This window comes from Xanthobacter sp. (genome assembly GCF_041911315.1).
GTDB classification, from domain to species: Bacteria; Pseudomonadota; Alphaproteobacteria; order Rhizobiales; family Xanthobacteraceae; genus Xanthobacter; species Xanthobacter aminoxidans.
In genome coordinates this window covers 1-111,537 of sequence record NZ_JAYRPE010000072.1, presented here as the reverse complement: position 1 = coordinate 111,537, position 111,537 = coordinate 1, and the positions used below count along the sequence as shown (strand labels likewise).

Here is a 111,537-nt window from a genome sequence, read left to right as displayed (position 1 = left end):
GTGCTGCTCGCGGCCGCGCTTCCGTTCGCCATCGCGATCGGCGCGGCGGTGACGAGCCGCACCGAATACACCGCCTCAAGCCTGCTCATGGTCATCGTGAGCCGCGAGGTCTCCAACGCCCAGAACGTGACCGATTCGGGTCCCTCGGTGCTGAGTATCGAGGGCCTCAAGCAGGTCGAATCCGAAGTGCAGATCATCGAGAGCGCGGACGTGGTCCGCGCCACGGTGGAGCAGGTGGGCATGGATCGCCTGTTCCCGCCCGGCCGCTTCTCCGCCATCACCCGCATGTTCAGCTCTGACAAGGACGCCGTGGACAAGGCGGTGGAGCGGTTCCAGGCGAGCCTGCGGGCCTCCGTTCTGGCGGATTCCAACGTCATCCGCGTCAGCTTCACCAATCCCGACCGTGACGTGGCGGTGGAGGCCGCCGACGCCCTGGTGAAGAACTATCTGTCGGTCCGGCGCCGGCTGTTCGAGAATCCCACCGCCAAGATCCTCAAGCTGGAGGTGGAGCGCTTCCGCCAGGACCTCAGCTCCGTGGACGCCCAGATCGAGAAGCTCAAGGCCAAGGTCGGCATCATCGAGTTCAGTCAGGATGCGATCCTCGCGTCCAACCAGGTGGACGGCATCCTCCAGCGCCGCCGCCAGGTCGCCGAGCGTGAAGTCGCCGTCACCGCGCAGCTCACCGAGGCGGAGAAGCAGCTCGCCGCCTTGCCGGACTCGGTGTTCGACTTCTCCGAGAAGACCGATGCGCTGCCCGGCGACGAGGACAACAACACCCTCACCAAGCTCCTGCTCGAGCGCGACCGGGTGTCCTCCCAATATGCCCCCGGCAGCCAGCTCCTGCGTGATCTCGACCGGCAGATCGTGACCATCCGCGCGCGCATCAAGAGCCGCTCGGAGCGGCGCTACAACACCGATCGCGCGATACGCAATCCGCAGGTCAACTACATCCAGAACATGATCCTGAGCCTGCGGGTGGAACAGGACTCGCTCGCCCGTCAGAAGGGCGAGCTGGTGCAGCAGCAGCGGGTGGCCGAGGAGCGCCTCGCCGCCCTGCGCGCCGCCGAGACTCCCCTCATCGAGCTGAACCGCCGGCGCGATTCTCTGAGCGAGGGCTTCCGCGAGTATCAGCGTCGCGCGGTGGCCGCGTCCATCGAGGAGGCAGCGGCCCAGTCGCGCCAGTCGTCGGTGCGGGTGGTGCAGGATGCTGGCTCGGCCGTCACCAAGCGGTCGCTCGCGCTGCCACTGGTTGCGGCCGGCCTGTTCGCCGGCCTCTTGTTCGGCGGAGCTGCGGGTGCCATCGCCTCCACCCTGCGCACCTCGTTCATCATGCCGGGCGAGGCCGAGCGCGCGCTCGGGATGCCGGCCATCGCGGTGCTGGACGACACCGGGGAGCAGCCGGACTCCCTTGCCACCGAGCGTGCCATCAGCAGTTGCGCCACCCTTCTCCTCGACACCCGCATCGACGACCAGCCGCTGCGCGCCATCCATTTCCTCTCGCCCGAGGACGATGATGCCCTGCCGTGGTTCGCGCGCTCCCTCGCCGAGGAATTCGCGCGCCAGCGCCAGAAGCGCACCCTCTTCGTGGATCTGTGCTCGGCGACGCCCTATCCGCTGGTCGGGGGGGACAGCGCGGTGCGCGGGGGCGTCGCGGTGGTGGCGACGCCGGTGCCTCTCCTGTGGGTGGCGGCGGAGGCCGACCGCTCACCGCTCCTCGACCTGCGCCTGCCCATCGCCGAGGCCGAGATGATGATGGCAGAGCTGAAGCAGGCGTTCGACTGCATCGTCGTTTGCTCGAACCTGCCGCGCGCCTCCCTCGTCACCCAGCGCTTCTCCCAGCTGGTGGACGGCAACGTGATGGCCGTGCAGGCCGAGCGCACCCGCAAGCCGGCCGCACTCCACCTGCGTGATTCGGTGATCGAGAGCGGCGGTCTCTTGTTCGGCTTCATCTTCCTCGGGCGCCGCTATTATCTTCCCAACTGGCTGTATAGACGCGCCTAAACTGCATCCTGAAGCTGCAAGACCTAATGGCAAAGGGGCGCGTCAGCGCCCCTTATGCGTTTGGACAGCCACGGGATTTCTGCATCGCAGCAATCGCCGCCCCGCCAATAAGCGAACGTTAACCATGGCCCTTTAGGGTGCCTTTACCACGTTCGACGGTTCTCGCTGCAGGCTCTTCTGTTGACGGTTTGCCGATGGCGGCCGACACACGGTTTGTTTGCGCGTTAACCATTCGCTTATGATTCGTTCCGGGGGTTGTCGATGGTCTTGCCACAGTGCGACGGGAGACACACCGCGCGCGGAACGGCACCGGAGATGATCGGCGCCGCATCCCGCCGCCGTGCCGCCGCCCTCTCCCGCATCGGGCTCGCCCTCGTCAGCCTCTGCATTCTCAACGGTTGCGCCGCCATCGCGACATCGCAGAACACGGGCACTGAGCCCTTCACCACGGGGCACGAACTGCGCTTCACCGAAGTGAATTCCGACCGCTTCAAGCCGTGGACGGACCAGGTGCCGAGCTATCGGCTTGGGCCGGGCGACAAGATCAAGGTCAAGTATTTCATCACCCGCGAAATGGACGAGGATCTCACCGTCGGTCCCGACGGCTCCATCGCGCCGCGGGCCATCGGCCAAATCCGGGTGGAAGGCAGCAACCTGTCCAGCGTGCAGGACTACATCCGCCGCGAGTCCCGCAAGGAGCTTGTCGACCAGAAGGTGGTGGTCTCGCTGGAGGAAGCGGTCTCGGCACGCGTCTATGTGGGCGGCATGGTGGCCCATCCCGGCGCCTTCAAGCTCGCGGACATGGGCACCAGCGTTCTGCAGGGCATCCTCCAGGCCGGCGGCTTCACCGAAGAGGCGCGCACCGGACAGGTCGCGCTCATCCGCCGCGGGCCCAACAACGAGCCCATGCTGCGCCTCATCAACGTGCGTGACGTGATCCAGACCGGGTTCGACGCCAACGATGTGCCGCTCGTGACCGGCGACATCATCTATGTGCCGCGCTCCTCGATCGCCGAAGTCAATCTCTGGATCGACCAGTTCATCACCAAGGTGGTGCCGTTCCAGCGTCAGTTCAGCTATACGATCGGTTCCTACACCCAGACCGGCGGCGCAAGCTCGCTCCTGCAGTAGACCTGCGCGGACGGACCGCGGTCGCGCATCATCCGTGCCGCAAGCGGAGCGGCACCGCAAAAGGCTGGACCATCATGTTCGCGGAGAGTGAGGCCGTCGGTTCCGTCCGGACGCAGACCTTCCTGAAGGTGCCATTCGATTGCCTGGACGTGGCCGGCGCGGCGCGGGCCATCGCCGCCCGCCCGCCGGGATCGCCGTTCGCCTATGTGGTGACGTCCAACGCCTCCCATCTGGTGCGGCTCAACGAGCGTGGCGATGCGCGTTTCGCCGCCGCGCTCGAGGCCGCCGGTCTGCACACCCTCGATGGCTCGGCGCCCCATTGGCTCGCCCGCAACCTCTTCGGCCTCGACATCCCGCTGTGCCCCGGCAGCGATCTCTCCACCTACCTGTTCGAGCATGTCATCACGCCCGACGACGCGGTGACGGTGATCGGCGGCAATGACGAGATGAAGCGCCGCCTGATTGCGCGCTACGGTCTGCGCACCCTCCACATGCACGTGCCGCCCATGGGCTTCATCGACGACCCGCAGGCGGTGGAGGCGACCATCCGCTTCGTGGAGGAGCACCCGGCGCGCTATGTCTTCCTCGTGGTGGGCGCGCCGCGGTCGGAATATCTCGCCCACATGATCCGCGCGCGCGGCAACGCGGTGGGCACCGGCCTGTGCGTCGGCAGCGCGCTGAACTTCCTCACCGGTCTGGTGCAGCGGGCGAGCCCAGCCTTCCGCAAGCTCGGCCTGGAGTGGCTCTACCGGCTGATCCAGAGCCCCAGTACCCATATCGAACGGGTGTTCGTGGATTCGCTGCCCATCTTTCGGGTGGCGGCGAAGGCGAAGGTCAATCCCGCCGCCTATGGCATGAAGCCGGCCGCGGCGGACCGCCCCTGATGGCGGGCGGGGCGGCGGACATTCCCGGCCCAGGTGGCACCGGCGCACCCGGCAAAAGCCCCGCCGCTCGCCCGCGCGTGGTGATGCCCCTGCGGCGGGACGTGGCCGCCTTTTCCCCCGGCGATGCCCGGCTCGACCATGACGCAGCGCTCCTCGCCAAATTCGTGCTCGCCGGCACCCTGCCGCTGTTTGCGCAGGTCTTCTACTATCTCAACGAGTATCCGCCGCCCTACCTTCTCTCGAAGGCCTGGCCCTTCCTCACGTTGCCGCTCGCCTTCTATGCCGTGGCCCGGCTCAAGCTGCCGGTGAGCGGGGCCTTCCTCACCGTGCTCGCCTATGCGCTCGGCTTCACGCCGATGGTGTCGATGATCCAGCTCGGCAACGGCTTCCTCGATGCGCTGACCACCACCATCAAGGCCTGGCCCTTTACCTACTATTTCAGCCTTTCCGCCCTGCTCGCCCTGCTTGCCGTCAACCCCTCCAGCATCCGCAAAATCGTGCTGGCGTTCGGCGCGGGCACCTTCATCCTCATGGTGCTGATCTATCTCGCGGCGCCGACCTCCTGGTATTCCAACAATCCGGCGGACAGCAAGCTGCTGCTCTTCGATCTCGAGCGCGGCTATCGCGTCTACATGCCCATGTTCTTCGGCATGATCCTGGTGTTCTTCTTGGCCCGCTCCTTCATCCTGCGGCGTAACGTGCTGTTCGCGCTGGGCGTTGCGGTGTCCTTCCTGCCCATGCTGTTCATCTTCAAGCAGCGCGCCGCCATCGGTGCGGCGGTGGTGGTGGTGGCCTTCGGCATGACCATGTCCCTGCCGCCGATGCTCCGCCGCCTCGTCATCGGCGCTGCGCTGGTCGGCGCGGCCGCGGGCACGGGCCTTCTGGCCTATAAACTCGGCCTGTTCTCGGGCTCCCTCGACGGGGCAACCAACGCGCTCGGCGCCTCGCTCTCAGTGCGGCAGAATTCGTCGGCGCTGGCGTTCGGCTTCCTCGGCGACGACCCCATGCGCTGGACCTTCGGCGTCGGCGCCACCACCCGCTTCAGCACCACCACGCTCAACGACATCTTCGGCAACGGGCAGTTCTTCATCGCCGACCTTGGCTGGATCGGCGTGATCTTCGAGTATGGGGTGATCGGCGCGGCGCTGCTCGCGGTGCTCTACGGCTGGTGCTTCGTCTATGTGTTCCGCCTGACGCGGGACCTAACCGACGCCTTCACCCTCGCCCTCGCCGACTACGTGCTTTACCTGATCGTCAGCTCGGCCGTGTATTCGGTGGTCTTCACCCCCGGTGAGCTGGGCGTAGTCATGGCGCTCATCGTGTATCTCGACCGTCAGCGACGCGCCGCGCCGGCCGCGCCGGTGACGGTCCTATCCCGCTTCAGCCGGAGCGCGGAGACCCATCTTGTCTCGCGTGAGGGTCCGCGTGTCGGCGGGCGCGGTGCGCGTCATGTCACGCTTGGGCGCAGCCCGGGTGCACGTTGAGCGGTCGGGAGGCCGGAATGCTTGAGTCGCTGCAGGTCCTGCGCGCCATAGCCGCCCTCATGGTGGTGGTGTTCCATCTCGGCGCACCGCTTCAGCGGCTGGGTCTCGAAGCACCTTGGCCGCAATCGGGCGCGGCGGGCGTGGACATCTTCTTCGTGCTGTCGGGCTTCCTGATGCTGGTCACCACCTACGAGCGGGACGGCTATACCGGCAGCTTCTACCACAAGCGCCTCGTGCGCATTGTGCCGCTCTACTGGATCGTGACCACCGCGAGCCTCGCGCTGCTCCTCCTCGCGCCGCAGCTCGTGAAGAGCGGCAAGGCCGAAGCCTGGCACATCATCGCCTCCTACCTGTTTCTGCCGGCCCGACACCCGGTGCTGGGTACGCTCGAGCCCCTCGTGGTGCCCGGCTGGACGCTGAACTACGAGATGTTCTTCTACCTGCTGTGGGGCATCGCCCTCCTGCTCCCGCAGGAGCGACGGGTGGTCGGGGTCGGCGTGGTCATCGCGGCCCTCGCCGTCCTCGGATTCGCCGCGCCGAGCAACAATCCCTTCTTCGCCTTCTACACGTCGTCCATCATGCTGGAGTTCGTATTCGGCCTGGGCCTCGGGCTCTGGTATCTGAACGGCGCGCCGATCCCGCGCGGCTGGGGCTTTGTCCTGATCGGCTGCGGCTTCATCTCGCTCCTGTCGCAGGGGGATGTGCCGCCGGAGACGCGGATGCTGCGCTGGGGCGTGCCGGCGGCGATGGTGGTGGCGGGCGCGCTGGTTCTGGAACGGGCCCGCCCGGTGCCCCGGGTGGCCGTCCTGGCGCTTTTGGGCGACGCCTCCTATTCGCTATATCTCGTTCACGGCATGGTGCTTTCCGCCGTGGGGCAGGTGTTCGTGCGCCTGGCGCCGTCTCTGCCGCTTTCCGGTCCCGCCCTTTACATCGCCTGCGGGGTCGCCGCCGTGGGCGCGGCCATGGTGATCTCAGTGCTGGTCCATCTGGCGGTCGAGCGGCCGCTGTTGCGGGTCATGAGCGGCCGGCGCGCAACGCCCGGCAAGGTCACGGCCGAACGGCCGGGATGAAAGGAGCACGCGGCAGCCGGCTTTTTCGCCGGAAGTCGCCTTTACCGCCTTGCCGAACCCCGGCAAGGTCTGTCTATTCCTACATTCGTGATCGATGCTGCACCGCCCAACGGGGGGCCGGGCGGCCCGGTGTCCGGCAGACGTTCCAGTCCGCGACCGGCGAAAAGCGTGAGGGGGTTTGAAGATGTTGAGACGAGTGAAGAAGCTCGTGAACGAACCGGCATTCCGCGAGGCCCCTCTGACGGTGACGGGACGCGCGATTTCCCTCGCCCTGCATGTGGCCCTCGGCCGCAGCCCGATCGCCGAGATCACCCCCGGCGCCCGGCTGAAGCTGCCGGCCGACCTGCGCTTCACCACCACCTCCATCTATCTGCTCCGCGACAATGTGGAGCCCGAGGTGCGCTATCTCGACAAGTTCCTGCGGCGCGGCGACGTGTTCGTGGACGTGGGCGCCAATATCGGCCTGTTCACCCTGAAGGCGGCGACCATCGCGAGCCGCGTGGTGGCGGCCGAGCCCGGCGCCGATGCCGGCCAGCAGCTGAAGCAGAACCTGGCGCTCAACGCCTTCACCAACGTCACCATCGTGCCAAAGGCGATTTCGGACGCAGTGGGCAAGGCGGTGCTGTTCCACAACCCGCTCGGCGACGACCCGCAGGCCTTCTCGCTCATCAATGACGGGACCAGCACCGAGAGCGAGGAAGTGGAGATCACCACCCTCGACAATCTGGTGGCGGATGCCGGCGTGGCCCGCGTCGACTGCATCAAGATCGACGTGGAAGGCGCCGAAGACCGGGTGATCGGCGGCGCGGCGAAGACGCTGGATGCCTTCCATCCGACGGTCATCTTCGAGATGAACTGCCCCACCCTCGTTGCGGACGGCGGCGATACCAAAGCGGCCTGGAATGCGCTGGCCGCGCACGGCTACCGCTTCTTCCACATGCAGGATGACGGCGTCCTGAAGCCGCTCGCGACCTGCCCCAGCGCTTTCGGCAACTACGTGGCGCTGCATCCGCAGGGCCGCGTGCTCTCCGAAGGCGGCGTTCCGGCCGCCTGAGGCGATGCCCGGCGGCGTTCGGCGAATGTTGCGCGCCCCGGCGATGCCGGGGCGTCAGGCCGACCAGTCTTTCAGCCGCGCGATGATCTCCGGCCGCGCGGCGAAAATGAAATTGTTCACATAAACGGCGTCGCGCCGCGTGCGGGACCCGTCGGGAACCAGCGCCTCGCGGGCCTGGTGGACGGCCGGGTCGAAAGTGGCCAGCGGCCTCATGGCCCCGCCGAAGCGGAAGAACCCCTCATAGCCGAACTGCGCCAGCATCCGCGCGACGTCGGCGACCGCGCCGGCCCTATGCCGCTCCTCGGCCTCGACCAGCAAGGTCGGCCGGCTCTCCGCCAGAACGCGGGTCGCGCCCTGAAGGACGGCACTCTCATAGCCTTCGACGTCGAGCTTGATGAAGCTCACCGGCGCATCCACACACGCATCAAGCCGGTTCAGGGCCACCCGCACGTCGTCCACCGTCCCCGGCAGGCCGCTGGCGAGATTGCCGTCGATGGTGGCGAGCGGCGACATCCCCTCCGGGATGTGCAGCACCGCCTCGCCGCTGGCGCTGCCGAGCGCGGTCTCGAACAGGCGCAGGCGACCGTCGGCCAGTTCGTCGGGAAAGCGCAGGCGCAGTATCCGCGCAAGGCGCGGGTTCGGCTCGAAGGCAAGCACGTGGGCGCCGCCCTTCAGCAGCCAGTAGGTGAACAGGCCGCGATTGGCCCCGATGTCGCACACCGTTTCCCCCGGCGACACCAGGATTTTCAGCAGCCCGACCTCGCTTGCGGGATCGCGCGCAACCCGCTCGTCGATCCACGGGCAGGCGAACGCGAAAAGCCGCGGCATGCGGCTTTCAAGAATGGACTTGAACGTCGTCAGAACTCACTCCCTTCCCGGTGCTCCCCACGGCTCCGGAAACGAGGTGGAAACCCGCCAGACATCGCTCCCACCGGAGCGCGTGCCAAGGTTGAGAATGACATGGCGCGCGTGAATTTACATTGAAGATACTTCGGATATTTTCAGATTCGCATGAACAGCCCGCAGGTTGCAGGCCGCGTGCTGCAAAACCGCACGGACACTTTCCTTGGTCGGACAGAAGGCGACACGACTTGACCAGCCAGCCCCATCGCCGTCCCGCGGTATTCTTCGATCGCGACGGCGTGCTCAACCTCGACACCGGCTATGCTCACCGGGCTGCGGATCTGGAGTGGACGCCGGGCGCGCGCGAGACGGTGCGCCGGTTCAATGATCTCGGCTACCTGGTGTTCGTGGTGACCAACCAGTCGGGTGTCGCGCGCGGCTTCTACGGCGAGGCCGACGTTGAGGCTCTGCATCGCTTCATGGCCGAGGACCTCGCCCGGGACGGGGCACGGATCGATGACTGGCGCTATTGCCCCTTCCATCCCGAGGCGACCGTGGCGGCCTATCGCGCCGTCCATCCCTGGCGCAAGCCGGCGCCGGGCATGATCCTCGACCTCATGGCCCACTGGCCGGTAGCGGCGGCCGAGAGCCTGCTGATCGGCGATCAGCCCTCCGACATGGCAGCGGCGGCAGCGGCGGGCATCGCCGGGCACCTGTTCCCGGGCGGTAACCTGCTCGATTTCGTCGCGACGCTCGATCCGCAGCCGGCCGGATGATCAGGGCACCGGCTGGTCGCAGCCCGGACGCTCCAGCGTGACGCAGATGGCGAGAGAGAGGCTGCGATAGTCGGGATTGTCCGGGCTGGTCGGTCCGGGCGGCACGAGGCCGAGGCCATAGAGCATCGCGCCCGCCTTGGGATCCGCCATCACCTGGGTTAGCAGCCGGGCCGTGCGATCGATGGTGAAACGCGGCCCACCCGCGTCGGACGGCATGACGGCGATGCCGAGGGCGAGCGGCCCCCGCCACAGGCTGCGATAGGCGCGGAACGCCTCCTCAGGGCTGTAGGTCGGCCCGGCGTCGTAGGACATGATGGAGACGAGGTCGATGCCCTGCGCCTCCGGTGCCTTGAGCATCGCCCGCATCATGCCCACGAACGGCCCGAACCGCGGCTCGGCGGAGGCGAAGCGGCCTTCGCCGTAGGCCCCCACACTCCAGGCGGCGACGCTGACCACGAAGGGCCGCGGCAGCGCAGCCCGCAGGTCGGCGAGCACGGCGATGGAGCGGGGGTCGTCGGCACAGGCGATGCCGCCCTCGGGCTTGCGCACGCAGCCGGCATCGGCGGTCTCGTAGTCGAGATCCACGCCATCAGCGCCGAGGTCACGGACGAGCTGGGCCAGCGCCCGGAAATCGCGCGCGTCCCAGCCGAAATAGCCCCAGCCGCCCACGGCGAGCAGCACGCGCACCGAGGGATGGCGCGCCTTGAGTTCGGCGATGGCGCCCTTCAGCACAGCGCCTGAATAGGGGAAGGCCAGCCCGGTGCCGGCGAGGTCGAGATTGCCGGAATAGGCGAGATCGGGCTTCACGAAGCCCAGCGCCACATGGGTGAAATAGCCGGGCAGGCGCGCGAGCAGCGTCTCGGCGGGCGCTTGCGTGGTCACCTCCGACCACGAGGCGAGATAGGCGAGGAATGGCCGGTCGCTCTCCTTCGCCCGCGCCGCCGACGCGGCGGTCAGAACCAAGGCGAGAAGCGCAGCGCTCAGAACACCGAGGGGCCAGCCATGCCCTTGGTGACGGTGAGCAGCATGATTCTGATGTCGAACCATATGGACCAGTGCTCGATGTAGAAGAGGTCGAGCTCGACGCCGCGCTCGGCCTTCTCCAGGGTGTTGATGCCCCCGCGCATGCCGTTGATCTGCGCCCAGCCGGTGATGCCCGGCTTCATGCGATAGCGCGCCACATACTGGCTGATGGCCTCGTAGCGGACGTTGGTGGCCACCTTCATGTTCGGCACATGGGGGCGCGGGCCGACGACGCTCATCTCGCCGCGCAGCACGTTGATGAGCTGCGGCAGCTCGTCGATGGAGGTGGAGCGCAGGAAATTGCCGACCTTGGTGATGCGCGGGTCGTTCTTGCTGGTGCCCTTGGAGCCGTCATCGGTGGGGTCGACCCGCATGGTGCGCAGCTTGTAGCACTGGAACACGCGGTTGTTCAGACCGACGCGGGGCTGGCGGAACAGGATGGGCCCCGGGGAATCCAGCTTGATGGCGATGGCCGCGCCGATGAGGATCGGTGCCGTGAGCATGAGGCCGATGGAGGCCACCACATAGTCCTCCACCCCCTTCAGGAGCCCGAGCGAGCCTTTCAGCGGCTGCTGCTGCACCTGGAGGGCCGGCTCGCCGGCAATGCGGGTGAGGTTGGCGTAATTGAGCGTGAAGCGGTCCGGATCGAGCTCGACGATGACGTCGGCGGCGATCTGGTACATCTGGTTGGCGATGGCGCTGATGGCGGCCGGGTCGTTCCAGCTCTTGGCGACGACCACGATGTCCACCGGATTGTGCTTCACATATTCCAGAAGGTCCTTCATGCCGCCGAGCACCGGCAGGCCATCGGGACCGGGCGGCGGGAGGGGCGCGCCCTCCACGTGGCTGTCATCGAACAGGGCGACGAAGCTGAGGAGGCCGGTGTTGCCCTCTTCCTCCCCATAGCGCCGCACCAGATCGCGGGCGCGGCCGAGATCGCCGATGAGCACGACGTTGCGACGGAGCACCTCGTGGGTCTGCACCAGCGCCATGCCGATGCGCACGAGAACCAGGCGGCCGAAGATGAGCATGAGCGTGGTGACGACGCCCCAGCCGAGCAGCGCCCACAGGTTCGTCTGGCCGATGGGGATCAGCGCGTAATAGCAGACGGCGATGACCGCGCCCGCGGGCACCACGCCGACGCCGATATGGCCGATCTGCCGCAGCGGGCGCACATAGTGCTCGACCCGGTAGCCGCGGCCGATCTGAAGCACCTGCACATAGACGAAGATGCCGAACGCCCAGAGGATGGCGAGCTGGCTCCAGGACAGGAATTCCCAGCGCAGGTGCGCAATGATCGCCCCGAGCGCCGCCATGACGACGTCGCACGACAGGACGAGCCGATTGACCAGTCCATGGGTCCAGCGTGTCATCGTCCCCCGATCCCCGCAGCCGCCGTCCGAATCCCAGACTCCACGGTATGTGCTTCTGGTTAAGAAGTGGTGGGCAGTCAAGGAAATGGCGCAAATTGTGGCGGCATGAACCTGTTAGGCGCCTTCCGATCGGGCGGCCGCCCGGCTCTGTAACGAAGAAGCCGCCGGACCTTGCGATCCGGCGGCTTCGATCTCGTTCAGAATGGACGTGTCTTCAGTGGCCGAAGGCCTTCACCACATCCTCGGTGACCTTCTTGGCGTCGCCGAAGAGCATCATGGTGTTGTCCTTGAAGAACAGCTCGTTCTCCACGCCCGCGTAGCCTGCCGACATGCCGCGCTTGATGAAGAGAACGGTCTTGGCCTTCTCCACGTCGAGGATGGGCATGCCGTAGATCGGCGACTGCGGATCGGTCTTGGCCGCCGGGTTGGTCACGTCGTTGGCGCCGATCACGAAGGCCACGTCCGCCTGGGCGAACTCGGAGTTGATGTCCTCGAGCTCGAACACCTCGTCGTAGGGCACCTGGGCCTCGGCGAGCAGCACGTTCATGTGGCCCGGCATGCGGCCCGCCACCGGGTGGATGGCGTACTTGACCTCGACGCCCTCCTCCTTGAGCAGGTCCGCCATCTCGCGGAGCGCGTGCTGGGCCTGCGCCACCGCCATGCCGTAGCCGGGCACGATGATGACCTTCTCGGCGTTCTTCATGATGTAGGCGGCGTCATCGGCCGAACCTTGCTTCACCGGGCGGGCTTCGGCCTGGCCGGCAGCACCGGCCGCAGCGGCGTCACCGCCGAAGCCGCCGAGGATGACCGAGATGAAGGACCGGTTCATGCCCTTGCACATGATGTAGGACAGGATGGCGCCCGAGGAGCCCACCAGCGCGCCGGTGATGATGAGCGCGGTGTTGCCCAGGGTGAAGCCGATACCGGCCGCCGCCCAGCCCGAGTAGGAGTTCAGCATCGACACCACGACGGGCATGTCCGCGCCGCCGATGGGGATGATGAGCAGGCCGCCGAGGATCAGCGACAGCAGCGTGATGATCCAGAACAGCGTGATCGAGCCGGTCAGCACGAACGCGACGATGAGGATCAGCAGCAGCAGGGCCAGGCCGCCATTGATGAGGTGGCGCGCCGGCAACATGATCGGCTTGCCGCTCATGTTGCCGTTGAGCTTGGCGAAGGCGATGATCGAGCCGGTGAAGGTGATCGCGCCGATGGCCACGCCCAGCGACATCTCCACGAGGCTCGCCCCGTGCAGGTGGCCGGGATCGCCGATGCCGAAGGCGCGCGGCGCATAGAGCGCGGCCGCGGCCACCAGCACGGCGGCGAGGCCGACGAGCGAGTGGAAGGCGGCGACCAGCTGCGGCATCGCCGTCATGGCGATGCGCTTGGCCACCACGGCACCGACGCCACCGCCGATGCCGATGCCGGCGAGCACCAGCACCCAGCCGATCCCGTCGGACGGCGGGGAGAGCGCGAGCGTGGTGAGGATGGCGATGCCCATGCCCACCATGCCGAACAGGTTGCCCTGCCGCGAGGTGGTCGGATGGGAGAGGCCGCGCAGGGCCAGCACGAAGAGAATGCCTGCGACGAGGTAGAGCAGGGCGGCGAGGTTCGCGGTCATGTGCCTCGCCTCACTTCTTCTTGGAGTACATGGCGAGCATTCGGCTGGTCACCATGAACCCGCCGAATATGTTCACCGAGGCAAAGACGAGCGCCACGAAGCCGAAGATGCGCGCGCCCCAGGCGTGGCTGGAATCGCCCACCGTGGTCACGCCGACAGCGAGCAGCGCGCCCACGACGATCACCGACGAGATGGCGTTGGTGACGCTCATGAGCGGGGTGTGCAGCGCCGGGGTCACCGACCACACCACGTAGTAGCCCACGAACACCGCGAGCACGAAGATGGAGAGGCGGAACACGAAGGGGTCGATGGCCCCTCCGGTCGCCGCATGGGCCGCCGCGCCGAGGGCAGAGGCCGCCTGGTCGGCATAGAGCTGCGCGGCTTCCGCCGCCTGCCGCGCGATCTCGGCGGCGGTGCGGGCCTGCATTGCGGCATCCGCCGCGGTCTGGGCTGTGGCGGGATTCATCAGGCCGCTCCCTCGCTGGTCGCTGCGGGATTCTTGGGTGCGAAGTTCGGATGCACGACGGCGCCGTCACGGGTGAGGAGCGTGGCCTTCACCAGCTCGTCGTCCCACTTGACGGCCAGCGCCTTCGACGCCTTGTCCACCATCGTCTCGAAGAAGTTGAACAGGTTCTTGGCGTAGAGCGGCGAGGCCGAGGCGGCGATGCGGCCCGGCACGTTGAGATGACCGACGATCTTCACGCCGTTCACCTCGACCACCTGCCCCGCCACCGCACCGGCGACGTTGCCGCCGCGCTCGACCGCGAGGTCGACCAGCACGGAACCCGGCTTCATGGAGGCCACCATCTCCGCCGTCACGAGGCGCGGCGCAGGCCGGCCCGGGATCAGGGCGGTGGTGATGACGATGTCCTGCTTCTTGATGTGCTCGGCGACGAGGGCAGCCTGCTTGGCCTGATACTCCGCCGACATGGGCTTGGCGTATCCGGCCGCGGTCTCGGCCTGCTTGAACTCCTCGTCCTCCACCGCGACGAACTTGGCGCCCAGCGAGGCGACCTGTTCCTTGGCGGCGGGCCGCACGTCGGTGGCGGTCACGATGGCGCCGAGGCGGCGGGCCGTCGCGATGGCCTGGAGGCCCGCGACGCCGGCGCCCATGACGAAGACGCGCGCGGCCGGAACGGTGCCGGCGGCGGTCATCATCTGCGGCAGGGCGCGGGTGAACTCGGCGGCCGCATCGATCACCGCGCGATAGCCGGCGAGGTTCGCCTGCGAGGAGAGCACGTCCATCACCTGCGCACGGGTGATGCGCGGCATCAGCTCCATGGCGAAGGAGGCGATCCCGGCATTGGCCATGGCGGCGAGCGCCGCGTCATTGCCATAGGGATCCATGATGGCGAGGACCAGGGCGCCGGGCTTGTACGACGAAAGTTCGGCTTCCGTCGGCCGGCGAACCTTCAGTACGACTTCGGCGCCGTTCAGCGCATCCGCCGCCGACGGGGCGATGGCGGCCCCTGCCGCCACGAAGTCGGAATCGAGAATGCCGGACTTCACGCCCGCGCCGCTCTCCACGGTCACGGATGCGCCCAGTGCGACGAGACGCTTCACCGTATCCGGGGTCGCGCCAACCCTCGGCTCGCCGAGATCGATCTCGGCGGGAACAGCGATTTTCATTTCTTGATGTCTCCGGTGCTCCGGCCGCTCAGCGGGTCAGAGGAGGAAAATCCACATCAGGACGAGGATGGCAGCAACGCCGATGGTGCCCCACTTGGCGAGGGCGGTGAACATGGCGTAGGTGCGCTCGTGCTCGGGATAATCGTTACCGTCTGCCGTGGCGTATTCGATCGTGGCGTGTTCAGCCATCTTATCCCCCTGCTCCTAAGCGTCTTCTGACGCCTTTACCGGAGATGGGAATGTCTGGCAACTGCCTTCTGGTGTACAGTATGCCAGATTGAACGGCGTGGCCCGCGAGCCCCTCGCGCCGCCGCACATGTTCTTGTTATGTTCCGTTTTCGGTGCTAGCTTTTTAAGCATGAGCCCCGCATCCGATTCCCACGGCCCGCGCGCAGCCGCCCCGCCCGTTCCGGGGGGACCAATTGCCGCGCCGATCGCTCCCGCCCTGAAGGCCACCAGGACGGCATCGCCCAAGGCCGTTCCTGCCAAGGCTGTTCCCGCCAAGGCAGCTCCCGCCAAGGCGGCACAGCCCAAGGCAGCACAGCCCAAGGCTGCGTCCAGCGACGCCCGCATCGCCTCGCCGCCGGTGAAGACCCGGAGCGATCGGATCATGGGCCGGCTCGCCGAGGAACGCCGAGCGCCGCCCCCTGCCCTGCCGCCGGCGCTGGACGGCGAGGTCGGGACCGGCGTGGAGGCGGAACGGCGGCGCGGCCGGGGCGCGGTCTCCAACGCCGCCGGGCGCTTCGAGCCCGCCGCCCGCGTGCTGTTCGACGACGGCTGGCAGACGCTGGAAGACCTGCCGCCCTTCCGCACGGAGGTCACGGAGGAGCGGGCCCGCACCATCATCACGCGCAACCAGTCGCCCGATATCGCCTTCGACCGCTCCATCAACGCCTACCGGGGCTGCGAGCACGGCTGCATCTATTGCTTCGCGCGGCCGACCCACGCCTATCAGGGCCTCTCCGCAGGGCTCGATTTCGAGACCAAGCTGTTCGTGAAGCCGGACGCGCCGGAACTGCTCGCGCGGGAGCTGTCGCACCCGTCCTATAAGCCGCGCGTCATCGCCATGGGGACCAATACCGACCCCTACCAGCCCATCGAGCGGCGCTATGAGCTGACGCGGCGCATCCTGGAGGTGCTGGCGGACTTCGGCCATCCGGTGGGCATCGTCACCAAATCGGCGCTGGTGGTGCGCGACATCGACATCCTCGGACCGATGGCGGAAAAGGGCCTCGCCAAGGTCGCCATCTCCATGACCACGCTCGACCCGCACCTGTCCCGCACCATGGAGCCGCGCGCCGCCAGTCCCCATGTGCGCCTCGGCACCATCCGCCGGCTCGCCGACGCCGGCATTCCCACCGCGGTCCTGACCGCGCCGCTGATCCCGGCGCTGAACGACATGGAGATCGAGCGCATCCTCGACGCTGCAAAGGCCGCCGGGGCATCCGAGGCCGGCTATGTGATGCTGCGCCTGCCGCTGGAGATCGCCGACCTGTTCCGGGAATGGCTGGTGGCCAATTTCCCGGACAAGGCCCGCCACGTGCTGAACCTCATCCGCCAGATGCACGGCGGCAAGGATTACGACTCCACCTTCGGCAAGCGAGGGCGGGGGGAAGGCCCCTATGCCTGGACGGTGGGCCGCAGGTTCGAGATCGCCGCCCGCCGCCTCGGCCTCGCGGGGCGGGGACTGAAGCTGACCACCGCACACTTCCGCCACCCCAAGCAGGCGGGCGAGCAGCTCGACCTGTTCGCTTGAAGAGCCCAGCATGACCGCACCCGATCTCAGACTCCACCTCGTCACGCTCGGCGTTTCCGACCTGTCGCGCGCCGCCGCATTCTATCGCGCCCTCGGCCTCGTGGAGAGCAAGGCCGGAGAAGGAGAAGCCGGCAATGTCGCCTTCTTCCATGCGGGCAATGTGGTACTGAGCCTTTTTCCGCGCGGGCGCCTCGCCGAGGATGCGACGCTGGCGGATACCCCGCCGCAGCCCTTCGCCGGCCTCACGCTCGCCTGCAATGTGGGATCGCCGGAGGAGGCCGAGGCCCTGATCGCGCGGGCGGAGGCGGCGGGCGGGCGCGTGGTGAAGCCGGCGGAGAAGGTGTTCTGGGGCGGAACGAGCGGCTATTTCGCCGACCCCGACGGGCATCTGTGGGAGGTCGCCCACAATCCCTTCTTTCCGTTCGATGCCGAGGGCCGGCTGATGCTGCCCGGCGCTTGACCGTCAGGGCGCCGTGCGGCGGTCGCTGCCGTAAGCACGCAGGAATACACGGACGGCGCCGCGCACAGACTTCTCTACCACCGCCGGATCGGGCGCATCCGGTGCGCCGACGAGGACGGGAATGGTCACGCCATCCTTGCAGAGGGTGAGAAACTGGCTCGCCGCCTGGTTCACATCCTCGATATCCAGCAGCCCCTGCTCCACCTTGGCCTTCAGGAACACCGAGAGACGGGTAATCCCCTCGCACGGCCCCGCTTCGAAGAAGCGCCGACCGACGTCCGGAAACTTTCCGGAGATGGAGATGACGGTCCGCAGAAGGGCGATGCTGCTGGGCCGCAGGATGGCGGTGACAAAGGAGCGGCCGATCTCGGTGAGCGCCGCCTCGATGTCCGCTTCGTCGGGATTCACCACGAACATGCGCTCGGCGGTCTCGCCGCATTCGCTGGAGACGAGCTCGGCGAACAGGTCTTCCTTGTTCTCGAAATAGACGTAGAGCGTGCCCTTGGAGACGCCGGCCGCGCGGGCGATGTCGCCCATGCTGGCGGCATCGAAACCGCGATCGAAGAACACCTGCCGCGCGCCGGAGAGGATCTGGCTGCGCTTCTCGGGGTCCTGGCCCGCGCCGGAGCCGGCTTCATGCGCATCACACGGGCCGCAATCCTCCCGGCCGGCCGCCTGTTGCGGCTTGAGTGCGATATCGCCTTCGCTGTCCGTCATTCCGCCGATCTCTTCCTCTTGTCTTCGTTCTCCGCGATCGCGCGGGCTCTGCGCAAGCACGTTGACGCCTTCCCGGCACCTTCAGCCGCGGCCATGGCAACGATGACACACGCTGCCCTCCGCGAATGCCCCGCCTTCCCCAGGGGAGGGGCGGGACACAACTTTTCTGACCGAACCGTTCAGTTCGTTCTTGCATGACTGAAAGCGGTGCGCTATGTCAATATTCATCGAACCAAACCGTTCGGTCATCGCTTGGAACCGCAACCCACGCGCTGAACGAACCGAGGGAGGAGAGCAACGCCCCCGCTCTCCTCCCTTCCTTTCCCGCCGATCGGTTCGGTCATGACCCGGTGCCGCAACCCTGGTCCTGACTGATGCGAGAGGGAGGAGAGCAACGCCCCCGCTCTCCTCCCTCTGTTTCCATCGGCCCGTCCTCCCGAATGTCCCGCCGGCCGCCATTCCGCCCGAGCCGAAGCCGCCGCACCGCGACATTCCGCCACATCCCCTTTGGTGAACGGGCTAAAGCCCCTATTTCCTCGCTCACCGGTCCGGGCCCCTCTGGCGCAGGTCTCCTGCGTGATGTCGGATCAGGCGTGATATCCGCGCTCCGTCCAGAGGCCCCATGGTTCCCTCCGCATCGCCGAGACCCGTTTGAGCATGACCGCACAAGGCCCGAAGAGCCGACGGCGTGCGCTGTTCATGGTCAATCCGCACGCCCGCAACGGCGCTCTGCCGCTTGATGCCGTGCGCGCCGTCCTTGAGACCGGCATCGATCTTCTCGAAGCCCCGCTGCCGCCGTCAGGCGAAGTCTCGGATGTGCTGCGCGCCCGCGCGCCCGAGGTTGATCTCGTCATCCTCGGCGGTGGCGATGGCACGCTCAATGCGGCAGCGTCCGGCCTCTACGACACCCAGCTTCCCCTGGGAGTGCTGCCGCTCGGCACGGCGAACGACTTCGCCCTCACCCTCTCCATTCCCACTGATCCGCTGGCGGCGGCGCGGGTCATCCTCGACCACGCGCCCCGCTTCATCGACCTGGGCGACGTGAACGGCCATCCCTTCCTGAACGTGGCAAGCATCGGCTTTTCCGCCGATCTTGCCCGCGCACTCACGCGAGAGGCCAAGCGCTATTTCGGCGTGGTGGGCTACGGCATCGTCGCCGCCCGCCTCCTCATGCAATCGCGCCTGTTCACCGCCTACATCGAGCACGACGGGACGGCCGAAGCCGTGCGCACCCTTCAGGTATCGGTGGGAAACGGCCGCCACTACGGCGGCGGCCTGACGGTGGAGGCGAGCGCCACGGCCGATGACGGCCAGCTCGATTTCTACAGCCTGGAGGTGGACCACTGGTGGCGCCTTCTGGCCCTCCTGCCCTCGCTCCGCGACGGCACGCAGGGCCAGTGGGACGATGTGCGCGCCTTCCGGACCAAAAAGGTGGTGGTGCGCACCAGCCGTCCGCGCCCTGTGAATACCGACGGCGAACTTGTCACCTTCACCCCGGCGCATTTCAGCATCCGCCCGGCCGCCATCCGTGTCCACGCGCCGCCGCAGACCCCGCCCCAGACCTGGCCCCAGACCGGCGGCCTCCAGAATTCCTCGCAACCCCTCGCTGAAGGCACCCCCTAGATGGACTACCTCCTCCAACTCGCAGCCGATCCCGCCGCGTGGGTCGCCCTGGTGACGCTGGTGGCCATGGAAGTCGTGCTCGGCATCGACAACCTGATCTTCATCTCCATCCTCACCAACAAGCTGCCGGAGCAATACCGCAGCAAGGCGCGGCGCATCGGCATCAGCCTCGCGCTCATCATGCGCCTCGCTCTGCTCGGCACCATCGCCATCATCGTGCGGCTGACGGCACCCATCTTCGAGGTGTTCGGCCATGGCTTCTCGTGGCGCGACCTCATCCTCATCGCCGGCGGCCTGTTCCTGGTGTGGAAGGCCACCACCGAGATCCATCACAACGTGGACCCGCAGACCCATGCGGAGGACGTCAAGGACAGCAAGATCACCATCGGCTTCACCGCCGCCATCGTGCAGATCCTGATGCTCGACATCGTGTTCTCCATCGACAGCATCGTCACCGCCGTGGGCATGACCGAGCACATCCCGATCATGGTCATCGCCGTGATCGCCGCCGTGACCTGCATGCTGCTCGCCGCGGACCCGCTGGCCCGCTTCATCGAGGCGAACCCCACCGTGGTGATGCTGGCGCTGGGCTTCCTCATCATGATCGGCATGACGCTGATCGCGGAAGGCTTCGGCGCCCACGTCCCCAAGGGCTACGTCTACGCCGCCATGGGCTTCTCCACGGCCATCGAAGGCCTGAACATGCTGGTCCGCCGCCGCCGCACGGCCGGCGCAGGGCACTGAGCCGGGAAGGCCCCATGCAAGACGGGGCGCGCGCCGCGCCATCCGGTCGCGCCACCGCATTCCAACGCGCCGCGGGCATGGTTATGCTCGCGGCGCGGGCGGATCGGCCCGCGACTCAAAGGGGCGTCGCCGGCAGTCCGCCGCCCCGCATCCTGTGGCCGAGGTCGAGAATGGCTCATTTTTCCGCATCCCGTTTCGCCGTCGCGCTGGTGCCGGCGCTGGTGCTGATCGCGTCTGCCGCCCCGGCGCGCGCGCAGGCCTGCCTGGAGCAGATTGTTACGGTTCAGGCAGCGCTCAAGGAGCGCCTGCCCCACCCCAAGAAGCCGCCGGAGCAGGACCAGTCCATCGCGGCGCAGACCGACCGCCAGGCCACGCCGGGCTCGCTCGCCGCGGCGGGCCTGACCCAGCCGGACTCCGGCGCCCTCGGCGCGCTCAACCAGGCCATCAACCTGCAGGCGGCTGGCGACGAGGCCGGCTGCCTCAAGGCGCTCGCCGAGGCCAAGCGGCTGGGTGGCCTGAACTGAGGTCGGGCGGGCTCAGAGCCGGTCGCGCAGGGCGTAGTAACTGAGACCCGCCATCATCAGCGGGGTGCGCAGCAGGGTGCCGCCGGGAAAGGGCGGCACCGGCAGGCGGCCGAGCAGATCGAAACGCGAGAGCTGGCCCTGCACCGCCTCGGCGAGAATCTTGCCGAACAGCGGCGCCAGTGCCACGCCCTGGCCGCTGTAGCCGGCCGAGACGAGGACGTTCGGGGAAACCCGCCGCACGAAGGGCAGGCGCGTCATGGTGATGGCCAGCACGCCGCCCCAGGCATAGTCGATGCGCGCTTCGCCGAGCTGCGGGAAGATGCGCAGCATGAAGGGCCGCACGAAGTCCGCCACGTCCGGCCGCAGCCCGCGGCGATAGCTCTCGCCGCCGCCGAACAGCAGCCGGCCGTCCGCCGACAGACGGAAATAGTTGATGACGAACCGGCTGTCCGCCACGGCCGCGTCGTTGGCGATGATCTCCTGCGCCAACTCTCCGAGGGGCTCTGTGGCGGCGATATAGTTGCAGATGGGCATGACATGGGCATCCACCCGCCGGTCGAGTCCGTCCATCAGTCCGTTGCCGCATTCCAGCAGGAAGTCGGCGACCACGCTGCCGCCGCCGTCGGTGGAGACGGTCACGCCGGCCTCGTCCCTCACCTTGACCACCCGCGTCCCCTCGTGAATCTCGACCCCGGCCGCGATGGCGGCGGAGCCGAGGCCGAGGGCGAAGTTGAGCGGGTGCAGGTGGCCCGCGCCCTTGTCCAGCAGGCCGCCATAATAGGCCGAGGTGCCGACCAGCGCCCGGATTTCGTCGCGCGAGAGCGGCACGAGGGCGTCGTAGCCGTAGTCCGCCGCGAGCGAGCGGGCATAGTCGTAGCTGTCCGGGACGTAGCGTGCCTTGTGGTCGGCGAGGATCAGGCCGTCGCGCAAGTCGCAGGGGATGTCGTGCCGGGCGATGAGGCTGCGCACCAGCGCCTTGCCCTCCTCAGCGAGGTCCCACAGCTTGCGGGCGTCCTCAAGCCCCACGGCCTTTTCCAGGAAGTCCTGCCCGCGGCGCTGGCCGCTGTGGAGCTGCCCGCCGTTGCGCCCCGAGGCGCCGGAGCCCACCCGCGCGGCCTCCAGCACCACCACCTTGAACCCCGCCTCAGCCAGATGCAGCGCGGCGGACAGGCCCGTATAGCCCGCACCGATGATGCACACGTCGGCCCGCACCGCGCCCTTCAGGGGCGAGAAGGCTGGGAATGCGGTGGCCGTCGCGGTATACCAGGACCGGGCGTGGCCGGCCGGATTGAGTGGTGCGGCGACCCGGTGCATGGCGCTTTCCTTCTTCTTGTTCTCTTGGTGCACCGGGACGGCCTCACACGTTGAGCAGAAGGTACTCCCGCTCCCAGGGCGAGATCACCCTCATGAAGGTTTCGAACTCGGCCTGCTTCACCGCCGCGAAAGCCGAGACGAACCGCGCCCCCAGCACCTCGGCCAGGGCCTCGTTGTCCTGGAACGCCGCAACCGCCTCGAGCAGTCCGCGGGGCAGGTCGAAATCGAGATTCTTCGCGTCGCCCTCGATCGGGTCCGTGGCGCGCAGGTTCTCGGTCAGGCCGAGATAGCCGCAGGCGAGGGAGGCGGCGATGGCGAGGTAGGGATTGGCATCCGACGACGGCACACGGTTCTCCAGCCGCCGTGCCTCGGGGGTGGACGGCGGCACGCGCAGCCCGGCGGTGCGGTTGTCGTAGCCCCATTGCAGGTTGATGGGCGCCATGGAGTCGCGTGTCAGCCGGCGATAGGAGTTCACATAGGGCGCCATGATGCACATGACCGCCGGCAGGTACTTCTGGTGGCCGGCGATGAAGGAGAAGAATTCCGGCGTCGGGTCGCCGTCCTCGTCCGAGAACAAATTGCCCCCGGTGGCGGTGTTGAGGATCGACTGGTGGATGTGCATGGCGCTGCCCGGCTCGTTGGCGATGGGCTTGGCCATGAAGGTCGCATAGATCTTGTGCGCGAGCGCCGCCTCGCGGATGGTGCGCTTGAACAGGAACACCTGATCCGCCAGCACCAGCGGATCGCCATGGCGCAGGTTGATTTCCATCTGCGCCGCGCCGTCCTCGTGGATCAGCGTGTCGATCTCCAGCCCTTGGGCCTCGGAATAATCATAGATGTCCTCGAACAGGGCATCGAACTCGTTGACCGCCTGGATGGAATAGGACTGGCGGCCGATCTCCGGCCGGCCCGAGCGGCCCACCGGCGGCTTCAGGGGGTAATCGGGATCGGTGTTGGGCTCGACGAGATAGAACTCGATCTCCGGCGCCACCACCGGCTTCCAGCCCTTCTTCTCGTAGAGCGAGATGACGTGCCGCAGCACCTGCCGGGGGGCGAGTTCCACCGGGCGCCCGTCGCGGTGGTAGGCATCATGGATCACCTGGGCGGTGGGGTCCTGCGCCCACGGCACCGAGCACAAGGTGGCGAGGTCCGGCTCCAGCACGAGGTCGCTGTCGGCGATCACCGAATCGACCAGCCCTTCGTAATCGGGATACTCGCCGGAAATGGTCTGGAAGAAGACCGATAGCGGCAGGTTCATCACGGGCGAGGAGAAGAACTTGGAGGCAGGCATGATCTTGCCGCGGGCGACGCCGGCCAGATCGGGAACGGTGCATTCGATCTCGGTGATGCCCCGGCTGGCCATCCAGGCCTTGGCTTCCGTCAGCGATGTCACACCCCGCGGGGCCGTTGCCTGAGCCTTCTGCGCACCCTTGCTGCGTTTCGACATGATGTCCTCGGGCGTGAACCGCTCACGCCCGATCAGGGAACACCTGTGCCGCCGTCAGTGTCAACGCGACGCGGTAGCGGCAAGGCTCACGTTCGGGAAAGATGCAGTGCGGCGGCGATGTTCCGGTCCGGGACAGGCGCGTGGGCCGCCTCGGAACAGCCATCGAACGAATCACGATCGAATCGCAGCGCCGGCCGTGTTCCCGCTTCTCCCCCTACGAGATGTTGGGCCTCGGCCTCAGCGGTAGCGGATTCGGGCAACCGCTCAGCGCGGCGCGTTCACCGGCACCGTGCCGGCCTTCGCCTCGGTCTCCAGCGAGGTGGCTTCCAGCAGGGCGGTGCCGATCATGGTCGCGACGGACACCCTGAACGGCGCCATCAGGCGCGTGCCGGCGATGGGCACCAGCCAGACGTAGATATCCTTGTTTTCTGCCATGTACTTGACCGTGTAGCGGGTGGGCCGGTGGCCGGCGACCGGCTGGTAGCGCACGGAACACACCACGGCAGAGCCGGCGTATCCCGCCACCTTCACCGTCTCGGTGCGCTGATAGGTCAAGACGAGATCGTAGCGCTGGCGACCATCGAACACGGGGACCGAGCGGGCGCAGGCCGCGGCGGACACCATGTCGCCGGTGCCGGGCACATAGACGAAGGCGCCGCTCATGGGGTCGAGAATGTTCTGCAGCACCGCCTGTTCGATGGGGACGCGGTCGGCGGCCGGCTTGAACGGCGGCTCCACCTCCATCTCCTTCACCGCCCCCGAGGCCATTGCGAGACGCGCGGTCTCCGCCTTGCCGTCGGCCTCGGCGTTGAGCGCGTAGACCTTCGGCACCAGCTTGCCGCCGGAGATGGTGCCGCGCGAGGCGGCAACGCCCTTGCCCGACGACACGGCACGCAGCACGCCCGTGACGCGGGCGGAGCCGGAAATCTCGTAGGTCTGGTCCCCGGCCTCGACCTTGATGGACCCGCGGCCAAGCTCGACCCCGCCCACGGAGAGCACATATTTGGCATTGAACTGTCCGTCCGCACGGGCGGGACCGGCAAGGCCAGCGGCAAGGAGCAGGCCGGCCATGGCGGCACCGGCGCGGTGCCGGAAACGGAGCAAAGGAGCGGTCATCGGGGGCGTCGTCATTGCAGAATCCGGAAGGAGACGTCCGGGGGGCCGGCGGACCCGTGTCCCAGAGGCATGCACAGGGAAGGCGGCTGAACTGTGGCCCATCGCCGGACCGGCTGGCAGCCCCGCCGGACCGCCCGCGGGCGGAACCCGCCGGCAGCCGCCTCGGCAATGCCGCGCGAATCCGCATGGGTCATTGACTTTACGGCGGTTTGTCACGATCTTTCCAGCCTACCCTGAGAGGCGGGTTGCGCAGACGACGGCAAGGACCGGCGCCGCGGCCTGTCTACCTCGGGGGATCGTGTTGATTGCCAAGGAGCTGAAGCCATTCGCCGCCCTATGAGACCCGTCGCGCCGGAGAAGGATGGACCGCGCGTCAATGAGGAAATCCGCATCCGCGAAGTCCAGCTGATCGACCAGGACGGTCAGAACCGCGGCGTGGTAGCAATCCGCGATGCGCTGACATTGGCGCAGGAAGCCGGGCTTGATCTCGTGGAGATCTCCCCCAATTCCGCGCCCCCCGTCTGCAAGATCCTCGATTACGGCCGCTTCAAGTACCAGAACCAGAAGAAGGCCAGCGAGGCGCGCAAGAAGCAGAAGGTGGTCGAGGTCAAGGAGATCAAGCTCCGTCCCGGCATCGACGATCACGACTACGACGTGAAGATGCGGGCGATGCAGCGCTTCTTCGAGGAAGGCGACAAGGTGAAGGTCACCCTGCGCTTCCGCGGTCGCGAGATGGCGCACCAGGACATCGGCTACAAGCTGCTGCAGAAGCTCAAGGAAGAAGTTTCGACCGTCGCCAAGGTCGAGGCCGAGCCCATGCTGGAAGGCCGGCAGATGATTATGATTCTCGCCCCGCGTTGATGCGGGATCGGGGGCATTAAAGAAAAAGCCCGGCGCAGTGCGCCGGGCTTTTCTCGTTTAGGCACCGGGTTTGCGACCCTTGGGCCGTCGGGATCGCGGCCGACAGTGCGGCCGCGCGTCCCTCACGGACAGGGGTGCTGGTACCCGTCGTAGCCGGTGTAGGTACCGGTCGCCGGGTTGTACGAGCGGAACCGCGACATGCAGTAGGCCACCGCATCGTTGGTGTAGACCGGCTCCGCATTGGCCGCCGCCACCGCGCCCAGCGCCAGGCCGCTGGCGACGCCGAGTGCGATCCACGCGCCGGTATTGTTGTAGTAGCCCCAGCCCCAGCCGGGACGATACCAGCCCCAGCCCGGACGCCACGGCCCCGGACCCCACGCGCCCGGCGGCGGGCGCCAGCCCGGATGACCCCAGCCCGGACCACCGGGACCCCAACCGGGACGGCCGGGACCCCAGCCGGGCCGGCCCGGTCCCCAACCGCCGGCGTAAGCGGGACGACCGACATAGCCGGGACGGCCCACATAACCCGGGCGCCCCACGTAGCCGGGACGGCCGACATAGCCGGGACGACCGACGTAACCCGGGCGGCCCACGAAGCCGGGGCGGCCGACATAACCCCGACCACCATAGCCGACGCGGGGCCCGCCCATGCGCACGGCGCCCACGCGCGGGCCACCGCCGCCGCGCCAAGCCACCTGCTCCACGGTGCCCACATTGGCCATCGCGGGATTGGCAAGGCCAAGGCGCAGCGCTTGTGCATTCGCGACGGGAACCGAAAGCGAAAGCATGCCTCCCGCGACAGCCGCCGCGGCAAACAATGCCACCCTTCTTGTGCCGAACATGATCTTCACTCCCTCAACACTTTCTATCTTCAGCGGCCTTTGTGTCGAATGTTTCGCGGACGTAGCGGAACTTGCGGCTGGAAAGCGGCGAACTGGTGCATTTCCACGCACATCTGCCGCCGACGATCACGCATGCGTGACGGAAGGCATCCCTCCGTCCTCTGGGGCGTTGACCTGACATCACAAGGAGTTCGGTATGCCCCATCTGTTACGCAAGACCTTCCGGCGGATCACCGTCGGCCTCACCTCCGCGGCCCTCGTCGCTTCCAGCGTCGGTGTGGCCGCCGTGGCGACGGCACCGGCCGCTTCCGCCCAGGCGTTGCGGGCCGGTGCCGCATCGATGAACGTTCAGGCCGCCGCACCGGACGAAGTGCAGGCGCGACGCGGCGGACCCCACCGGGGCTCGGTTGTGCGTGGCCCCGGGCGCGGTCCGGGACACGCCGTGCGCGGCCCGGTTCGGGGGCCTGGCTATGGTCGGCCCGGTTACGGTCGGCCCGGCTGGCATGGCCCCCGGCCCGGCTATCACGCCCGCTGGGGACGGCCCTATTGGCGCAACGGCGGCTGGTACTATCGCAACAACAACGGCGCGTGGATCGCGGCCGGCATCGCTGGCCTCGCCATCGGTGCGGCGGCCGGAGCGGCAGCGGCGAATTCCGGCGGAAATGACGCGGTGTCCTACTGCGCCCAGCGATTCCGCTCCTACAATCCGGCGACCGGCACCTACACCGGCTATGACGGGCTTCAGCACCCCTGCCCCTGAGGCGGTCGGCATGTGATAGAGAAGGTCGCCGCCCAGCGCGGCGGCCTTTTTCATGCGCGGCCGGCCTTTCAGGGCTCCCCTCCCCCCGCTTCGGCGGCCCGGCCCTTGCCTTTATGCTCCCGCTCCTGTAACGACTGCCGCCTTCGAACTCGCCGGCGATTAAGGGCTGCCGCGCGGGTTCATACCGCTCAACAGCAACAAGAGGCTGAGCGTCCACCGCCCTCGCGGGCGAGGACCCATGCCACGGAGAGCCAAATGCCCAAGATGAAGACCAAGTCGGGAGCGAAGAAACGCTTCCGTCTGACGGGTACGGGAAAAGTGATCGCGGGTCAGGCCGGCAAGCGCCATGGCATGATCAAGCGGACCAACAACCAGATCCGCAACCAGCGCGGCACGACCATCCTCGCCGAGTGCGACGGCAAGGTCATCCGCAAGTCGTTCCTGCCGAACGGCTGACGCCACTGCGATCTGAAGGAGCTTTTCCATGGCCCGCGTGAAACGTGGCGTTACCTCACACGCCAAGCACAAGAAGGTCTACAAAGCCGCAAAGGGCTTTTACGGCCGCCGCAAGAATACCATCCGCGCTGCGAAGTCGGCCGTCGAACGGTCGATGCAGTATGCCTACCGCGATCGCAAGGTGAAGAAGCGCAACTTCCGCGCGCTCTGGATCCAGCGCATCAACGCCGGTGTGCGCGCGCTCGATCTCGACCTGACCTATTCGCGATTTATCGATGGTCTCGGCAAGGCCGGGATCGAGGTCGATCGCAAGGTGCTCTCGGATATCGCCATCCACGAGCCCGACGCGTTCAAGGCCCTGGTGGAGAAGGCCAAGGCCGCTCTCGTCTGAGAGGCGGTACTCGCCTGAAACGCTGCCCTCGCCGGATCGGCGACAGCGCAGCGCTTTCTCCTCCCGTCTTTTCCGAGACCTTCAAGAGCCCCGTGCGGATCATCCGTCCGGGGCTTTTGCCATTGGGCGCGGCCCGTCTATAAGCGGCGCGACCCGACGCCGGCCCCTCCGCCGGCCTTTTCGTTTTCCGGGATAGACCCATGTCCGCGACACCATCCGCCACCGATCCGAGCGCCCTCGAAGACCTTCAGGAGAGCCTCTCCGCCGCCATCCTGCGCGCCCAGGACGAGGCCGGCCTTGAGGAGGTGCGCATCGCCGCCCTCGGCAAGAAGGGATCGGTTTCCGAACTGCTGAAGTCGCTGGGCGGCATGAGCCCGGACGAGCGCAAGGTGATGGGTCCCGCCATCAACGGCCTGCGCGACGCGGTGCAGGGCCTCCTCTCCCATCGCCGCGCGGCACTGAAGAGCGCCGCCCTGGAGGCGCGCCTCGCCACCGAGCGGGTGGACGTGACCCTGCCCGTGCGCGAGGCGGCCGCCGAGACCGGCCGCGTCCACCCCATTGCGCAGGTGACCGAGGAACTGGTCGCCATCTTCGCCGACATGGGCTTCTCGGTGGCGGAAGGCCCGGACATCGAGGACGATTTCCACAACTTCACCGCGCTGAACTTCCCCGCCGGCCATCCGGCCCGCGAGATGCACGACACCTTCTTCCTGCCCCCCGGCGTGGACGGCGAGCGCAAGGTGCTGCGCACCCACACCTCGCCCGTGCAGGTGCGCACCATGCAGGCATCGAGGCCGCCCATCCGCGTCATCTGCCCCGGCCGCACCTATCGCTGCGATTCGGACCAGACCCACACGCCCATGTTCCATCAGGTGGAGGGGCTGGTGATCGACAAGGGCGCGCACCTCGGCCACCTCAAGTGGGTGCTGGAGGAGTTCTGCAAGTCCTTCTTCGAGGTGGAGGGCGTGAAGATGCGCTTCCGCCCCTCCTTCTTCCCCTTCACCGAGCCCAGCATGGAAGTGGACATCCAGTGCGACCGCTCCCGCCCCGGCGAGATCCGCTTCGGCGAGGGCTCGGACTGGCTGGAAATCCTCGGCTGCGGGATGGTGCATCCCAACGTGCTGCGCAACTGCGGCATCGACCCGGACGAGTACCAGGGCTTCGCCTGGGGCATGGGCATCGATCGCATCGCCATGCTCAAGTACGGCATGAGCGACCTGCGCGCCTTCTTCGAGGCCGACGTGCGCTGGCTCTCCCACTACGGCTTCCGCCCGCTGGACTTCCCGACGCTGGCCGGCGGCCTGAGCGCGTAAGGAGCAGGACCCATGAAATTCACCTACTCCTGGCTCAAGGATCACCTCGAGCCCACCGCCAGCTTCGACCAGATCGTGGAGCGCCTCTCCCTCATCGGCCTTGAGGTCGAGGGCGTGGAGGACAAGGCCAAGCAGCTCGCGCCCTTCGTGGTGGGCGAGGTGCTCACCGCCGAGAAGCACCCGAACGCCGACAAGCTGCGCGTCTGCACCGTGTCCATTGGCAAGGGTGACCCCATCCAGGTGGTGTGCGGCGCGCCGAACGCGCGGGCGGGGCTGAAGACCGTCTTCGCCGCGCCGGGCACGGTCATCCCCACGTCGGGGCTGGAACTGAAGATCGGCAAGATCCGCGACGTGGAAAGCCGCGGCATGCTCTGCTCGGCCCGCGAGATGGGGCTTTCGGAGGAGCATGACGGCATCCTGGAGCTGCCGGAAGATGCCCCCGTGGGCGCGCCCTTCGCGGAGGTGCTGGGGCTGAACGACCCGGTGATCGAGATCGCCGTGACGCCCAACCGCGCCGACTGCCTCGGCGTCTCCGGCGTTGCCCGCGACCTCGCCGCCGCCGATCTCGGCGAGCTGATGGCGCCGCGGGTGAAGCCCGTCGAAGGCACGTTCCCCGCCCCGCTGAAGGTGACGCTGGAGTTCGGCGAGACCTCGCCGCTCTGCCCGGCCTTTGCCCTTCGGGTGGTGAAGGGCGTGAAGAACGGCCCCTCCCCCCAGTGGCTGCAGGATCGCCTGCGCGCCATCGGCCTGCGCCCCATCAACGCGCTGGTGGACGTCACCAATTTCATGACGTTCGACCGCAACCGCCCGCTCCACGTGTTCGACCTGAAGAAGGTGACGGGCAACCTCGTGGTGCGCCGGGCCAAGGGCGGCGAGACGCTGCTGGCGCTCGACGGCAAGACCTACACGCTCGACGAGAGCATGTGCGTCATCGCCGACGACAGGGGCGTGGAGAGCCTCGCCGGCATCATGGGCGGCGAAGACTCGGGCTGCGATGAGAACACCACGGACGTGGTGGTCGAATCGGCGCTGTGGGATGCGATCAACATCGCCCAGACCGGCCGCAAGCTCGGCATCAATTCCGATGCCCGCTTCCGCTTCGAGCGTGGTATCGACCCCGCATTCACCCTGCCGGGCCTCGACCTCGCCACCCACCTCATCCTTGAACTGTGCGGCGGCGAGCCGTCCGAGATGGTGCTGGCCGGCGCCATCCCCGACACCGCCCGCACCATCGCCTTCCCCCTCACCGAGGTGAAGCGGTTGACCGGGCTGGAAGCCTCCGAGGACGAGATTCGCGGCGTGCTGGAGAAGCTCGGCTTCGCCGTCTCCGGCGCGGCGCCGGTGCTCGATGTGGTTCCGCCCTCCTGGCGCGGCGACATCGAGGGCAAGGCTGACCTCGTGGAAGAGGTGGTGCGCATTCTCGGCCTCGAGCGCGTGCCCTCCACCGAGCTGCCCCGCGGGACGGATGCCCGCAAGGCGGTGCTGACCACCCTCCAGCTGCGCAGCCGCAAGGCCCGCCGCTCCTTGGCGGCGCGGGGTATGGTGGAAGCGGTCACCTGGTCCTTCGTGTCCAAGGAGGCCGCGAGGCTGTTCGGCGGCGGCGCGGATGCCCTCGCCTTGTCGAATCCCATCGCCTCCGACCTCTCGGACATGCGCCCGAGCCTCCTGCCCGGCCTCATCCGGTCAGCCGGCGCCAATGCGGCGCGTGGGGCGGGCGACGTGGCCCTGTTCGAGGTGGGACAGGTCTTCCTCGGCGACGGCCCCGGCGACCAGCGCCAGGCCGCCTCCGGCGTGCGCCGAGGCACGGCCAGGCCCTCGGGCGGCGGACGCCACTGGGCGGGCAATGCGGCGGCGGTGGATGCCTTCGACGCCAAGGCGGATGCGCTCGCCGCGCTTGCCGCCTGCGGGGCGCCGGTGGCGAATCTGCAGGTCACCACCGATGCCCCCGGCTGGTACCACCCCGGCCGCTCCGGCACGCTGCGCCTCGGCTCCAACGCCATGGCCCATTTCGGCGAGATCCATCCCGCCGTGCTGGAGGCCCTGGACGTGACCGGGCCGCTGGTCGCCTTCGAGATCGTGCTCGACAAGATCCCGGAGCCCAAGGCCAAGGCGACGCGGGTGAAGCCGAATCTCGACCTCTCGCCGTTCCAGGCGGTGAAGCGCGACTTCGCCTTCCTCGTGGACCGGGACGTTGCCGCCGCTGATATCCTCAAGGCCGCACAGGGGGCGGACAAGAAGCTCGTCACCGGCGTCGGCGTGTTCGACCTCTACGAGGGCAAGGGCATAGATCCCGACAAGAAGTCGGTGGCCGTGGAAGTCACGCTCCAGCCGCGGGAGCGCACGCTCACCGACAAGGAGATCGAGGAGGTCGCCGGCCGCATCGTCGCGGAAGTGGCGAAGAAGACGGGCGCCACGCTGCGCGCCTGACGAGAAGCGCCGGCGGCGCGTGTTGTCCCCATGCTTTGGATTGACGCGCGCCGCCGCTGCCCCTATAAGCCGAGCCCGAACTCAGGCGGCTGCGGCGGCCGGAGCCCAGCCTTCATTGCCGCATGATCCTTAGGGATCGGGCCGCAAGCCGGGCAGCAGCGAACCATCGCCGTCGCAGCGCCGCTGCTGGGGTCCGATCCGCAAGACGGCCTCAAGACATCTGGAGATTTGACCGTGAAGCGCACCTATCAACCCAGCAAGCTCGTGCGCAAGCGCCGCCACGGCTTCCGTGCGCGCATGGAGACCCGCAACGGCCGCAAGATCATTGCCGCCCGCCGCGCCCACGGCCGCAAGCGCCTGTCCGCCTGAGGGTGGACCCTCGCGGAGCTGCCCGACTTCGGGAGCCGTCCAACGTGGAACGCCCCTCGGACTTCAATCCGGATCGTCTCCGCCGGCTGGACCGTCTCAAGAAACGCCGTGATTTCCTCGCTGCGGCCAAGGCCGAGCGTGCCGGCGTCGCCTCCTTCCTCATGCAGAGCCGCGATCGCGGCGATGGGGCAGGTGTGCGCGTCGGCTTCACCGTGACCAAGAAGACCGGCAATTCCGTCGTGCGAAATCGCATCCGCCGCCGCCTCCGCGAGGCCGTGCGGCAGGTGCTGCCGGAAGCCGGGCGACCCGGCTTCGATTATGTGCTGGTGGCCCGCGAGGCCTCGCTGCGCACCCCCTTCGACAGCCTCGTGTCCGAGATGGAGCGCGCCGTGCGCAAGCTGCACGCGCCCAAGGCCCCCAAAGAGAGGGCTCCCAAGGACAGGGCTTCCAAGGATACCCTCCCGAAAGACAAGGCGCGGTCCCGACAGGGCGCGCCGCGGGTCTTAAAAGAGTCGCTGCCGGCGTCTAAGGACGCGGCACGCTCCGCTGGCGATGCCGGCTTCAACACTCCCGATTTGACGATGCCGCCGACGGAGACCCTCCGGCATGAGTGAAAACCGCAACATGTTCATCGCCATCGGCCTGTCGATGGCGATCCTCATCGGCTGGCAGTTCTTCTTCGGCATTCCGCAGGCGGAAAAGCAGCGGCAGGCCGCCGAGCAGCAGCGAATCGTCCAGCAGGCGCAGCAGCAGGCCCAGTCCGACACCACGCCGGCACCGGGTGCCGCTCCGGGAACGACCCCCGCGGGCCTGCCCCAGACGGGCGCGCCGGGCGCCGGCCGGGCGCTGACCCGCGCCGAGGCCATCGCTGCCTCTCCCCGCGCGCCCATCGCAACTCAGCGCCTCAGCGGCTCGATCTCGCTGCGCGGCGCCCGCGCGGACGACCTGCTCCTGACCGAGTATCACGAGACGGTGGACCCCAAGAGCCCGAACATCGTGCTCCTGTCGCCGTCCGGCGGTCCTAATCCCTTCTATGCGGAATTCGGCTGGACCTCGGCCGCCGGCGCCGGCGTCGCCGTGCCCGGCCCGGACACGCTCTGGACCGCCCAGCCCGGCGCCACCCTGACCGAGAAGACCCCCCTCGTCCTCACCTGGGACAACGGGCAGGGCCTGACCTTCCGCCGCACCTTCACCATCGACGACCACTACATGTTCGCGGTGAAGGACGAGGTCGAGAACAAGGGTTCCGCATCGGCCACCCTCTATCCCTACGCCCTCGTCTCGCGGCACGGCGTGCCGCACGTGGCCGGCTTCTACATCCTGCATGAGGGCCTGATCGGCGTCCTCGGCGACAACGGCCTGCAGGAAGTCACCTACGCCAAGATGGACAAGGAGAAGCCGCTCGCCTTCTCCGCCACCGGCGGCTGGCTCGGCATCACCGACAAGTACTGGGCGGCCACCGTCATCCCCGACCAGAGCGTGAAGGTGGACGCCAAGTTCTCCTCCGCCATGATCAACGGCGTTCAGACCTTCCAGACCGACTATCTCGCCCAGCCCCTCACGGTGGAGCCGGGCAGCAAGATCGCCTCCTCCGGCCAGCTCTTCGCCGGCGCCAAGGTGGTTCAAGTGGTGGACGGCTACGCCGAGTCCTACAAGATCGACCGCTTCGACCGGCTGATCGACTGGGGCTGGTTCTATTTCATCACCAAGCCGCTGTTCCTCGTCATCGACTGGATCTATCGCGTCGTCGGCAATTTCGGCGTCGCCATCCTGGTGGTGACGGTGCTGCTCAAGGGCATCTTCTTCCCGCTGGCCAACAAGTCCTACGCCTCCATGGCGAAGATGAAGGCGGTGCAGCCGGAACTCACCTCCATCCGCGAGCGCTACGCCGACGACAAGGTGAAGCAGCAGCAGGCGATGATGGAGCTGTACAAGAAGGAGAAGATCAATCCGGTGGCGGGGTGCCTGCCCATCCTGATCCAGATCCCGGTGTTCTTCGCCCTCTACAAGGTGCTGTTCGTCACCATCGAGATGCGGCATGCGCCGTTCTTCGGCTGGATCCGCGACCTCTCGGCGCCCGACCCGACCACGGTGTTCAACCTGTTCGGCCTCATTCCCTGGGATCCGGGCTCCGTGCCGGTCATCGGCAGCTATCTCCTGCTCGGCGCCTGGCCGCTCATCATGGGCGTGACCATGTGGGTGCAGATGAAGCTGAACCCGGCCCCGCCGGACCCGACCCAGCAGATGATCTTCAACTGGATGCCCATCATCTTCACCTTCATGCTGGCGCACTTCGCCGCCGGCCTGGTGATCTACTGGGCCTGGAACAACACGCTCTCCGTCACCCAGCAGGCCGTCATCATGCGGCGCAACGGGGTGAAGATCGAGCTGTGGGACAACATCAAGGGCGCCCTCGGCTTCGGCAAGAAATCGGCGGCCAAGGGATAGCCTCCCGTCACCACCCGGACGTCAGGACGCCGCGCCCCGCAAGGAGCGCGGCGTCTTTCGTTTCGGGGCGCTCTCAAACCGGATCGCGGGCTACAGCCTTCGCAGGGGTGCTGCCGGAGACATGGTCCGGCAGATAGCAGCGCCCGCCCTCCCCGCCCGGCATCTGCGGCAGGAAGCTCGCGCCTTCGCGCTCGAGGAAATCCATCAGCGCCTGACCGGCCGGCAGCAGGCGCTTGTCGCGGGCGCGCACCGCCAGCCATTGGCGCACCACCGGCAGCCCCTCCACCTCCAGCACCCGCAGCCGGCCGTCCGCCACCTCCGCCGCCACCGTGTGGGCGGAGATGAATGCGAGGCCGAGGCCGGCCATCACCGACTGCTTGATGGTCTCGTTGGAGCCGATCTCCATGGCGATGGGCGGGTTGGGCGCCCCCGCCTCCTCGAACACCCGCTCCATGAGAATGCGCGTGCCCGATCCTGGCTCGCGCACCAGAAGCGATTCGCGGGTGAGATCGGCCGGAGTGATTCGCTTGCGCCGCTTGAACAGGGGATGGTCCACGGGCGCCACGACGATGTGCGGATGGTCGCCGATCAGCCGCGTCTCCGCCTCCAGCGACGGCGGCGGACGGCCCATGATGGCCACGTCGAAATCAAGGCTCACAATGCCCCGGATGATGTCTTCGCGGTTGCCGATGATAAGCCGCAGCTCGATTTCCGGCCGGCGCCGGCGGAAGGCGGCGAGGGCCATGGGGGCGAAGTATTTGGCCGTGGAGACCACCCCCACCACCACCGAACCGCGCTCGGGGCTCTTCAACGCCGCAATGGCCCGCTCCGCCTCCGACAAGGCCCGCGCGATGCGCTCCTGGGCGGAAAGAAGCTCCTGTCCAGCGGCGGTCGGTCGCAGACGGCCGTCCACCCGCTCGAACACCGGGACGCCGATGTCCTCCTCCAGCGCCTTCATCTGAGCGGTGACGGCGGGCGGGCTCAAACCCATGTCCTGCGCGGCTTTGGCATAGGAGCCGGAGGCCGCGGCAAGGGCCACGAGGCGGAGCTGTCGAAGGGTCCAGTGGGGCGCCACTTCAGATTTCCTGAATGCCTACTTCATATCATTTAAATTTACCTGAAATCGGCGCGGGGGCAAGGTCACCTCAACAAACAGGAGGGCCGCCATCATGGGTGCCGACGCCGCCATCGGGCAGATCAAGGACGCCAAGAAGAGGTACGCCGCAGGCGTGCTGAAATATGCCCAGATGGGCTATTGGGATGGCGACTACCAGCCCAAGGACACCGACATCCTCGCGCTGTTCCGCGTCACCCCCCAGGACGGCGTGGACCCGGTCGAGGCCGCCGCCGCCGTCGCCGGTGAAAGCTCCACCGCCACCTGGACCGTGGTGTGGACCGACCGCCTCACCGCCGCCGACATGTACCGCGCCAAGGCCTACAAGGTGGAGCCGGTGCCGGGCCAGCCGGGGCAGTATTTCTGCTGGGTCGCCTATGAGCTCGACCTGTTCGAGGAAGGCTCCATCGCCAACCTCACCGCCTCGATCATCGGCAACGTCTTCTCCTTCAAGCCGCTGAAGGCCTGCCGCCTGGAGGACATGCGCCTCCCCGTCGCCTATGTGAAGACCTTCCGCGGCCCGCCCACCGGTATCGTCGTGGAGCGCGAGCGCCTCGACAAGTTCGGCCGCCCCCTTCTGGGCGCCACCACCAAGCCGAAGCTGGGCCTGTCCGGCAAGAACTACGGCCGCGTGGTTTACGAAGGCCTCAAGGGCGGCCTCGATTTCGTGAAGGACGACGAGAACATCAATTCTCAGCCCTTCATGCACTGGCGTGACCGCTTCCTCTACTGCATGGAAGCCGTCAACAAGGCGCAGGCCGAGACCGGCGAGGTGAAGGGGCACTACCTCAACATCACCGCCGGCACCATGGAAGAGATGTACCGCCGCGCCGACTTCGCCAAGGAGCTGGGCTCCGTGGTGGTGATGGTGGACCTCATCGTCGGCTGGACCGCCATCCAGTCCATCTCCAACTGGTGCCGCGAAAACGACATGCTGCTGCACATGCACCGTGCGGGCCATGGCACCTATACGCGCCAGAAGGGCCACGGCATCTCGTTCCGCGTCATCGCCAAGTGGCTGCGCCTCGCCGGCGTCGACCATCTCCACACCGGCACCGCGGTGGGCAAGCTGGAAGGCGACCCCATGACCGTGCAGGGCTACTACAACGTCTGCCGCGAGGACGTGACCAAGACCGACTACACCCGCGGCATCTTCTTCGATCAGGACTGGGCGGGCCTGCGCAAGGTCATGCCAGTCGCCTCGGGCGGCATCCATGCCGGCCAGATGCACCAGCTCATCGACCTGTTCGGCGAAGACGTGGTGCTCCAGTTCGGCGGCGGCACCATCGGCCATCCCGACGGCATCCAGGCCGGCGCCATCGCCAACCGCGTCGCGCTGGAAACCATGATCCTTGCCCGCAACGAGGGCCGGGACATCAAGAACGAAGGCCCGGAAATCCTGGTCGAGGCCGCCAAGTGGTGCCAGCCGCTGCGCGCCGCCCTCGATACCTGGGGCGAGGTGACCTTCAATTACGCCTCCACCGACACGTCCGACTTCGTGCCCACCGCGTCCGTCGCCTGAGGAGAAGAGACATGCGCATCACCCAAGGCACCTTCTCCTTCCTGCCCGACCTCACGGCGGCCCAGGTCAAGGCCCAGATCCAGTATGCGCTGGACCAGAACTGGGCGGTCTCGGTCGAGTACACGGACGATCCCCATCCCCGGAACACCTATTGGGAGATGTGGGGCCTGCCCATGTTCGACCTGCGCGATGCCGCCGGCGTCTATGGCGAGGTCGAGGCCTGCCGCACCGCCCATCCCGGCAAGTATGTGCGGGTGAACGCCTTCGACTCCAATCGCGGGTGGGAGACGGTGCGCCTCTCCTTCATCGTCCAGCGTCCGGAGAAGGAAGACGGCTTCCGCCTCGACCGCACCGAAGGGCCGGGCCGCACCCAGCGCTACGCACTCCAGCACCGGTCCTACGCGGCCGGCTGATCTGACCACCCATTTCGAGCTTCACCAGCGCGGCCGTTCCCACCGCGCCACTTAACGCCGAGGTTCGAGTCATGCTCGATGTTGCCACATCCGCACCGTCCGCCGCGTTGCCGGCTGAGGCTGCCGAGGGCAGGCTCGACCTCGGCGCTCTCTTCACCGAGAGCGAAGTCCCCGAATTTCTCGCCGAGCTGGACGAGGGCCTGATCGGGCTCAAGCCCGTCAAGCGGCGCATCCGCGAGATCGCCGCCCACCTCGTCATCGGCCGGGCCCGCGAAAAGCTGGGCCTCACCTCCGGCGCGCCGACGCTGCACATGGCGTTCACCGGCAATCCCGGCACCGGCAAGACCACGGTCGCGCTGAAAATGGCGCAGATCCTCCACCGCCTTGGATATGTGCGGCGGGGTCATCTTGTCTCGGTGACGCGGGACGATCTCGTGGGCCAATATATCGGCCACACGGCACCGAAGACCAAAGAGATTCTTAAGAAGGCCATGGGCGGCGTCCTGTTCATAGACGAGGCTTATTATCTGTACCGGCCCGAGAACGAGCGGGATTACGGTCAGGAAGCCATCGAGATTCTGCTCCAGGTGATGGAAAACCAGCGGGACGATCTCGTGGTGATCCTCGCGGGCTACAAGGACCGCATGGACCGCTTCTTCGAGAGCAATCCCGGCTTCCGCTCCCGCATCGCCCACCACATCGACTTCCCGGACTATGAGGACGCCGAGCTGGTGGAGATCGCCAAGACCATGGCGGCCGATGCCGACTACACCTTCAGCCCGGAGGCCGAGGTCGCGATCGAGGAATATGTGGCCAAGCGCCGGCTCCAGCCGAACTTCGCCAACGCGCGCTCGATCCGCAACGCCTTGGACCGCATGCGGCTACGCCAGTCGCTGCGGCTGTTCGAGAGCGGCGGGCTCGCCGACCGCGCTGCCCTGTCGACCATTTCCGAGGGGGATGTCCGCGCCAGCCGGGTGTTTGCCGGCGGCATCGACGCCCCGGACTACAAGCCCCAGACGGAATAATCCGCTTCGGGACCGGAAGACGACCAAAAATAAAACCTGTGACGGCCCGCCGAACGGGCCGCGCGGAGGAGCCCTCAGGGAGATCTGCCATGTTGGAGCCGAACGCAGACCATCGGGCCGCAGTTGCCCAGGCTGCAGGTGTCGCAGCCTCGCGTATCACGCTCACCGTCATGCTCGACGAGTGGGCGGGTGCGGATGCCCGCCGCCGTGCCGTCGCGGATACCGTCTGCGCCCTCGCCACCGGTTGCGCGTCGCTGGCCGCAGCCATCGCCGAGGGGCCGCTCGCCGGCGATCTCGCCCGCACCCTCTCCTCCGGCGAGGCCGGCGAAGGCCAGAAGGCGCTGGACGTCATCTCCAACGACATCGTCATCGGCGCGCTGAAGGCGGCGCCGGTCGCGGCGGTGGCATCCGAGGAGAACGACGCCCCGGTCCTGCTCGATGCCACCGCGCCGCTGCTCGTCGCCATCGACCCGCTGGACGGCTCGTCCAACATCGACACCGACATCTCGGTCGGCACCATCTTTGCCGTCTTCCCGCGTCCCGAAGGCGCCGACGCGTCCGAACCCTCTGCCTTCCTGCAGAACGGGCGGGACATGCTGGCCGCCGGCTATGTGATCTACGGCCCCCACACCGCGATGATGCTGACGCTCGGCGCCGGCACCTGGCACTTCGCCCTCGACCGCGCCGGCCTCTTCCGCTTGGTCAATGCAGAGGTGAAGGTGAAGGAGGGCGCGGCCGAGTTCGCCATCAACATGTCCAATTACCACCACTGGGACGTGCCGGTGCGTGACTATGTGGATGACTGCCTCGCCGGCAAGAAGGGGCCGCGGGAGCGCGACTTCAACATGCGCTGGGTGGCCTCCATGGTGGCGGACGCGCATCGCATATTCCAGCGCGGCGGTATCTATCTTTATCCGGGCGATGGCCGGAAGGGCTACACCCACGGCCGCCTGCGCCTTCTCTATGAGGCCTTCCCGGTCGCCTTCCTGATGGAGCAGGCGAGCGGTTCGGCCACCGACGGCCGGGGCGCGATCCTGGATCTTTCCGCCACCGGCCTGCACCAGCGCGTGCCGTTCATCTTCGGCTCCCGCGACGAGGTGGCCCGGGTCTCCCGCTATCACCTGGAGCCGAACGGCCATGGCGAGCGCTCGCCGCTGTTCGCGCGGCGCGGGCTGTTCATCTGAACCGCGCCCCCTGATCTCCGAGATTCGAGCACACCATGTCCATCAAGCACCCCATCATTGTCGTCACCGGTTCGTCGGGCGCGGGAACGACCTCCGTGAAGCGGACCTTCGAGCAGATCTTCTATCGCGAGAAGGTCAAGGCGGCCTTCGTGGAAGGCGACAGCTTCCACCGCTACGACCGCTATGAGATGCGCGAGCTGATGGCCGCCGAGGCGGCCAAGGGCAACAAGCACTTCAGCCACTTCTCGCCCGAGACCAACCGGCTCGACGATCTGGCCCAGCTGTTCAAGGACTATGGGGCGACCGGCTCCGGCCGCTTCCGGCACTACGTCCACGATGCCGGCGAAGCCAAGCTGTACAATACCGAGCCCGGCCGCTTCACCGACTGGGAAGATCTGGAGCAGGGCACCGACATCCTCTTCTACGAGGGTCTGCACGGGGCGGTCGTCACCGACGAACTGAACCTCGCCCAGCATGCCGACCTGAAGATCGGCGTGGTGCCCGTGATCAACCTGGAGTGGATCCAGAAGATCCACCGCGACAAGGCCACCCGCGGCTACACCACCGAGGACGTGACCGACACCATCATGCGGCGCATGCCCGATTACGTGCGCTACATCTGCCCGCAGTTCACCGAGACCGACATCAACTTCCAGCGCGTGCCGACGGTGGACACTTCCAACCCGTTCGTCGCCCGCTGGATCCCGACGCCGGACGAATCCATGGTCGTGATCCGCTTCCGCGACCCGCACGGCATCGATTTCCCCTATCTGCTGTCGATGATCCACAACAGCTTCATGTCGCGGGCGAATTCCATCGTCATCCCGGGCAACAAGCAGGATCTCGCCATGCAGCTCCTGCTGACCCCGCTCATCATGAAGCTGATGGACAGGAAGCGCCGCGCCGGCTGAGCCGGGCGCGAAGCTCCCCTCCCCCGCGCCGGGGGGAGGGTGAGGGGGGAGGGCGGCACGTTCTTGAGCCCCGAAGCCCGGGCGACCTTGGACGCGTGGCTGCTGCCCTCCCCCCACCCTTTCCGGACCGGAGCCGAGCGCTTCTTCCGGCACGTGATGGCGCGCGTTTTGCGTAACTGACAATTGGCAGGCCCTTCCGACCACCCGGCGACGCCCGGGGTGTTGCGCGGGGTCACGAGCCGGAGGGAGAAAACAATGACCGCCCACGCCGCTGCACTCGCCGCTGCCGACGCTCCGGCGCCTGTCGACCGTTCTCCCGGCGCGCTCGGCTGGCCGGTAACGGCGGCCCTGCGCGCCCTCGCCATGGACGGCGTGGAGCAGGCGAAATCGGGCCATCCCGGCGCGCCCATGGGCATGGCCGAGATCGCCGCCGTGCTCTGGCGCGAGCATCTGCGGCATAATCCGGCAGACCCCTCCTGGCCCGACCGCGACCGCTTCGTGCTCTCCAATGGGCACGGCTCAATGCTGATCTATGCCCTGCTTCACCTCACCGGCTACGATCTGCCCATCGCCGAGCTGAAGCGCTTCCGCCAGCTGCATTCGCGCACCCCCGGCCATCCCGAACTCGGCATGACGCCGGGCGTGGAGACCACCACCGGCCCGCTCGGCCAGGGCCTTGCCAATGCGGTGGGCATGGCCATCGCCGAAAAGACGCTGGCCGCCCAGTTCAACCGGCCGGGCCTCTCCATCGTCGATCACCGCACCTTCGTCTTCCTCGGCGACGGCTGCCTGATGGAGGGCGTGAGCCACGAGGCCTGCTCCCTCGCCGGGCGCCTCGGCCTCGGCAAGCTCGTCGCCTTCTATGATGACAACGGCATCTCCATCGACGGCAAGGTGGAAGAGTGGTTCCCGGACGACACCCCGGCCCGCTTCGCCGCCTATGGCTGGCAGGTGATCCGCAACGTGGACGGCCACGACCCCGCCATGCTGCGCGATGCGGTTGAGGCGGCTCTGTCCGAGACCGGCAAGCCGACGCTGATCTGCTGCAAGACCACCATCGGCCGCGGCGCGCCCACCAAGGAAGGCCACCAGGACACCCACGGCGCCCCGCTCGGCGCCGAGGAGATCGCCCGCACCCGCGCCGCCATGGGCTGGGACCACGCGCCCTTCGAGGTGCCCGAGGACATCTATGCCCTGTGGGATGCCCGCCGCTCCGGCGCGGCCCGCCAGTCGGCCTGGGACGCGCGCATGGAAGCCTATGAGCGCGCCTATCCGGCGGAAGCGGCCGAATTCCGCCGCCGGCTCAAAGGCGACCTCTCCCCCGCGTTCGCTGCGACCTACGCGGCGGCCCTGAAGGCCACTGTGGAGAAGGCCGAGACGGTGGCGACCCGCAAGGCGAGCCAGCTGGCCCTTGCCGCCCTCGCTCCGGCGGTGCCGGAATTCCTCGGCGGTTCGGCGGACCTCGCCCATTCCAACCTGACCACCTTCCCCGGCGCCGTGCCGATCACCCGCGATCCCGCCGGCAACCAGATCTTCTACGGCGTGCGCGAGTTCGGCATGTCGGCGATCGCCAACGGCATCGCGCTGCACGGCGGGTTCATCCCCTTCGTCGCCACCTTCCTCGTGTTCTCGGATTACGCCCGCAACGCCATGCGCATGAGCGCGCTCATGGGCCAGCGGGTCATCTACATCCTCACCCACGATTCCATCGGCCTCGGCGAGGACGGTCCCACCCACCAGCCGGTGGAGCATGTGGAGAGCCTGCGCCTCATCCCCAACCTCGACGTGTGGCGGCCCGCCGACACCGTGGAGACGCTGGCCGCCTGGCATGCCGCCCTGACCCGCACGAATGGCCCGAGCGCCTTCATCCTGTCGCGGCAGAACCTGCCGTGCTGGCCGCGCGACGCGGCGCAGATCGAGGGTATCGAGGCCGGTGCCTACGTGCTGCGCGAGAGCGAGGGCCTCGCCCGTGCCGTGCTCGTCGCCACCGGCTCGGAAGTGAAGCTGGCAGCGGCGGCGGCGGACCTGCTCGACACCGCGGGCATTCCCACCCGCATCGTCTCCATGCCCTGCCGCGAGCGCTTCGAGGCGCTGACCGAGACCGAGCGCGCGGCCCTCTTCCCCAAGGGCGTGCCGGTGGTGGCGGTGGAAGCGGGCGTCACCCGCGGCTGGCGCGGCCTCTCCGGCACCCGCGCCGACGGCATCATCGCCATCGGCATCGACCGCTTCGGCGAATCGGCGCCGGAAAAGGACCTGTGGCCGCTGTTCGGCTTTACACCGGAAGCTGTGGCCGACGCGGTGCGCCGCGCGGTAGGGTGAGCGCCAATGAAGGCCTCTCCCCTGCGGGGGACGGCTGGGCGGGGGCGCCACCGGACGAAACGATCGACCCGGCCCGCGCCGGGTCCGCCGGACCGGTGAAGGCGACGGACAGCAGCCAAGCAGCACCGTGAACCCGGTACAGGCCGGGGATGACGGTGCGGACGGAACCATGGCGCGCGCATCGCGGCGCCGACCTGAACTTTGAAGAGGAGAGGACTATGGCCCTCGTTTCCATGCGCCAGCTGCTCGACCATGCGGCGGAGCATTCCTACGGACTGCCGGCCTTCAACGTGAACAACATGGAGCAGGTGAAGGCGATCATGGACGCCGCCCGCGCCACCTCGTCGCCGGTCATCCTCCAGGGCTCGGCCGGCGCCCGCAAATATGCCGGCGAAGCCTTCCTGCGCCACCTCATCGCGGCCGCCGTGGAGGCCTATCCCGAGATCCCGGTGGTGATGCACCAGGACCATGGCGCCTCCCCGGCCGTCTGCATGGGCGCCATCAAGTCCGGCTTCTCCTCGGTGATGATGGACGGCTCCCTGAAGGAAGACGGCAAGACCCCGGCGGACTACGACTACAACGTCTCCGTCACCGCCAAGGTGGTGGAGCTGGCCCATGCGGTGGGCGTGTCGGTGGAAGGCGAACTCGGCTGCCTCGGCTCGCTGGAGACCGGCAAGGGCGAGGCCGAGGACGGCCATGGCGCCGAGGAAGCCCTCGACCATTCCAAGCTGCTGACCGATCCGGACGAGGCGGCCCAGTTCGTGAAGGCGACCCAGTGCGATGCGCTGGCCATCGCCATCGGCACCTCCCACGGCGCCTACAAGTTCACCCGCAAGCCCACCGGCGACATCCTCGCCATCGACCGCATCAAGGCGATCCACCAGCGCATCCCCACCACCCATTTGGTGATGCACGGCTCGTCCTCGGTGCCGCAGGAGCTGCTTGAGGAAATCCGCACCTATGGCGGCGACATCAAGGAGACCTACGGCGTGCCGGTGGAGGAGATCCAGGAAGGCATCCGCTACGGCGTGCGCAAGGTGAACATCGACACCGACATCCGCCTCGCCATGACCGCCGCCATCCGCCGCGTCGGCGCCAAGAACAAGAGCGAGTTCGACCCGCGCAAGTTCATGGCCGCCGCCATGGAAGAGGCGAAGAAGGTCTGCATCGCCCGCTTCGAGGCCTTCGGCTCCGCCGGCAAGGCCGAGAAGATCCGGGCCATCGAACTGGACGAGATGGCCAAGCGCTATGCGTCCGGAGAGCTGGCGCAGGTGGTGCACTGAGGGGACGGCTGGCGCCCACCCGGCGCCGTGCCTATAGAAGTGCCTGAGGCAGCCACGGCTGCCTCATTCCCCGGACAAGCGACAGCGCAGCTGGAGCGCTGATCCGGGGTCCAGGGAAAGGTCCTGCGCAGCAGGCTCATGTCTGCGAAGGTCATGAAGGGAGCCGCCTTCGGCGCAATATTGCGCTGGGTCCCGGCTCTCCTTCCACTGACGCTCCAGTCGGCCGGGGCACGAGACCGCGCCCCGCCTATCCAGTCGTTAAGGAGAGATCCCCATGGCCCGCGCCTATCCCATCATCGCCCCCTCCATCCTCTCGGCGGACTTCACCCGCCTCGGCGCCGAGGTGGATGCGGTGCTCGAGGGCGGCGCCGAGTGGATCCATTTCGACGTGATGGACAACCATTACGTCCCCAACCTCACCATCGGCCCGCTGATCCTCCAGTCCCTGCGCAAGGCGACCAAGGCGTTCGTGGACGTGCATCTGATGGTGAAGCCGGTGGACGGCATGATCGAGGCGTTCGCAGGCGCCGGCGCCGACCTCATCTCCTTCCACCCGGAAGCGTCCGAGCATGTGGACCGCTCGCTCCAGCTCATCCGCTCCAAGGGCGTGAAGGCCGGCCTGGTGCTGAACCCGGCCACTCCCCTCTCGGTGCTGGACTACACGCTGGACGCGCTCGATCTGGTTCTCGTCATGTCGGTGAACCCCGGCTTCGGCGGGCAAGCCTTCATTCCCTCGGCGCTGGACAAGCTGAAGGCCATCCGCGAGCACATCGACGCCTCGGGTAAGGACATCCGGCTGGAAATCGACGGCGGGGTGAAGGTGGACAATATCGGCGCCATCGCCGCGGCCGGGGCGGACACCTTCGTCGCCGGCAGCGCCATCTACGGCGCCAAGGACTATGCCGCGACCATCGCCGCCATGAAGCGCGAAATCGCCGCCGCCACGGGCACCGCCGCTGCGGCCTGAGGCTGGTTCAAGCCCGCGCGGCGCCTGAGCGAAGCAATCGGCGCCGGTCGAAGACCGGAGCCGAACCGATCAGTGCCCCGGCCGGCGCGGCGCGACGATCTCGCCCCGCGCCCGCTCTGCCCGCTCGATCAGATACTTCGCCACCAGCGTGAAGAGGGCGACGCCCGCCAGCACCGTCGCCGCGGCGAAGGCGGCGACCGCGTGGCTGTCCTGGTAGAGCAGCTCGATCTGCAACGGCAAAGTCGAGGTCTGGCCGCGGATGTTGCCGGAGACGATGGAGACGGCGCCGAACTCGCCCATCACCCGCGCATTGCACAAAGCGGCACCGTAGAGCAGCGCGAATTTCACGTTGGGCAGGGTAACGAGCCGCAGCACGTCGAAGCCCGAGGCGCCGAGACTGACCGCCGCCTCCTCCTCGTCCCGCCCCTGCGCCATCATCAGCGGCACCAGCTCGCGCAGCACGAAGGGCGCGGTGACGAACAGGCTGGCAAGGATGATGGCCGGCACGGCGAACATGATCTTGATGTCGTGTGCCTGCAGGAACGGCCCGAACAGCCCCTGCGCCCCATAGACGAAGAGATAGGCGACGCCCGCAACGATGGGCGAGATGGAGAAGGGCAGCTCCGCCACCGCCAGCAGCAGGTTGCGCCCGCGGAAGGAGAATTTCGTCACCGCCCAGGCGGCGGCGATGCCGAAGGCGGTGTTGAGCGGCACGCAGATGAGGGCCGTCAGCAGCGTCAGCCCCACCGCGTGCAGCGTATCCGGCCGGGCGAGCGCTTCGAGATAGGTGGGCACGCCGCGCGCGAACGCCTCGGCGAAGATGACGGCCAGCGGCGCGATGAGCGCCAGCCCGGTGGTCGCCAGCACCAGCGTGAGAATCACCGAGCGCGTCACCCCGCCGTCGCCGACGCGCAGGCGGTGGCGGTTCACGGGACGGGCCATCAGGCATCCCCCATCGCAAACTTCTGATGCCACGCCTGCACGGCGTTCACGATCAGAAGCATGATGAAAGCGAGGCCCAGCATCGTGACGGCGATCGCCGCGGCGGCCGCGTAGTCATATTCCTCCAGCCGGATGAAGGTGAGCAGCGCCACGATCTCGGTGCGGAACGGCTGGTTGCCGGCGATGAACACCACCGCGCCGAACTCCCCGAGCGAGCGGGCGAAGGCCAGCGACGTACCGGCGAGGAAGGCCGGGAAGATGGTGGGAAAGATGATGCGGCGGAAGATGGTGAGGTCGCTCGCGCCCAGCGTCGCGCCCGCCTCCTCCAGTTCCGGCTCCATGTCCTCCAGCACCGGCTGCACCGTGCGCACCACGAAGGGGATGGAGGTGAAGGCCATGGCGCAGACGATGCCGGCCGGGGCGTAGGCCACCTGTATCCCCCACTGTGCCAGCGGCGCGCCGAACCAGCCGTTCTTGGCGAACAGCGCCGTCAGCGCGAGGCCCGCCACCGCCGTGGGCAGGGCGAACGGCACGTCCACCATGGCATCCAGCAGGCGCTTGCCGGGGAATTCGTAGCGCACCAGCACCCAGGCGAGAGCGAGGCCATAGATGGCATTGAACAGCGCCGCCAGCGCCGCCGTGGTGAGCGTCACCTGGAAGGAGGCGAGTGTGCGCGGCGAGGTGATGATGGCGATGTAGCGCTCGAAGCCCACGTCCGCCGCCTTCAGCAGCAGCGCGCCGATGGGCAGGAGCACGATGAGGCCGAGATAGAGCAGCGCGAGGCCGAGCGAGAGCCGAAAGCCCGGAATGACGCTGCGGCGGGGCTGGCGGCTCAGCATCGGCAGCGCGAAGCGGGGGCGGGGCATGGGCTCTTAAGGGGCATCTTGCGCTGGAAGGTCGGGCCGACGGCGCGGCATAGGGCCGTTATGGCGCGCACAAGCGGAAATGTCATGCTTGGCCGGGATAAAAATTAAACACCGCGAAATCGCTGTGATTTCACCGCACAAAAAAGGGCCGCGAGGCGGCCCCTTCCGTGTTCTTCGGCAACCTTGGCTCAGAAGCCCGGCAGGTCGAAGGCGCCCGGCAGCGGCCAGCGCAGGCCGGTGATGGGGCCGGGGCCGGCGGCGGTGGGCCCATAGGTGGGGTAGAAGTAGCCGGGCGGCAGCGCGTAATCGAGGTACGACTTGGAGCCGGGCTTCACCACCGTGCCGGCATCGAGATAGGAGCGACGCTCCACCACGATACGGTTGCGCTTCTTCACCGTCTGCGCCTCGGCGCTGTCGGCGGACGCGATGGAAAAGGCACCGGTGGTCGCCGCAATGGCTGCCGCCGCCAGCGACACCGAGAGCGCCGTCTTCAGGCCCGAACGGGCGAAAGCAGCGAAGGTGGTGAACGACGCGAAACCCATGGCATCCTCCCAGATCGGCGCAGGGCCGACCTTGACTGGATTAATAGACGTTTGTCCCCTGCGCAAGGAAACCCGCCTCCTTGGTGCCATGTTCCCGCCTTCTCGACGCCGGCGCGTTGCGTTGACGCAACAGTTGAATGCGCGGATGCCGTGCCCGATCGCGAATCTTCGATTTGCAAGGCCAGGGGGTTCGGCCTAAAAGCACGGTCTTCGGCCGCATGGGCCGAGACATCCGAGGAACATCATGGGTTACAAGGTCGCCGTCGTCGGCGCCACGGGCAACGTGGGCCGGGAGATTCTCTCGATCCTCGACGAGCGGGGTTTCCCCGCGGACGAGGTCGTCGCGCTCGCCTCGCGAAAGTCGCAGGGCGTGGAAGTCTCCTACGGCGATAAAACCCTGAAGGTGAAGGCACTCGAGACCTACGACTTCTCCGACACCGACATCTGCCTGATGTCGGCCGGCGGAGCCGTGTCCAAGGAGTGGTCGCCGAAGATCGGCGCGCAGGGCTGCGTCGTCATCGACAATTCCTCCCAGTGGCGCATGGACCCGGACGTGCCGCTGATCGTTCCCGAGGTGAATGCGGACGCCATCGTCGGCTTCACCAAGAAGAACATCATCGCCAATCCGAACTGCTCCACGGCGCAGCTCGTGGTCGCGCTGAAGCCGCTGCATGACGCTGCGACCATCAAGCGCGTGGTGGTCTCCACCTACCAGTCCGTCTCCGGCGCCGGCAAGGACGCCATGGACGAGCTGTTCTCGCAGACCCGCGCCGTCTTCGTCTCCGATCCGGTGGAGCCGAAGAAGTTCCCGAAGCGCATCGCCTTCAATCTCATCCCGCAGATCGACGTCTTCATGGACGACGGTTTCACCAAGGAAGAGTGGAAGATGGTGGCCGAGACCAAGAAGATTCTCGACCCCAAGATCAAGCTCACGGCCACCTGCGTCCGCGTGCCGGTCTTCATCTCCCACTCCGAGGCGGTGAACGTGGAGTTCGAGAAGGAGCTGTCCGCCGACGACGCGCGCAAGATCCTGCGCGAGGCGCCCGGCATCCTCGTCATCGACACCCGTGAGCCGGGCGGCTACGCCACCCCCCACGAGGCGGCCGGCGAGGACGCGACCTACATCTCGCGCCTGCGCGACGACCCGACCGTGGACAACGGCATCGCCTTCTGGTGCGTGTCGGACAATCTGCGCAAGGGCGCCGCGCTGAACGCGGTGCAGATCGCCGAGGTGCTGGTGAACCGCAAGCTCATCACCGCCCGTTCCAAGGCGGCCTGAGCCTTCCGGTAATCCGAGACGTAAAGAACGGCCCGCTTCGGCGGGCCGTTTTCGTTTGCAGGATCAGCGCGGCCGGGAGCGGGTCCGCTGCGCCACCGCGACCACCAGCGCCACGCCCGCGGCGAAGGCCACGGTCTCCGCGTCCGGCACCTCGCCATTGATGGGCCAGGCGAGTCCCACCGTCACGAAGGTCTGAAGAAGCTGCATCTGGCCGACGCGGGCGATGCCGCCCATGGCGAGCCCGGCATTCCAGAAGAAGAAGCCGATGAGCTGGCTGAAGAGGCCGAGATAGACCAGTGCCGCCCAGGAGGCGCCTGCCACAGTGCCCGCCCCACCCCACGGAAAGGTGAGGAGCGCGAGCGGCAGCGTCACCGGCAGGCAGAGGATCAGCATGAACGCGATCACCTCCCAGCCCGACATGGTGCGCGCGAGGCCGCCGGAGACGGCGTAGCCGATGGCGCAGGCGATGACGCCGAGGAACAAGAGGCTGTCGCCCATTCCCAGCGCGCCGCCCGCGCCGTTGCGCAAGGCGAAGGCCACCACAAGCCCGGCCCCCACCGCGCTCGCGGCGAACAGGCCGAGGCCCGGCCGCTCCCCGGCCAGCAGCATGGCCGCGATGGCCGTGCACAGGGGCAGAAGGCCGAGCACGATGCCGCCATGGGCCGCCGGCACCGTCTGGGTGGCGACGCCGATGGCCAGCGGGAACACGAAGATCAGGCAGGCAGAGGACACGGCGAGGCGCCACAGCACCTTGGGCTGGCCGAACGGCCACGGCCGGCGCAGCGCCAGCACCAGCCCGAGCGCCGCAAAGCCCGCCAAGGCGGCGCGGCCGAAGCTGATGAACCAGGGGCTGAAATCGTGCAGCGCGAAGCGGGTGAGCGGCAGCGTCGCGCCGAACATCACGACCGCGACGAAGCCGAGAAGAAGCCCGAGGGCCAAGCGTCGATCCATTGGGCTCCCGAGGGCGCGATTCCAAGGCCGCTTCATTAGGGGCTGCGGGGGCGGAAAGACAGCGAAACCGCGTGATATGCCCATCAGCGGCCGTGATGTCGCGAAAATCACTGGTGAAAGGCCACCCCGGCGCCGCTATGGTGGCGCGCCGCGGACCCCTTGCCCTCGAAACGCGCGGCACCAAAGAGCGAGAACATGATCCAGTCCCAGCGTCCCGGCCACGACGTCGACCCCAAGCTGCTCGAAATCCTGGTCTGCCCCCTCACCAAGGGGCCGCTGGAATATGATCGCGAGCGCCAGGAGTTGATCTCCCGCGCCGCCCGCCTCGCCTATCCCATCCGCGACGGCATCCCGATCATGCTCGCCGACGAGGCGCGCCAGCTGGACGAAAGCGAGCTCAACCGCTGAGGTCCGCCTCGTCCCGGGCGCCCCGCCTCTTGCAGTTCTGCGGCCGGCATGAGTAAATAACAGACACGGCCTGGGGTGCCGCGCATCATGCGCGGCTGAGATCACACCCATCGAACCTGTCTGGATCATGCCAGCGTAGGGAGATGCCGATGAGCGAGAGCTTGTCGCAGTTTACATTCGCACCTTCATCGCAAGCCGGCTCTGCACCGGCGGGAAAGGCGAAACCGCGTGTGGCCCGTCCCCATGTGGCCATCGTGGGCGGCGGCGTCATCGGCCTCGCCCTCGCGTGGCGCCTCGCCGAGGCGGGTTGCCCGGTGGACCTGTTCGACGCCGGTGAGACCGGGCAAGGCGCGAGCCGCGCCGCCGCCGGCATGCTGGCCGCCTGCGCCGAGGCCGAGCCCGGCGAGGAAGGCCTGCTAACGCTCAACCGCGCCAGCCAGACCCTGTGGCCCGCCTTCGCGGCGGAGCTGGAGCATGCCTCCGGACAAGAGGTGGACCTGCGCACCGAGGGCACCATCACCATCGCCCTCACGGCGGACGATCTCGCCAAGCTGCGCCACCTGTTCGCCTTCCAGCAGGGCCTCGGCCTGCCCGTCCAGTGGCTCACCGCCGCCGAGGTGCGTCGGCGCGAGCCCTATCTCGCCCCCCGCCTCGCCGGCGGCGTGCTGAGCCCGGAGGATCATCAGGTCGACAACCGCAAGGTTGCCGCCGCGCTGAAGATCGCCGCGCTGAAGGCCGGCGCGACGCTTCACGAACACACCCCGGTCAGCCGGGTTGAGACCGCCGGCGGCCGGGCCACCGGCGTCGTCACCGGCGAGACCCACCATGCCGCCGACGTGGTGGTGCTGGCCGCCGGCGCCTGGAGCCGGGGTGTGGACATTACCCCGGCGACGCCGTTGCCGGTGCGCCCCATCAAGGGGCAGATGCTTTCGCTGCGCATGGACCCGGCGGCACCCATCCTCTCCCACGTGCTGTGGGCGCCGGGCTCCTATCTCGTGCCGCGGCGCGATGGGCGGCTGATCCTCGGCGCCACCACCGAGGAGAAGGGGTTCGACACCGACCTCACGGCCGGCGGCCAGCTCGCGCTCCTCACCCATGCGTGGCGGGCGCTGCCGACGCTGGAAGAGCTGAGCATCGTCGAGCAATGGGTCGGCTTCCGCCCCGGCAGCCGGGACGATGCGCCCATCCTCGGCCCGAGCCCGGAGGTGGACGGCCTCGTCTACGCCACCGGCCACCACCGCAACGGCATCCTCCTTCTGCCGGTGACGACGCAGGTGATCGCCGACCACATTCTCAGCGGCACCATTGCGGACGTGGCCCGGCCCTTCGGCGCGGAGCGCTTCGGCCCGCCGCGCGCGGCGGCGGAGTGAGCGCCATGCTGGCCCTGAAGGTGAACGGCGCCGAGGAAGCGCATCCCGTCGCCACCGTTGCCGACCTGCTCGTCGCCAAGGGGCTTGAGCCGGAGCGCAAGGGCATCGCGGTGGCGGTGAACGGCGCGGTGGTGCCTCGCCGCACTTGGACCGACGCGCGCCTTTCCGCAGGCGACGCCGTGGAAATCATCGAGGCCAAGCAGGGCGGCTGAGCCCCGGCCGAACAGAACAGAGCGCTCGTGCGCGGGCGCCGGGAAGAAGCACCATGAGCGCGTTCGAAAATCCCAACGCCGATCCCCTCGTCATCGCCGGCCGCACCTTCTCGTCGCGGCTGTTCCTGGGCACGGCGGGCTATCCCAACCAGAAGGTCTTCCTCGATGCGCTGGCCGCCTCGGGCAGCGAGATGGCCACGGCCTCCATCCGCCGCATCAGCCTCGCCGGCTACGAGGAGAGCCTGACGGACCTCCTCACCGGCCGCGTGCACATCCTGCCCAACACCGCCGGCTGCCAGACCGCCAAGGATGCGGTGCTCACCGCCGAACTCGCCCGCGAGGCGCTGGAGACGGACTGGGTGAAGCTGGAGGTCATCGGCGACCGCGAGCTGCTCTATCCCAATGTGGAGGAGCTGCTGAAGGCCACCGAGGAGCTGGTCTCGCGCGGCTTCGTCGTCCTGCCCTATTGCAACGACGATCCCGTCACCTGCCAGAAGCTCGCGGACCTCGGCGCCGCAACCGTCATGCCGCTCGGCTCCATGATCGGCACCGGCCTCGGCATCGCCAATCCGCACATGATCGAGCTGATCTGCTCCCGCTCGCCCGTGCCGGTGGTGCTGGACGCGGGCATCGGCACGGCGTCCGACGCGGCACTTGCCATGGAGCTGGGCTGCTCGGCAGTGCTGCTCAACACCGCGGTCTCCAAGGCGCTCGATCCGGTGCGCATGGCGACCGCCTTCCGCCACGCGGTGGACGCCGGCCGCCTCGCCCGCCTCGCCGGCCGCATCCCGCGCAAGCTGCACGCGGAGGCCTCCAGCCCCGAGTTCGGTCTGGTCGGGAGCTGACCCCTGCCCCATCTGCCGACGCCGCCGCTGCTCCTCATCACCGACCGCACGCTGGCGCGGGGCGATCTGGCGGACGTGGTGGCCGCAGCCTGCGCCGGCGGGTGCAGATGGGTGAGCCTGCGGGAGAAGGACCTGCCGGCCGCAGCGCAGATCGCCCTCTTCGCCCGCCTGCGCGCCGTGACAGCCCCCTTCGATGCCCGCCTGACGCTGCATGGCCCGCCCGCGCTGGCGCAGGCCGCCGCTGCGGACGGCGTGCACCTCTCCGGCGGCGGGGATGCGAAGGCCGCACGGGCGCTCCTTGGGCCGGGGGCCTTGATCGGCCTGTCCACCCACACCCTGGCGGAGGCCACCGCCGCCGATCCGGCCGCGCTCGACTACATCACGGCGAGCCCCGTCTTCCTCACAAGATCCAAGCCGGGATACGGACCGGCGCTGGGGCTTGAAGGGCTCTCGGCCTTCGCCCGCACGAGCGCCGTGCCGGTGGTCGCGCTCGCCGGCATCGACGCAGAGACGGCGCCGGCCTGCCTCACCGCGGGGGCCAAGGGCGTCGCGGTCATGGGGGGAATCATGCGCGCGGACGATCCGCGAGCCGCCTTCGCCGCCCTGGCAGCAGCCGCGTCAGCCGCAATCTGATCCATCCCGGAACAGTATCGGCTTTTGCGAGTATCCCCAGCGCTGGTAAGCTTGGCCGCAGCGGAGGAACCGCCATACAAGGGGCAATTCAATGACCATCAATCGTCGCACGCTGCTTGCGGGCCTTGTCGCCTGCCCGGTCTGCGCCAACGCCGCCCGCGCTTCCGAGGGAGCGCACTGGACCTATGAAGGCCACGGCGGACCGCAGGAATGGGGTTCGCTCGAAAAGGGATTTTCGGCCTGCTCGGTGGGCAGCCAGCAATCGCCGATCAATCTCGAAGGCGCCGTCAAGGCGGAGAGCGCCGGCCCGGTGCTTGCCTGGAAGCCGTTCGCCTACAAGGTCGTGAACAACGGCCATACCATCCAGGCCGACGTGACCGGCGACGGGGGCACCGCCACCATGGGCGGTAAGACCTACGCGCTCAAGCAGTTCCACTTCCACGCGCCGAGCGAGCACGCCATCGACGGCAAGCGCACCGCCATGGAGGCCCATTTCGTCCATGCGGCGCCCGAAGGCGGACTGCTGGTGGCCGGTGTGTTCATGGTGCCCGGCGCGGCCAATGCCGGCTTCTCCTCGATCATGGCTGCCGCGCCGCGCAAGACCGGGGACAAGACGCTGGCTGCGCCGCTCGATCCGGCCGGCTTCCTGCCGTCGGCGCGCGGTACCTATCGCTACGAGGGGTCGCTGACCACGCCGCCCTGCTCGGAAATCGTGGACTGGAACGTGTTTGGGGCGCCCATCGAGGTGGCGCAGGCGGACATCGACGCCTTCCGCGCCATCTTCCCCATGAACGCCCGCCCGCTGCAGGCGGTGAACCGGCGCTTCCTGCTGCGTCTCAACTGAAGCAGGGGCTGGGACAAGGGGCGCCGCCACAGCGGCGCGCCTACGCGCTTTTCACTGGGGGAGGACGCCACGCCCTCCCCAGCCGCATCAGGCGCGGCGTGCCGTCAGCTTCACTTGGCGATGAGCAGCAGAAGCTGCTGGCCGGCGGGGGAATCCAGCTCGGCCTCGGTCAGCTTGCCGTCCTTGTTGGCATCGGCATCGTTGAAGCGCTTGCGCACGATGATGAGCCACTCGTCCAGCTCCAGGGTCTTGTCGCCGTCCTTGTTCACGGCGGCCCAATCCTCGTCGGTCAGCCGGCCCTTGGTCTCGGCGGCCTCGAGGGTCTTGTCCTTGTCCGGATTGATGGCCTTGAACACCTTGGTCCCGAGGTCGATGGCCTCGACGATCTCGACGGTGCTGTCCTTGTCCTTGTTGTACTTGCGAAGGAACTCCTTGCCGGTGAGGGCGAAGGCCGAACCCGTGGCGGCGAGCGAGACCGCGGCGACGACGCCGAGGGAAATTATCCTGCGCTTCATGGCAAACCTCCCATTGACAACCAAGACTTGGATACTTCCGTGCTGATCCCAGCACAAGGATGCCAGTCGGCGTCTGAATGGCGCATGGGTTGAAAAAAAGGCCGGTGCAATGCACCGGCCCTTCGTTTTTTCAGAGAAGTCCGATCGCGTGGAGCGATCAGTCTTCCTTGTCCGCCTCCTCGGCGGTGTCGGCCGTGTCGGCGGCGCGCTGCTTCAGCGCGGCACCCAGGATATCGCCGAGCGAAGCGCCCGAATCCTGCGAGCCGAACTGGGCCACGGCCTCACGCTCTTCCGCGATCTCCATCGCCTTGATGGAGACCTGCACCTTGCGCGCCGTGCGGTCGAACAGGGTGACGCGGGCGTCGAGCTTGTCGCCGACCGAGAAGCGCTCGGGGCGCTGGTCGTTGCGGTCGCGAGCGAGCTCGGAGCGCTTGATGAAGGCGGAGAGGTCGGTGCCGGTGAGCTTCACCTCGATGCCGCCGTCCTTCACGTCGGTGACTTCGCAGGTCACGACAGCACCCTTCTTCACCTCGCCCGCGTCGGCGAAGGGATCGCCGGCCAGCTGCTTGATGCCGAGCGAGATGCGCTCCTTCTCGACGTCCACGTCGAGCACCACGGCCTTCACCATGTCGCCCTTGCGGTATTCGTCGATCACCTGCTCGCCCGGACGGTTCCAGTCGAGGTCGGAGAGGTGGACCATGCCGTCCACATCGCCGTCGAGGCCGAGGAACAGGCCGAACTCGGTCTTGTTCTTGACCTCGCCTTCCACCACGGCGCCGGGCGCATACTTCTCGGCGAAGGCCTCCCAGGGGTTCTGGAGGGTCTGCTTGAGGCCGAGGGAGATGCGGCGCTTGGCCGAATCCACTTCCAGCACCTGAACCTCGACCTCCTGGGAGGTGGAGACGATCTTGCCGGGGTGGACGTTCTTCTTGGTCCACGACATCTCGGAGACGTGGATGAGGCCCTCGATGCCGGGCTCCAGCTCCACGAACGCGCCGTAGTCGGTGATGTTGGTGACGCGACCCTTGAAGCGGGCCTCCACCGGATACTTGGCCTCGATGCCCTCCCAGGGATCTCCCAGAAGCTGCTTCATGCCGAGCGAGATGCGGTGGGTCTCGTGGTTGATCTTGATGATCTTGACCTTCACCGTCTGGCCGATGTTGAGCACCTCGGTCGGGTGGTTCACGCGGCGCCAGGCGATGTCGGTGACGTGCAGCAGGCCGTCGATGCCGCCGAGGTCAACGAACGCACCGTAATCGGTGATGTTCTTGACCACGCCGTCGATGGCCTGACCCTCTTCGAGGTTCTGCACCAGCTCGTGGCGCTGCTCGGCGCGGGTCTCTTCCAGCACGGTACGGCGGGAGACGACGATGTTGCCGCGACGGCGATCCATCTTGAGGATCTGGAAGGGCTGCTGGTTGTGCATCAGCGGGCCGACGTCGCGGATCGGGCGGATGTCCACCTGGGAGCGCGGCAGGAAGGCCACGGCGCCGTCGAGGTCGACGGTGAAGCCGCCCTTCACCTGGTTGAAGATCACGCCGAAGACCTTCTCGTTGGCCGTGAAGGCCTTCTCGAGCTTGACCCAGCTCTCCTCGCGGCGCGCCTTGTCGCGCGAGAGGACGGCTTCGCCCATGGCGTTCTCGACGCGCTCGAGATAGACCTCGACCTCGTCACCCACCTTGATGGCGTTCTCGCGGCCGGGGCCGGCGAACTCGCGCAGGGCGACACGCCCTTCCGTCTTCAGGCCGATATCGATGATCGCCAGATCCTTCTCGATGGCGACCACGATGCCCTTGACCACCGAACCTTCATTGGTGTCGGCGCGGCCGAAGCTCTCGTCGAGCAGGGCGGCAAAATCCTCACGGGTGGTTTCTACGGCGGACATTCACGCTCCAGACTTGCTGCGCCGGCATCTCGTGTTGCGAGGCCCGAACCGCTCGGGTGTCCGCCATTCCAGGGGAATGACGAACGGCCGCCGCAAAAGCGGCGGGCCGGCGCGAAGGCCGGGCGGCACAGGCGATGAATTGAGTGTCGATGCGCGCTCACAGAAAGCCAGGGCGGGCTGCCTCCGACGATCAGGACCGCGTATACCGCCGGTCCCTGCCCGCCCGGGCGGCTCCCCGCTTGAGGGAGCGCGGCCACGAACCGGGCTCACATAGGGCAAAAACCCCGCTGGCGCAAGGGCTCGCGCAATCCTGCTCCCACAAGGCTGGCCGTCCGGAAGACGCGCTCAGCGTCCAGGGGCGAGGAAGGCCGGGCTGGGCTCGGGCCACTCCACACTGCCCGCGGGCTTGGCCTGGACGGCGGGGGCGACCTCCTCCCGCACCACCAGCACGGGGAGGCCCGAGTGGGTGAGCACCTTGGTGGTCTCGCTGCCCAGCACAACGGCAGAAAGGCCCCGGCGGCCGTGGGAAGCCATCACGATCAGGTCGCAGCCCTCGGCCTCGGCGGTGGTGATGATGCCGTTGAAGGGCTGGTCGTCCTCCACATGCACCTGCTTCGCCTCGACGCCCGCTGCGGCGGCGGTGGCGGCGGCCCGGGAGAGCACCGCCTCGGCCTTGCGCCCGGTCTGGCGCCGATATTCGGCTTCCGTGTCGGCGATCTGGTCGGCTTCGGTGCTGAAAAGATGAAAGCGCTCGCTGGCGGTAACGATCACAAGCGCCGCGTGGAGCGCCGCGGCGAGCGCGACGGCATGGGAGACCGCAAGGTCCGACAGCGCCGAGCCGTCGGTGGCGACGAGAATCTTCTTGTACATGGCTCCCTCCCGCAACGAGAGCCGAGATCATAGCAGCGGGGGGCGGCATAGCGGCTTGCGCGCCATCAAATCGCCGGGAGCGGCGAATAGGGCACCCGCCCCTCAGTCGGCGATGATCTTGACCTTCTCGCCATATTTCAGCCGGGCATTCGCATCGAGCCCGTTGAGGATGAGGAAGCGCTCCACCGGGCGGTCGGGCACCTGCATCTTGCCGGCGATCTTCTCCACATTGTCGCCGAGCCCCACCTGGACGATGCGCACGCGCAGCGGCTTCACCGTGTCCGCCTCTCCCGAGGAGACGCGGCGGAAGGTGTCAGCGGCGGCGCGGAACTGCTTGTCCAGCTCCGGCGTCAGCTCGCGGGCGGCGAAGATGAGGCGGTAGACGTCCGAGCCGAAGCGGATGGCGAACATGCGGAACGACCATTGGTCGCCGCGCGCCACCGCCGTCGCCGCGCTGAAGCCGTTCACGGTGAGCGATTCGACCGTGTTGATCTCCACCCCGTCTATCCAGCCGGACGAGAGATATTGCCCCAGGGACTGGTCGGCGGGGATGCGCACCGCATCGAGCCGCAGCGCCTCGCGGCCGGTCTGAGTGGCGCCGAGCACCGCCTGGGAGGTGTTCTCCAGCGAGAAGCCTTCCGGCGCCATGAAAGTGAAGCCGAGCTTGGGGTGCAGGAACTTGCGGCCGCGGACGAAGCCTTCCTTGGGATCGTCGCCATAGACCATGCCGTTGATGACGCTGAAATAGGCGCTGCGGTCCCGCTCGCCGTCCGACGGCCCCGCCGCCGGCGCATATTGGCGGGCATTGGCGATGGCGATGGAGATGCGCTCGGGCGTCGCCGGGTGGGACGAGAGGAAGTCCATGTCCGGCGTGGTGGAGGACGAGCCGGAGAAGGCCGTGCTCTTCATCTCCGAGAAGCGACCCATGTCGGTCAGGAAGCGCGAGGCGCCATAAGGGTCAAAGCCCGCGCGCGCGGCGATGCCGACGCCGATGGCGTCCGCCTCCAGCTCCTGCCCGCGATTGAACGAGGCGAGCGTGCGCCGGCTCTTCTGCATGGCGAGCGCGCCGAGATCGGGATCGTTCACCACGTCCGAGATGACGCGGCTCACCAGCACCGCCTGCTTCACCTGGTCCTCACGGATGGTGGCGTGGCGGGCGATGACGTGGGCCATCTCGTGAGCGAGCACCGAAGACAGCTCGGACGTGTCATTGGCCAGCGCCAGCAGGCCGCGCGTCACGTAGAGTGAGCCGTCCGGCAGGGCAAAGGCGTTGATGGCCGGCGAGTTCAGCACGGTAACGCGGTATTTCAGGTCCGGCCGCTCGGAGGCCGCGACAAGGCGCTCCACCACCTTCTGGATCAGCGCCTTGAGCTCGGGATCGTCATAGGCCCCGCCATAGCTCGCCACGAGCTTTTCATGCTCGCGCCGCTGGCTGGGCGACATATCGGCGAATTCGGATGCCGCGCCGGTAGAGGCGAGCGGCACGCTCACCTGATCGAGGTCGATGCCGGCGCACCCGGTGAGCCACAGGGGGAGCGCGACGGCGGCACAGGCGAACAGCGCGCGCAGGCCGGTGCGCCGGACAAGCGCGCGCGCAGGCGCTTCCGCCCGAACCCGCCTCGCCGCACCCTGCCCTCTCAGCGCCTCACCCACCCAGCACCTCATGCTTCCGTTCACCGCTCCCGGCGCCTCGACGGCAGCGCCTGAGCATCGGGCAGGTTTTCGACCTTGCCCTCAATGCGCAGCACCTCGCCCCGCCGCCGCGGCGCCATGGCCGGTCCACCCTCCTCGCGGACGACGCCCCTTACCTGGATAAGGGCTCCGCGCAAGATGGCAGGATCGAGCCTATCGCCCAAGATTGTGGCGAAATCCTCCCTCGTCAGCATGACAGTGAAATCTTGCTTCCAGCTTGCCCCGAAATTCAGAAAAATCCGGTCGCGTCCGCCGACGGCGAGCACCCTTCCTTCTGTAACGGAAAAAAGGCCGCGCCGTTCCGCCATGGCCTTTTCATCGCCGGACGGGGCGACCGCCGAGGCCAGGCTCCAGATGCCCCGGCGGGCGATGCGCGCCTCCGCTTCGGCAGAAAGGCGCTGGGCGGCACAGACGGTATCACCGTCCGCGGTGGCATAGCCTGCCCCGGCCCGAACCAGCGCCGTGGCAAGATCCTCCTGCCGGGCGTCTCCCGCCGCCGGACAGACGAGGTGCGCCGTCCCGGCAAGACGGCCGTGACGATCGAGCGTGGCCGTGGCCGGCGCAACCGCGCAGCCATCGAGCACCGAAGCCGCCGCATCCGCGGCGACCGCGAGCAGCTGCGGGTCGGGCGAGAGGCGGGTCGGCAAGGCGATGCCTTCCGGGGCGAGGCTCCGGCCGTCGGCGAGAACGAGCGCCCCCGCATCGCTCCAGCGCGCCACGCTCCCGGCCGCCTCCGTCCCGCCGCCTGCGCAATCGGTGGCCGCCGGAACGGCAGCCCTCTGCGCCGGGCGGGCGGCGGCAGGAGAGACGGTTTCGAGGATCAGCCCACCGGTAAGGGCCAGACCGCCCACCGCCAGAAGACGCGCCAGCGCCCGCAATGAATGCGTGTGGCTGCGCATCCCTGCGCGCATCGATGAATGGCCTAGCGTCATGCAGCAACGATAGCGGCAACCGCCCTCCGGATTGAAGGCCGACCCGATCAACTGTCCTTACGCCGCCTTACGCCAGCGTCCGGCTCCCGCCTCGGACGGGGGAAGCCGCCATCCGGCCCCTTCCCTCCCGGCGTGCCGCGATTTAGAAGGAGGGCGTGTCCCGGTAGCTCAGCAGGATAGAGCAGCGGTTTCCTAAACCGCAGGTCAGGGGTTCGAATCCCTTCCGGGACACCATATTTTTCAATGATTTAACCACGTTCTGCGCATCAGCGAACAGGTCCGCCTCGGCATGACCTATGTCGGCCAGTTCGCAGACAGCGTGACGGTCAATGCCTTCCGGGCCATCCTCCCGCGCCGCATCCAGCTGACGATCTGCGTCCTTGCGTCATGCTACTTGGTCGCATAGTTCGCAACGTGCATAACGCTATGGTTGCAGAGGCAAGGTTGGGGGCGAGAATGGGCAGGATCGGGCGCGTGGTGATCATGGCCGTGGTGCTGGCGGCGGTCGGCGGGTGTCAGCTCTCTAACCCGAGAATGATCGTGACTCCGCATGACCGGCCGTCGGGGCCGTTCCCCCAGCCGTGAACTGACGACCGGTCGCCCCCTCAGAAGGCGACCGTCGTGCGCAGGCCCACCACCCAGGCGTTTTCATTGACGGGCGAGGTGTAGCCGCCGGGATCGATGACGTATTGCAGCGAGGCCTTCAGGTTCAGCCAGCCCGTTGCCTGAAACCCGTAATAGGCTTCCAGCACGTATTCGTTGTGCTGCACATAGCCCGGGCCGAGCCCCAGCCAGTTGGCCTCGGCCTGCGCGGTTGCGAGCCGCGGATTGATGCCGGTCGTTCCGATGGCGAAGCCGATGTCGTCATCGGGGCGGCTTGCGAACGTGCCGTGCTGCTGAATGCCCCACGCCACCTGATAGAGCTGCGTGGAGGTCCGCGGGTCGGCATAGGTGAAGTTGAAGAAGCTCCACAATCCCTGCTTCGGGTTCGGCCCCTGGGCATTGCCGGTCAGCTGCTGGATGAAGGAAACATAGAAGCCGTAACGCCCATAATCCTGGGCATAGGGCAGCCCCGAGATGAGCTGGGGCTGTCCGTTGATGCTCGTGACGGCGTTATCCGCGGTCGCGGTATCGAACCATCCGCCGATCTTGTAGGTGCCCGACAGATTCCAGAGCGTCGGCGTCCATTTCAGCTCCAGGGGCACCAGCGCCCCCTCGGAACCGGACGGCCAGCTGGGCAGCAGCGCCCACTTCGCCTGAACCGACAAATAGGTCTGGTTTTCGTCGTAGACGGCGGCTGAAAAGGTCAGGTCATCGGTGAGATGGACCTTCAGGACGCCGCCCCACTGGCTGACCGGCCAGTTGAAAATATAGTTTCCGGCGATATTTCCCGGAACCGAGCCGCAGAAGGTCAGATTGATGAAATCGCAGCGCTCGAAGCCGAAATCGGCGCCGACGGCGAGACGGCCGACCTTGATGTCTACGGCGCCGTCGAACAAGGCCTGATTATAGTGGAAGTCCACGAGGCGGACGATGTTGCCGCGGCCATAGACCTCGTTCATCAGCATCAGCGCCGGAATGTTGGCGACTTCCGCGAGGTTGTCGCCCCAGCGGCCCACGAGCGTGATGCCGAAGGTGCCGCCGGTGATGTTGGCCAGCTTCTCCATGTCGAAGAGGGCCTGGATGGAGGCCTGGCCCGCATTGGCGCCCGTCTGCTGCGTACCGCCCGACAGGTTTCCGACCGTCTCGTTGACCAGCCCGCCGGAGATATCGATTCCCTGCTCCTTCAGCCGGCTCCGCCCCAGATCCCCGAACAGATAGGGCCGGGTCAGGAAATCGTCCGACGCGACAGAGGACGGTGCCGCTGTGCCGGCCGCCGCAAGATCGCCCGCGAGAGCCGGAGCCGCGGCGGATACCAAAAGCGCGGGAATGAGCGCGAGCCGTGTCTGCGCCGTCCGGCCGCAGGCACGGCGACCTCGATCGTCAGATCGCCTCATCCGCCCTATTCCCATCCAGAGAGCCTACAGAAAACGCAGAATCGCCTGCGTAGAATGCACGTTTCCGCGCCTGTCGGACCTGTCTGAACGAAAAGAAGAGCTAAATACCAACGAAGTCGCCGCTCCGTTACCACTCCGGCCAAGCTTCGATGGTCGACCGCGGGTTCATGCCGCCAAAATCACGGCGAACGGTCCGTCACGCGCCCGTCCGGGGGCATCGTTTCACAGTCGCCTGAGGCTCACCTCGGCCACTTCGTGGCGGCCGGCCTTGCGCAGGATGAGGTCGGCGCGCTGGCGGGTGGGCAGAATGTTGTCCTGCAGGTTGACGAGGTTGATCCGCCGCCAGATGGAGAGCGCGGTCGCCTGCGCTTCGTCGTCGGAGAGCTGCGAATAGCGGTGGAAGTAGGAGAGCGGGTCGGTGAAGGCGGTCTCGCGCAGGCGCATGAAGCGCTCCACGTACCAGCGCTCGATCACGTCCTCGTCTCCGTCGATATAGACCGAGAAGTCGAAGAAGTCGGAGACGAAAGGGATCGCCTTGCCATCCTTGGGCGGGCGCGTGGTCTGGAGCACGTTCAGCCCCTCCACGATGAGGATGTCCGGCCGGTCGATCTCCACATACTGGTCGGGCATCACGTCGTAGAAGAAGTGCGAGTAGAGCGGCGCGCGCACCGGCCGGCGGCCGGCCTTGATGTCGGTGAGGAAGCGCAGCAGCAGCGCGACGTCGTAGCTCTCGGGAAAGCCCTTCTTCTCCATCAGCCCCTCGCGCTCGAGGATGGCGTTGGGCAGGAGGAAGCCGTCGGTGGTCACGAGGTCCACCTTGGGCGTGTTGGGCCAGCGGGCGAGCAGCGCCTGCAGCACGCGCGCTGTGGTGGACTTGCCCACCGCCACCGAGCCGGCGACGCCGATGATATAGGGCATCTTCTGTTCGCCCGCCGCCTCGCCCTCGCGGTGGTCGAGGAAGTGGCTCATGGCGCGGTAGAGCTTCTGCGTCGCCGCCACATAGAGCGACAGCAAGCGCGACAGCGGGAGGTAGATCTCCTCCACCTCCTTCATGGAGAGGCGGACGCCGAGGCCTTCCAGCCGTGCGATCTCGTCCGGCCGCAACGTCATGGGCGTGTCGCGGCGCAGCTTCGCCCACTCCTCGCGGGAGAAGGAGCGATACGGGGAGAGGCCGGGGTCGATGGGCCGGTCCATGATCGCGATGTCTCTGTCAGGCGGTGGGACGGGCGGCTTTTTCGGCGAGACCGGACTGGGCGGTCCTCCGCGCAAGCTCGGCATGAATGTCGGCGAGGCTCACGCCACGGGCCTTGAGCACCACCATCAGGTGGTAAAGCAGGTCGCTCGCCTCGCCCACCAGATCCTTCTCGCTGCCGGAGACGGCGGCGATCACGGTCTCCACCGCCTCCTCACCCAGCTTCTGGGCGCATTTGGCGACGCCCTTGTCGAGCAGGGAGCGGGTGTAGGAGGAGCCGGCGTCCGCCGAGGCCCGCGCCGCGACGATGGCTTCGAGGTCGGCGAGGGAGAAGCTGTCGCTCATCGGGTCGGCCCCACAAAAAGGGTCAGGAACGAAGGCACTGAAGCATTTTCAGCGACTTGGGGAGCGGTTCGCATCAAGAAAATGCGAAAAACGGGTTAACCGGAAGCGCTGCGGCACCGCCGTTCCCGGCGCGGCTCAATCGAGCCGTACCGGAAGACCGGCCTCGGCCAGCCGGTCCTTGGCCTCGCGCACCGTGAAGGTGCCGAAGTGGAAGATCGAGGCAGCGAGCACCGCCGAGGCGCCGCCATCCCGGATGCCCTCCACCAGATGGTCGAGGATGCCGACGCCGCCGGAAGCGATGACCGGCACATGCACCGCATCCGCCACCGCCCGGGTCAGCGCGCAGTCGAAGCCCTGTCCGGTGCCGTCGCGATCCATGGAGGTGAGCAGGATCTCCCCGGCACCGAGGTCCACCACCTCGCGGGCATACTGGATGGCGTCGATGCCGGTGGGGTTGCGACCGCCATGGGTGAAGATCTCCCAGCGGTCCGTCTCGCCCGGCTGCGACACCTTCTTGGCGTCGATGGCGACGACAATGCACTGCTCGCCGAACTTCTCCGCCGCCTCGCCCACGAAGGCGCGGCGGTTCACGGCGGCAGTGTTGATGGAAACCTTGTCCGCCCCGGCATGGAGCAGGGTGCGCACATCGTCCACCGTGCGCACGCCGCCACCCACGGTGAGGGGCATGAAGCACTGCTCGGCGGTGCGGCGCACCACGTCGAGGATGGTGCCCCGGTTCTCGTGGCTGGCGGTGATGTCCAGGAAGGTGAGTTCGTCGGCCCCGGCGGCGTCATAGGCGCGCGCGGCCTCCACCGGATCACCGGCGTCGCGCAGGTCCACGAACTGGACGCCCTTGACCACGCGGCCGTCCTTCACGTCGAGACAGGGGATGACGCGAACCTTCAGCATGGCGCACCTATCGTCCCGCCACCAGCGCGAGGGCCTCGCGCGGGTCCAGCCGCCCGTCATAGAGGGCCCGGCCGGTGATGGCGCCTTCGAGCTTCTTCGCGCCCGGCGCGAGCAGTCCCTCGATATCCGCCAGGGAGGCAAGGCCGCCGGAGGCGATCACCGGCAGCGAGATGGCCTCGGCCAGCGCGATGGTGGCTTCGAGGTTGAGGCCCTTCAGCAGGCCGTCGCGGGCGATGTCGGTGTAGATGATGGCGGCGACGCCCGCATCCTCGAAGCGCCGGGCGATGTCCACGGCGGCAAGCTCGGACGTCTCCGCCCAGCCTTCCACCGCGACGTGCCCGTCGCGGGCGTCGAGGCCCACCACGATGCGGCCGGGATGGGCTTTCGCCGCCGCCTTCACGAAGTCCGGGTCGCGCACCGCGGCGGTGCCGAGGATGACGCGGGTGACGCCCTTTTCCAGCCAGCCTTCCACCGTGCGCATGTCGCGGATGCCGCCGCCGAGCTGCACCGGGATGGAGACCGTCTCGAGGATGCGGTCCACCGCCGCCGCGTTCACCGGCTTGCCGGCGAAGGCGCCGTCGAGGTCTACGAGATGCAGGTAGCGGAAGCCGAGGCTCTCGAACTCCTCCGCCTGGGCGGCAGGGTCGCGGTTGAACACGGTGGCCCGCGCCATGTCGCCCTGTTCGAGGCGCACGGCGAGGCCGTCCTTGAGGTCGATGGCCGGAAAGAGGATCACGGATGCCACTTCAGGAAATTGGCGAGGAGCGCGAGGCCGAGGGTCTGGCTCTTCTCGGGATGGAACTGGGTGCCGGCGACATTGTCCCGCGCCACCGCGGCGGTGATGGTGCCGCCGTAGTCGGTGGTGGCGAGGAGGTCGATGCCGTCCGCCGGCTTGAGGTGATAGGAGTGGACGAAATAGGCATGGAGCCCGGACGCGCCGGTGGGAATGCCGGCGAGCAGCGGGTGCTCGCGCGCGATTTCCAGCGTGTTCCAGCCCATGTGCGGGATCTTGAGGGTCGGATCGTTGGGGGTGATGCGGTCCACCTCGCCGCGGATCCAGCCGAGGCCCTCGGTGACGCCGTGCTCCAGCCCGCGCTCGGCGAGAAGCTGGAGGCCCACGCAGATGCCGAGGAAGGGACGACCCCTGCCCTTCACCGCCTCGGTCATGGCCTCGACCATGCCCGGCACCGCATCCAGGCCCGCCCGGCAGTCGGCGAAGGCGCCGACGCCCGGCAGCACCACGCGGTCGGCGGTGCGCACCACCTCCGGGTCGCTGGTGACGACGACGCTCTGGCCGGCATCATGGGCGAGGCTCTGCGCCGCGCGCTCCATGGCCTTGGCGGCGGAGTGCAGGTTGCCGGAATTGTAGTCGATGATGGCGACGGTCACGCCTCAGGCTCCCGGAAAGGCGCCGATGACGCCGGATGAGCTGCCCGGAACCGGGAAGGACGGGCGAATGGCCGGAAGGGCGGAGGCGGCGCGGGCCGCGGGAAACAGGCCGTCCCATTCGGCAAAGAAGCGATGTTCCGCCTCGTCCCGGTCGGCGGCGACCACCACGGCGGCCTCCTCATAGCCGAGGCGCTCGAGCTTGCGCTGCCGCAGGCGCGGCAGTTCCAGGGCGAGGAGCACATGGAAGCCGATCATCACCGCGTTGCCGACCCCATCGGCGACGCCGACCCACACTTCCGCGAGGCCCATGAGGACCATCACCGCCACATAGGCGGCGAACACCAGCCACAGGCGGAAGCGCAGCAGCACGATAGGGGCGAAGAACAGCGTCACCCAGGAGAATTTCTCGCGCACGAACACGGTGCGCCCCGCCGCCTGCTCGGCGGTATCGCCGGGGACGGTGCGGGTCAGAACGGTCCAGCTGGCCATGGCTGCCTCGTCTCCTGCCTCGGTTCCTGCCTCGTCTCGGCCCGCCTCAGGTGCCCAGCGCGCCCTTGGTGGAGGGGATTTCCCCCGCCGCCGCCGGGTCCACCGCCACAGCCGCGCGCAGCACCCGGGCGAGGCCCTTGAAGCAGCTTTCCGCGATGTGGTGTGCGTTCACCCCGTACAGCGTCTCCACATGCAGGGTGACGCCGGCATTGGAGGCGAAGGCCTGGAAGAACTCCCGCACCAGCTCGGTGTCGAACTCGCCGATCTTCGGCACCGCGAACTCGGTGCGGAAGACAAGGAACGGCCGGCCGGAAATGTCGATGGCGACGCGGGTCAGCGTCTCGTCCATGGGCAGGAGCACGTCGGCATAGCGCGTGATGCCGCGCATGTCGCCGAGCGCCTTCTTGACCGCCTGGCCGAGCACGATGCCCACATCTTCGGTGGTGTGGTGGAAATCGATGTGGAGGTCGCCCACCGCCTTGATATCGAGATCGAAACGGGCGTGGCGGCCGAGCAGGTCCAGCATGTGGTCGAGGAAACCGACACCGGTGGCGACAGACGTCCGCCCCGTCCCGTCGAGGTCGACGGCGAGCGTGACGCTGGTCTCCTTGGTCTCGCGGACGATTTCGGCCTTGCGCATGGAACTCCTCCAAGGCTGCGGCTTCTATCAGCAACCTCGCTGCAACGCCATATGGCGATGAGATGACGGCGCGCGCGACGGAATGCTACGCCTTTCCCAGCGTCACCCGCCTCGCGCCGACGCGCCAACTATGGCATAGCGCACCCGTCAACCCGACGGGGATCGCCGATGCCGACGACGCACAATGACGGGCTGGAGCTTGCCTATCAGGTCAGCGGCGAAGGCCCGCCCCTGCTCATCATCTCCGGCCTTTCGGCCGAGCGTTCCTTCTGGGCCCTCTCGCGCCCGCTGCTGAAGGGCTTCACCCTCATCGAGTTCGACAACCGCGACATCGGCAAGAGCCAGCGGGCCAAGGCGGCCTACACCGCAGCCGACATGGCCCGCGACGCCCTCGCCGTGCTCGATGCCTCGGGCTTCGAGAAGGCCCATGTCATCGGCCATTCCATGGGCGGCATGATCGCGCAGGAACTCGCCATCGCCGCGCCGCAGCGGGTGAACCGGCTGGTGCTCTCCAACACCATCGCCCGCAACGATCTCTACACCACCGAAATCATGCGGCTGTTCAAAGAGCTGCGGCTCCAGCTCGACAACGAGCTGACGTTCGGCGCCGCGCTCACGACCTTCGTGCTCGGCATGCGCACGCTGAACAAGATTCCGCTTTTTGCGGCGGTCCAGCAGTCGCTGGACGCGGGCCTCTACCAGGAGAAGGACGCCTTCATCCGCCAGGTGGGGGTCTGCGTCGGCTTCGACAGCCTCGCCCGCATCGGCACGATCACCGCGCCCACCCTCGCCATCTATTGCGACGACGACCGCCTGTTCTCCCCGGCCATGGTGCGCGAGGTGGCGAACGGCATTCCCGGCGCGAAGCTCGACGAGATCATCGACAGTGGCCACTGCCCCATGGTGGAGGCGCCGGAGAACTTCTGCACCACCGTGCGCGCCTTCCTCAACGGAAACTGAGCGGGAAGCGAGTTGCGTCAGCCGCGGAAGCGCATAAGTAAGCCCCAAGCGGAGCACTTCATGCATTCCCCTGATACCATTTACGGCACCACCATCGTCACCGTCCGCAAGGGCAACCGCGTCGCCATCGCCGGCGACGGGCAGGTCACGCTCGGCCAGACCGTCCTCAAGGCCAATGCGCGCAAGGTGCGCCGGCTGGGCCGTGGCGACGTGATCGGCGGCTTCGCCGGCGCCACAGCCGACGCCTTCACCCTGTTCGAGCGGCTGGAAGCGAAGCTGGAGCAGTATCCCGGCCAGTTGCAGCGCGCCGCCGTGGAACTCGCCAAGGACTGGCGGACCGACCGCTACCTGCGCCGGCTGGAGGCCATGATGATCGTGGCCGACGCCTCGGTGTCCCTCGTCCTCACCGGCACGGGCGACGTGCTGGAGCCGGATGCGGGCGTGGCCGGCATCGGTTCGGGGGGCATGTATGCCCTCGCCGCCGCCCGCGCCCTCCTCGACCGCGAGGAAGACCCGGAGGCGATCGTGCGCCGCTCGCTGGAGATCGCGGCGGACATCTGTGTCTACACCAACCGGAACATCGTCGTGGAAACCATCGGGTCCTGAGCGCCCCCGGCCCCCGCGATAAGGACTGCTGATTCCATGAGCGACTTTTCCCCCCGCGAGATCGTTTCCGAGCTGGACCGCCACATCGTCGGCCAGGCCAAGGCCAAGCGCGCGGTCGCCATCGCCCTGCGCAACCGCTGGCGCCGGCAGCAGCTGGACGAGAAGCTGCGCGAGGAGGTTCTACCCAAGAACATCCTGATGATCGGCCCCACCGGTGTCGGCAAGACCGAGATCTCCCGCCGCCTCGCCCGCCTCGCCGGTGCGCCCTTCCTGAAGGTGGAGGCCACCAAGTTCACCGAGGTCGGCTATGTCGGCCGCGACGTGGAGCAGATCGTGCGCGATCTCGTGGAGGTCGGCATTGGCCTGACCCGTGAGGCCAAGCGCAAGGACGTGCAGGCGAAAGCCCACCTCAATGCCGAGAACCGCGTGCTGGACGCCCTCGTCGGCGCCACCGCCTCGCAGGCCACCCGCGACGCCTTCCGCAAGAAGCTCCGTGCCGGCGAGCTGGACGACAAGGAAGTCGAGATCGAGGTGCAGCAGGGCACGCAGGGCATGCCCATGTTCGAGATTCCCGGCATGCCCGGTGCGCAGATGGGTGCCATCTCGCTGGGCGACATGCTGGGCAAGGCCTTCGGCGGCCGCGCCAAGCCGCGCCGCGTCACGGTGAAGGAGGCTCACCCCCTCCTCCTCACCGAGGAGGCGGACAAGCTGCTCGATCAGGACGCCATCACGCAGGAAGCCATCCACGCGGTGGAGAACAACGGCATCGTCTTCCTCGACGAGATCGACAAGATCGCCGGGCGCGAGGGCCGGTCCGGGGCGGACGTCTCCCGCGAGGGCGTGCAGCGCGACCTGCTGCCGCTCATCGAGGGCACCACGGTCTCCACCAAGCACGGGTCGGTGAAGACCGACCACATCCTGTTCATCGCCTCCGGCGCCTTCCACGTCTCCAAGCCGTCGGACCTGCTGCCCGAGCTTCAGGGCCGCCTGCCCATCCGCGTGGAGCTGGAGGCACTGACCCGCGCCGATTTCGTGCGCATCCTCACCGAGACCGAGGCAAGCCTCGTCAAGCAATCGGTGGCGCTCATGGGGACGGAAGGGGTCACGCTCGACGTCACGGCGGACGCGGTGGAGGCCATCGCCGATGCCGCGGTGGAGGTGAATTCCAACGTCGAGAACATCGGCGCCCGTCGCCTGCAGACGGTGATCGAGCGCGTGCTCGACGACCTCTCCTTCTCCGCGCCCGACCGCTCCGGCGAGACGGTGGTGGTGGATGCGGAGTATGTGCGCTCGCGCGTCGCCGACCTCGCGAAGAACGCCGATCTCAGCCGCTTCATCCTCTAAAGGCGGCTCACGACAGGCGGGTGCTCTCGCCCCAGGCCAGTTTCTTGCGGTAGAGGGTCGAGGGACTGAGGTCGAGAGCAGCGGCGGCAAGGGAGATGTTGCCGTCGAAGGCGGCGATGGCGGCCTCGATGGCGCGCCGCTCGATCACCGCCAGCGGCTCCACCCGGCCGTGCCACGCCAGGCTGTCGGACCAACCCTGGATGAACACCTCGGGGCTCCGGCCAGGGGTATCCGCCTCGGGCGCGGCAGGCTCGGCGAGAAAACCGGGCGGAATGGTGCCGCCTTCGCTCAGGATCACCACCTGCCGCATCAGGTTCTGCAATTCGCGCACATTGCCGGGGAAACGTCGGGCACGCAGCGCCTCCACCACCTCGGGCGTGAAGCGCGGCATGGGCCGGCCCTCCTCTCCGGCGAAGCGGGCCAGGAACGTCTCGGCCAGAAGCAGCACGTCGTCGCCGCGCGCCCTGAGCGGGGGCAGCGCCAGCGGCAGCACCGCCAGCCGGTAATAGAGATCTTCCCGCAGGCGGCCGGCGCGCACCTCCTCCAGCGGGTCACGGCTGGTGGCGCAGACGAGGCGCACGTCGGCCTCCCGCTCCGCCACCTCGCCCACGGGGCTGAACCGGCCGGTCTCGACGAAGTGCATCAGCCGGGCCTGGCAGGCCGGGTCCATCTGGGTGATCTCGTCCAGGTGGAGCGTGCCGCTCTGGGCGCGGTCCATGGCGCCGGCGTCCTCGCGGCCGAACAGGGCGATTTCCATCAGTTCGGGGGGAATGACGGCGCAGTTGAGAGCGACGAACGGCGCATCGCGCCGCGAGGACGCGGCATGGACCGCCGCCGCCACCAGATCCTTGCCGGTTCCGCTCTCTCCAGTCACGAACACCGCCGCGCGCGAGGCGGCAAGGCGCTCGATCTGGGCGTAGACCGCCTGCATGGCCGGCGAACGCCCGGAGAGACCGCAGAAATCGCCCCCGCGCGGCAGGGGGCGGGCCGCCCGGCGGCGGCGCTCGGGGCGGCGCGCCGGTGTCGCGGCGAGCAGGCGGTCCATCACCTCCTCGATCACGAGCGGCTTCTGCACCACGTCGTCGGCCCCCGCCCGCATGGCGGCGACAGCATCTGTCACCGAACTTTCGCTCAGCGCCACCACAAGCGTGCCGGCATATCCGCTGGCGCGTACCCGCCGCACCACATCTTCCGGGTCCTCCGTCCCGAGGAGGACGGAGGTGCAGCGGGGCAGCAGGGTCAGCGCCGAGGCGATGTCGGTCGCCTCGATCAGATCGAGGGAATCACGTCGGGCAAGCGCCGCACGCACGGCCGCACGTGCGGTCGGGTCAGGATCGCAGATCAGAAGGCGGGCCGGCCCGCCGGTACGCCGGGCGATGGAAAACTGGGACATGGACTGCGGATCGCGGGAAAAGAACATCCCTGGAAGTAGACGCCCGGCAGCGTAAAGGAAGCCTTGCCGCCCGCACAACCCATTCTCACGGTGTCACTTCCGCCCACCCGATCAGGCAGGCTCGCCAGTCAGCCCCGCGGCGGTTTGCCCGCACCAGCGTCGGCGGAGAGGCCCGCGCTTTCCAGCGCCGCGAGTGCACGCGAGGCGTGATCCTTGGAGGGCAGCAGGCGCGTCACCAGCCGGCGCACGCCATCGGCACCGTCGGAGGCCTGATGAACCATGAGGTTGACCACCTCCCGCTCTTCGCTGTGGCGCCCGAGGGCGTGAAGGCTGAGGGCGAGCGCGATGCGGTTTTCCACCGTCGGATGCAACGTCAGCTGGGGCAGCATGGCCTGCGCCGCGATCAGGTCGCCGCGCAGGAAGGCGGCGAGCGCCAGATAGGAATCCCGGAACGGGGTCGCCACCGCCCCCTCGCGGCGGGCGTTGGCAAGCAGGGCCTCGCCCTCCGCGATCCGCCCGGCGCCGATGAACACCACGCCCACCGTGGCCGCCACGTCGAAATCGAGCGGATTGAGGCGCAAGGCGCGCTCCGCGGTGGTTACCGCCTCGTCCGGCTCCCCGGCGAAAAGCTGCACCAAAGCGAGCGCGCGGGCGGCATAGGCGCTGGCGGGGGCCAGCTCCACGGCGCGCTCGGCCTCGTCCAGCATCACCTCAAGCTCGGCCTCGGACGGGGCCGGCGTGTCGTCATGCAGCGTGCGCTGGAGCTGGGTCTCGGCGCGCACCGCGTGGCCGAGAGCGAAGGCGGGGTCGCGGCGGGTGAGTTCGGCGAGGCACTCGTCCACATTGATGCCGCGCGTCTCCTGCCGGGTCTCGGCCTTCATTTCCGGCCGCGTCTCCTGGCTGTCGCTGCGCCGCTGGGCGGCCGCGGCGGCGACGCAGCCGTAGCCGGAGGCGGGAGCACGGGCGAGGGCCTGCGCCCGGGCGCGGACCTGCACCACGCCATAGCCCTCCATCACCGCGACGGCCACGTCATGGATCACCCGCTGCTCGCTCTCCGCAAGCTTTCCGGCGCCGGACAGGCCGTCCATCATGGTGGACCAGACGATGGAGCCGTCGCAGCGGTCGGTGAGGCGAACGGCGAGGGAGAAGGTGCCATCCGGCCGGCCTTCGGCGAGGCCGGCGAGGGAGAAGACCGAGCGCGGCACCTTGGCCGCACAGGCTTCGGCGACGGCACTTTCATGGATATCGGCGCCGGCGGCGCGCACCTGGGTGAAATCAAAGCGGGCGAAGGCGTCGCGCATCCGCTCCTCGATGGCGCGCAGCTCGGTCATCGGCGGTGCACCGTCGCCGGACGCCTCGAAGGTGCGGACCTCGACCAGCGGAAGCCGGATGCGGTCCGCTGTCGCGGCGGCGGTTGCCGCATCCCGCGGCGCCTTGATGTCGGCGTCCCACAGGGCGAAGCCTAGGCCGGCCGTCACCACCACCGCGAGCCCTGCCGCCAGGGCCGGCAGCAGCCGGCGGGGGCGGGTGATCTCGGCGGGGACCTCGGTCGATCCCGGCGGCACGGCGGATGTGTCGGGATCGGCCAGCGCCGCATCGTCCGGCCCGCGGGCGCGGAACTGAGGCACATAGCCGCCCTTCGGGACATCGATGATGACGGGATCATCGGCACCAACGGTCGCATAATACCGGTCAAGCGCGCGCCGAAGCCGGGTCGCCTCCACCCGGACGATGGGATCGGACTGGGGATCGAACGATGGCGGGCGGCCCAGGGCCTCGACCGCGATGGTGTAGCCCTTCAGCGCGTCTGCGCGCCCATCCAGCGTTGATTCGACCACGAACCGCAGAAAGGCGGCGAGGCGGGGCGAGGAGGCGAAATCGGCCGAGGCAAGCACGCGATCGAGGGCGGCGCGCACGCTGGCAGAGGCATCGACCGTCTCGGCCACACCTTCCACGCCGGCTTCCACCGCGCTCTCTTCGCCTGCGTCTGCAGCGCTGCTTACCACGATACCGCCCTAACCTACGGTCACGACCTTTGTCGATCAGAACCCATGCACAAGCAAGAGGGCGGGATCAAGGTGAGCGCGCTCCCTGCGGCAAGCTTCCCGCGACGGTTCCCACCGGCAATGCGGACTGCTAGCCTTGCCGCGACGCGACCGCACCCGAGGCCGCCGGCCGGCATGTGCCGGCGGCGCGCGACCCGCACTGTGCGCGCTGGCGCGTTGCAAATCGGCGCCAAAGACAAGGCGCGCGGGAGAGGAACCATCATGGCTCTGGACGATCTGGTGACGGACGGCATGCGCGCGGACAGTGTTCCGAACGACCTCGAAGCCTTCTGGATGCCGTTTACCTCCAACCGGTCGTTCAAGAAGCGACCGCGACTCGTGTCCCGCGCCAAGGACATGCACTATTACACGCCGGAGGGTCGCCCCATCCTCGACGGCTGCGCCGGCCTGTGGTGCGTCAACCCCGGCCACAACCGCGAGCCCATCGTCGAGGCCATCCGCGACGGCGCCGCCGAGATGGATTTCGGCCCGACCTTCCAATACGGCCACCCGAGCGCGTTCCGCCTCGCCACCAAGATCGCCGACCTCGCGCCCGGCGATCTTGACCATGTGTTCTTCTGCAACTCGGGCTCCGAGGCGGTGGACACGGCGCTGAAGATCGCCCTCGCCTATCAGCAGACCATCGGTCAGGGCACGCGCACCCGCCTCATCGGCCGCGAGCGCGGCTATCACGGCGTCGGCTTCGGCGGCATTTCCGTGGGCGGCATGGTGGCGAACCGTCGCACCTTCGGCACCATGCTGGCTGGCGTCGACCACCTGCGCACAACCTACGACCGGGAGAACCAGGCCTTCTCCAAGGGCGAGCCGGAATATGGCGCGCATTTCGCCGACGAGCTGGAGCGCATCGTCGGCCTGCATGACGCCTCCACCATCGCCGCCGTCATCGTCGAGCCCATGGGCGGCTCCACCGGCGTGCTGCCAGCGCCGAAGGGCTATCTCAAGCGCCTGCGCGAGATCTGCGACAAGTACGGCATCCTGCTGATCTTCGACGAGGTCATCACCGGCTACGGCCGCCTCGGATATGCCTTCGCCGCCGAGCGCTACGGCGTCATCCCGGACATGATCTGCTTCGCCAAGGGCATCACGGCCGGCGCCGTGCCCATGGGCGGCGTCATCGCCCGCAAGCCCATCCACGACGCCTTCATGAAGGGGCCGGAGCACATGGTGGAGCTGTTCCACGGCTACACCTACTCGGCGCATCCGCTGGCCTGCGCCGCCGGCCTCGCGACGCTCGACCTCTACGCGAAGGAGAACACCTTCACCCACGCTTTGGCGCTGGAGCCCTTCTTCGCCGATGCGGTCATGTCGCTGAAGGACAAGCCCGGCGTGCTCGACATCCGCACCGTGGGCATCACCGGTGCGGTGGACCTCGCCCCGCGCGCCGGCTCGCCCGGCCTGCGCGGCTACGAGGCGCTGGAGAAGGCCTTTCACGAGGAAGGCTTCATGATGCGTATCGCCGGCGACACGCTCGTCATCACCCCGCCCCTCATCATCTCCAAGGATCAGGTGGGCGAACTGGTGGAGAAGCTCGGACGGGTGATCGAAAAGACCGCCTGAAGAACGCCGCGCGCGTCCGCCGCCCCGTGGTGAGCGGCGGACGCCGACGGGCAACGCACACACCCTGGCCGCCGGTCCGCAGCGGGGTGCTGCCGACGGCCAGGCCGTGCGGGCCGCGAAGCAGGGGCGTCAAGCTCGCGGGCCGCACGTTCGCGGTCTCGATATGGAAGCGACTGGACGTGGAGATTTGCGCGCGCCTCACGCGGCCGGCACCGACCGGCCCAGCCAGCCGGCGCCAGCCGCGAGGCCGCTAGAGCCGTCCCGTGAGTGCCAGCACGATCACGATGATCAGCAGCACACCCACGATGCCGCCGGGTCCATACCCCCACCCGGAGCTGTAGCCCCACCTCGGCAGCGCGCCGATGAGCAGCAGCACGAGAATGATGATGAGGATCGTGGACATCAGCGGCCTCCCAGTCTGTCGGGCGGAGCCACGCTCCGCCTCGCGCATCTGGTAACGCCCACGAGGCCTTGCAGTTCCTTGGCTTGTGGAGGAACGCCCGACGCTCTGCGGGCGATCCGGCCGACTTGTAGAGCGCGATCCGAGCGGATTGAATCAATCCGCTCGGTAAATCCCCCTCTCACTCTTAGAAGAACGCGTGACCCCTTCAGATTGCGATGCAATCTGATGGGCGCGTGCTCTAGAGCGGCGCCGTGGCTCCGGCGAGCCAGTCGACGCTACCCTCGTCCACCAGCGGCGCGAGGGTCGCGCGGACTTCGGCGTGATAGGCATCCACCTGCGCCCGCTCGGCACCGGTGAGGAGACGAAGATCGATCAGCCGCCGATCGTAGGGGACCAGCGTGAGGGTCGAGAAGCCGAAGCAAGGCCGCTCTCCGGCCTCCACCGGACGGTCCTCCACCAGGATCAGGTTCTCGATGCGGATGCCGTAGGCGCCGGTGCGATAGAAACCCGGTTCGTTGGAGAGGATCATCCCCGCGGCCAGCGACAGGTGGCCGAGCTGGGAGATGCGTGCCGGCCCCTCGTGCACGGAAAGCCCCGCGCCGACACCGTGGCCGGTGCCGTGATCGAAATCGAGCCCGTTCTCCCACAGGAACTGCCGCGCCAGCGGATCGAGCTGGGCCCCCGTGATCCCCTTGGGAAATACCGCGCGGGTGAGGGCCAGATGGCCCTTCAGCACCAGCGTGTAGTGGCGGCGCATATCTTCCGTCGGCGTGCCGACGGCAAGGGTGCGGGTGATGTCCGTGGTGCCGTCAGGATATTGCGCGCCGGAATCGAGGAGGAACAGCTCGCCCGGATGGATCGCCCGGTTGGTCTTGCGCGTGACCCGATAATGCACGATGGCGCCATTCTCCCCTGCCCCGGCGATGGTCGGGAAGGAGATGTCGGTAAGACAGCCGGTGGCACGGCGGAAGGTCTCCAGCGCCTCCACCGCGTCGATCTCGGTCAGTTTGCCGGTCGGCGCCTCCCGGTCGAACCAGGCGAGGAAGCGCACCAGCGCCGCGCCGTCGCGCACATGGGCCGCGCGCATCCCCGCGATCTCGGCCGGGTTCTTCGAGGCCTTGATGAGGGAGATGGGGTCGGCGCCCTTGTCGGCGAGGCCGCCTGCCGTCTCGATGAGCGTGGCGAGGCGCACGGGCGCGGTGGCCTGATCGACGCGAATGCGCCGGCCCTTTCCGTCGCCCTTGCCCTCGCCTTTGGCGAAGGCGGCGAGCACGCGGTCGAGGTCGCCCACGCCGTGCAGGCGGGCATGCCCCGCGAGGGCGGCGCGCACCTCGTGGGAGAGCTTCAGCGCCTCAAGGAAAAGGTCCGGCAGTCCCGCGCGCGGGATGATGCACCAGGCGAGCGGCAGCGGCGTGTGCGCCACGTCCCCGCCGCGCATGTTGAACAGCCAAGCCGCGCCGTGCGGATCGGAGACGAGCACGCCGTCGAGCTTCTCCTCGGCGAGTTTCTCCTGCACCCGCCGGAGCTTGGTGGCGGTGTCCTCGCCGGCGACGGAGAGGTCGAGCAGGCGCACCGGTTCACGGGGCGGTGCGGGCCGATCGGGCCAGATGGGATCGAACGGGTCGGCATCCAGCGGCGCGAGGATGCCGCCCGCCGCCGCCACCGCCTTCACCAGCCGCTCGCGGCCATCGATGGTGGTGCGCCACGGATCGAAGCCGAGCCGGGCGCCACGGGGCAGATGGTCCTCGATCCACTTGTCCGGCCGCGTCTGCGACAGGGGCACCACGGTGAAGGCAGCCTCGTCCACCTGCGCCGGGGCCTGGAGGGTGTAGCGCCCGTCCACGAACAACGCCGCCTCCGTCGGCAGCACCACGCAGGTGCCGGCCGAGCCGGTGAAGCCGGTAAGGTACGCAAGCCGCTCCTCGCAGGCCGGCACATATTCGTTCTGGTGCGCATCCGCGCGCGGGATCACATAGCCGTCGAAACCGAGGCGGGCGAGCTCCGCCCGAAGCGCCGCCAGCCGCGCCGGCCCCTCGGCGCCGTCAGCGAGATCGTCGAAGGTCTGGAAGTGCGCCTTGAACGGGGGATGGCCGTGAGAGGCCGAATGAACCGGGGAATGGGCAGAAGACGGGGACGTCATGGGCGGGGCGCCGGGCAATCGTTGAAATCCCGCCGACCATAGGAGCCCCGCCGGGCGACGGCAACGCAGTGGGTATTTCGCGAAACGCCCTTGATGGGCAACCCCGCATCCGATTATGGTCGGCGCCTGCGCGGGCGTAGTTCAGTGGTAGAACGACAGCTTCCCAAGCTGTATGTCGTGGGTTCGATTCCCATCGCCCGCTCCAGTTTCGCGAGCTGTGACAAGAGCTTGGCGGGCTACCGTTGAACTCGGCGCTCCCCGTGGAGGTCTACCGCTTGTTCCGGTGAGCTGACCGCATTTGGATCGGCGCCCGTCCTGGCGGTCTCCTTCACCATAAGAAGGTCGCCCGGGATGTGCGACCACGTGAGGCCCCCGGTCCAGCATCGGCCGCAGGGTGCAGCTCCAGCTTCGACCTGCGCCGACCAGGTCGCTTGAATCGGATCTCATCGAGGATGCGGGTCAGCCGTCCACACTCTGGGGGATCGGCCATGACGCCATATCCCGGTAGCCGGCGCATCATCGAGACGATGCCCTGCGCCTTTCGGACTCTTTTCGTACCCCCGGCCTTCTTCGGTCTATTCGCCTTATCGTACCCCCCGGAAGCACGCTCGTGGCGTATGCTGTCGCCAATCGAGTTCGAACGGCGGTACAATGCCAAAGCTGAAGGCGTCTGGAAACTCGGGGCAACTCAGAGACCTGAACGGCAAAGCGCTGGCTCCATCTCGGATGTTTAGCGCAAGTTGACGTGAATCAAGCCTGTTGATTTGGGTTCCGTTGTATCAACTTAAATAAAAATTCGCTGCGATTGGGCGCGCCGCCTCGGGCGGTACGAGGTGATTTCAAGAATCATCGATTCTCGGAATTTGGTGCAGACCTCGGACCAAACTAGCCCGAATGCTTGCCGAACTTCACCAAATTTGACCGTTACTGAATCGACGAGAGCGCAACCATGAGACAAAAACTGAAGCTCGCCCTGTCTTCGCTGACGTTGATTGCGCTTTCGGTGATGCCCGGCGCTGCCCAGCAGTACAAATATGAAACCCCGATTGCGCCAGGCGTTTCCGTACCCGATAAGGTCGACACATCAATCGGCGAACTCAACTCGTCGCATGGCTACCCCGATGCGCCAACCATTCAGACGATCTACGACAATTTGGACCGCTCGCGCGCCCTGCAAGCCTATCTGCTTGGCCTACCCATAGTAAATCAAGTCGGAATGAGAGATACGCTGCGTGGATTTGGGCCGGTCAACCAGACGAACGTCATCTGGGAGAGTTTGGTCGACTCGCGGACCGTGGAACTGACGGCAAACGACAACACCGTCTACAGTTTCATTTGGCTTGACACGCACAAGGGTCCGTTAGTCGTCGAAATTCCGCCCAAGGTCTTGGGGGCTATCGATGATTTTTGGTATCGCTGGGTTGCCGACGTCGGCCTCACCGGTGAGGACAAAGGCAAGGGTGGTAAGTACCTTGTATTGCCGCCGGGATATCAGGGCGAAATTCCACCCGGCTATTTTGTCGTACGACCCAGCACATACGGCAACTGGATGCCGTTCCGATCGTTCCTTGTCGACGGTTCACCCCAGCCCGGGGTCGAATCCGTGAAGAAACATCTGAAGATTTATCAGCTCGCAGACGCTGCCAATCCGCCCGCAATGAATTTTGTCAATGTATCGGGCGTTCCGTCCAATTTTGTTGCCCCTGGTGACTATTCTTTCTGGAGTCTGCTGAACCAAGCGATCCAGGAAGAACCGAGTGAAGGAAGTGATCCAACCACGCTGGGCCTTTTTGCTTCCATCGGGATCGTCAAGGGAAAGCCGTTTGATCCCGATGCGCGGATGAAGAAGATTCTGGAGGACGCTGCGAATATCGGCGCTGTGACCGCACGCACGATCGCCTTTAAGATTCGCAGTGAAGACGCCTACTTCTATCCGAACAGTTCCTGGCGACTGCCCTTCTTCGGCGGCTACAAATTCGAAGTCGCACCGGGGGTTGCCAACCTGGATGGGGCCGCCTTCTTCTACTATATCGCCACAGGCGTGACACCGGCGATGGCATTGAAGATGGTCGGCCAGGGGTCGCAGTACCCGTGGGCAGCCCAGGACTCGAAAGGCAACCCGTTCGACGGCGCCAAAACATACAAACTGCACCTGCCTCCAAACATTCCGGTCAAGGATTTCTGGTCGGTCATCGTCTACGACAATCAGACGCGCTCCATGGTGCAGAGCGACCAGCAGTTCCCCAGCGTGAGCAGTCAGAACAAAGGCGTCAAGGTCAATGATGATGGCTCCGTGGATGTCTATTTTGGGCCACAAGCTCCCGCTGGCTTTGAACAAAACTGGGTGCAGACGCTTCCTGGCAAAGGCTGGTTTATGATCCTTCGCCTCTATGGACCGTTGGAGCCATGGTTCGACAAAACATGGCGTCCCGGAGAAATCGAGCTGCAACAATAAAATCCACCACTGCCAAGCCCCGGCTTCAACGCCGGGGCTTTTTGCTGCAGCGCGCGAATTTGGCGACGCCGGACACAATGCGCGCGCTCCGCGAAAGCGTGGAACCCGGTGAATTCGCGACCACCCGTGAGGCCATGCGGGATGCTGTTCGCGTGTGACAGCGGCAACATCTCGTATTCGCCGGGCGCCTCAAGGACGTCCGACGCGTCACCACACGATACGCCCCCGCCGTCAGCGTTCTCTCCGCCGTCTGCACCGCTTCGACCGTCAGCGACTGGTCATGAATATCGACCCCAGGATTTTCTGGATCGCGGCCGGGACGGGCTCGACGATCCGGTCGGGAAAGCGCAGGCGCAGTCTTGCGGCGGCGTCGCTGAGCGGGCCACCTCCGATCACCACGGCATCCGCGCCGTCCTGCTCGATGCAGGCGGTCGCCGCCGCGGCCAGGGCCTGGTCCTGCGCGGGAGGATCCGCCGCGAGCGAGAGGGGATCGCCATCCGGCACGCGAACGCCCGTAAACTGGCCCTGAAGGCCAAGGTCGCGGACGCCGGCCTCGATGGAGCGCACGAGATCCGGCGTCGTTGTGGCGATCCCGAAGCGGGATCCTTTCGCCGCGGCCTTGAGGATGGCCGCTTCACCGATACCAACCACGGGAACCTGCAGGAGCGCACGCAGCGCCCCCACTCCCGGATTGCCGAAGGCCGATACGATGATGGCATCTACGCGCGATGCCTCCGCGAGCCCGATGCGGACGACCTCATCGGCAGCCTCGGCAAGGGCGGCCTCGTCCACGATCATGGCGGCCCCGCTCTTGGCCGTCACCCCTCGCAGGGTGACGGCATCGGGCAGAAGGGGCCCCGCGACCGAGAGCATCATCTCGGTCGAGCGGGTCGAGGTATTGGGATTGATGAGGAGGATCGTTGTCACGGCAAGTTCCTGATACCCGGGCCGGACCTCGGCCCAGGGGAGAGGCGTCAGGCGGTCTGAAGCGGACGTTCGGCCGGCGCCGTCTCCGGCACGGCTTCCATCGACTTTCCGAAGGTCTCCGGCGCGAACTGCACGGCAATGGCGAAGATCGCGTACATGCCCGCCATCATGGTGAACATGCCGGCGACACCGGCCATGTCGAACACCCGGCCGGCAAGCAGCGGCATCCACGCGCCCGCCATGGTCCCGAGCGCGAGGATGAACGCCGTGCCGAAGCCGCGAACCCGGGTGGGGTAGTTTTCCGGCGCGAAGATCCAGATGGTCGTGTTCAGGAGCAGCACGAAAAACTGAAATGCGGCGCCGAACGCGAGGATCAGCGCGTCGGTGGTGGCCAGGAAGCCGAAGCCCAGCCCCGCCGCCACGGCGCACAGAGCGCCCGTCGTCAGCACGATCTTGCGCGGGACGCGCGCTGCCAGCACCGCCGCCGTGAGCGCGCCGAACAGGCTGCCGCTCTGCAGGATGATCGTGTACAGGAAGCTCCGCGTGATCGTATGGCCCTGCGAGACGAGGATCGTCGGCATAAGGGTCAGCACGGTGAGCTGCGCGCCGAACGTCATCCAGGACGCGATCCCCACGGCAAGGGTGCGGCGAAGAAGGCCGCGGCGGAAGATGTCGGCCACGATCGCGCCGAGCCTGGGCGTCTCGATCACCGGCTGCGAGGTGACGTGATCGGTCACCTTGACGTTCTTGGTCGAGAAGGACCCGGTCGCAAGCTGCGACAACACGCGATTGGCTTCTGCCAGCCGGCCTCGTGTGACCAGGAAGCGTGGCGTCTCCGGCACGAAGCGCCGATAGAACACGACCAGGACCGCCGGGAGCACGAGCGCGCCGAACAGCCACCTCCAGCCGTCCCCGCCCGGGAACAGGGTGAAGATCAGGAGGGCGAAGGCCGGGGCCAGCATGTTGCCGAGGCCGCCGCCCCCCACATTGATAAGCCCGACCGCCGTGCCCCGGAACTTGGAGGAGCAGAACTCGGCGAGCAGGGTGACTGCCGTCACGATCTCGCCGCCGAGCCCGAGGCCGACGATGAAACGGCCGATGGCCATCGTGGTATAGCCCGGCGCGAGCGCGCAGATCGCGGCGCCGACCGTGAACAACAGCAGGTTGACGTTCAGCATGAAGCGGCGGCCCACCCTGTCGGCCAGGACGCCGGAGCCGAGCCGCCCCATGGCGGCCGCGACGAAGGTCATCGTGTTGAGAAACCCGATGTCGGCCGCGGAGAGATGCCACTGTTCCCGCAGGAACGGGGCGATCAGCCCGACGGTATTCTGCTCGAAGACGTCGAACATCACCCCGAACAGCACCAGTAGCACGATGAGCTTGTGCGCGGTGGTCACGCCGATCTTGTCGAGCGCCGCCTCGACCTGCACCGCCGCCTCGGATGCGGGGGCGGAAAGCTGCACGTTTTCCCCAGCCATGGTCAGTCCCTTCGTTGGTCCCCAAACCCGCAGGACGGCTGCGATTGAATTTTCAATATAACCGTTCTGCAAAATTTTTTTCAGCAACTTCCATGCCAGTGCAACGATCCGCATGGTGCCACGCGGCGCTTTGGGTCATACAGGAGCTGGATCGCATGCCCGCGGCAGGCGGGCCGAACCGCGGTTCGGCTGACGGCACAAGATGATAGGAACAGGTGAGGCGCGGTGAGCACGACGATTTCGGCCAAGGACTCGCTGGTGGCGCGCATCACCCGCCACAGGGATGATCTGTCTCCGACCGAGAGGCGGCTCGCTGAATTCTTGATCGATTTCCCGGGCAATCTGCCTGCTTATACGGCAACCGAGCTTGCCAATGCCGCACGGGTCTCCAATGCGGCGGTGACCCGTTTTTTTCACCGGCTCGGGTATGACAGCTATAACGACGCGCGGCGGCAGGTGCGGCTGGAGCAGAAGGCCGGCTCGCCGCTGATGCTGCTGAGCGGCGAGAGCCATGCCAGCGACACGCTGCGCGCCCACCTCGAACTCAGCGTCCAGAACCTGTCCGAGACCTACGGCGGATTGTCCGACGAGATGATCGACCGGATCGCGCGGGCCATGCTCGCGGCAAAGCGGGTCTGGTTCGTGGGCTTCCGCAACAACCAGTCCTTCGCGGCCTATCTGCGCTGGCAGGTCTTCCGCGTCATCGAGACCAGCATCCTGCTGCCGGTTGCGGGGGAGACCATCGCCGAATATGCGGTAACGCTGAATAAAGGCGACGTCCTCATCGTCTTCGCCCTGCGGCGTTCGACGCCCGCCTCCTCCCACCTGATCACCCGGGCAGTGGAGGCCGGCGCGCAGGTCCTGTGCGTGGTGGACTCGGCCACGGAGAACCCGGGCCCGGCCACATGGCTCATCACCTGCCAGGCGCGGGCGGCCGGCCCGCTGGACAACCATGTGGCGGTGATCGGGCTTTCGCATTTTCTGGCGACCCGCGTCCTCGAACTCAGCGGCCGCGAAGGCCGGCGCCGCATGGCCGCGATCGAGGCAGCCCACGACGCCTTCGACGAGGAGCCCTAAGGCATTTGAAAAGCGCGCTGCGCCCCGACAAGGTGTTTGCCTTGCCGGCCCCCGTTCATGCCTTAAACCACGGGATGTCTTCGACCTCTAAAGGCTGGAGACACAAGCCGTGTGGCGACAGACGGAACGTCCCTGAAGTCGACCCGAGCTTCTGCGCAGTCCATGGTGATCTCTTCAGGCCATCGCATTCGCGACGTTCACCGGGGTCGGTGGGCTCAGGCATCGCCGGCTGTGCTGGAGCCCATCGGCACCACCATGCCGGCTGCAGTCGCGGAACCGGGGACCGCCTGCCAGCGGATCAGCGCCTCGCGCCCCGCCGGCGTGAGGCCGTAGATGCCGCGATCCACGCGGACAAACCAGCCATAGACATTGTCCAGAAGGATTTTTCCGGCGTTGGGCGCGAACGCACGCAGATCGCGCGGGCGTTTGGGGGTCTCCGCCATGGCCAGGGCACAGGCGAGCGCCTGCTGTCGATAGGCGGTCATGATGGGTGTACGAGAGCCGCCCCCCACCGCCGGATCGCCCAGCCGGCGCCGGTGCTCCTCCACGAGCCGCGACCTGCGGCGCGGATCCTTGCGCGGCATGGGAGACGTGGGGCTGACGAGGACCGTCACCTCGCCCCCAGACGAAACGCCGAGCATGCCGAAGCCGAGGCGCCGACACAGGTTGCGGAAGCGCGCGTCGCTTTCCCGTCCGTTGCCGCGCACCGATGTGCGCGCTGCGAGCCAGACCTCGTCACAGGCGGAGGCACGGTCCACGGCCTGGAGGACGAGCTCCAGATTGAAGCTGAGCTTCAATTCCCCAATGACCACGATCGGGATTCCGTCTCCCGCGAGCGCAACCAGGTCGCAGCCGCCGACCTCGCCTTTGACGGCAAAGCCGAGGCCTTCCAGAAACGCCTTCACGGGCAGATAAAGGGAAGTCTCCAGGATCCGCCTCCGTCAGGCCGGCCTGTGCCGGGCGGGGCCGGGAGCGCGGACCTCCGGATTGGTGGCGATCCAGATGATGTGGCGCGCCCCTCCGCGCCCGCCATTGGCCCGCACGCGCGCCTCTTCGACGCCAAACCCGGCCTTGCGAACCCGCTGGGTGAAATTCCGGTCCGGCCTCGACGACCAGACGGCCAGCACGCCGCCAGGCCGCAGCGCGGCCCTGGCCGTGTTGAGGCCGGCACTATCGTAAAGCTGGTCGTTGGCCGCGCGTGTCAGCCCCTCGGGTCCGTTGTCGACATCAAGCAGGATCGCATCGAAAGTCGCCCGGCCGGCACGGATCAGGCCGACCACATCCTCTTCGCGGATGCTGACACGCGGATCGGTCAGGCAACCCGCGAAGATCCCCGCCATGGGGCCCCGCGCCCACGCGACCACCGCCGGCACCAGTTCCGCCACGGTGACACGGGCATCGGGCCCGAGTTCGGCGAGCGCCGCGCGAAGGGTGAAACCCATTCCCAGCCCACCGATCAGCACATGCGGCCTGGGGCGGTCCCGAAGTCTGGCGCAGACCATCGTGGCGAGCGCCTCTTCCGATCCGCTGAGGCGACTGTTCATCAGCTCGATGGACCCGGCCATGATCGAGAATTCCGCGCCGCGCTGCATCAGGCGGAGGCGGCCGCCGCCATCGGGCACGTCCGCGGTGTCGAGCTGCGACCAGGGGATCACGGGTCACTCTTCGGTTGAGGATCGCATTTTGCGAGCGGCCTTATATAGGCCAAACCTCCGTCCCCTCGCTACCGGCCAGCAGACGACCACGTGCCGCCGCACGACGGGAAGGCTCGTGTCTCAAGTTGAGGGGCAAGGCGGATCTGCCGATAGCGGACACTCGACCTGGCGGCCTTGATCTCAGCCATTGAGCGCATGTTTCAATTCAACGGCTTGCACCGAACTCCCAGGCTGTATGTCGCGGGTTCGTTTCCCATCGTCCGGTCCGGGCGATCCCGCAGGCCAGCCGTGCGTCAGTCGTCCGCGACGTCGCCGGAATCGGGAAGGGTGGCTTGCAACCGTTCCGCCGCTTCCTTGAGGTTCGGCACCAGCGCCCGCGCCTTCTCCAGCGAGAAGCGCGGCAACGGGCCGTGGCAGGCCACCGCCGCCACCACCGTGCCGCGCCGGTCCTTCACCGGGACAGCAATGGCGACGAGGCCTTCCAGAAACTCCTGATCGTCCGTGCTGTAGCCATTCTTCGCGATGCGCTCCAGCTCGGCGTCGAGCGCCTCGACGGTGGTGATCGTGTTCGGCGTCTGCGCCTTCAGGTGCAGCGTCTCCAGAATGCGCCGGCGCTGCACGGGGCGCATGGCGGAGAGGAACAGCTTGCCGGAGGCGGTGCAGTGCATGGGCACGCGCGAGCCCACCTCCAGATGCAGGCGCAGCGGCCAGGCCGCTTCCACGCGGTCGAGATAGATCGCTTCCGAGCCCACGCGCGTGACGAAATTGCAGGTCTCGCCCGCCACATCCACCAGCGCTTCGAGGATGCCGCGCCGCTCGGTGCTCACCGAATTGCGCAGCATGTCGAAGCCCATGCGCAGGAAACGCGGCCCCACCGCAAAGCGCCGGCCGTCCGGCTCGCGCAGCAGATAGGATTCCGCCTCCAGCTTCTGGCACAGGCGATGGACGGTGGGTTTGGGCAGCGAGAGCCGCACGCACAGCTCGGGCACGCCGAGGGGCGTTTCGGAGCGGGCGATCTCGCCCAGAAGATCGAGCGCGCGGAGCATGGCCGAGGCGTTGTCCCGCTCCTCGGGCTTCTCCGGCTTCTCCACGCTCTCCAGCTGCTGCTTCGCTGCCTTGGCCATCTGAATCGCCAGCCTCTCGCTGCGTGCAGCCTTAGCGGCTGGCAGCGGGGTGTCAAACGGAACGCAGGTGCACACAGCGCTCCTCGCACTGCACAACATAAATCTCATTAAATGAGACGTTTCAGTTCAAAAAATGCATTGACTCATCTCATCCCTTCGTCGCATCGTCCGTTCCGCAGAGAGGAAACTGCCAATGCAAGGCGAGGAAAACTTCGACTTCGTCGTCATCGGCGCCGGGTCGTCGGGGTGTGTTCTGGCCAATCGGCTGAGCGAAGACGGCAAGAGCCGCGTCGCCCTGCTGGAAGCCGGACCGAAGGACACGAACCCCTGGATTCACGTGCCCATCGGCTATGGGAAGACCATGTGGAATGATCGCCTCAACTGGCGCTTCCACACCGAGCCGGAACCCACCATGGGCGACCGGCGCATCTACTGGCCCCGCGGCCGCGTGCTCGGCGGGTGCTCTTCCATCAACGGCCTCATCGTCATCCGCGGCCAGCAGGAGGATTACGACGGCTGGGCAACGCGCGGCGCCACCGGCTGGGGCTTCGAGGATGTGCTGCCCTATTTCCGCAAGCTGGAGGACAACCCTGCCTTCGCCGCTGATCCGCTCCACGGCACCGATGGCCCTGTGCGCATCAGCTCCATCCCGCGAAAGCACGAGCTGATCGAGGTCATTAAGGAGACCGGACGCAAGCTGGGCGTGCCGGAGACGGCGGATTTCAACGGCGCCCGGCAGGAAGGCGTCGGCTATTACCAGCTGACCACCCGCAGCGGCTTCCGCATGAGCGCGGCAAAGGCCTATCTTGCCCCTGCCAAGGGCCGCGCCAATCTCTCCATCCTCACCGAGACGCAGGCCCGCCGGGTGCTGTTCGAGAACGGCCGCGCCGTGGGCGTGGAGGTGAGCGTCGCCGGCCGGGTGAAGGTCATCCGGGCGCGGCGGGGGGTGGTGCTGTCGGCGGGCGCGGTGCAATCGCCGCACCTGCTCATGCTCTCGGGCATCGGGCCGGCGGAACACCTGAAGTCCAACGGCATAGGCGTACATGTGGACAGCCCCGGCGTGGGCGGCAACCTGCAGGATCACCTCCAGCTGCGCCTGCTCTACCGCTGCACCAAGCCCATCACCACCAACGATGCGCTGAACTCCCTGTTCGGCCGGCTCAAGATGGGGCTGGAATATCTCCTGTTCCGCGGCGGCCCGCTGGCCATCGGCATCAACCAGGGCGGCCTGTTCACGCGGGTGCTGCCGGAATCGAAAACCCCGGACATCCAGTTCCACATCGGCACCCTCTCGGCGGACATGGCCGGCGGCAAGGTGCATGACTATTCCGGCTTCACCCTCTCGGTGTGCCAGCTCAGGCCGGAGAGCACGGGCTGGGTGCGGCTCGGCTCGGGCGATCCGCTCCAGCCGCCGAAGATCACCGCCAATTATCTGGCCACCGACACCGACCGGCGCTGCGCCGTCGCCGCCATGACATTCGCCCGCAAGCTCGCCGCCACCGAGCCGCTGAAGAGCTATGTGGCGGAAGAGAAGATGCCTGGCCCGGGCGTCACCGACGACGAGGGCCTGCTCGCCTTCGCCCGCGAATATGGCGCCACCATCTTCCACCCCGCCGGCACCTGCCGGATGGGCCCCGACACCGACCGCGATGCGGTGGTGGACCCGCGCCTAAGGGTCCGTGGCGTCGATGGCCTGTGGGTGGTGGATTGCTCCGTGATGCCGAGCCTCGTGTCCGGCAACACCAATATTCCCGCGATCATGATCGGAGAAAAAGCCGCCGACATGATCCGCGAGGACGTGATGAACAACAGGAATGGGCGAGACAACGCCCCAAATCAAATCAATGACGGGAGGACACAACAATGGCTGGGCAAGCAGGAGCTTCAAGTCGCGAGCTGAGGCGCGTGGTCGGCGCCAGCGTCATCGGCGCGACCATCGAGTGGTATGACTTCTTCCTGTACGGCATCGTCGCCGGCATCGTCTTCAACAAGCTGTTCTTTCCGGGCGACGATCCGGTCGTCTCCATCCTGCTCGCCTACACCACCTTCGCGGTGGGCTTCGTGGCGCGGCCGGTGGGCGGGCTCATCTTCGGCCATTTCGGCGACAAGCTGGGCCGCAAGAGCATGCTCATCATCACGCTGATGATCATGGGCGTGGCGACGGTGGCCATCGGCCTCCTGCCCACCTATGCGCAGATCGGCGTCGCCGCGCCCATCCTGCTGCTGCTCCTGCGCATCGCCCAGGGCATCGGCATCGGCGGCGAGTGGGGCGGCGCGGTGCTGATGGCGTATGAATACGCGCCGGAGGACAAGCGCGGCTTCTTCGCCTCCATCCCGCAGATCGGCCTTGCGCTCGGCCTGTGCCTCGCTTCGGGCGTCACCGCCATCGTCTCCATGCTGCCGGACGAGCAGTTCATGAGCTGGGGCTGGCGCGTGGGCTTCATCGGTTCCATCGTGCTCATCATCGTCGGCATGTACATCCGGCTGAAGGTGCAGGAGACGCCGGAATTCGAGCAGGTGAAGGCGGCCAACAAGGCGGAGGCCATCCCCTTCCTCACCATGCTCAGGGAGTATCCGCGCAACGTGCTGCTGGGCATGGGCGTGCGCTACATCGACGGCGTGTTCTTCAACGTCTTCGCGGTGTTCTCCATCGTCTATCTCGCGAACTACGTGAAGGTACCCCGCACGACGGCGCTCTGGCTGGTGACGCTCGCGGCGTTCGTGATGGTGTTCACCATCCCCATGTTCGGCAAGCTGTCCGACAAGTGGGGCCGCCCGCGCACCTATGCGATCGGCTCGGCGCTGCTGGCGCTGGTGGCATATCCGGCCTTCTGGCTGTTTTCCACCGGCTCCCTGCCGCTGATCGCCCTCGGCATCGTGTTCCCGTTCGGCGTGCTCTACGCCATGTGCTACGGGCCTGAAGCCGCGCTGTTCTCGGACCTGTTCGACGCCCGGGTGCGCTACACCGGCATCTCGTTCGTCTACCAGTTCTCCGGCATCGTCGCGAGCGGCATCACCCCCATCATCGCCACATATCTGCTCGCCCGCGGCGACGGACAGCCCTGGCAGGTGTGCGCCTACGTGGTGTTCGCGGCGCTGGTCTCCATGCTCTCGGCGCTGGCGATCCGGGTGCCGGCCCCCGGCACCCAGTTATCGAAGGCCACGCGCGCCTCGACCGAAACGGTACGCCAGCCAGCGCGCTGACGGGTTTCCGATCCGGAGGCGGCGCGCGGCCGCCGCCTCCCTCCCCCCGAATTGCAAGATCTCCAAGGTTCCAAGAGGATTTTTTCGTCATGAAGATGACCACCGAAGAGGCGTTCATCAAAGTCCTGCAGGCGCACGGCATCAACGAGGCCTTCGGCATCATCGGCTCGGCCATGATGCCGGTGTCCGACCTCTTCCCCAAGGCCGGCATCCGCTTCTGGGATTGCGCCCACGAGACCAATGCGGGCCTGATCTGCGACGGCTACACCCGCGCCACCGGCCGCATGGCCATGGCCATCGCCCAGAACGGACCGGGCGTGACGGGCTTCGTCACCGCCATGAAGACCGCCTACTGGAACCACACCCCCATGCTGCTGGTGACGCCGCAGGCGGCCAACAAGACCATCGGGCAGGGCGGGTTCCAGGAAGTCTCGCAGATGGCCATGTTCCAGGACATGGTCTGCTATCAGGAGGAGGTGCGCGACCCCTCCCGCGTGGCCGAAGTGCTCAACCGCGTGATCGAGAAGGCCTGGCGCGCCTGCGCCCCGGCGCAGATCAACGTGCCCCGCGATTTCTGGACCCAGGTGATCGACATCGAGCTGCCGCAGATCGTGCGCCTCGAGCGTCCCGCCGGCGGCCGCAACGCCATCGCCGAGGCGGCGCAGATCCTGTCCGAGGCGAAGTTCCCGGTGATCCTGAACGGCGCGGGCGTGGTCATCGGCAACGCCATCGGCGAGGCCATGACACTGGCCGAACGGCTCGATGCCCCCGTGTGCGCCGGCTACCAGCACAACGACGCCGCCCCCGGCAGCCATCCGCTCGCCGTCGGCCCGCTCGGCTACAACGGCTCCAAGGCCGCCATGGAGCTGATCGCGCAGGCCGACGTGGTGCTGGCGCTCGGCACCCGGCTCAACCCCTTCTCCACTTTGCCCGGCTACGGCATCGACTACTGGCCGAAGCAGGCGAAGATCATCCAGGTGGACATCAACCCGGACCGCATCGGCCTCACCAAGAAGATCACCGTGGGCATCTGCGGCGACGCCAAGGAAGTGGCGGGCCAGTTGCTCGGCCAGCTCGCCCCCGGCGCCGGCGATGCCGGACGGGCGGAGCGCCGCGCGCTGATCCACCAGACCCGCTCGCGCTGGCTCCAGCAGCTCGCCTCCATGGACCATGAGGACGACGATCCCGGCACCCGCTGGAACGAAGACGCCCGCGCCCGCGACAAGGGCCGCATGTCGCCCCGTCAGGCGTGGCGGGCGATCCAGTCGGCGCTGCCGAAGGACGTCATCATGTCCACGGACATCGGCAACAACTGCGCCATCGGCAATGCCTATCCGAGCTTCGAGATCGGGCGGAAATATCTCGCGCCCGGCATGTTCGGTCCGTGCGGCTACGCCTTCCCGGCCATCATCGGCGCCAAGATCGGCTGCCCGGACGTGCCGGTGTTCGGCTTTGCCGGAGACGGCGCGTTCGGCATCTCCATCAACGAGATGACCTCCATCGGCCGCGAGGAATGGCCGCCGGTGACCATGGTGGTGTTCCGCAATTTCCAGTGGGGCGCCGAGAAGCGCAACACGACGCTCTGGTACGACAACAACTTCGTCGGCACCGAGCTGGACCCCAAGCTCTCCTACGCGAAGATCGCCGAGGGCTGCGGCTTCAAGGGGGTGCGCGTGGACACGCCGGAAAGCCTCAGGGAGGCCATCCACACCGCCGCCGAGGAGCAGAAGAAGGGCATCACCACCTTCATCGAGGTGGTGCTGAACCAGGAGCTCGGCGAGCCCTTCCGCCGGGATGCCATGAAGAAGCCGGTGCCGGTGGCTGGCATCGCGCGCGCCGACATGCGCGAGCAGATCGCGCGCTGACTGAGAACCGGGCGGGGATGGCCCCTCCGCACGCCCCGCCCGGCCTTTTCTGCCCCAACCAGAGATGACGGCCATGCTCGCCCTCGACCGCATCATCGACGCCGCGCGTGCCGCCCCCCGCAGCATCGTCCTGCCGGAGGGGAGCGACCCGCGCATTGCCGCCGGCGCCCGACGCGCCGCGCGGGAAGGGATCGCCCGGCCGATCCTCCTCGGTGCCCGCGAGGAGGTGATGGCGGCCCTCGATGGTGATGTGCGGGGCATCGCCATCGAGGATCCCGCCACATCGCCGCGTTTCCAGGCCTATGCAGAGGCGCTGCACCTGCTGCGCCACGCCAAGGGCATGGACCTCGCCGCCGCCCGGCGGCGCATGCGCGAGCCGCTCGCCTTCGCCGCCATGATGGTCCGGCAGGGGGATGCCGACGGCACGGTCGGCGGCGCGGTGGCCACCACGGCCGAAACGGTGCGCGCCGCGCTCCAGATCATCGGCCTGGCACCGGGGGCGAAGATCGTCTCCAGCTTCTTCCTGATGATCCTGTGCGAGGACTATCACGAGCAGAAGGGGGCCTATGTGTTCTCCGACTGCGGCCTCGTCATCGATCCCGACGCGGCGGAACTCGCGGACATCGCCCGTGCCGCCGCCCATTCATATACCGCCATGACCGGCGAGGCGCCCCGCGTCGCCATGCTCTCCTTCTCCACCAACGGCAGCGCCCGGCACCAGCGGGTGGACAAGGTGGTGGAGGCGGTGCGCCTTGTGCGGCAGGCGGAGCCGGATCTGGTGATCGAGGGGGAATTGCAGTTCGACGCCGCCTTCGTCGCCACGGTCGGCGCGGCCAAGACGGCGCCGGGATCGAAGATCCGGGGGGATGCGAACGTGTTCGTCTTCCCCAATCTGGATGCCGCCAATATCGGCTACAAGATCGCCCAGCGCATCGGCGGGGCGAAGGCCATCGGCCCGGTGCTTCAGGGGCTGGCGAAACCCGCCAACGATCTCTCGCGCGGCTGCTCGCAGGACGACGTGTTCCACATGATCGCGCTCACCTGCGCCCAGGCCGGCCGCACGCTTCCGGTCGCGATGTCTGGAAAGATTGAGGGCGTCTGGCAGAACTCACGGCCCGCCGCAGCCAGCCTCGGTGAGACGCGGGCCGGCTGAAAGGGCGGATCAGTTGCCCATCTGGAGCATGGACTCGGACGCCGCATAGGCCTCGCCCCACTGGGCGAGCGTCTTGGAGACGGCCGACATCGAGATCGGCTGCCCGGCCGCGCGCGGTGCCGCGGCCGCGAACAGCGCTGCCACCAGCACGAGCGGCAGGAAGACCTTTCGCAGTTCGTCTTGGGTGTTCATCTGGGTCACGAGCGTGGTTTCAAGTGCCCAGTATATCCCCAGCCGCATCCCTCGCCAAATGCGGCGCAACATCGCGCTCTGCTGCGCCGCACAATGGCGGAGAAAATCGAGCGGTGCCAAGCCGTAAGGTGGCGCCACCCCTTCCATTTGACGTTCCGTCAGCTTCCGGGCTTGCCGTGCACGTTGGGCAGGAACAGGTCCTTCCAGCTCTGCGCCGTGGCGGCGATCATGCCGGTACGGGTCATGAAGTCCGCATATTTCTGGATCGCCTGCGGCGTGGTGGTGAAGGTCACCTGCGGGTCGTTCAGGATGCCCTCGATGAGCGCCACTTCGCTGCCGTCGGCGGCGAGGCGAACATAGTCCCGTGCGGCAGCCGACTTGTCGCGATTGATGATGGCGATGGCCTCTTCGAGCGCCGCGAAGAAGGCGGCATAGATTTTCGGATTTTCATTGGCGAAGCGCGTCGTCGTCCACACCACGTTGAAGGTGGAAGGCTGGCCCAGCACATCGAAGGTGTTGAGCACCGTGTGCACGCCGGGCTTCCTGAGTTCCAGCTCCTGGATGGGCGCGGCGGTGAAATGGGCCGTCACCTCGTTGCCGGCCAGCAGCGCCGCCATGCCATCGGGATGAGAAAGGGTGACGGTCAGCTTGTCGAGATCATTGCGGTGGTCCGGGCCCAGCTCCTTCTCCGCCGCCATTTGCAGGAACATGGCCTGCACCGACACCTTCACCGCCGGCAGGGCAATCTTGTCCTTCGCCGTGAAGTCCTTCAGCGAGCGCACATTGGGGTTGGACGTATTGAGCAGGAGCGGCATGGAATTCATGGCCGCCGCCGCCTTGATCGGATTCGCGCTGTCCTTGGTCTTGGCCCACAGCAGCACCAGAGGCGGCACGCCGCCGGCGGCGAACTGGATAGCGCCGGACAGCAGGGCATCGTTCATCGCCGCGCCACCGGCGAGCTTGATGTAGCGGGTTTTCAGGTTCGGCACGCCGCGCGCCGCCGCCTCCTTTTCCAGCAGGCCGCGGTCTTCCATAATCATCAGCGGCAGATGGCCGAGGCTCGGCTGGCGGGCGATGGTCACGTTGTCCACTTCCGCCACCGCGGCTGACGTCATTGCGGCGAGCAGCACGAGCGCGCCCGCCAGCTTCCGTTTGAATGCGATCATCCTTGAGCCCTCTGTCTGCGTTTCCTCGCCCGTCTTGCGGGCGTCGCCGGGTCTGATGCCCGGATCGAGTCTTGGGCGGCTTCAAGTTCAGCCGCGCCGGATCACCGGAGCGGGAACGCCCTCGATCATCACGTTGATTGCTGCGGGGAGCCCGCTCGCGTGGGCCTCGGCGAGGGCATCCGGTAGGTCGGCGGCGTCGGTGACGAGGGCGCCATATCCGCCCAGCGCCCGCACCACCTCGTCGTAGCGGGTCGGCAGCAGGTCGCAGTAGCGGGTCCGCCCGGCGCCATAGGTGCGCAGCTGGATCTGGTGCTCCGCGTTCCAGCGGGCATCGTTTCCGATCACCGCGATGAAGGGCGCCCCAACGCGCAGGGCGGTGTCGAACTCCGCCATGTGGAAGCCGAAGGTGCCGTCCCCCATCACCGCCACCACCGGCGCCTCCGGCCGGGCGAGCCGGGCGGCGATGGCGAAGGGAATGGAGGCGCCGATGGTGCCGGAAACGCCGTTGATGATGCGGTTCTGCGTCTTGACGATGGCTTGCGGCCATTGGCCGATCTCGCCGCCGTCGCACACCAGCGTCCCGTCGGGATGGCCGGCGAGGAAGTCACGCACCGCGGCGCACAGCTCCACCGGATGGATACGGCCCGAGGAAGCCCGCGCATTCGCCCAGGCGGCCGGCAGGAAGGCCAGCGCCTCGCGCGCCCGCGCCAGCCAGGATGCACGGGGCGCCGAAGCGGCCGGCGGAGATGCGGCGAGGGCGGCGAGCACGCTGCCGGCCTCCCCTTCCGCGCGCTCCACAAGGAGCGGACCTTTCGCCTTGGCGGCACGCGCCAGAAGGTCCGGGTCCGCATCCACCACCGCAAAGCGGCAGGACGCCGCCACCGCGGGCGGGGCGCCGAACTTGAGGGTGAAATCCAGCGCCTTGCCGAGCAGCACCACGAGGTCTGCCTCGGCCAGCAACTCGGCAAAAGCGCCGAGGCCGGGATCGTTCACCCCGCGCGGGCTCTCCATGCCGATCACAGGAACGCCCGTGGCGGCTTCCAGCCGCGCCATGGCACCCCGTCCACGCGGCGTACACAAGGCAGGGCCGCACAGGATGAGCGGCCGGTCCGCGCTCTCAAGCAGCGCCGCGAGGCGCCCTGCGATGACGTCCGCGTCTGGCGCAGTCGGCGGCTCAATCGTCACGGCCGGCTCCGATGTGGCCAGCCGCTGCTCCAGCAAATCCACCGGCAGCGCGAGATGAACGGGGCCGGGTCGCCCCTCCCGCGCGAGGCGGATGGCCCGCGCGATGTCGGTGCCGAGCGCTTGGGCGCTCTCCACCATCCACGAGGCCTTGGTCATGGGCCGCGCGACGGCCGCCTGATCCATCTCCTGAAAGGCGCCACGGCCCAGTTCGCCGATGCCGGCCTGGCCGGACAGCAGAAGCACCGGGGATTCAGCCCCGAGGGCCATGAACAAAGCGGCCGCGCCATTGGACAGACCCTGCCCGCCGGTGACGAGCGCCACACCCACCTCACCGGTCAGGCGCGCATGGGCATCCGCCATGTGCACCGCTGCCGCTTCCTGGCGCACGTGGACAAGGGCGATATCCGTCTCCAGCAGCGCATCATAGACGGGCATGATGTGGTTGCCGGACAAAGAGAAAATGCGCTTCACACCATGCGCCTCAAGCGCGCGGACAACGACGTCCGCGCCGCGCGGGGCGAGGTCCTTCCCTGCGGCGGGGCGAGCGGCGGCAGTGGGGGCGGGTGCGGGGCTCATGCGACGTCCTTCAGCAGGCTCTGGCCGGGCGCGACGCGGGTGAAGGCCACCGCGGCCGTGGAGATGTCGAGGCGGCCCGCCTCCTGCCGCACCAGCGTGTAGCGCGAGGTATCAAGGTCCGACGTCTCGGGAAAGTCCTCGCGGAAATGGGCGCCCCGGCTGTCCTCGCGGGCGAGCGCCGCGGCGGTGATGGCCTGGCTGACAAGCACCAGATTCTCGAGGTTCAGCCGATCCATCCAGGTGAGGTTGTAGCGGCGGTCCCCGTCCGGCGCGCCGGCGCGGGAAACAGCATCGGCGAGGGTGTCCAGCGTCTCCTGCGCGCGCTTCAGCCCCTGCGCCGTGCGCAGGATGCCCACGTCGTCCCACATCGCCTCGTAGAGCGCCTCGCGGATGGCGGGCAGGTCCCGCGCGTCGCGGCCCAGCGGAGAGAAGGCGCGCTCCAGCGCGTGCTCCATGGCCGCCGGGTCAGGATCGGCAAAGGTACGCCCGCGCTCCACCTCCCGCGCCATGGCGTCACCGGCGATGCCGCCGAACACGGTGGAGTTGGCCACGCCGTTGCCGCCGAGGCGGTTGGCGCCGTGCACGCCGCCCGTATCCTCCCCGGCCGCGTAGAGACGGGGCATGGCGGTGCCGCAGTTGCCGCCGAACACCACGCCGCCCATCATGTAGTGGGCGGTCGGGATCACCTCCACCCGTCCTCCGGCAAGGTCGAAGCCGCAGTCGGCGCAGCGTTCCACCATGCCCTTGAAGGTCTTGCGCACATGGTCGGGGCCGAGATGCCCCATCTCGATGTGCACGCCGCCATGGGCAGTGGCATAGCCGTCGCGGATGCGGCGCATGATGGAGCGGCTGACGATGTCGCGGGTGGCCCGCTCGCCGCGCGGGTCATAGAGGTGCATGAACCGCGCACCGGTGCGGTCGGTGAGCCAGCCGCCGGCGCCGCGCAGCCCCTCCTCCAGCACGGTGCCCGTCATGCGCGTGCCGGGGCCGGCGAGGAGGCCGGTGGGGTGGAACTGCACCATCTCCATGTCGCGCAGGGCGAGGCCGGCACGCAGGGCCATGGCGAGCCCGTCGCAGGACTTGTCGCCGGAAGGGGTGTGATACTTGTACATGGTCGGGCCGCCGCCGGTGGCGAGCAGCACCGCGCGCGCCTTCACCAGCACCGGAACGCCGGTGCGCATGTCCACCATGAGCACCCCGGCGAGGCCGGAGCCGTCCGCGGCGGGGATGAGGTCGAGGGCGCGGTGGTCCTCCATGCGGTTCACGTCGCGCCGCCACACCTGTTCCATGAGGCGGTTGATGATCTCGATGCCGGTGAGGTCGCCCTTGTGCACCGTGCGGTCGAAGGTCTGGCCGGCGAAGGCCTTCTGGTGGACGCTGCCATCCGGATTGCGGTCGAAGAAGCAGCCGAGCTCGCTCTCCAGCTCGCGGATGCGCACCTGCGCCTCGGTCACCAGCGTCCAGGCGAGGTCCTGGTCGTTGAGCCACTTGCCGCCTTCCACCGTGTCCATGAAATGGCGCTCGACACTGTCGCCGGGCGCCAGAGCCACGTTGTAGCCGCCCTGCACCATGCGCGTGCAGCCGCACTTGCCGATGAGGCCCTTCACCGCCACCGTCACGTCGAGGTCGGGCGCTGCCTTCTTGGTGTGGAGCGCAGCGAACAGGCCGGCTCCACCCGAGCCGAGGATGAGGACGTCCGTCTCCCGGATCGCGACGGCGGGGGTCATTCGGAGGCTCCGATGCCGGCCAGCACAGCGTCGCGGCGACTGGCGACATCCGCCTGCACCTGGGCGAAGAGCGAGCCGCCATGGGCATCCATGCCCACCAGCAGCGGCCCGAAATCGCGGATGCGGAATTTCCAGAGGCTCTCGGGGTGGAGATCGTCCATGTCCACGTCCTCGATCTCCTCGATCCACGTGGTCTCCAGCGCCGCCGCCCCGCCGACGATGGCGAGATAGGCGCCGCCCAGCTCGCGGAAGGCCTCCAGCGTCGCCGGCCCCATACCACCCTTGCCGACGATGAGGCGCACCCCTTCCCGCTCCATGAGCGGGCGGGTGAAGCGCTCCATGCGCATGGAGGTGGTGGTGCCGATGCAGAAGGGGGTGTAGCCGGCGGGTGCGGCGGGGGATTTCTCCACCCGGTGCACGTTGGGCGCGGTGTGGATCACCGCGTGTCCCTTGAGATCGAGGCGGGTGGTGCGGCCGCGATCGAACATGTGGATCTGAGTTGCGTCGCGGATGCCGAACAGGGTGCGCTGGAGCGTCACCGTATCGCCGACCTTCAGGACGCGGACCTGATCGGCATCAACCGGCATTTCAAGAACATGGTGGGCCATCGGGGTGCTCCGGATCAGCTGAAGGCGATGCCGCCGGGGGTGAGGGTGGCCCGCGCGCGGCGGGCGGAATGGCACTGGATGTTCACCGCCACCGGGTTCTGGGTGATGTGGGTGGCGGCGACTTCCACATGGACGGCGAAGGACGTGGATCGCCCGCCGAGGCCCTGGGGCCCGATGCCCAGCTCGTTCACCGCGCGGGACAGCTCGGCCTCGATCTTCGCGCCTTCCGCATCGTCGCACACCGTGCGCAGGGGCCGCGTGGCGGCGATCTTTGCGAGGTGCATGCATAGGTCCGAGGTGCCGCCGATGCCGACGCCGACGATGGTGGGCGGGCACACCCGGCCGCCCAGCTCGATCACCCGGTCCACCACGAAGCGCTTCACGGCGGTGATGCCGTCCGAGGGCAGCAGCATCTTGAGGAACGAACCGTTTTCCGAGCCCGAGCCCTTGGGGATCATCTCGATGGAGACGGTCTCCTCCCGGTCGTCGAAGTCGATGTGGATCACCGGCACGCGGATGCCGCAGGAATTCTGGTCGTTCTTGCGGGTGATGGGATGCACCACCGACGAGCGCAGGGAGTTTTCCCTGGTCGAGCGCGCCGCGCCGCGGCGCACGGCCTCCTTCAGCCCTGCCCCGTCGAAGGTCACGTTGCGGCCGATGGTGATGTTGTAGATGGGGATGCCGGTGTCCTGGCACAGGATGTTCCGGGTGCGCTCGGCGACCTTGATGTTCTCCACCATGGTGCCGAGGATGGCCTGGCCGGTCGCGTCCGTCTCCGTGCGCAGGAGCTCCGAGAAGCCGGCCTTGATGTCCGGCGGCAGCAACTGTAGCGCGCGCAAATAGAGGTCGGCGCAGATCTTTTCGACTTCGTCGAGGTTGAGGTCCATGGGGTGCTCCTAGAAGACCAGCGCCAGACCCGAGAGCAGGATCATCAGCGACAGCATCTGCTTGAATGCCTTCTCGTTCAGTCGGCCGTAGATCTGGAGGCCGAGCACGGCGCCGATGGCGAGCGGCGGCAAGGCGAGGATGATGAGCAGCCAGGAGCGCCCGTCGATGCCCACCACCCCCACGGCTGCCAGCGTCACCACGTGCGCGAACAGGATGAAGGGCTGGTACACCCCGCGCGCCACCTCCTTCGGCCAGCCGCGCAGCTGGGTCCAGATGGTGGGGACGACCCCCGAATAGCCACCGAGGCCACCGAGGATGCCGCCCACGAAGCCGATGCCCGCATTGGCCCACCGGCCACCTCCTCCGATCACCGGAAGGCGCGGGGCGAGGAGCGCGTAGAGGGCATAGGCGGCCATGCCGAGGCCCAGAACGAGCTTCAGCGGGGCGGGGTTCACCGCCGTGAGCACCAGCACCCCGAGCGGCACCCCCACCAGCGCACCGACGAGGAAGGGGGCGAGGCGCACCCCGTCGATGGATCGGCGAATGGGCCAAACCAGCGTGAGATGGAGGATGCTGCCGCAGGCGACGATGAGCGCGGTGGTCTGGATCGGATCGAGCGCGTGCAGCCAGATGGCGGATGCGGCGAGGGCGAAGGCAAACCCTGCCCCGCCAGCCGCCAGCGCACCGAGAAAGGCGCCGGCCCAGAGAACGGAAAGGGTCGCGAGCGGAATGCCGAGCATGCTCACCACCCGCTCAGCAGGAAGAGGAGCCCCACGGCGAGCCCTGTCGCGATGGCACCCGCCACCACCCCGGCGGTGTGGCCACGGAAGGAGAACCACTCGATAGCCAGCACCCGGAGGCCAAGGGCCATGTGCACGGCAAGGGCGCTCACGAGGCCCCATTCGGCGATTTTCACCAGCGGGCTGTGGGTGACGGCCAGGAAGCTGTCGAGCGCGCCAGCCCCCGAAAGCGCCGTTCCAAGCGCGATGAAATGCATGGGCAGAAACACCGCCAGCGCCACACCCGACAGGCGATGGAGCAGCGCCGCGATGAAGCCCGGTTTCAGGTGGGCAGCCTCGCGCAGGCCGGGGCGGGTCGTGGAGGTGAGGGTGGACGGCTTCACGGCACCAGTCCTCCCGGCTGGTAGACCGCCAGCGCCGCGCGCAGCCCCAACACCAGGATGGCGGCCGAGAAGGCGAACATGGCCATGTCGAGCGAGCGCGAGCGCCAGCCGGTCCATTCACGGATCACGCTGCGCAGGCCGATGGGGGCGTGAATGGCGGCGGCGCAGACGAACACACAGTAGAATGCGAGGAACCAGCCGTTGCCCGCCGTGCGCGACAGGATTTCCGCCGCGCTGAGCCCGCCGCGAACGGCGTGCACCATGGTGGCGAGGTGCACCGCCACCGCGAGCGCCAGCACCGCGGCCGTGCCGCGCTGGGCCATGTAGAGAAGGGGATTCATGACTTCACCAGCAGCGCGAGGAGGCGGCCGATCGGCGAGGGCGCGGTGGCGCGCTTGAGGCCGGCGATGGCGTAGGTGGGCGCCAGATCCTTGGGGCAGAACTCGGTGCAGCTCATGTGGCTGTGGCAGGAGTGGCAGCCCACGTCCCCGGACACCGCGGCGAGCCGCGCCGCATTGCCCCGGTCGCGCTCGTCATTGACCAGCGTCCAGGCGCGGTTGAGGGCGGCGGGGCCGAGATAGTCCTTGTTCCAGGCCACCACGTCGCAGGCGGAATAGCACACGCCGCAATTGATGCATTCGACGCCGGCGTCGGCGGCCTTGCGCTTCGGGCTGTCGGGCCGCACCGGTGCGAAATCCGCGGGCGGCGCCTCGCCCGGCTCGAAGGCGCCGTGGGCGTCGCGCCATTTCTCGAAGAAGGGGACCATGTCGACCGTCAGGTCCTTCACGATCGGCAGGTTGCGCAGGGGCTCCAGCACGAGAATGTCACCGTCCAGAGCCTCGGAAACCCGGGTGCGGCAGGTCCAGCGCGGCCGCCCGTTCACCACCATCGCGCAGGAGCCGCACATGCCGACCCGGCAAGCGAAGCGGTAGGAGAGCGTCGGGTCCTGCGCGCGCTGGATCTCCGTCACCACGTCGAGAACGGTCTGGCTGGCGCGGCGCGGCACCACGAAGTCCTCGAAGGCGCCGTCGGCCTGGCCCCGCCACACGCGGACGCGCAGGGTCTCCTCGGCCGGCGCTGCCGCCGGCCGCCCGTTCTGGCTCGTGCTCGTCATGTCGTTCGTCCTGAAGGCTTCTTGAGACGCCGCAGGCTGCCGCCCGCGACGGGAAGGCACGCGATGGCCGCGCGCCCGGCCAAGGAGATCTTCAGCCCCCCGCCGCACCGTGGATGGCGGGGAAGAAGATGTCCTTCCAGTCCTTGGTGGTGGCGCCGACGAGGCCGGCCCGGTGCATGTAATCGAGATAGGACAGCACCTTCTTCGGGGTGGTGGTCCACTCGTTCTCCGGCGACTTGATGATGGCCACCGCCTCGTCCACGCTCATCTTGGAGCCCTCGGCCTTGATCCACAGCGCGGCCATGGCGGCAGGATCCTTGCGGATCAGCGCATTGGCCTCCTCCAACGCGGCGAGGACGGCGGCGAGGGCCTTGGGGTTCTCGGTGGCGAACTTCTCGGTGGCCCAGATGACGTTGAAGGTGTGCGGCCCGCCGAGCACCTGATAGCTGTCCAGCACCTTGTGGGCGCGCGGGTCCTTCAGCTCCAGCTCCTGGAAGGGGGAAGAGCCGAAATGCGCGGTGACCTCGGACTTGCCGCCCATCATGGTGAGCTGGGCATCCGGGTGGCCCATCGAGACGGTGAGGGAATCCAGCTTGTTCTGCTGGCCCGTGCCGAAGGCCTGCTCGGCGGCCATCTGCAGCGTCACCGCCTGGATGGAGGTCTTCACCGCCGGCAGGGCGATCTTGTCGGCGGAGGTGAAGTCCTTGATGGTCTTCACGTTCGGGTTCACCGAGACGAGGTAGAGCGGCATGGCGTTCAGCGCTGCGATGCCCTTCACCTTGAGATTGCCGCGCGTGCGGGCCCAGATGGTGAGCATCGGCCCAACGCCGCCGGCGGCGATATCCAGATTGCCGGAGATGAGGGCCTCGTTCATGCCCGAGCCGCCGGTGAAGCGCAGCCATTCGGTCTTCAGCGCGAAGCCCTTGGCGCTCGCCTGCTTCTCGATGAGGTTCAGCTCCTCCATCACCGTCATCGGCAGATAGGAGATGCCGAACTGCTTGGCGAGGCGGACCGTTCCGGTTTCCGCACGCGCCGTCCCTGCGGCGAGCGACAGCGGAACGAGGGCAAGCGCTGCGGCGGCGAACACAGCCGCGCGTTTGAAGAAGAGACCCATTGCGTTCTCCCTGGTGGCAAGCTCCCTGGCGCCTCGCAGCCGGCACGCCTGGGGCTGCCTTGGCCGCGCGCTCAAGGCGTGCGGTCTTGTTTTCGTTTCGGGATCAAAGGCCGATGGACATGTCCGCTCGGCTTCGATCCGGCGCGCGACCATTTTCCGATTGAGTGTCGGCAGGGGCAGAGTACCCTCGGCAAGACAGGTGTCAATAGTCTTAGGTCATATATATGACATCGGAATCCGCCACCCCCACCAGCGCCCGTTCCGCCGCCATCGAGGCGCGGCCGCTCTACCAGCAGACGCGCGACCTGCTGCTGAAGCGCATCATCGATGGCGTCTGGAAGCCCGGCGGCTACCTGCCGAGCGAGCAGCAGCTCTGCGGCGAGCTGGGCGTGTCCATCGGCACCATCCGCAAGGCCACCGAGGAACTGGTGATCCACGGGCTTCTGGAGCGCCAGCACGGACGCGGCACGCGGGTGGTGCCCCACTCCAGCGCCAAGTCGCGCTTTCGCTTCCTGCGGTTCGTGCATGGGGATGGACGCCCGCTCGATCCGGTGGCGCATCTCCTCACCCAGACCGTTCGCGCGGCCAGCGCCGAAGAGCGCCGGCAGCTCGATCTCGACGCCAATGGCAAGGTGCTGGCGCTCACGCGCATCCGCAGCGAGAAGGGCCAGCCGCTGGTCTACGAGCGCCTGGCGCTGCCGGCGCAGACCTTCGCCGCGCTGGGGCTGGAGACTGGCGAGGATATCGTGGAGGAGGTCTACGTCTTCTATCAGGAGCGCTGCGGCGTCACCATCATGCGCACCGAAGACGAGGTGGGCATGGCGGTGGCGGATGCCACCATGGCGCAGCATCTCGGCATCGCGACGGGCGCCCCGGTTCTGGAGGTGCGGCGCGTCGCCCACGCGCTCGATGGGCGGCGCGTGGAATATCGCGAGAGCTTCACCGCCCACCTCAAGTACAGGACCGCCCTTGAGTAAGGGCGGTCCAAGCTTCACACCTACCGAAACCGCTCAGGCCTGCATGCCCCAGCGCTGGATGGTGTGGCGCTCGATGGTCTGGAAGATCAGGTTTTCCACCACGAGGCCGATGAGGATGACTGTGAGCAGACCGGCGAACACGTTGGCTATATCCAGCATGTTCTTGTTCTCGAAGATGAACCAGCCGAGACCGCCGGACCCCGACGACACGCCGAACACCAGCTCCGCCGCGATCAGCGTGCGCCATGCGAACGCCCAGCCGATCTTCAGCCCCGTGAGGATGGAGGGAAACGCCGCCGGGATGAGGATGGTGGCGATGAAGCGCGGCCCCCTCAGCCCGTAGTTCCGACCCACCATCTTCAGCGTCCGGCTCACCGAGAGAAAGCCGGAATGGGTGTTGAGGGCGATGGCCCACGTCACCGAATGCACCAGAACGAAGACCAGGCTGGCGGTGCCGAGCCCGAACCAGATCAGCGCCAGCGGCAAGAGCGCGATGGCCGGCAGCGGATTGAACATGGAGGTCATGGTCTCCAGGAAATCCGTGCCGATGCGCGAGGCGATGGCGAGCGCCGTCAGCACTGCCGCCAGCGTGATGCCGATGGCGTATCCCATCAGCAGCACCCGCAGCGACCCCCACGCGCGTTCCGGCAGCACGCCGTTCATCACGTTGGCGAAGAAGGCGGAGACGGTGGCGCTGAAGGTGGGAAAGAGCAGGTCGTTGTTGAGGACGCGCCCGTAGATTTCCCAGGCCAATGCCAGCGCGGCGAGAATGATGAGCTTGCGGAAGAAGCTCCAGTTGTAGAGCAGCTCCCAGGTGGAAAGCGGCTTTTCCACCACCGTCATGGCGTCGGCCGGCATGTCCTCGCGATAGATTTCCGGACGCGGCTCGGTGATGGGAATGACCTTCAGGGTGGCGACCTCAGGCATCGATGATCTCCTTCGCCTCGTCGGCGAACAGCATGTGCTGGATGCGCTGCTCGAGAAGCGCGGCGTCCTTGGGATCGGTGGTGCTGTTGATCTCCGCCTTCACCCGGCCGGGATGGGGCGAGAGCAGGAGGATGCGGTTGCCGATCTTGATGGCCTCGGCAATGGAATGGGTGACGAACAGCACGGTGAAGCGCGTGTCCGCCCACAATTGCAGCAGCTCGTCCTGCATCTTCCGGCGCGTCAGCGCATCCAGCGCAGCGAAGGGCTCGTCCATCAAGAGGATGTCCGGTTCCATGGCCATGCCGCGGGCGATGGCCACGCGCTGCTTCATGCCGCCGGAGAGCATGTGCGGATAGGTGTCCGCGAACTTGGTGAGGTTGACCTTCTCGATGTAGTGCATGGCCCGCTCGTCCGCCTCCTTGCCCTTCAGCTTGCGGGCGGCGGTGAGGGCGAAGGCCACGTTCTGGCGCACGGTCTTCCAGGGCAGCAGCTGGTCGAATTCCTGGAACACCATCATGCGGTCCGGCCCGGGGGCGCGGATCACCTGCCCCTTGAGGCGCATCTCGCCCTCCGTGGGCGTGATGTAGCCGCCGACGGCCTTCTGCAGGGTGGATTTCCCGCAGCCGGACGGCCCCAAGAGGATGAAGCGGTCGCCCTCGAGAACGTTGAAATCCACCCTGTAGGTGGCGGTGACGAGTAGATTCGGCGTCTTGTACTGCAGCGTTACGCCACTCACCTCCAGAAGAGGTTTCTGCGAACCCATGCATCCCTCCCTTGGGACCTGTCGCCGCGGCCTTTATTGGCCGTTCTGGCGAGGCGTCGTTTCTGCTCCCGGTCTTCATGGGGCCTGACCACCCTTGGCGGGGCGGCAGGCCTTGTCGTGTCTGTTGGGATCCCGCGGTCGGGGCGAGCGAAATGGCGCATCCGCCCCGCCGTTCTTCGGCTCTTCCTGCTGGCCGCGGACGCCTGTCGCGCCGCCTCAGGTGTGATGACGATAGACAAGGCCGGTAGGCCTGTAAAGGTCATCTACTATCATATATAAGACATAAGTTTTGTCGCGCCACGCCCACGGCCGCCTCACGCCGCAAGATCCAACAGGATCAATGATTTGTGAAAATCAGGTCAGGTCGGAGAGATAGTGGAAACCGGCTGTCAGGCAGAAGCTGATGCGCCATTCCACCGGCGTGCCGTCGAGCGAATAGGCGAGGCGGTCGATCAGCAGCACCGGCGCGCCGGGCTCCACATTGAGCATCGCCGCAGTGTCGGAATCCGCGCCGACGGCCTTCAGCTGCTCCCGCGCCCGCGCCACGGTGATGCCGTAGCGCTGCGCGTAGAGGCCGTAGAGATTGTTCGGCACGGGCGCATCGGCGAGGCCTGGGAACATCTGGTCGGGCAGGATCAGGCTCTCGATGATGAGCGGCGCGCCATCGAACGTGCGCAGGCGGCGGATGCGCAGGACGCGCCCGTTGCGCGGCAAGGCAAGGGCGCCGCATTCGGCGACCGTGCCCTTGGCTCTCTCGATGCCGAGCACCCGGCTTTCGGGAAAGTGGCGCTCCCCGTCATCCCCCACCAGCTTGAAGAACTGGAACAGGATGCGCTCCTCGTCGTGGCGGGCGACAAAGGTGCCGCGGCCCTGCCGGCGCACGACGATGTTCTCCGCCGCCATCTCGTCCAACGCCTTGCGCACCGTGCCCTGGCTGACCCCGAGTTCCGCGGCGAGCTGGATCTCGCTGGGCAGGGGCTCTCCGGGCGCCCACACGCCATCCACCATGCGGCGGATCAGGGTCTCGCGGACCTGCCGGTAGAGCGGCTTGGATTCGAGTCCCTCCCCCTCGCCGCGATGGGCGGCGCCGGCCGGGCTTCTCTCCTGCGCCCTGCGGGGCTCGGCCCCGGCGGCAATGCTTGGCTTGCTCACGATGGTCTTGCCCCCTGGTCCGGCGCGTCCGTCTCCGACGCTTATAGGTGCGGCTGGCCCGGCTTGCATCTCCCCCCGTGGAGCTTGCAACACCCGTCAGTCTCATATCTTATATATGATAACGGAATAGAAGCGCATGCAATGCCCTCGTTCCGCGCCCCGAACGACAATATCCGAAAACGACAACCGGAAACGCCCATGCCCGACATCGTCGTCACCGAGTTCATGGACGAGGCGGCGCTCGCCGCGCTGCGCGGCCGTCACAAGGTCCATTACGACCCGGCGCTGGTGGACCAGCCCGACGCCCTGCACGCCCTCCTCAAGGATGCGCGCGCCCTCATCGTCCGCAACCGCACGCAGGTGCGCGGAGCGCTGCTCGCGGCGGCGCCCCGGCTGGAGGTGGTGGGGCGGCTCGGTGTCGGCCTCGACAATATCGACGTGGAGGCCTGCCGCGCCCGTGGCATCGCCGTGCGTCCGGCCACCGGCGCCAACGATCTGGCGGTGGCCGAATATGTCATCTGCGGCGTGATGATGCTGCTGCGCGGCGCCTACCACGCCTCCGCCGAGGTCGCGGGCGGCGCCTGGCCACGCACGCGCCTCATGGGGCGGGAAACCTCCGGCAGCATCCTCGGCCTCGTCGGCTTCGGCGCCATCGCGCGGGAGACGGCGCGGCGCGCCGTGGCCCTGGGCATGGACGTGATCGCCCACGATCCCTTCCTCGATGCCGGCAATCCCGCCTTCGCCGCGAACGGCGCGCGCCCGGCCTCGCTCGACGCAGTGCTGCGGGACGCCGATGCGGTGAGCCTCCACGTGCCGCTGACCGCCGAAACGCGCGGCCTCATCGGCGCCGACGCCCTCGCCCGCATGCGGCCGGATGCGGTGCTCATCAATGCCGCACGCGGCGGCGTGGTGGACGAGGCGGCGCTGGCCGAAGCGCTGAAAGCGGGTCGGCTCGCCGGCGCCATGCTGGACGTGTTCGAGACGGAGCCCCTGCCCGGCGGCGGCCCGCTTGAGGGCGTGCCCAACCTCATCCTCACCCCGCACATTGCGGGCGTCACCGTGGAATCCAACGTGCGAGTCAGCGAGGCGGTGGCCGTCGCGGTGGCGCAGGTGCTTCAGGAGAAGGCGGCATGAGCGAGCAACTCTCCCTCCACGCGGCCCGCGCCCTCGCCCGCGCGGTGCTGATCGCGGCCGGCGCCGGCCGCACGGCGGCGGATGCGACCGCCGAGGCCCTGGTGGCGGCGGACGCGGACGGCATCGCCAGCCACGGCCTCTCCCGCCTGCCGGCCTATGCGGACCAGATCCGCTCCGGCAAGGTGAAGGGACAGGCGGAGCCGGCGCTCGAATGGACCTCCGTCTCCACCCTGCGGGTGGATGCCCGCGAAGGCCTCGCCTTTCCCGCCATCGCCGCCGGGCTCGATGCCGCCGCCGGCCGCATCGCCGAGAGCGGCATCGTCGCGGTATCGGTGTTCGCCTCGCACCATGCGGGCGTCATGGGCCATCACGTGGAGCAGATGGCGGAGCGGGGGCTGGCCGCCCTCGCCTTCTCCAACTCGCCGCAGGCCATCGCGCCGTGGGGCGGTCAGGCCGGGGTGTTCGGCACCAATCCCATCGCCTTTGCCACCCCGCGCAAGGATGCAGCCCCCCTCGTCATCGACGCCTCCCTGAGCAAGGTGGCGCGCGGCAAGATCATGGTCGCCGCCCAGCGCGGCAATGCCATTCCCGACGACTGGGCGCTCGATGCGCAGGGCAACCCCACCACCGATCCCAAGGCTGCGCTGGCCGGCACCATGCTGCCCATCGGCGATGCCAAGGGAGCGGCGCTGGTGCTGATGGTGGAGATCCTCGCCGCCGCCCTCACCGGCGGCCAGTTCGGCTTCGAGGCGGCGTCTTTCTTCACCGCGGAGGGCCCCTCCCCCGCCATCGGCCACCTGTTCCTGGTGATGGACCCGGTGCGGTTGGGCGGGCCGGATTATCTCGTGAGGCTGGAGCTGCTCCTCGGCGCCATCCTGGGGCAGGAGGGAACGCGCCTGCCCGGCGAGCGGCGGCTGAAGGCACGGGCCGTGAGCGAGGCCGAGGGCATCACCATCCCCGCCGACCTGCTGGAAGATCTGCAGCGCCGCTCCGCCGCCTGAGACCGGGAAACAGAAAAGGGCCGCCGGCATATCCTGCCGGTGGCCCTTTTTGTGAGCGGAGAAGGCAGCCGCTCCCGGCCGCCCTGCCCTCACGCGCTGCGGTAGAGCTTGGTCATCACGAACTCGCGGTGGCCGAGGGATTCAGCCGCCGTGAGGCGCCCGTTGGCGGTGCGCACGATCATGTCGATGAGCGCGTCGCCGGCCTCCGGAATGGTCATCTCCCGACGCAGCACGCCCGACACGTCCACGTCGATATGCTCGCCCATGGTGCGGATGGTGCGCGGGTTGCCCGAGATCTTGATGACCGGGACGATGGGGTTACCGATCACGTTGCCCTGCCCGGTGGGGAAGGTGTGGATCACGTAGCCCGCCGCCGCCATCAGCGTCACGCATTCGGCCGCCGCGGAGGAAGTGTCCATGTAATAGAGGCCGGGGCCCTTGGCGGGAGCCTCGGCCGGCTCGAGGGCGTCGATGTAGCGGCACTCGCGGCCGATCTTCTCGAGATTGCCCAGCGCCTTCTCCTCGATGGTGGTGAGGCCGCCGGCGATGTTGCCCTTGGTGGGCTGGCTGTCGGAGAGATCGTCGGTCTTGTGGGCCTCGATCACGTCGTCCTGGTAGGACTTCCACATCTTGAACCACTTCTCGGCCACTTCCGGGGTGGCCGCGCGCTCCTTGCACAGGTGCTCGGCGCCGGTGATTTCCGAGGTCTCGCCGAACACGCCGTAGATGCCGTGCGGGATCAGCTTGTCGTACATGTTGCCCACGGTGGGGCAGGAGGACAGGCCCGTGGTGGTGTCGCTCTCACCGCACTTGGTGGAGATCCACAGGTCGGAGAGGGGGCAGTCCTCCTGCGGCAGCTCGTTGGCCCACTGCACGAAGCGCTTGGCCTCGTAGGAGGCCTTGGCCACGGTGGCGATGTCGCCGTTGAGCTCGATGCCGAAGCCCACCACCGGCTTGCCGGTCTTGGCGATGCCCTCGACCACCCGGTTGGTCCACTGGTCCTCGATGCCGATCACCACCACGGCGGCGACGTTCGGGTTGGAGCCGATGCCGATGAGGGTGCGGAAGTGGATTTCCAGATCCTCACCGAACTGCAGGCGGCCATAAGCGTGGGGCAGCGCCATGGTGCCCTTCACGTGGGCGGCTACCGCCTCGCAGGCGGCGTTGGAGAGGTCGTCGAGGGGCAGGATGACGACGTGGTTGCGCACGCCCACCCGGCCGTTCTCGCGGCGCCAGCCGCGGACGGTGGCGTTGGCATAGTCGGCCGAGGCGAGCGCCTTGGGAGTCGCCTTGGTGATGAGCTGGTCGGGCGCGCCGCCGCGGAAGGGGTTGGGCGCGGTCTGGGCGTGGAACATGGCGATGTTGGACATTTCTTCCCTCACCAGCGCTTGGTCTTGGCATTGTGGATGTGGACGTGCTCGCCCTTGGCGATGTCGGCCTTGGCGATGCCGATGTCCTGGCCGTACTTCCAGATGGTGTCCCCGGCCTTGATGTCCGTGAGGGCGACCTTGTGGCCGATAGGCACGTCCATCTTGGAGGTGAGGTGGAACGCCGAATTGTCGTGCGTCACCACGCACAGCATGTCGGTGCCGGCCTTCAGGCCTTCCACCACGACGACACCCACGGTGTCCTTCTTCTCGTGAACCAACAGTTGCGGCGCACTCACGCTTGCCTCCTCCTTGTCGTCTCGGCCGGCCTGTGTCGGCCAAGTCTTATATAAGATATAGTACATAAAACTGCGAACAAAACCCTGTCAAGCGGCCCGTCGGGTCCCGGCGTTCTTTCTGGTTTTTCGAATGAAGAGCAGGTCTGGCCGCGCGGCACCGGCGCCTGCGCCGGTACCGCAGACGGGGACAGGATCGAGGGATGAGGAAAGCGCCCCGGACCGGCCGGGGCGCGTCGGCGGTCAGAGCCGCAGGACGATCTTCGCCGCGCCGGTGCGGCCGGCATCGATGTCGGCGAAGGCGGAAATGGCCTCCGCGAATCCGCGTTCCTCGATCCAGCCGAGGCCGCCAAGGCGCCCCGAGGAGAGCGCGTCCACCGTCGCTCGGAAGTCGGCGGGCGTGTAGCAATAGGTGCCGGAGACGATGATCTCCTGAAGCGTGATGCGGCGGATGTCGAGCCCCTCCGTGCCGGGCAGAAGCCCCGCATGGACAATGACGCCCCCCGGCCGCACGAGCCGGCAGGCCGCCGCGCGGGTCGCGACCGCGCCCACCGCATCGATCACGAGATCAATGCTGCCATCCTTCGGCTCTCCGCCCTCCTCCGGCGCGTAGCAGCGGAAGCGGCCGGCGCGCTCCACCGTGGCCCGCCGCGCCGCATTGGGCTCGGCGACGAAGATCTCGGCGGCTCCCTGCATGGCCATCACAAGCGCCGCCGCAAGGCCGATGGCCCCTCCCCCGAGCACGAGGCAGCGGGCGGCGGACAGGGGCATGCCCAGAAGGCGCGCGCCCTGGTTCACCGCGTGGTAGCTCACCGCCACCGGCTCGGCGAGCGCGGCGTGGGCGACGGGGAAATCGTCGGGGATGGGCACCAGATTGCGCTCCGGCACCCGCACCAGCTCCGCAAACGCGCCGGGGCGCGGCGGCATGGAGAGGATCTGCCGGTCGGAGCACAGGTGCGCGCGCCCCGCCTCGCAGGCCGAGCAGGTGCCGCAGGTGACAAGCGGATTGACGGCGACGCGCTGTCCCGCCCGTGGCCCGGAGGCGATGCGCCCCGCCGCCTCGTGGCCCAGCACCAGCGGCGCCGGGCGCCGCGTGTCGTGCCCGTGATAGGCGTGCATGTCCGAGCCACAGATTCCCACCGCCTCTACCCGCACCAGCACCTCATCGTTGGCGGGCAGGGGCTCGGGCTCGCTGCGGAACTCCAGCCGGTGGGGGCCGGTATAGACCAGAGCTTTCATGATCGGGCTTTCATCTCGGGGCGCTATTTGGCGGTGAAGCCGCCGTCCACCGCCAGCACCTGGCCGGTGACGTAGGCCCCGGCGTCGGAGGCGAGGAAAACGGCGGGACCCACCAGATCCTCCAGCCGCCCGTTGCGGCCAATGGCGGTCTGGGCCGCATTGTGAGCGGCGCGCGCCGCGTCCTCGAACACCGCCTGGGTGAGCGCGGTGGGGAAGAAGCCGGGGGCGATGGCATTGGCGGTGATGCCATGGCGCGACCATTCCTCCGCCATGGCCCGCGTGAGCTGGGCGACGGCCCCCTTCGCCGCGCCATAGGGCGCGGAATTGGGAAAGGCGCGGAAGGATTGCAGCGACGCGATGTTGAGAACGCGCCCCCACCCCCGCCCCGCCATGGCCGGCGCGAGCTTCTGCACCAGTATGAACGGCGCGCGCACATGCACGGCCATGTGCAGGTCGAAGGCCTCCCGCGTCACCGCGCCGAACGGCTGGCGCAGGTTCATGCCGGCGGCATTGACGAGGATGTCGATGCCGTCGCCGGCCGCTTCGGCCAGACGCTCCGCCCCGTCGTCCGCCGCAAGGTCGGCGACGATGGCGCGGGCGGCGATGCCGTTGCGGGCGAGGTCGGCGCAGGCGGCGTCC

General features: G+C 67.7%; 106 protein-coding genes, 2 tRNA genes and 1 riboswitch (1 of these 109 only partly in view). Of the genes, 51 read left to right on the top strand and 57 right to left on the bottom strand.

The features are described from left to right. From ACE3QW_RS21475 to ACE3QW_RS21450, 6 genes are all read left to right on the top strand, one after another. Positions 1-2,001: the 3' portion of an LPS biosynthesis protein gene (locus ACE3QW_RS21475; protein WP_029555312.1), read on the top strand. It extends 120 nt beyond the left edge of the window; the window shows 2,001 of its 2,121 coding nt (coding positions 121-2,121); the start codon falls outside the window, past its left edge; the stop codon is at positions 1,999-2,001. A 315-nt stretch (positions 2,002-2,316) separates the two neighbouring features. Next, positions 2,317-3,132, top strand: a complete 816-nt coding sequence (locus ACE3QW_RS21470; protein ID WP_245279259.1) for a polysaccharide biosynthesis/export family protein — start codon at positions 2,317-2,319, stop codon at positions 3,130-3,132. A 74-nt stretch (positions 3,133-3,206) separates the two neighbouring features. Further along, positions 3,207-4,016, top strand: coding sequence for a WecB/TagA/CpsF family glycosyltransferase (locus tag ACE3QW_RS21465; protein ID WP_374253878.1), 810 nt, complete (start codon positions 3,207-3,209; stop codon positions 4,014-4,016). Further along, positions 4,016-5,500 (top strand): hypothetical protein, encoded by a 1,485-nt coding sequence (locus tag ACE3QW_RS21460; protein WP_374253877.1) that lies wholly within the window; start codon positions 4,016-4,018, stop codon positions 5,498-5,500. Before ACE3QW_RS21465 ends, ACE3QW_RS21460 begins: the two co-directional genes overlap by 1 nt. 17 nt (positions 5,501-5,517) lie before the next feature. After that, entirely contained in the window at positions 5,518-6,570 is a 1,053-nt protein-coding gene (locus ACE3QW_RS21455; protein WP_374253875.1) for an acyltransferase family protein, read from the top strand. 208 nt (positions 6,571-6,778) lie between these two features. After that, positions 6,779-7,624, top strand: a complete 846-nt coding sequence (locus ACE3QW_RS21450; RefSeq protein WP_245279260.1) for an FkbM family methyltransferase — start codon at positions 6,779-6,781, stop codon at positions 7,622-7,624. Between the two features lie 54 nt (positions 7,625-7,678). On the opposite strand, the gene ACE3QW_RS21445 is transcribed toward ACE3QW_RS21450, so the two are convergent. Continuing rightward, positions 7,679-8,452: an FkbM family methyltransferase gene (locus ACE3QW_RS21445; protein ID WP_051678753.1), complete on the bottom strand. Its 774-nt coding sequence runs from the start codon at positions 8,450-8,452 to the stop codon at positions 7,679-7,681. Between the two features lie 263 nt (positions 8,453-8,715). Between ACE3QW_RS21445 and ACE3QW_RS21440 the strand changes: the two genes are divergently transcribed. Then, positions 8,716-9,243, top strand: a complete 528-nt coding sequence (locus ACE3QW_RS21440; protein WP_374253872.1) for an HAD family hydrolase — start codon at positions 8,716-8,718, stop codon at positions 9,241-9,243. On the opposite strand, the gene ACE3QW_RS21435 is transcribed toward ACE3QW_RS21440, so the two are convergent. The 6 genes from ACE3QW_RS21435 to ACE3QW_RS21410 all read right to left on the bottom strand — a co-directional run bounded on the left by ACE3QW_RS21435 (position 9,244) and on the right by ACE3QW_RS21410 (position 15,078). Continuing rightward, the gene (locus tag ACE3QW_RS21435; protein WP_374253870.1) at positions 9,244-10,206 is read right to left on the bottom strand and encodes a glycoside hydrolase family 18 protein; all 963 of its coding nucleotides are present in this window, start codon (positions 10,204-10,206) and stop codon (positions 9,244-9,246) included. 17 nt (positions 10,207-10,223) lie between these two features. Further along, positions 10,224-11,639 carry an exopolysaccharide biosynthesis polyprenyl glycosylphosphotransferase gene (locus tag ACE3QW_RS21430; RefSeq protein ID WP_038192497.1) on the bottom strand — a complete coding sequence of 472 codons (1,416 nt, stop codon included), beginning with the start codon at positions 11,637-11,639 and terminating at the stop codon, positions 10,224-10,226. A gap of 214 nt (positions 11,640-11,853) precedes the next feature. Next, on the bottom strand, positions 11,854-13,260 hold the full coding sequence (locus ACE3QW_RS21425) for an NAD(P)(+) transhydrogenase (Re/Si-specific) subunit beta (protein ID WP_029555322.1): 1,407 nt from the start codon (positions 13,258-13,260) through the stop codon (positions 11,854-11,856). A gap of 10 nt (positions 13,261-13,270) precedes the next feature. Then, positions 13,271-13,726, bottom strand: a complete 456-nt coding sequence (locus ACE3QW_RS21420; RefSeq protein ID WP_024280400.1) for a proton-translocating transhydrogenase family protein — start codon at positions 13,724-13,726, stop codon at positions 13,271-13,273. Further along, positions 13,726-14,889, bottom strand: a complete 1,164-nt coding sequence (locus tag ACE3QW_RS21415) for a Re/Si-specific NAD(P)(+) transhydrogenase subunit alpha (protein ID WP_374253867.1) — start codon at positions 14,887-14,889, stop codon at positions 13,726-13,728. The genes ACE3QW_RS21420 and ACE3QW_RS21415 overlap by 1 nt, the downstream gene beginning before the upstream one ends. A 36-nt stretch (positions 14,890-14,925) precedes the next feature. Then, entirely contained in the window at positions 14,926-15,078 is a 153-nt protein-coding gene (locus tag ACE3QW_RS21410) for an aa3-type cytochrome c oxidase subunit IV (protein ID WP_024280402.1), read from the bottom strand. A 421-nt stretch (positions 15,079-15,499) separates the two neighbouring features. Here ACE3QW_RS21410 and ACE3QW_RS21405 point away from each other — a divergent pair, with 421 nt between their 5' ends. Then, on the top strand, positions 15,500-16,645 hold the full coding sequence (locus tag ACE3QW_RS21405) for a PA0069 family radical SAM protein (RefSeq protein WP_029555324.1): 1,146 nt from the start codon (positions 15,500-15,502) through the stop codon (positions 16,643-16,645). Between the two features lie 10 nt (positions 16,646-16,655). Continuing rightward, entirely contained in the window at positions 16,656-17,105 is a 450-nt protein-coding gene (locus tag ACE3QW_RS21400; RefSeq protein WP_374253865.1) for a VOC family protein, read from the top strand. Positions 17,106-17,108: 3 nt separating this feature from the next. Here ACE3QW_RS21400 and ACE3QW_RS21395 read toward each other — a convergent pair whose 3' ends face one another. Next, positions 17,109-17,822, bottom strand: a complete 714-nt coding sequence (locus tag ACE3QW_RS21395; RefSeq protein ID WP_024280405.1) for a TetR/AcrR family transcriptional regulator — start codon at positions 17,820-17,822, stop codon at positions 17,109-17,111. A 657-nt stretch (positions 17,823-18,479) separates the two neighbouring features. On the opposite strand from ACE3QW_RS21395, the gene ACE3QW_RS21390 reads away from it, so the two are divergent. The 3 genes from ACE3QW_RS21390 (at position 18,480) to ACE3QW_RS21380 (ending at position 20,713) form a co-directional block, all read left to right on the top strand. Beyond that, positions 18,480-19,445, top strand: coding sequence for a lipid kinase (locus ACE3QW_RS21390; RefSeq protein ID WP_374253863.1), 966 nt, complete (start codon positions 18,480-18,482; stop codon positions 19,443-19,445). Further along, positions 19,446-20,189, top strand: coding sequence for a TerC family protein (locus ACE3QW_RS21385; RefSeq protein WP_250167143.1), 744 nt, complete (start codon positions 19,446-19,448; stop codon positions 20,187-20,189). Between the two features lie 170 nt (positions 20,190-20,359). Further along, on the top strand, positions 20,360-20,713 hold the full coding sequence (locus tag ACE3QW_RS21380; protein WP_024280407.1) for a hypothetical protein: 354 nt from the start codon (positions 20,360-20,362) through the stop codon (positions 20,711-20,713). A 12-nt stretch (positions 20,714-20,725) separates the two neighbouring features. Here ACE3QW_RS21380 and ACE3QW_RS21375 read toward each other — a convergent pair whose 3' ends face one another. The 3 genes from ACE3QW_RS21375 to ACE3QW_RS21365 form a co-directional block, all read right to left on the bottom strand. Continuing rightward, a complete protein-coding gene (locus tag ACE3QW_RS21375; RefSeq protein WP_374253860.1) occupies positions 20,726-22,027 on the bottom strand; it encodes an NAD(P)/FAD-dependent oxidoreductase in 1,302 nt (433 codons plus the stop codon). A 43-nt stretch (positions 22,028-22,070) separates the two neighbouring features. Next, entirely contained in the window at positions 22,071-23,474 is a 1,404-nt protein-coding gene (locus ACE3QW_RS21370) for a glutamine synthetase family protein (RefSeq protein WP_029555330.1), read from the bottom strand. Positions 23,475-23,738: 264 nt separating this feature from the next. After that, entirely contained in the window at positions 23,739-24,605 is an 867-nt protein-coding gene (locus tag ACE3QW_RS21365) for a DUF3108 domain-containing protein (protein WP_374253858.1), read from the bottom strand. Positions 24,606-24,926: 321 nt separating this feature from the next. Between ACE3QW_RS21365 and infC the strand changes: the two genes are divergently transcribed. Further along, positions 24,927-25,451, top strand: a complete 525-nt coding sequence (infC, locus tag ACE3QW_RS21360) for a translation initiation factor IF-3 (protein WP_024280411.1) — start codon at positions 24,927-24,929, stop codon at positions 25,449-25,451. Between the two features lie 122 nt (positions 25,452-25,573). Here infC and ACE3QW_RS21355 read toward each other — a convergent pair whose 3' ends face one another. Continuing rightward, positions 25,574-26,293, bottom strand: a complete 720-nt coding sequence (locus ACE3QW_RS21355) for a BA14K family protein (RefSeq protein ID WP_280938454.1) — start codon at positions 26,291-26,293, stop codon at positions 25,574-25,576. Between the two features lie 196 nt (positions 26,294-26,489). Between ACE3QW_RS21355 and ACE3QW_RS21350 the strand changes: the two genes are divergently transcribed. The 8 genes from ACE3QW_RS21350 to yidC all read left to right on the top strand — a co-directional run bounded on the left by ACE3QW_RS21350 (position 26,490) and on the right by yidC (position 34,457). After that, a complete protein-coding gene (locus ACE3QW_RS21350) occupies positions 26,490-27,053 on the top strand; it encodes a BA14K family protein (RefSeq protein ID WP_374253855.1) in 564 nt (187 codons plus the stop codon). Between the two features lie 255 nt (positions 27,054-27,308). Next, positions 27,309-27,509 carry a 50S ribosomal protein L35 gene (rpmI, locus tag ACE3QW_RS21345; RefSeq protein WP_024280413.1) on the top strand — a complete coding sequence of 67 codons (201 nt, stop codon included), beginning with the start codon at positions 27,309-27,311 and terminating at the stop codon, positions 27,507-27,509. Between the two features lie 28 nt (positions 27,510-27,537). Further along, entirely contained in the window at positions 27,538-27,900 is a 363-nt protein-coding gene (gene rplT / locus ACE3QW_RS21340; protein WP_024280414.1) for a 50S ribosomal protein L20, read from the top strand. Between the two features lie 200 nt (positions 27,901-28,100). Continuing rightward, entirely contained in the window at positions 28,101-29,213 is a 1,113-nt protein-coding gene (pheS, locus tag ACE3QW_RS21335; protein ID WP_374253853.1) for a phenylalanine--tRNA ligase subunit alpha, read from the top strand. Between the two features lie 12 nt (positions 29,214-29,225). Beyond that, positions 29,226-31,640, top strand: coding sequence for a phenylalanine--tRNA ligase subunit beta (pheT, locus tag ACE3QW_RS21330; protein WP_374253851.1), 2,415 nt, complete (start codon positions 29,226-29,228; stop codon positions 31,638-31,640). A 234-nt stretch (positions 31,641-31,874) separates the two neighbouring features. Continuing rightward, on the top strand, positions 31,875-32,009 hold the full coding sequence (gene rpmH / locus ACE3QW_RS21325) for a 50S ribosomal protein L34 (RefSeq protein ID WP_024280417.1): 135 nt from the start codon (positions 31,875-31,877) through the stop codon (positions 32,007-32,009). A gap of 44 nt (positions 32,010-32,053) precedes the next feature. Beyond that, positions 32,054-32,623, top strand: coding sequence for a ribonuclease P protein component (rnpA, locus tag ACE3QW_RS21320; protein ID WP_374253849.1), 570 nt, complete (start codon positions 32,054-32,056; stop codon positions 32,621-32,623). Further along, positions 32,616-34,457, top strand: a complete 1,842-nt coding sequence (gene yidC, locus ACE3QW_RS21315) for a membrane protein insertase YidC (RefSeq protein WP_024280419.1) — start codon at positions 32,616-32,618, stop codon at positions 34,455-34,457. Before rnpA ends, yidC begins: the two co-directional genes overlap by 8 nt. 73 nt (positions 34,458-34,530) lie before the next feature. Here yidC and ACE3QW_RS21310 read toward each other — a convergent pair whose 3' ends face one another. Continuing rightward, a complete protein-coding gene (locus ACE3QW_RS21310) occupies positions 34,531-35,532 on the bottom strand; it encodes a LysR family transcriptional regulator (RefSeq protein ID WP_250167134.1) in 1,002 nt (333 codons plus the stop codon). Between the two features lie 94 nt (positions 35,533-35,626). Here ACE3QW_RS21310 and ACE3QW_RS21305 point away from each other — a divergent pair, with 94 nt between their 5' ends. The 8 genes from ACE3QW_RS21305 (at position 35,627) to rpe (ending at position 45,195) form a co-directional block, all read left to right on the top strand. Beyond that, on the top strand, positions 35,627-37,093 hold the full coding sequence (locus ACE3QW_RS21305; protein ID WP_029555337.1) for a form I ribulose bisphosphate carboxylase large subunit: 1,467 nt from the start codon (positions 35,627-35,629) through the stop codon (positions 37,091-37,093). Between the two features lie 11 nt (positions 37,094-37,104). Further along, the gene (locus ACE3QW_RS21300) at positions 37,105-37,506 is read left to right on the top strand and encodes a ribulose bisphosphate carboxylase small subunit (protein ID WP_024280422.1); all 402 of its coding nucleotides are present in this window, start codon (positions 37,105-37,107) and stop codon (positions 37,504-37,506) included. Between the two features lie 71 nt (positions 37,507-37,577). Then, positions 37,578-38,531, top strand: coding sequence for a CbbX protein (gene cbbX / locus ACE3QW_RS21295; protein ID WP_024280423.1), 954 nt, complete (start codon positions 37,578-37,580; stop codon positions 38,529-38,531). Positions 38,532-38,620: 89 nt separating this feature from the next. Further along, on the top strand, positions 38,621-39,715 hold the full coding sequence (locus ACE3QW_RS21290; protein ID WP_374253846.1) for a class 1 fructose-bisphosphatase: 1,095 nt from the start codon (positions 38,621-38,623) through the stop codon (positions 39,713-39,715). Positions 39,716-39,750: 35 nt separating this feature from the next. After that, the gene (locus ACE3QW_RS21285; protein ID WP_024280424.1) at positions 39,751-40,626 is read left to right on the top strand and encodes a phosphoribulokinase; all 876 of its coding nucleotides are present in this window, start codon (positions 39,751-39,753) and stop codon (positions 40,624-40,626) included. Between the two features lie 255 nt (positions 40,627-40,881). Next, positions 40,882-42,945, top strand: a complete 2,064-nt coding sequence (gene tkt / locus ACE3QW_RS21280) for a transketolase (RefSeq protein WP_284145487.1) — start codon at positions 40,882-40,884, stop codon at positions 42,943-42,945. Between the two features lie 218 nt (positions 42,946-43,163). After that, positions 43,164-44,228 carry a class II fructose-bisphosphate aldolase gene (gene fba, locus ACE3QW_RS21275; protein WP_029555340.1) on the top strand — a complete coding sequence of 355 codons (1,065 nt, stop codon included), beginning with the start codon at positions 43,164-43,166 and terminating at the stop codon, positions 44,226-44,228. A gap of 274 nt (positions 44,229-44,502) precedes the next feature. Next, positions 44,503-45,195, top strand: a complete 693-nt coding sequence (gene rpe, locus ACE3QW_RS21270; protein WP_374253843.1) for a ribulose-phosphate 3-epimerase — start codon at positions 44,503-44,505, stop codon at positions 45,193-45,195. 69 nt (positions 45,196-45,264) lie between these two features. Here rpe and cysW read toward each other — a convergent pair whose 3' ends face one another. From cysW to ACE3QW_RS21255, 3 genes are all read right to left on the bottom strand, one after another. Beyond that, a complete protein-coding gene (gene cysW / locus ACE3QW_RS21265; RefSeq protein WP_374253841.1) occupies positions 45,265-46,137 on the bottom strand; it encodes a sulfate ABC transporter permease subunit CysW in 873 nt (290 codons plus the stop codon). After that, positions 46,137-47,003 carry a sulfate ABC transporter permease subunit CysT gene (cysT, locus tag ACE3QW_RS21260; RefSeq protein ID WP_081837430.1) on the bottom strand — a complete coding sequence of 289 codons (867 nt, stop codon included), beginning with the start codon at positions 47,001-47,003 and terminating at the stop codon, positions 46,137-46,139. Before cysT ends, cysW begins: the two co-directional genes overlap by 1 nt. A 188-nt stretch (positions 47,004-47,191) precedes the next feature. Continuing rightward, positions 47,192-47,545, bottom strand: coding sequence for a hypothetical protein (locus ACE3QW_RS21255; RefSeq protein ID WP_024280430.1), 354 nt, complete (start codon positions 47,543-47,545; stop codon positions 47,192-47,194). 244 nt (positions 47,546-47,789) lie between these two features. Between ACE3QW_RS21255 and ACE3QW_RS21250 the strand changes: the two genes are divergently transcribed. After that, a complete protein-coding gene (locus tag ACE3QW_RS21250) occupies positions 47,790-48,824 on the top strand; it encodes an aspartate-semialdehyde dehydrogenase (protein WP_029555345.1) in 1,035 nt (344 codons plus the stop codon). Positions 48,825-48,887: 63 nt separating this feature from the next. Here ACE3QW_RS21250 and ACE3QW_RS21245 read toward each other — a convergent pair whose 3' ends face one another. Beyond that, on the bottom strand, positions 48,888-49,775 hold the full coding sequence (locus ACE3QW_RS21245) for a DMT family transporter (RefSeq protein ID WP_029555346.1): 888 nt from the start codon (positions 49,773-49,775) through the stop codon (positions 48,888-48,890). Between the two features lie 195 nt (positions 49,776-49,970). Between ACE3QW_RS21245 and ACE3QW_RS21240 the strand changes: the two genes are divergently transcribed. From ACE3QW_RS21240 to ACE3QW_RS21215, 6 genes are all read left to right on the top strand, one after another. Continuing rightward, positions 49,971-50,183: a Trm112 family protein gene (locus ACE3QW_RS21240; protein WP_024280433.1), complete on the top strand. Its 213-nt coding sequence runs from the start codon at positions 49,971-49,973 to the stop codon at positions 50,181-50,183. 61 nt (positions 50,184-50,244) lie between these two features. After that, positions 50,245-50,344, top strand: a riboswitch (TPP riboswitch). Between the two features lie 69 nt (positions 50,345-50,413). Next, entirely contained in the window at positions 50,414-51,553 is a 1,140-nt protein-coding gene (thiO, locus tag ACE3QW_RS21235) for a glycine oxidase ThiO (protein WP_374253837.1), read from the top strand. Between the two features lie 5 nt (positions 51,554-51,558). After that, on the top strand, positions 51,559-51,765 hold the full coding sequence (gene thiS, locus ACE3QW_RS21230) for a sulfur carrier protein ThiS (RefSeq protein ID WP_250167128.1): 207 nt from the start codon (positions 51,559-51,561) through the stop codon (positions 51,763-51,765). 53 nt (positions 51,766-51,818) lie between these two features. Next, complete coding sequence (locus tag ACE3QW_RS21225; protein ID WP_029555349.1) at positions 51,819-52,610, top strand: thiazole synthase; 792 nt, start codon at positions 51,819-51,821, stop codon at positions 52,608-52,610. A 3-nt stretch (positions 52,611-52,613) separates the two neighbouring features. Then, positions 52,614-53,243 (top strand): thiamine phosphate synthase, encoded by a 630-nt coding sequence (locus ACE3QW_RS21220; protein WP_374253901.1) that lies wholly within the window; start codon positions 52,614-52,616, stop codon positions 53,241-53,243. Positions 53,244-53,334: 91 nt separating this feature from the next. Further along, positions 53,335-54,087, top strand: a complete 753-nt coding sequence (locus ACE3QW_RS21215; RefSeq protein WP_374253835.1) for a carbonic anhydrase — start codon at positions 53,335-53,337, stop codon at positions 54,085-54,087. Positions 54,088-54,197: 110 nt separating this feature from the next. On the opposite strand, the gene ACE3QW_RS21210 is transcribed toward ACE3QW_RS21215, so the two are convergent. The 5 genes from ACE3QW_RS21210 to ACE3QW_RS21190 all read right to left on the bottom strand — a co-directional run bounded on the left by ACE3QW_RS21210 (position 54,198) and on the right by ACE3QW_RS21190 (position 60,032). Then, positions 54,198-54,602, bottom strand: a complete 405-nt coding sequence (locus tag ACE3QW_RS21210) for a hypothetical protein (protein ID WP_374253833.1) — start codon at positions 54,600-54,602, stop codon at positions 54,198-54,200. A 157-nt stretch (positions 54,603-54,759) separates the two neighbouring features. Beyond that, entirely contained in the window at positions 54,760-56,487 is a 1,728-nt protein-coding gene (gene rpsA, locus ACE3QW_RS21205) for a 30S ribosomal protein S1 (RefSeq protein ID WP_374253831.1), read from the bottom strand. A gap of 345 nt (positions 56,488-56,832) precedes the next feature. Then, positions 56,833-57,357 carry a universal stress protein gene (locus ACE3QW_RS21200; protein WP_374253829.1) on the bottom strand — a complete coding sequence of 175 codons (525 nt, stop codon included), beginning with the start codon at positions 57,355-57,357 and terminating at the stop codon, positions 56,833-56,835. Positions 57,358-57,459: 102 nt separating this feature from the next. Beyond that, on the bottom strand, positions 57,460-59,022 hold the full coding sequence (locus tag ACE3QW_RS21195; protein WP_374253827.1) for a M48 family metalloprotease: 1,563 nt from the start codon (positions 59,020-59,022) through the stop codon (positions 57,460-57,462). A gap of 8 nt (positions 59,023-59,030) precedes the next feature. Beyond that, positions 59,031-60,032, bottom strand: a complete 1,002-nt coding sequence (locus tag ACE3QW_RS21190) for a hypothetical protein (protein WP_374253826.1) — start codon at positions 60,030-60,032, stop codon at positions 59,031-59,033. A gap of 106 nt (positions 60,033-60,138) precedes the next feature. On the opposite strand from ACE3QW_RS21190, the gene ACE3QW_RS21185 reads away from it, so the two are divergent. Then, positions 60,139-60,215: transfer RNA gene (locus ACE3QW_RS21185), tRNA-Arg, on the top strand. Between the two features lie 371 nt (positions 60,216-60,586). On the opposite strand, the gene ACE3QW_RS21180 is transcribed toward ACE3QW_RS21185, so the two are convergent. From ACE3QW_RS21180 to hisB, 8 genes are all read right to left on the bottom strand, one after another. Then, on the bottom strand, positions 60,587-61,978 hold the full coding sequence (locus ACE3QW_RS21180; protein ID WP_081837434.1) for a carbohydrate porin: 1,392 nt from the start codon (positions 61,976-61,978) through the stop codon (positions 60,587-60,589). Between the two features lie 222 nt (positions 61,979-62,200). Continuing rightward, positions 62,201-63,172 carry a type I pantothenate kinase gene (gene coaA / locus ACE3QW_RS21175; protein WP_024280444.1) on the bottom strand — a complete coding sequence of 324 codons (972 nt, stop codon included), beginning with the start codon at positions 63,170-63,172 and terminating at the stop codon, positions 62,201-62,203. A 16-nt stretch (positions 63,173-63,188) separates the two neighbouring features. Further along, the gene (locus tag ACE3QW_RS21170; RefSeq protein ID WP_029555356.1) at positions 63,189-63,515 is read right to left on the bottom strand and encodes a phosphoribosyl-ATP diphosphatase; all 327 of its coding nucleotides are present in this window, start codon (positions 63,513-63,515) and stop codon (positions 63,189-63,191) included. A 135-nt stretch (positions 63,516-63,650) separates the two neighbouring features. Beyond that, entirely contained in the window at positions 63,651-64,424 is a 774-nt protein-coding gene (gene hisF / locus ACE3QW_RS21165) for an imidazole glycerol phosphate synthase subunit HisF (protein WP_024280446.1), read from the bottom strand. A gap of 7 nt (positions 64,425-64,431) precedes the next feature. Beyond that, positions 64,432-65,169: a 1-(5-phosphoribosyl)-5-[(5-phosphoribosylamino)methylideneamino]imidazole-4-carboxamide isomerase gene (gene hisA / locus ACE3QW_RS21160; protein ID WP_081762729.1), complete on the bottom strand. Its 738-nt coding sequence runs from the start codon at positions 65,167-65,169 to the stop codon at positions 64,432-64,434. Next, positions 65,157-65,756 (bottom strand): imidazole glycerol phosphate synthase subunit HisH, encoded by a 600-nt coding sequence (gene hisH / locus ACE3QW_RS21155; RefSeq protein ID WP_245279424.1) that lies wholly within the window; start codon positions 65,754-65,756, stop codon positions 65,157-65,159. Before hisH ends, hisA begins: the two co-directional genes overlap by 13 nt. A 60-nt stretch (positions 65,757-65,816) precedes the next feature. Further along, positions 65,817-66,302: a DUF2628 domain-containing protein gene (locus ACE3QW_RS21150; protein WP_374253823.1), complete on the bottom strand. Its 486-nt coding sequence runs from the start codon at positions 66,300-66,302 to the stop codon at positions 65,817-65,819. Positions 66,303-66,348: 46 nt separating this feature from the next. Next, positions 66,349-66,942 carry an imidazoleglycerol-phosphate dehydratase HisB gene (gene hisB, locus ACE3QW_RS21145; RefSeq protein ID WP_024280450.1) on the bottom strand — a complete coding sequence of 198 codons (594 nt, stop codon included), beginning with the start codon at positions 66,940-66,942 and terminating at the stop codon, positions 66,349-66,351. Positions 66,943-67,110: 168 nt separating this feature from the next. Here hisB and ACE3QW_RS21140 point away from each other — a divergent pair, with 168 nt between their 5' ends. From ACE3QW_RS21140 to hslU, 3 genes are read left to right on the top strand one after another with little or no spacing between them, the layout of a single operon-like run. Further along, entirely contained in the window at positions 67,111-67,902 is a 792-nt protein-coding gene (locus tag ACE3QW_RS21140) for an alpha/beta fold hydrolase (protein WP_374253821.1), read from the top strand. 60 nt (positions 67,903-67,962) lie between these two features. After that, positions 67,963-68,508, top strand: coding sequence for an ATP-dependent protease subunit HslV (gene hslV, locus ACE3QW_RS21135; protein ID WP_024280452.1), 546 nt, complete (start codon positions 67,963-67,965; stop codon positions 68,506-68,508). A gap of 36 nt (positions 68,509-68,544) precedes the next feature. After that, a complete protein-coding gene (gene hslU / locus ACE3QW_RS21130) occupies positions 68,545-69,852 on the top strand; it encodes an ATP-dependent protease ATPase subunit HslU (protein ID WP_374253819.1) in 1,308 nt (435 codons plus the stop codon). Positions 69,853-69,859: 7 nt separating this feature from the next. On the opposite strand, the gene ACE3QW_RS21125 is transcribed toward hslU, so the two are convergent. Both ACE3QW_RS21125 and ACE3QW_RS21120 read right to left on the bottom strand, forming a co-directional pair. Further along, a complete protein-coding gene (locus tag ACE3QW_RS21125) occupies positions 69,860-71,245 on the bottom strand; it encodes a sigma-54-dependent transcriptional regulator (protein WP_374253817.1) in 1,386 nt (461 codons plus the stop codon). A 128-nt stretch (positions 71,246-71,373) separates the two neighbouring features. After that, positions 71,374-73,251, bottom strand: a complete 1,878-nt coding sequence (locus tag ACE3QW_RS21120) for a hypothetical protein (RefSeq protein ID WP_156026232.1) — start codon at positions 73,249-73,251, stop codon at positions 71,374-71,376. A gap of 261 nt (positions 73,252-73,512) precedes the next feature. On the opposite strand from ACE3QW_RS21120, the gene ACE3QW_RS21115 reads away from it, so the two are divergent. Continuing rightward, positions 73,513-74,868 carry an aspartate aminotransferase family protein gene (locus ACE3QW_RS21115; RefSeq protein WP_081837435.1) on the top strand — a complete coding sequence of 452 codons (1,356 nt, stop codon included), beginning with the start codon at positions 73,513-73,515 and terminating at the stop codon, positions 74,866-74,868. Between the two features lie 250 nt (positions 74,869-75,118). Here ACE3QW_RS21115 and ACE3QW_RS21110 read toward each other — a convergent pair whose 3' ends face one another. Then, positions 75,119-75,274: a DUF3309 family protein gene (locus ACE3QW_RS21110; RefSeq protein ID WP_197023048.1), complete on the bottom strand. Its 156-nt coding sequence runs from the start codon at positions 75,272-75,274 to the stop codon at positions 75,119-75,121. A gap of 235 nt (positions 75,275-75,509) precedes the next feature. Continuing rightward, on the bottom strand, positions 75,510-77,411 hold the full coding sequence (locus tag ACE3QW_RS21105) for an aminopeptidase P family protein (RefSeq protein ID WP_374253816.1): 1,902 nt from the start codon (positions 77,409-77,411) through the stop codon (positions 75,510-75,512). A gap of 130 nt (positions 77,412-77,541) precedes the next feature. Here ACE3QW_RS21105 and ACE3QW_RS21100 point away from each other — a divergent pair. Together ACE3QW_RS21100 and ACE3QW_RS21095 are read left to right on the top strand one after the other, a co-directional pair. Continuing rightward, positions 77,542-77,616 (top strand) — tRNA-Gly (locus ACE3QW_RS21100). A 744-nt stretch (positions 77,617-78,360) separates the two neighbouring features. Continuing rightward, on the top strand, positions 78,361-79,866 hold the full coding sequence (locus tag ACE3QW_RS21095; protein WP_374253814.1) for a DUF1254 domain-containing protein: 1,506 nt from the start codon (positions 78,361-78,363) through the stop codon (positions 79,864-79,866). A 267-nt stretch (positions 79,867-80,133) separates the two neighbouring features. On the opposite strand, the gene ACE3QW_RS21090 is transcribed toward ACE3QW_RS21095, so the two are convergent. After that, the gene (locus ACE3QW_RS21090) at positions 80,134-80,793 is read right to left on the bottom strand and encodes an aspartate/glutamate racemase family protein (RefSeq protein ID WP_374253813.1); all 660 of its coding nucleotides are present in this window, start codon (positions 80,791-80,793) and stop codon (positions 80,134-80,136) included. A gap of 47 nt (positions 80,794-80,840) precedes the next feature. Further along, entirely contained in the window at positions 80,841-82,385 is a 1,545-nt protein-coding gene (locus ACE3QW_RS21085; RefSeq protein ID WP_374253811.1) for an MFS transporter, read from the bottom strand. A 144-nt stretch (positions 82,386-82,529) separates the two neighbouring features. Between ACE3QW_RS21085 and ACE3QW_RS21080 the strand changes: the two genes are divergently transcribed. After that, entirely contained in the window at positions 82,530-83,348 is an 819-nt protein-coding gene (locus tag ACE3QW_RS21080; RefSeq protein WP_374253809.1) for a MurR/RpiR family transcriptional regulator, read from the top strand. Positions 83,349-83,563: 215 nt separating this feature from the next. Here the strand turns inward: ACE3QW_RS21080 and ACE3QW_RS21075 are convergent, their stop codons facing one another. From ACE3QW_RS21075 to ACE3QW_RS21065, 3 genes are all read right to left on the bottom strand, one after another. Further along, on the bottom strand, positions 83,564-84,277 hold the full coding sequence (locus ACE3QW_RS21075) for a DUF2161 domain-containing phosphodiesterase (RefSeq protein WP_374253899.1): 714 nt from the start codon (positions 84,275-84,277) through the stop codon (positions 83,564-83,566). 12 nt (positions 84,278-84,289) lie between these two features. Then, positions 84,290-85,003: a spermidine synthase gene (locus ACE3QW_RS21070; protein ID WP_374253807.1), complete on the bottom strand. Its 714-nt coding sequence runs from the start codon at positions 85,001-85,003 to the stop codon at positions 84,290-84,292. A 293-nt stretch (positions 85,004-85,296) separates the two neighbouring features. Beyond that, positions 85,297-86,127 (bottom strand): IclR family transcriptional regulator, encoded by an 831-nt coding sequence (locus tag ACE3QW_RS21065; RefSeq protein WP_081837437.1) that lies wholly within the window; start codon positions 86,125-86,127, stop codon positions 85,297-85,299. 193 nt (positions 86,128-86,320) lie between these two features. On the opposite strand from ACE3QW_RS21065, the gene ACE3QW_RS21060 reads away from it, so the two are divergent. From ACE3QW_RS21060 to pta, 4 genes are all read left to right on the top strand, one after another. Further along, on the top strand, positions 86,321-88,027 hold the full coding sequence (locus tag ACE3QW_RS21060) for a GMC family oxidoreductase (protein ID WP_374253804.1): 1,707 nt from the start codon (positions 86,321-86,323) through the stop codon (positions 88,025-88,027). Continuing rightward, positions 87,991-89,331, top strand: coding sequence for an MFS transporter (locus ACE3QW_RS21055; RefSeq protein WP_374253802.1), 1,341 nt, complete (start codon positions 87,991-87,993; stop codon positions 89,329-89,331). Before ACE3QW_RS21060 ends, ACE3QW_RS21055 begins: the two co-directional genes overlap by 37 nt. 89 nt (positions 89,332-89,420) lie before the next feature. Next, complete coding sequence (gene xsc, locus ACE3QW_RS21050; RefSeq protein WP_374253801.1) at positions 89,421-91,196, top strand: sulfoacetaldehyde acetyltransferase; 1,776 nt, start codon at positions 89,421-89,423, stop codon at positions 91,194-91,196. 73 nt (positions 91,197-91,269) lie between these two features. Beyond that, positions 91,270-92,349 carry a phosphate acetyltransferase gene (gene pta, locus ACE3QW_RS21045; protein WP_374253799.1) on the top strand — a complete coding sequence of 360 codons (1,080 nt, stop codon included), beginning with the start codon at positions 91,270-91,272 and terminating at the stop codon, positions 92,347-92,349. Positions 92,350-92,358: 9 nt separating this feature from the next. Here pta and ACE3QW_RS21040 read toward each other — a convergent pair whose 3' ends face one another. From ACE3QW_RS21040 to ACE3QW_RS20990, 11 genes are all read right to left on the bottom strand, one after another. Then, positions 92,359-92,688, bottom strand: a complete 330-nt coding sequence (locus ACE3QW_RS21040) for a hypothetical protein (RefSeq protein ID WP_374253797.1) — start codon at positions 92,686-92,688, stop codon at positions 92,359-92,361. An 11-nt stretch (positions 92,689-92,699) separates the two neighbouring features. After that, positions 92,700-93,707, bottom strand: coding sequence for an ABC transporter substrate-binding protein (locus tag ACE3QW_RS21035; protein ID WP_374253795.1), 1,008 nt, complete (start codon positions 93,705-93,707; stop codon positions 92,700-92,702). Between the two features lie 87 nt (positions 93,708-93,794). Further along, positions 93,795-95,468 carry a thiamine pyrophosphate-binding protein gene (locus ACE3QW_RS21030; protein WP_374253794.1) on the bottom strand — a complete coding sequence of 558 codons (1,674 nt, stop codon included), beginning with the start codon at positions 95,466-95,468 and terminating at the stop codon, positions 93,795-93,797. After that, positions 95,465-97,195, bottom strand: a complete 1,731-nt coding sequence (locus ACE3QW_RS21025; RefSeq protein WP_374253792.1) for an L-aspartate oxidase — start codon at positions 97,193-97,195, stop codon at positions 95,465-95,467. The genes ACE3QW_RS21030 and ACE3QW_RS21025 overlap by 4 nt, the downstream gene beginning before the upstream one ends. Beyond that, on the bottom strand, positions 97,192-97,803 hold the full coding sequence (locus ACE3QW_RS21020) for a fumarate hydratase C-terminal domain-containing protein (RefSeq protein WP_374253790.1): 612 nt from the start codon (positions 97,801-97,803) through the stop codon (positions 97,192-97,194). Before ACE3QW_RS21020 ends, ACE3QW_RS21025 begins: the two co-directional genes overlap by 4 nt. A gap of 14 nt (positions 97,804-97,817) precedes the next feature. Further along, complete coding sequence (locus tag ACE3QW_RS21015) at positions 97,818-98,690, bottom strand: fumarate hydratase (RefSeq protein WP_374253788.1); 873 nt, start codon at positions 98,688-98,690, stop codon at positions 97,818-97,820. 9 nt (positions 98,691-98,699) lie between these two features. Next, positions 98,700-99,431, bottom strand: coding sequence for a TSUP family transporter (locus ACE3QW_RS21010; RefSeq protein ID WP_374253787.1), 732 nt, complete (start codon positions 99,429-99,431; stop codon positions 98,700-98,702). 2 nt (positions 99,432-99,433) lie between these two features. Continuing rightward, positions 99,434-99,814, bottom strand: a complete 381-nt coding sequence (locus ACE3QW_RS21005; protein WP_374253784.1) for a succinate dehydrogenase — start codon at positions 99,812-99,814, stop codon at positions 99,434-99,436. Next, positions 99,811-100,155, bottom strand: a complete 345-nt coding sequence (locus tag ACE3QW_RS21000) for a succinate dehydrogenase (protein WP_374253782.1) — start codon at positions 100,153-100,155, stop codon at positions 99,811-99,813. Before ACE3QW_RS21000 ends, ACE3QW_RS21005 begins: the two co-directional genes overlap by 4 nt. Beyond that, on the bottom strand, positions 100,152-100,928 hold the full coding sequence (locus ACE3QW_RS20995; protein ID WP_374253780.1) for a succinate dehydrogenase/fumarate reductase iron-sulfur subunit: 777 nt from the start codon (positions 100,926-100,928) through the stop codon (positions 100,152-100,154). Before ACE3QW_RS20995 ends, ACE3QW_RS21000 begins: the two co-directional genes overlap by 4 nt. Positions 100,929-101,019: 91 nt before the next feature. Continuing rightward, complete coding sequence (locus ACE3QW_RS20990) at positions 101,020-102,042, bottom strand: ABC transporter substrate-binding protein (RefSeq protein WP_374253779.1); 1,023 nt, start codon at positions 102,040-102,042, stop codon at positions 101,020-101,022. A gap of 224 nt (positions 102,043-102,266) precedes the next feature. On the opposite strand from ACE3QW_RS20990, the gene ACE3QW_RS20985 reads away from it, so the two are divergent. After that, positions 102,267-103,019 carry a GntR family transcriptional regulator gene (locus ACE3QW_RS20985; RefSeq protein WP_374253777.1) on the top strand — a complete coding sequence of 251 codons (753 nt, stop codon included), beginning with the start codon at positions 102,267-102,269 and terminating at the stop codon, positions 103,017-103,019. A gap of 33 nt (positions 103,020-103,052) precedes the next feature. On the opposite strand, the gene ACE3QW_RS20980 is transcribed toward ACE3QW_RS20985, so the two are convergent. The 3 genes from ACE3QW_RS20980 to ACE3QW_RS20970 all read right to left on the bottom strand — a co-directional run bounded on the left by ACE3QW_RS20980 (position 103,053) and on the right by ACE3QW_RS20970 (position 105,861). Further along, the gene (locus tag ACE3QW_RS20980; RefSeq protein ID WP_245279425.1) at positions 103,053-103,877 is read right to left on the bottom strand and encodes an ABC transporter permease; all 825 of its coding nucleotides are present in this window, start codon (positions 103,875-103,877) and stop codon (positions 103,053-103,055) included. Positions 103,878-103,938: 61 nt separating this feature from the next. Further along, positions 103,939-104,709 (bottom strand): ABC transporter ATP-binding protein, encoded by a 771-nt coding sequence (locus ACE3QW_RS20975; protein ID WP_024280486.1) that lies wholly within the window; start codon positions 104,707-104,709, stop codon positions 103,939-103,941. 354 nt (positions 104,710-105,063) lie between these two features. After that, entirely contained in the window at positions 105,064-105,861 is a 798-nt protein-coding gene (locus ACE3QW_RS20970) for a GntR family transcriptional regulator (RefSeq protein ID WP_374253775.1), read from the bottom strand. A gap of 198 nt (positions 105,862-106,059) precedes the next feature. Here ACE3QW_RS20970 and ACE3QW_RS20965 point away from each other — a divergent pair, with 198 nt between their 5' ends. Beyond that, positions 106,060-106,995, top strand: coding sequence for a hydroxyacid dehydrogenase (locus tag ACE3QW_RS20965; RefSeq protein WP_374253773.1), 936 nt, complete (start codon positions 106,060-106,062; stop codon positions 106,993-106,995). Beyond that, the gene (locus ACE3QW_RS20960) at positions 106,992-107,996 is read left to right on the top strand and encodes an Ldh family oxidoreductase (protein WP_374253772.1); all 1,005 of its coding nucleotides are present in this window, start codon (positions 106,992-106,994) and stop codon (positions 107,994-107,996) included. The genes ACE3QW_RS20965 and ACE3QW_RS20960 overlap by 4 nt, the downstream gene beginning before the upstream one ends. Positions 107,997-108,085: 89 nt before the next feature. Here ACE3QW_RS20960 and ACE3QW_RS20955 read toward each other — a convergent pair whose 3' ends face one another. The 4 genes from ACE3QW_RS20955 to ACE3QW_RS20940 all read right to left on the bottom strand — a co-directional run. Beyond that, complete coding sequence (locus ACE3QW_RS20955) at positions 108,086-109,366, bottom strand: UxaA family hydrolase (RefSeq protein ID WP_024280490.1); 1,281 nt, start codon at positions 109,364-109,366, stop codon at positions 108,086-108,088. A gap of 8 nt (positions 109,367-109,374) precedes the next feature. Beyond that, positions 109,375-109,662, bottom strand: coding sequence for a UxaA family hydrolase (locus tag ACE3QW_RS20950; RefSeq protein ID WP_029555396.1), 288 nt, complete (start codon positions 109,660-109,662; stop codon positions 109,375-109,377). A 240-nt stretch (positions 109,663-109,902) separates the two neighbouring features. Next, positions 109,903-110,898: an alcohol dehydrogenase catalytic domain-containing protein gene (locus tag ACE3QW_RS20945; protein ID WP_374253770.1), complete on the bottom strand. Its 996-nt coding sequence runs from the start codon at positions 110,896-110,898 to the stop codon at positions 109,903-109,905. 23 nt (positions 110,899-110,921) lie between these two features. Then, positions 110,922-111,537: SDR family NAD(P)-dependent oxidoreductase (locus ACE3QW_RS20940; protein WP_374253768.1), on the bottom strand; the 616-nt coding region annotated here is incomplete at its 5' end.

Excerpts from the sequence above, each read along its gene's own strand:
- ACE3QW_RS21010 (WP_374253787.1), bottom strand. The coding sequence starts at position 99,431 with ATGCTCGGCATTCCGCTCGCGACCCTTTCCGTTCTCTGGGCCGGCGCC.
- pta (WP_374253799.1), top strand. The coding sequence starts at position 91,270 with ATGCTCGCCCTCGACCGCATCATCGACGCCGCGCGTGCCGCCCCCCGC.
- ACE3QW_RS21375 (WP_374253860.1), bottom strand. The coding sequence starts at position 22,027 with ATGCACCGGGTCGCCGCACCACTCAATCCGGCCGGCCACGCCCGGTCC.
- xsc (WP_374253801.1), top strand. The coding sequence starts at position 89,421 with ATGAAGATGACCACCGAAGAGGCGTTCATCAAAGTCCTGCAGGCGCAC.
- cbbX (WP_024280423.1), top strand. The coding sequence starts at position 37,578 with ATGCTCGATGTTGCCACATCCGCACCGTCCGCCGCGTTGCCGGCTGAG.
- ACE3QW_RS21250 (WP_029555345.1), top strand. The coding sequence starts at position 47,790 with ATGGGTTACAAGGTCGCCGTCGTCGGCGCCACGGGCAACGTGGGCCGG.
- ACE3QW_RS21085 (WP_374253811.1), bottom strand. The coding sequence starts at position 82,385 with ATGCGGATCGTTGCACTGGCATGGAAGTTGCTGAAAAAAATTTTGCAG.
- ACE3QW_RS20980 (WP_245279425.1), bottom strand. The coding sequence starts at position 103,877 with ATGCCGGCCGACGCCATGACGGTGGTGGAAAAGCCGCTTTCCACCTGG.
- rplT (WP_024280414.1), top strand. The coding sequence starts at position 27,538 with ATGGCCCGCGTGAAACGTGGCGTTACCTCACACGCCAAGCACAAGAAG.
- ACE3QW_RS20985 (WP_374253777.1), top strand. The coding sequence starts at position 102,267 with ATGACATCGGAATCCGCCACCCCCACCAGCGCCCGTTCCGCCGCCATC.
- ACE3QW_RS21410 (WP_024280402.1), bottom strand. The coding sequence starts at position 15,078 with ATGGCTGAACACGCCACGATCGAATACGCCACGGCAGACGGTAACGAT.
- ACE3QW_RS21000 (WP_374253782.1), bottom strand. The coding sequence starts at position 100,155 with ATGAATCCCCTTCTCTACATGGCCCAGCGCGGCACGGCCGCGGTGCTG.
- ACE3QW_RS21405 (WP_029555324.1), top strand. The coding sequence starts at position 15,500 with ATGGGCCGGCTCGCCGAGGAACGCCGAGCGCCGCCCCCTGCCCTGCCG.
- rpe (WP_374253843.1), top strand. The coding sequence starts at position 44,503 with ATGGCCCGCGCCTATCCCATCATCGCCCCCTCCATCCTCTCGGCGGAC.
- ACE3QW_RS21370 (WP_029555330.1), bottom strand. The coding sequence starts at position 23,474 with ATGTCGAAACGCAGCAAGGGTGCGCAGAAGGCTCAGGCAACGGCCCCG.
- ACE3QW_RS21300 (WP_024280422.1), top strand. The coding sequence starts at position 37,105 with ATGCGCATCACCCAAGGCACCTTCTCCTTCCTGCCCGACCTCACGGCG.
- infC (WP_024280411.1), top strand. The coding sequence starts at position 24,927 with ATGAGACCCGTCGCGCCGGAGAAGGATGGACCGCGCGTCAATGAGGAA.
- ACE3QW_RS21105 (WP_374253816.1), bottom strand. The coding sequence starts at position 77,411 with ATGACGTCCCCGTCTTCTGCCCATTCCCCGGTTCATTCGGCCTCTCAC.
- ACE3QW_RS21465 (WP_374253878.1), top strand. The coding sequence starts at position 3,207 with ATGTTCGCGGAGAGTGAGGCCGTCGGTTCCGTCCGGACGCAGACCTTC.
- ACE3QW_RS21055 (WP_374253802.1), top strand. The coding sequence starts at position 87,991 with ATGGCTGGGCAAGCAGGAGCTTCAAGTCGCGAGCTGAGGCGCGTGGTC.
- ACE3QW_RS21290 (WP_374253846.1), top strand. The coding sequence starts at position 38,621 with ATGTTGGAGCCGAACGCAGACCATCGGGCCGCAGTTGCCCAGGCTGCA.
- ACE3QW_RS20975 (WP_024280486.1), bottom strand. The coding sequence starts at position 104,709 with ATGGGTTCGCAGAAACCTCTTCTGGAGGTGAGTGGCGTAACGCTGCAG.
- ACE3QW_RS20995 (WP_374253780.1), bottom strand. The coding sequence starts at position 100,928 with ATGACGAGCACGAGCCAGAACGGGCGGCCGGCGGCAGCGCCGGCCGAG.
- hisF (WP_024280446.1), bottom strand. The coding sequence starts at position 64,424 with ATGCTGAAGGTTCGCGTCATCCCCTGTCTCGACGTGAAGGACGGCCGC.
- tkt (WP_284145487.1), top strand. The coding sequence starts at position 40,882 with ATGACCGCCCACGCCGCTGCACTCGCCGCTGCCGACGCTCCGGCGCCT.
- ACE3QW_RS21415 (WP_374253867.1), bottom strand. The coding sequence starts at position 14,889 with ATGAAAATCGCTGTTCCCGCCGAGATCGATCTCGGCGAGCCGAGGGTT.
- coaA (WP_024280444.1), bottom strand. The coding sequence starts at position 63,172 with ATGGACCGGCCCATCGACCCCGGCCTCTCCCCGTATCGCTCCTTCTCC.
- ACE3QW_RS20945 (WP_374253770.1), bottom strand. The coding sequence starts at position 110,898 with ATGAAAGCTCTGGTCTATACCGGCCCCCACCGGCTGGAGTTCCGCAGC.
- ACE3QW_RS21240 (WP_024280433.1), top strand. The coding sequence starts at position 49,971 with ATGATCCAGTCCCAGCGTCCCGGCCACGACGTCGACCCCAAGCTGCTC.
- rpsA (WP_374253831.1), bottom strand. The coding sequence starts at position 56,487 with ATGTCCGCCGTAGAAACCACCCGTGAGGATTTTGCCGCCCTGCTCGAC.
- cysT (WP_081837430.1), bottom strand. The coding sequence starts at position 47,003 with ATGCCCCGCCCCCGCTTCGCGCTGCCGATGCTGAGCCGCCAGCCCCGC.
- ACE3QW_RS21395 (WP_024280405.1), bottom strand. The coding sequence starts at position 17,822 with ATGACGGACAGCGAAGGCGATATCGCACTCAAGCCGCAACAGGCGGCC.
- ACE3QW_RS21365 (WP_374253858.1), bottom strand. The coding sequence starts at position 24,605 with ATGACGACGCCCCCGATGACCGCTCCTTTGCTCCGTTTCCGGCACCGC.
- rpmI (WP_024280413.1), top strand. The coding sequence starts at position 27,309 with ATGCCCAAGATGAAGACCAAGTCGGGAGCGAAGAAACGCTTCCGTCTG.
- ACE3QW_RS21445 (WP_051678753.1), bottom strand. The coding sequence starts at position 8,452 with ATGCCGCGGCTTTTCGCGTTCGCCTGCCCGTGGATCGACGAGCGGGTT.
- ACE3QW_RS21245 (WP_029555346.1), bottom strand. The coding sequence starts at position 49,775 with ATGGATCGACGCTTGGCCCTCGGGCTTCTTCTCGGCTTCGTCGCGGTC.
- ACE3QW_RS21170 (WP_029555356.1), bottom strand. The coding sequence starts at position 63,515 with ATGAGCGACAGCTTCTCCCTCGCCGACCTCGAAGCCATCGTCGCGGCG.
- ACE3QW_RS21060 (WP_374253804.1), top strand. The coding sequence starts at position 86,321 with ATGCAAGGCGAGGAAAACTTCGACTTCGTCGTCATCGGCGCCGGGTCG.
- ACE3QW_RS21095 (WP_374253814.1), top strand. The coding sequence starts at position 78,361 with ATGAGACAAAAACTGAAGCTCGCCCTGTCTTCGCTGACGTTGATTGCG.
- ACE3QW_RS21215 (WP_374253835.1), top strand. The coding sequence starts at position 53,335 with ATGACCATCAATCGTCGCACGCTGCTTGCGGGCCTTGTCGCCTGCCCG.
- ACE3QW_RS21285 (WP_024280424.1), top strand. The coding sequence starts at position 39,751 with ATGTCCATCAAGCACCCCATCATTGTCGTCACCGGTTCGTCGGGCGCG.
- ACE3QW_RS21140 (WP_374253821.1), top strand. The coding sequence starts at position 67,111 with ATGCCGACGACGCACAATGACGGGCTGGAGCTTGCCTATCAGGTCAGC.
- ACE3QW_RS20990 (WP_374253779.1), bottom strand. The coding sequence starts at position 102,042 with ATGGGTCTCTTCTTCAAACGCGCGGCTGTGTTCGCCGCCGCAGCGCTT.
- ACE3QW_RS21195 (WP_374253827.1), bottom strand. The coding sequence starts at position 59,022 with ATGAGGTGCTGGGTGGGTGAGGCGCTGAGAGGGCAGGGTGCGGCGAGG.
- ACE3QW_RS21385 (WP_250167143.1), top strand. The coding sequence starts at position 19,446 with ATGGACTACCTCCTCCAACTCGCAGCCGATCCCGCCGCGTGGGTCGCC.
- ACE3QW_RS21400 (WP_374253865.1), top strand. The coding sequence starts at position 16,656 with ATGACCGCACCCGATCTCAGACTCCACCTCGTCACGCTCGGCGTTTCC.
- thiS (WP_250167128.1), top strand. The coding sequence starts at position 51,559 with ATGCTGGCCCTGAAGGTGAACGGCGCCGAGGAAGCGCATCCCGTCGCC.
- pheS (WP_374253853.1), top strand. The coding sequence starts at position 28,101 with ATGTCCGCGACACCATCCGCCACCGATCCGAGCGCCCTCGAAGACCTT.
- ACE3QW_RS20955 (WP_024280490.1), bottom strand. The coding sequence starts at position 109,366 with ATGTCCAACATCGCCATGTTCCACGCCCAGACCGCGCCCAACCCCTTC.
- ACE3QW_RS21015 (WP_374253788.1), bottom strand. The coding sequence starts at position 98,690 with ATGGACCTCAACCTCGACGAAGTCGAAAAGATCTGCGCCGACCTCTAT.
- ACE3QW_RS21025 (WP_374253792.1), bottom strand. The coding sequence starts at position 97,195 with ATGACCCCCGCCGTCGCGATCCGGGAGACGGACGTCCTCATCCTCGGC.
- ACE3QW_RS21355 (WP_280938454.1), bottom strand. The coding sequence starts at position 26,293 with ATGTTCGGCACAAGAAGGGTGGCATTGTTTGCCGCGGCGGCTGTCGCG.
- ACE3QW_RS21425 (WP_029555322.1), bottom strand. The coding sequence starts at position 13,260 with ATGACCGCGAACCTCGCCGCCCTGCTCTACCTCGTCGCAGGCATTCTC.
- hisH (WP_245279424.1), bottom strand. The coding sequence starts at position 65,756 with ATGGAGCGCGCGGCGCAGAGCCTCGCCCATGATGCCGGCCAGAGCGTC.
- yidC (WP_024280419.1), top strand. The coding sequence starts at position 32,616 with ATGAGTGAAAACCGCAACATGTTCATCGCCATCGGCCTGTCGATGGCG.
- ACE3QW_RS21390 (WP_374253863.1), top strand. The coding sequence starts at position 18,480 with ATGACCGCACAAGGCCCGAAGAGCCGACGGCGTGCGCTGTTCATGGTC.
- ACE3QW_RS21020 (WP_374253790.1), bottom strand. The coding sequence starts at position 97,803 with ATGGCCCACCATGTTCTTGAAATGCCGGTTGATGCCGATCAGGTCCGC.
- hisB (WP_024280450.1), bottom strand. The coding sequence starts at position 66,942 with ATGCGCAAGGCCGAAATCGTCCGCGAGACCAAGGAGACCAGCGTCACG.
- ACE3QW_RS21035 (WP_374253795.1), bottom strand. The coding sequence starts at position 93,707 with ATGATCGCATTCAAACGGAAGCTGGCGGGCGCGCTCGTGCTGCTCGCC.
- ACE3QW_RS21225 (WP_029555349.1), top strand. The coding sequence starts at position 51,819 with ATGAGCGCGTTCGAAAATCCCAACGCCGATCCCCTCGTCATCGCCGGC.
- ACE3QW_RS21200 (WP_374253829.1), bottom strand. The coding sequence starts at position 57,357 with ATGTACAAGAAGATTCTCGTCGCCACCGACGGCTCGGCGCTGTCGGAC.
- ACE3QW_RS21115 (WP_081837435.1), top strand. The coding sequence starts at position 73,513 with ATGGCTCTGGACGATCTGGTGACGGACGGCATGCGCGCGGACAGTGTT.
- ACE3QW_RS21455 (WP_374253875.1), top strand. The coding sequence starts at position 5,518 with ATGCTTGAGTCGCTGCAGGTCCTGCGCGCCATAGCCGCCCTCATGGTG.
- ACE3QW_RS21030 (WP_374253794.1), bottom strand. The coding sequence starts at position 95,468 with ATGAGCCCCGCACCCGCCCCCACTGCCGCCGCTCGCCCCGCCGCAGGG.
- ACE3QW_RS21305 (WP_029555337.1), top strand. The coding sequence starts at position 35,627 with ATGGGTGCCGACGCCGCCATCGGGCAGATCAAGGACGCCAAGAAGAGG.
- hslU (WP_374253819.1), top strand. The coding sequence starts at position 68,545 with ATGAGCGACTTTTCCCCCCGCGAGATCGTTTCCGAGCTGGACCGCCAC.
- ACE3QW_RS21125 (WP_374253817.1), bottom strand. The coding sequence starts at position 71,245 with ATGTCCCAGTTTTCCATCGCCCGGCGTACCGGCGGGCCGGCCCGCCTT.
- ACE3QW_RS21350 (WP_374253855.1), top strand. The coding sequence starts at position 26,490 with ATGCCCCATCTGTTACGCAAGACCTTCCGGCGGATCACCGTCGGCCTC.
- hslV (WP_024280452.1), top strand. The coding sequence starts at position 67,963 with ATGCATTCCCCTGATACCATTTACGGCACCACCATCGTCACCGTCCGC.
- ACE3QW_RS21420 (WP_024280400.1), bottom strand. The coding sequence starts at position 13,726 with ATGAATCCCGCCACAGCCCAGACCGCGGCGGATGCCGCAATGCAGGCC.
- fba (WP_029555340.1), top strand. The coding sequence starts at position 43,164 with ATGGCCCTCGTTTCCATGCGCCAGCTGCTCGACCATGCGGCGGAGCAT.
- ACE3QW_RS21470 (WP_245279259.1), top strand. The coding sequence starts at position 2,317 with ATGATCGGCGCCGCATCCCGCCGCCGTGCCGCCGCCCTCTCCCGCATC.
- ACE3QW_RS21430 (WP_038192497.1), bottom strand. The coding sequence starts at position 11,639 with ATGACACGCTGGACCCATGGACTGGTCAATCGGCTCGTCCTGTCGTGC.
- ACE3QW_RS20960 (WP_374253772.1), top strand. The coding sequence starts at position 106,992 with ATGAGCGAGCAACTCTCCCTCCACGCGGCCCGCGCCCTCGCCCGCGCG.
- ACE3QW_RS21040 (WP_374253797.1), bottom strand. The coding sequence starts at position 92,688 with ATGGAAGGGGTGGCGCCACCTTACGGCTTGGCACCGCTCGATTTTCTC.
- ACE3QW_RS21460 (WP_374253877.1), top strand. The coding sequence starts at position 4,016 with ATGGCGGGCGGGGCGGCGGACATTCCCGGCCCAGGTGGCACCGGCGCA.
- ACE3QW_RS21065 (WP_081837437.1), bottom strand. The coding sequence starts at position 86,127 with ATGGCCAAGGCAGCGAAGCAGCAGCTGGAGAGCGTGGAGAAGCCGGAG.
- ACE3QW_RS21180 (WP_081837434.1), bottom strand. The coding sequence starts at position 61,978 with ATGAGGCGATCTGACGATCGAGGTCGCCGTGCCTGCGGCCGGACGGCG.
- cysW (WP_374253841.1), bottom strand. The coding sequence starts at position 46,137 with ATGGCCCGTCCCGTGAACCGCCACCGCCTGCGCGTCGGCGACGGCGGG.
- ACE3QW_RS20965 (WP_374253773.1), top strand. The coding sequence starts at position 106,060 with ATGCCCGACATCGTCGTCACCGAGTTCATGGACGAGGCGGCGCTCGCC.
- pheT (WP_374253851.1), top strand. The coding sequence starts at position 29,226 with ATGAAATTCACCTACTCCTGGCTCAAGGATCACCTCGAGCCCACCGCC.
- ACE3QW_RS21150 (WP_374253823.1), bottom strand. The coding sequence starts at position 66,302 with ATGGCCAGCTGGACCGTTCTGACCCGCACCGTCCCCGGCGATACCGCC.
- ACE3QW_RS21210 (WP_374253833.1), bottom strand. The coding sequence starts at position 54,602 with ATGAAGCGCAGGATAATTTCCCTCGGCGTCGTCGCCGCGGTCTCGCTC.
- ACE3QW_RS21380 (WP_024280407.1), top strand. The coding sequence starts at position 20,360 with ATGGCTCATTTTTCCGCATCCCGTTTCGCCGTCGCGCTGGTGCCGGCG.
- ACE3QW_RS21255 (WP_024280430.1), bottom strand. The coding sequence starts at position 47,545 with ATGGGTTTCGCGTCGTTCACCACCTTCGCTGCTTTCGCCCGTTCGGGC.